This window comes from Bacillus sonorensis NBRC 101234 = KCTC 13918 (genome assembly GCF_001592005.1).
GTDB classification, from domain to species: Bacteria; Bacillota; Bacilli; order Bacillales; family Bacillaceae; genus Bacillus; species Bacillus sonorensis.
This window is the reverse complement of the sequence record NZ_BCVZ01000001.1, coordinates 57,672-173,014: the sequence shown is the minus strand read 5'-3', so window position 1 is coordinate 173,014 and position 115,343 is coordinate 57,672. Positions and strand designations below refer to the sequence as shown.

Here is a 115,343-nt window from a genome sequence, read left to right as displayed (position 1 = left end):
GACCCGATGCTTGCAACCGGCGGCTCAGCGGTCGAAGCGCTGAACAGTCTGAAAAAGCGCGGCGCGAAAAACATTCGATTCATGTGCCTGATCGCCGCACCTGAAGGCGTGGATGAGGTTCAGAAGCATCATCCCGACGTCGATATTTACATCGCCGCACTGGATGAAAAATTAAATGAAAAAGGCTATATCGTTCCAGGTTTGGGTGATGCCGGAGACCGGATGTTCGGAACAAAATAATGAAAGAAAATCCTTAAAAAGGGTTTTCTTTTTTTGCGGTTTATTCCATAATTAAACATGTGTGTGTTGTAAATAAGGCGAAATTGTGAACATTTTGTGAGAAGCTTCCTGATTATGAATAGTTTTTTAACTTTAAACAGATTGACACCTCAGAGGGGCTATTGTATGCTAAAATAGGCTATTATGATAAGGTTTTCATAGCGGTTATCATAATGACCAGTCCTCTGTTAAAATCCTTTGAAAACCCCATATTGGCAGGCGACAGACTGAACACCACCTGGAATTTTCAGGGTGTGTGAAGTCTTGAACAGAACCCTTTGTTCTGTAAAATGGTCAACCGCCTAGTTTACCGTAATCGTAAGATAGATTTTAAAAAATATTTCATCAGGAGCGTATTTGATGACCGATGCGAGTCTTTCATTCCGTAGGCAACAAAAATATATTTTATATATTTTGGCAGTCTGCGTGTTAGGCTATGGGTTTTTGCCCTATCAGGCGATTTTTTTAGGCCTGATTACAGGCACTGTTTTCAGTTATTTAAATCTCTGGCTGCTGACAAAAAGAATGCAGGCCTTTGATAAAGCAGTGGCTAAAGGGAAAACGATCCGTTCTCTCGGGACTGCCTCCAGAATGTGCAATGCCATCTTAGCGGCGGCCCTTGCTTTTAAATATCCTGAGTATATTCATTTGGCAGGCGTCATTGTGGGGTTGATGACGATATATCCTGTCATTATGATAGATTCCTTTATCCAGCTAAAACGTTCATCAATGGAAGAGAGGTGAAAACCCTTTGAATCACGAAACAAGAATTGTTAATTTTTTAGGCCTTAACTTTGATTTAGCAAGCATTCTAATGATCACTGTGACATGTATCATCGTCTTTTTGATCGCTGTGCTGACCACAAGAACTCTTGCGATCCGCCCGACAAAAGCACAGAATTTCATGGAGTGGATTGTCGATTTTGTTCGCAATATTATCGGCAGCACAATGGATCTTAAAATCGGCAGAGACTTTCTCGCACTTGGCGTTACGCTCTTGATGTACATATTTGTTGCAAATATGCTCGGCCTGCCGTTTTCTATCACAGTCGGCCACGAATTATGGTGGAAATCGCCGACAGCCGATCCGGCGGTTACATTAACCCTTGCCGTGATGGTTATGGCACTGACTCATTATTATGGTGTGAAAAGAAAAGGGTTAAAGGATTACGCCTTGGATTTCGTCAGACCGATTCCATATCTGGTGCCGCTGAAAATTATAGAAGAATTCGCGAACACATTAACATTGGGATTGCGTCTCTACGGTAATATTTTTGCCGGCGAAATTCTGCTCGGCCTGCTTGCCGGCATGGCAACCAATTTCTATTCCCAAAACATTTTCTTGGGATTTGTGGGAACCATAGGCGCGGTTGTGCCGATGATCGCATGGCAGGCATTCAGTTTATTCGTAGGTACAATCCAGGCCTTCATTTTCACGATGTTAACAATGGTTTACATGTCTCACAAAGTTAGTCATGAACATTAATAAAAAAAGACATATCCGAAAAGGATAACATTTAAAGGAGGAACTTTTTCATGAGTTTAATAGCAGCTGCAATCGCAATTGGATTAGGTGCACTTGGTGCAGGTATTGGTAACGGATTGATCGTATCCCGTACGGTGGAAGGCATCGCCCGCCAGCCTGAAGCTGGTAAAGAATTAAGAACGCTTATGTTCATCGGGGTTGCATTGGTTGAGGCCCTTCCGATTATCGCGGTCGTTATTGCATTCCTAGCATTCTTCCGCTAAAACCCTATATAACACTAGTAAATGGCGAAGATCACTGCAAGAGGCCTTCGCCATTGCTTTATGGTTGCTTGAACTGTCCGACCCGCAGGAGCCCGCTTTGATGAAGAGGGGATGTTCTGACGGTTTCGAGAGATAATCTGCAAGAAGGGAGTTGCCGAATTCGATGTCTTTTATACCACATGTTATGGGAGCAGGAGTTGGGCTTAACGCCGGAACGATGTTGTTCCAGCTTGTTGCCATGTTGATTTTATTAGCGCTCTTGAAGAAATACGCTTTAGGACCGCTATTAAATATAATGAAAGAACGTGAAGATCACATCACAGGCGAAATCACGTCTGCCGAGAAAAAGCATGAAGAAGCGAGAAAGCTGATTGAAGAGCAGCAGGCGCTTTTGAAGGAAGCACGCGAAGAATCCCACTCGCTCATTGAAAATGCGAAAAAACTGGGAGAGCAGCAAAAAGAAGAAATCATCAAGGCTGCACGCCAGGAAGCAGAGCGCATGAAAGAATCTGCGAGAAGCGAAATTATAAAGGAAAGAGACCAGGCTGTCAGCGCATTGCGTGAACAAGTGGCTTCACTTTCTGTCATGATTGCTTCGAAAGTGATTGAAAAAGAGCTGGACGAACAAGCCCAGGAAAAATTAATCCAAGATTACCTTAAAGAAGTAGGAGAAAGCCGATGAGTCAATCAGCCGTCTCCAAACGCTATGCAGCCGCTCTTTTCGAAATCGCGCTTGAGTCCAAGCTGGTCAACGAAATAGAAGAAGAGCTGACCGTAATCAAACAGCTGTTTGCCGAGCATAAAAAACTGAATGCCGTGCTCAGTCATCCAAAAGTGCCGTCGGAAAAGAAAAAGCAGATCATCAAGGATTCGTTCGGATCTGCCTCAACCGCAGTCTTGCACACGCTGTATCTTTTGATTGACCGCAGCCGCATATCGATTGTGCCAGAGCTTGCTGACGAATATGTCAAAATGGCGAACAGGCACCGTCAGACAGAAGATGCGATTGTATATTCTGTGAAACCGCTCAGTGAAACAGAGATTTTTTCTTTTTCCAAAGTGTTTGCAAAAAAAGCCGGTGCTGCTTCATTACGCGTGAGAAACGAAGTGGATCCGGGTCTGATAGGCGGAGTGAAAATCCGCATTGGAAACCGCATCTATGACGGCAGTGTAAGCGGAAAGCTTGCCCGCATAGAGCGTCAATTAGCAGGTGAAAATCGAAAGAAGGGGTGAAACCTAAGTGAGCATCAAAGCTGAAGAAATTAGCACTCTTATCAAACAGCAAATTGAAAACTATCAGTCTGAAATAGAAGTTCACGACGTAGGTACGGTTATTCAGGTTGGTGACGGTATCGCGCGCGTACACGGCCTTGATAACTGTATGGCTGGTGAGCTTGTCGAATTTTCAAACGGTGTTCTGGGCCTTGCCCAAAACCTTGAAGAATCAAACGTAGGTATCGTTATTTTAGGACCTTACAAAGAAATCCGCGAAGGCGATGAAGTGAAAAGAACGGGCCGGATTATGGAAGTTCCGGTCGGTGAAGAGCTGCTTGGACGCGTTGTCAATCCGCTCGGCCAGCCGGTAGACGGACTCGGTCCGATTTTAACAAGCAAAACCCGTCCGATCGAAAGTCCTGCGCCAGGGGTTATGGATCGTAAATCCGTCCATGAGCCGCTTCAAACAGGAATTAAGCCAATCGATGCCCTCATTCCGATCGGCCGCGGTCAGCGTGAGCTGATTATCGGAGACCGTCAAACGGGAAAAACATCGATTGCAATCGATACGATTTTGAATCAAAAAGATCAGGACATGATTTGTATCTATGTAGCGATCGGTCAGAAAGAATCGACAGTCCGCGGCGTTGTTGAAACGCTTCGTAAATACGGTGCTCTAGATTACACGATCGTTGTGACGGCTTCGGCTTCACAGCCTGCTCCTTTACTGTATCTTGCGCCATACGCAGGGGTTACAATGGGAGAAGAATTCATGTATAACGGCAAGCACGTTTTGGTTGTGTATGATGACCTTTCAAAACAGGCTACCGCATACCGTGAACTGTCCTTGCTTCTTCGCCGTCCTCCGGGCCGTGAAGCATTCCCTGGAGATGTATTCTATCTTCACTCCCGTTTGCTTGAGCGCGCCGCAAAACTGAGCGATGCGAAAGGCGGAGGTTCTTTAACGGCGCTGCCATTCGTTGAAACGCAAGCCGGTGATATTTCCGCGTACATTCCGACAAACGTAATCTCGATTACAGACGGACAAATCTTCCTGCAGTCTGATTTGTTCTTCTCAGGTGTACGCCCGGCAGTCAACCCGGGACTTTCAGTATCCCGTGTAGGGGGATCTGCGCAGATCAAAGCGATGAAGAAAGTTTCCGGTACGCTTCGGCTTGACTTGGCATCATATCGTGAGCTTGAAGCATTCGCACAGTTTGGATCGGATTTGGATCAGGCGACACAGGCGAAGCTGAACCGCGGGGCCCGTACAGTTGAAGTGCTTAAACAGGATCTTCACAAACCGCTCCGGGTTGAAAAACAGGTGGCGATTCTTTATGCCCTGACAAGAGGCTTCCTTGATGATATTCCTGTTGAGGACATCAGACGCTTTGAAGAAGAGCTATTTATGTACCTTGACCAAAATCATAAAGACCTGCTCGATTCCATCGCGCAGACAGGAAACCTTCCTGCAGACGAGGACATGAAGGCTGCAATCGAAGGCTTTAAACGCACGTTCGCGCCAAGCAACTAAACAATAAAAAGTGAGAAAAAGGCTATCTTTTTCTCTCTTTTTCACGTCAATGCGAAGGAATTTGAAAACAAAAAGGTGGTGAAACCTTTTGGCCTCATTACGGGATATTAAATCCAGAATTGCTTCAAATAAAAAAATGAGTCAAATTACGAAAGCCCAGGAAATGGTTTCTGCTTCAAAGCTGAACAGGGCTGAAAACAAAGCGAAATCATTTGTTCCTTATATGGAAAAAATGCAGGAAGTCGTTGCCGATATAGCGATCGGATACACAGGCGGACACCCGATGATGTCAAGCCGCCCAGTGAAGCGGACCGGATACCTTGTCATCACAGCTGACCGCGGCTTGGCGGGGGCGTTTAACGCAAACGTGCTCCGCAAGGCGTATCAAAGGATTCAGGAACGCCATCAATCCAAAGATGAGTATGCGGTCATCGCGGTCGGAAGAATGGGGCGCGATTTCTTTAAAAAGCGCGGAATTCCTGTCATTTCTGAAATGACGGGGATCAGGGACGAAGTGACGTTTTCAGAAATCAAAGATTTGGCGAACAGCACGGTGCAAATGTATATTGACGAAACCTTTGATGAACTGTATCTGTTCTACAACCATTTTGTCAGCGCGATTTCCCAGGAGGTAACGGAGAAAAAGCTGCTGCCTTTGACAGATATTGCGCCTAACAAGAAAAAGACGTCATTTGAGTTTGAACCGGATGAAGAAGAGATTCTGGAAGTGCTCCTTCCCCAGTATGCGGAAAGTTTGATTTTTGGCGCGCTTCTTGACAGCAAAGCGAGCGAACATGCTGCGAGAATGACGGCGATGAGAAATGCGACAGACAATGCAAAAGAGATTATCGCCGACCTTGAACTGTCATACAACCGTGCCCGTCAGGCATCGATCACGCAGGAAATTACGGAAATTGTCGGCGGTGCAGCTGCCTTAGAATAGAAAAAGTTTGTCAGGAGGGATAGAGATGAAAAAAGGACGCGTTAGCCAGGTATTGGGACCGGTCGTTGATGTTCGTTTTGAAGACGGTCACTTACCTGAAATTTATAATGCGATTAAAATTTCACACAAAGCGCAAAACGAAAACGAAGTAGACGTTGAACTGACGCTTGAAGTAGCGCTGCATCTTGGCGATGATACAGTTCGTGCGATTGCGATGGCATCTACGGACGGCGTAACGCGCGGAATGGAAGCCGTCGATCTGGGAGAGCCGATCGCCGTTCCTGTAGGAAGCGCGACGCTTGGACGCGTATTCAACGTACTTGGAGAGAAGATCGATCTGGATGAGCCGCTCGCGGCTGATACTCCGAAAGACCCGATCCACAGAGAGGCTCCAAAGTTTGACCAGCTGTCAACAGAGGTCGAAATTTTAGAGACGGGAATCAAAGTCGTTGACTTGCTTGCTCCATATATTAAAGGCGGAAAGATCGGTCTGTTTGGGGGAGCTGGAGTTGGTAAAACCGTTTTGATTCAGGAGCTTATCAACAACATCGCCCAAGAGCACGGCGGTATTTCCGTTTTTGCGGGCGTTGGAGAGCGTACGCGTGAAGGTAACGACCTTTACTATGAAATGAAAGATTCCGGTGTTATCGGTAAAACGGCAATGGTTTTCGGCCAGATGAACGAGCCGCCTGGCGCGCGGATGCGTGTTGCACTGACAGGACTCACTATGGCTGAGCATTTCCGTGATAAAGAAGGCCAGGACGTATTGTTCTTTATCGATAATATCTTCCGGTTCACACAAGCCGGATCTGAGGTATCAGCCCTCCTTGGCCGCATGCCTTCAGCGGTTGGTTATCAGCCGACGCTTGCGACCGAAATGGGTCAGCTTCAGGAACGGATCACATCAACGAATGTCGGATCTGTTACGTCGATTCAGGCGATCTACGTCCCTGCGGATGACTACACTGACCCGGCGCCGGCTACGACGTTTGCTCACTTGGATGCGACGACGAACCTTGAGCGTAAGCTGTCGGAAATGGGGATTTATCCTGCGGTTGACCCGCTGGCTTCGACTTCCCGGGCGCTTGCTCCTGAAATTGTCGGAGAGGAACATTATAATGTCGCCCGTCAAGTTCAGCAGATTCTGCAGCGCTATAAAGAGCTTCAGGATATCATTGCGATGCTCGGAATGGATGAGCTTTCTGACGAGGATAAGCTTGTCGTTAGCCGTGCGCGCCGCGTACAATTCTTCTTATCGCAGAACTTCCACGTAGCTGAACAGTTTACAGGACAAAAGGGTTCTTACGTGCCTGTTAAAGAAACGGTAAGAGGCTTTAAAGAAATCCTTGAAGGCAAGTATGACCACCTGCCTGAGGATGCTTTCCGTCTTGTCGGCCGCATTGAAGAAGTAGTCGAAAAAGCGAAAGAAATGGGTGTAGAAGTCTAAACTGGTCCTAGGAGGGTAAAAGCATGAAGACCTTAAAAGTCAATATCGTTACTCCCGACGGCCCAGTATACGATGCGGATATAGAAATGGTAAGCGTTCGAGCAGAGAGCGGTGAGCTGGGGATTTTGCCCGGTCATATTCCGACGGTTGCTCCGCTAAAAATTGCTGCAGTCCGTCTGAAAAAAGACGGTCAAACTGAGCTGGTTGCCGTCAGCGGGGGAATAGTGGAAGTGCGCCCTGACCATGTCACCATTCTGGCACAGACGGCTGAAACATCTGAAGAAATTGATAAAGAACGCGCCTTGGCCGCAAAACGGCGAGCAGAGGAGCGTTTGCAAAAACAATCTCCAGATATTGACATCGTTCGGGCAGAACTTGCTTTAAAACGCGCGATTAACCGACTGGAAATTGCGAAATAAAGAAAATGATCCTTCCCATTTTCGATGGGAAGGATTTTTTATATTTGCGATTCCACAAGCAAGTGAAATGTTAAAAAAAGTTCACAAATTGTTCACCTTTTTTATTTGAATCTATCTATAATCAAAATAGTAAGCTATTTTCTCTTCCATTTCTGGAGAGCAATTCTGCTTTTCGCCTTATCTTAACAATCTCAGAAACATTCCGCAGCAACTCTTCAAGAACAGGGTGCCACCCCGTTTATGGAAAAAAGTTCTTAGCGTATTTGTATTAACACCAAACATTGAAACTGCTAAAATTATTTAAAAAGATCAACGTTTATCCTTATTCTGCATCAGAAGAGAAACCAGGTGTGCCGGCAGGGTCAGGCCGGATATAACGTAAGGAGGCGTCATCGAAAATGGAAGAGATCGGACAACAGGCTGCTGTCAGTATTTTGGTTCATCTTTTTTTTATTGCACTGACGTGGTGGGCTCTTCTGGCGGTCAACATTGACCCGCTTATCAGAAAAGGAAAAATCCTTCAGGCGAGACTATTGATGATTTTCATCACGATCGCCATCGGCTCCACGGTCAGCAACTTTTTCCTGGATTATCTTTATTACTCCAAACAGCTTCAAAATTTGTTTTCCTGATTAAGTTCATCCTTTTTCGGGAATTGAAAAATGTGGGATGAAACCGCGGTCAGGCTTTCCGCAAACTTGCGGTACTGACCTTGTTTTTCCACGTATGCTTTTCCTGCGATCCGTCAAAAATGGAAAGTAGGAGAGGATGGTGCGTGATGAAGAAAAAACAAACGGTTAATGCCCTCATTTTTATTGTGATGTTATTTTTGGCAATTCATGTATTTAAAACGCTTGATGCTGCAGGCAACACACCGATGCAACAGCTGGCCGAAGGTTTGACCCGCCATGATGTCGAGCTTGAAGAGTGGACGCTGCATACAAAGAAACAGTTTTCGCTTTCTGAAAGTGAATTTTTTGAAAAAATGAAACATTTAAAGAGCCAATATCGACAGTATGAGTGGGCTTTCTCACGGAAAGATGGTACAGTAAAAGCAACAGGAATCTATGCTGACCAAAAAAATCAAATCAGCAAAAAAATCCATTTGGTAGCTACCCTCACAAAACAGAGACCAGTATCGTATTTATTATATGAGCAAAAAGGCGCGGGACCACGGGAAAACTGGAATCATACATATAAGCAGTTTGAACGGGATGCATTCGACATAATGCGAGAAAAGACCGCAGTTTTTACTTGTCTAAAGGGCCATCTAAATGGTAAGATGGATGTTGTTTTGCAAAAAAAAGCGAACGACCTAGTGAAGGAATTTCACGCTAGGTCCGTTGAGAATGTAATGGAACCAAATTTCGTTTCTGTTTCTGCCTTTACTAACGAGTGGAAAGAATCCATTAAAACAGAAAAACATCAAATGAATTTGCAAGTCTCGCTTAGAAACGCGGGAATGGGCGAAAAACTTACCGTTACGGTTGGAACACCAATCGTCACGACTGAATATTAATATAGAGAAATTGGGACGCGGAGGGGAATACCTTGGAAAAAATCATCGTCCGCGGCGGTCGAAAGTTAAACGGCACAGTCAAAGTTGAAGGAGCAAAAAATGCCGTTTTACCTGTTATCGCTGCATCTTTATTAGCCAGTGAAGAAAAAAGCGTAATATGTGATGTGCCTACGCTCTCCGATGTATATACGATTAACGAAGTGTTACGTCATTTAGGCGCAAATGTCCATTTTGAGAATAATACAGTAACGGTTGATGCATCTCGCACTTTGTCAACTGAGGCTCCGTTTGAATATGTTCGAAAAATGCGTGCATCTGTATTGGTGATGGGCCCGCTTCTTGCTCGCACAGGCCACTCGAGAGTGGCATTGCCTGGAGGATGCGCGATCGGATCAAGACCGATTGACCAGCATTTAAAAGGCTTTGAAGCAATGGGCGCTAAGATTAAAGTCGGAAACGGCTTTATCGAAGCAACTGTAGAAGGCCGCCTTCAAGGGGCGAAAATTTATCTTGATTTCCCTAGTGTCGGAGCGACTGAAAACCTGATCATGGCTGCCGCTTTAGCCGAGGGTACGACGACTCTTGAAAACGTCGCGAAAGAGCCTGAAATCGTTGATTTGGCTAACTACATTAATGCAATGGGCGGAAAAATCCGAGGCGCCGGTACAGGCACCATTAAAATTGAAGGTGTTAAAACGCTCCATGGCGCTAAGCATACCATCATCCCTGACCGGATCGAAGCGGGAACTTTCATGGTGGCCGCAGCGATCACTCAAGGGAATGTTCTTGTGCAGGGGGCTGTTCCTGAGCATTTAACATCTTTAATTGCGAAAATGGAAGAAATGGGCGTTCAAATTATAGAAGAAGCTGACGGTCTTCGCATTATCGGTCCTGCTGAATTAAAGCCGATCGATTTGAAAACAATGCCTCATCCAGGTTTCCCGACTGATATGCAGTCACAGATGATGGCTCTTTTAATGCGCGCAAACGGCACCAGCATGATTACGGAAACCGTGTTCGAAAACCGCTTTATGCATGCCGAAGAATTCCGCCGGATGAACGGGGATATTAAAATTGAAGGACGTTCTGTCATCATTAACGGCCCTGTACAGCTTCAAGGCGCAGAAGTAGCCGCAACTGACCTGCGTGCAGGTGCTGCTCTTGTTCTGGCTGGTCTTGTTGCTGACGGCCATACACGTGTTACAGAATTAAAGCACTTAGACCGCGGGTATGTTAACTTCCATCAAAAACTCGCGGGTCTTGGCGCCGATATTGAGCGCGTAAATGATGAAGAGGTTCATCTTGAAAATAAAGAAGTTGTGACAGATTTAAATGCTTAAACCCACATGAATCAGTATGCCGGCCAGGCATACTGATTTTTTATTTTCAATATTGTTCAAGCATTCTATATCAGTATGTCTCGTATATCTATCATTATGCACCGGCATTACGATTTCAATACGTGCCGAAAGCCAAAAAGTACAGGCATATTAGCTTGTCCCCGCCCATAAAATGAGAGAGACAAAACAGAAATGGGGGCCGCTAATTTGAAACAGCTATTTATTGTACTAGCAGGAATATGCATGCTGATTTTACTCGTACCAACACTGCTTGTTCTTCCTTTTCACGGGGATACCGGGATGCCAAAAACAAACAAACACACTGAACAAAAGGAGGAAAAAGAGCCGGTGACATTAAAAAAGTCTCCCGTTTCGATTCCGGTCTACAGAACGGCTGACCGAAAAGTAGAAGACATTCCCCTTGAAGAGTATGTCATCGGGGTTGTCGCCTCTGAAATGCCGGCTGATTTTGAAATGGAAGCTTTAAAGGCACAAGCCCTTGCAGCACGCACTTACATCGTGAGACAAATGGTATCTGATCAGGCCGTACAGTCGCCCAAAGGGTCGCTTGTCGATGATACGCAAATGTTCCAGGTGTATAAAAGCAATTCAGAGCTTCGCCGAATTTGGAAGGATGATTATGATTGGAAAATAAAGAAGGTGACACAGGCTGTAGCCGGTACTCAGGGAAAAATTTTAACCTATGATCATAAGCCGATTGATGCTTCGTTCTTTTCTACGAGCAACGGCTATACGGAAAATGCAGGAGCTTACTGGACGAGTGATATTCCATATCTTAAAAGCGTAAAAAGCGCATGGGACAAAAAGTCGCCCAAATTTTTAAATCACAAAACATTTACAGTTGCTGAATTTGAGAAAAAGCTCGGTGTAACGCTTGATGACTCAAACAATATCGGGAAGATAACCGGGCGAACACCCGGAAAGCGCGTGGCAGCGGCTGTCATCAACGGAAAGAAGCTTGATGGAAGGGATATTCGCGAAAAACTCGGGCTGAAATCGGCGGATTTTGATTGGAAGCGCAAAGGCAATCAAATCATCATAACGACGAGGGGTTACGGCCACGGCGTGGGAATGAGTCAATATGGGGCCCATTATATGGCGCAAGACGGAAAAAAGGCAGAGGACATCGTCAAATATTATTACAAAGGAACGGCCATTTCCAAAGCCGATCAATTTTTAAATAAATATATGGCGAAAAAATAAACATGATAAGGTATGTCAAATGTGTCATTGCCAGGATCCTCATCCACCCAAAAGTATTATACAAAAATTACAAAAATAATGTGTCAGAGGACTTGCCTTATAGCGTCCAAAGACCGTTAATTGACTGAACACCGGCAGCGAACCGGGTGTTAATGACCAATTAAAGCGCTTGATTTATGCGAAAGTAAATAACGGTGAAAAGGAGGCATGTCCTATTTATTTCTCCCTGGTGTTCTTCTACGATAATGATGTATCGAACGACTCTTAAAAATGAAAGGAGAACAGGGAGAATGAAGAAGACACTCACAGCGGGTATTCTGGCGGCCTTAGTTTTAAGTTTGGGATCGCCTGCATTTGCGGCGGAAAAAAAGCAGGAGGCAACTGTACCGGCAGATGCGCCTAACGTTGCGATTATGCTTGACGCGAGCGGAAGCATGGCCAGAAAAATCGACGGGGTATCAAAATACGAACTTGCCAAAAAAGAAGCTTTCAACTTTGGCTCAGAGCTTGAGAATACAAACGTACTCATGCGTGTTTTCGGTTCAGAGGGTAACAATAAAAATTCCGGAAAGATTCAATCTTGTAATGCCATTAGAGGCGTCTACGGATTCCAAACATATGATGAACAAAGCTTCAGAAATTCATTGAATGGAATCAAACCGACAGGCTGGACACCGATTGCAAACGCTCTTCAAGATGCAAAAAACGCATTTGATCAGCTTGACAACAATGGGAAAAATGTTGTTTATCTGCTTACAGATGGAGAGGAAACGTGCGGCGGAAATCCTGTCAAAGTAGCGACAGAATTGCGCAAATCCGACCGTGAAACAGTCGTCAATGTCATTGGCTTTGATTTCGGCGAAGGATATCATGGTCAGCTGACAAGCATCGCAAAAGCTGGCGGCGGTGAGTACTTCCAAGCTAAAACCCAAAAAGACATTAAACGAATCTTTACTCAAGAAGCAGCCAAGCTTACAAAGTAACAATGAAAGAGGCCGAGGAAAGTCCCCGGCCTTTTTGTTTGCCGGAAGATATGTTTCAGTTTACAAATATTAAGTTCTTGTGTCAGAGCATTCAGTCGCACTGTATCCTTTGGCGGGGTTATTGTCCGTGCCTTCGCCATTATTGGGAAGATTATGACCTTTTAGCATACTTTTTTGATAGGACTTAAGTGAAAATGCCGCTTATGAAGAGCAATGCTCATGAAAAATAGGCGATTTTAAAAAGGAGATACGGCCTATTTATTTCCGGCAGGCCTTCTTTTACGATGTTTGTGGACTTGTTCTATAACGAACAATCCGATCATCATAACAAACACGGAAAGGAATGTGAGAAGGATGAAAAAGGGTTTTGCATTATTGTCCACGTTCACGATGCTTTTGTCTTTGGCGCCGGCAGCTTTTGCGGCTGAAGACGCCGGCAAAGAAGATGTCAATGTTGCGGTTGTGCTGGATGCAAGCGGAAGCATGGCGCAAAAAATCGATGGGGAAAAGAAATTCGACATTGCCAAAGAGTCAGTTAACGATTTTGCTGACCTGCTTTCAAGTAATGCAAATGTCATGCTGAATGTGTTCGGACATAAAGGAAACAATAAATTATCAGGAAAAGCGGAATCATGCGGTACAACGGAAACGGTTTATGATCTGCAGCCGTTCTCTACAGGCGCATTTCAAGCTTCTTTGAGCGGAATCAAGCCTACAGGCTGGTCTCCGATTGCCAAATCACTTTACGATGTGAAAGATCAACTGTCTGATAAGGACGGCAAAAATTACGTCTATATCGTGACTGACGGTGAGGAAACGTGCGGGGGAGACCCTGTTCAGGCAGCGAAAGACCTTCGCCAATCCAACATTAAAACGATCATCAATATCGTTGGTTTAGACGTGAAAACGACTAAAGAAAAAGCCAAACTTCAAAAAGTGGCGAAAGCCGGAGGCGGCCAACTGATTGAGGCTGATACACCATCAGAATTTAAAGAAGTATGGAAAGAAGAAGGCGTAAAACTGTCTAAGTAAATCCATGCGGAAGAGGGGCGGCATTTGAAGCCGTCCCGTTTTCATGCGTCCATTGTTTACTCCGTTGTCATCTCGAGTTCTTCAATCCGTTTTTCAACGTAGCGCTGATCTTTTCTGGAGTGAAACGTCTCCGCCTTTTCGATGATGGCCTCTGTGTTGTATTCGGGAATTTTTGCATGGCTTTCATACACGCCTTGAGGGATCAGCACATTTCCCTCAGGCCAATAGACCGCGGCATTTCCCCGTTTCACATCTGCATATTTGGCGCGCCCCTGAAACGTTCCAAACCGGTTGAACAAAACGATCGCTTCTCCATTTTTAATATAAAGCTCTTCAGCATCTTTCCGGTTGATCATGATATCATAGCGTTCCGCGTTATTAAACGGATCCTTATCGCTGTAAATCATGGAGTTGAACTGTTTTCCGCGCCTTGTCGTTACAAGGAAGCGCCCTTCCGTCCGTCTGTTTTCGGGAAGATCGGCAGGAATCAGGTTTCCGCGGCCGTCTGCCGTCGGAAAAACGCCGCCTTCGCAAAGCCAGGCCCCTCCCCATTGAAAGACATCTCCACGGTTTTTTAGATGCTGAATGCCGTCATAGTTCCGGTTGGCTTCGGCGATTTCTTTGCGGATCTCCGCCGCGCTTGAAAAATGGATTCGTTCTTTGTCTTCCGGCCGGACGCGTTTGGCGAGATCGACATATATATCCCACTCCGGGCGGGCTTCTCCGATCCGCGGCCCTTTAATTTCAGGACTGAAGTAGACCATCCGCTCTGTGCTCGTCGAAGTGCCGCCGCCGGGCTGTTCATACCTCGTCATCGCCGGCAGGGCAATGACTTCTTCTTTTGCATCGAGAAGTGTTGATGTGTTGAACATAATATCCTGGTGAACCCTGAGTTCGATTTCGGACAGCGCCTTCTCGATAAAAGCAGGATTCGGCATCGTTTCGAGAAAGTTGCCGCCGCTTGTGTAAAATGCTTTGACTTTTTTCGGATGGCCATCGGGAAGGAGCATGTTTTCAATGGTCTGGCCGATTGTATCCCCCTGCCATCTCGGAATCTCAAAGCCCCAAATCTTCTCGATCCGCGCCGCATGTTCCTCATCAAAATCACCGCCGGGCAATGCGAAGGGGTCCGCTCCCATTTCTCCTGAGCCCTGAACGCCGCTGTGGCCCCTGATCGGCATGACACCGCAATGTTTTCTTCCGATAAAGCCCTGAAGGAGGGCGAGATTGGCAACCTGTGAAATATTGTCGGTCGCAAAACGGTGCTGTGTAAGCCCCATGCTCCAGACAAAAACGCCGGTTTTCGCGTTTGCCAGCAATAAAGCGAATTCTTTCATGCTCTCTTTTGATAAACCGGAGGACGCCTCAAGCGCCTCCCATGTCTGTTTTGAAATATGCCGCTTCAGCTCAGTGAAGCCGTTTGTGTTTGCTTCAATAAAGGATCGGTCCAGCGCCGAACCGGGCGTCTGCTCCTCCATGTCAAACCAGTGCTTTATCACCCCGTTCATAAATGCGATGTCCCCGCCGATATTGACCTGATACACATCATCAACGATCTTTGTGCCGAATAGGGCGCTATCTGGTATTGAGGGAATCCAGTAGTTTTCCATGGCGGGCTCTCGATAAGGATTGATCATGATGATTTTTGTTCCCGCTTTTTTTGCGGCATACATATATTTGGTGGATACAGGCTGATTATTGGCGGCGACAGACCCCCAGAACACGAGGACGTCCGTGCCGATCCAATCTTGGTAACTGCAGCTGGAAGCGCCGATTCCAAGAGACCTTTTTAAAGCTGTTTTGCTTGGCGAATGGCAGATCCGGGATGCATTGTCGATGTTGTTTGTGCCGAGAAACCGGGCCGCCTTAGCGGCAGTATAATACACTTCATTCGTAATACCGCGGGCGGTCAAATAAAAGGCGAGCTGTCTTTTATCGATCGATTTGATTTTTTTCGCAATCCGATTAAGCGCTTCATCCCACGATATTCTCGTAAATGAGGCTTCTCCTTTTCTTCGTGATAATGGATAAGGGATGCGGCCCAATGTTCGAAGTTCGCTGCTGTCAAGGCGCCTTAGTTTTTGAATGTCGGCAAACAGCCATTGATCTTCAATCGCCGGCATTGTGTTTAATCGCAGAACATTCAGCCGGGTCGTGCATAAATGAGGGCCTGTCAGCGTCTGATCGCGCAAGCCTGAGACGCCGAGGGCACAGCCGTCGCAAACGCCTTGGGTTAAAATTCTGTAGGCGTACGGAAGGCTGTCTTTATTATCCCAGGCGGCCTTCAGCGTATCTCTGATATGCTTTGGTTTTACCTTGCCGAGGCCCATCGGCGCCAGGGAGGCCCAGAGCTTCGGCGCCGGTTTTTTGTCTAATTTAATCGGTCCTCCATGCTTTGTTTTTCCCATTTTCTCCACTCCTTTTCAGCAGAAAAAATATTGCCTTCCGGTTTTCATCCTTTTATTGAATGGGACAAGAGAATGTCCGCTTTTTTTCTCAATTGCTTCATATCGGCCCTCATGAAACCCGATAGGAGCAGGCCGATTCCGAACAGTCCGGCGAAAACCGTCAGACTCTGACCGTAGCCTCCTGTCACATCACGAATCCATGAAGAAAACATCGGTCCGGCGAGTCCGGCCGCTGCCCAGGCGGTTAATATGTAGCCGTGGATCGCACCGAGCTCCCTTGTTCCGAACAAATCGCCGATATAGGCCGGGATTGTGGCAAATCCTCCTCCATAACATGTATAGATCAGCGCCATAAAAATAGAAAACATAATGTGATCTCTCATAAACGGCAAAAGCGGAAAAGCGATGAGCTGTACGGCAAAAAAGATGGTATACGTATTCGGGCGCCCGATATAATCTGATACCGAAGCCCAGCCGATGCGTCCGAAGCCGTTAAATGCGCCTAAAACGCCGACAAGAACGGCTGCGCCGGCGGCTGACATCCCTGCGCTTTCCTGCGCAAGCGGGGAAGCAATCGAGATGATCGCGATTCCGCATGTGACATTGATAAAGAGCATCAGCCACAGGTAGTAAAATCGTTTTGTTTTCACCGCCTCATTTGCCGTCAGCTGGGATAAATCAGAGTTCTGCATTCTTCGGGTTTTTTCAGGAGAAAGTCTTTTTGGCTGCCAGCCTTTTTCGGGCGGAGACAAATAAAGGGAAGAGCACATCATGATCAAAAAATAGCAGATGCCGAGGATAAAGAAGGTATTGGCGATGCCGGCGGCGTTGATGAGCAACTGCATAACCGGACCGCTGATCAAGGCTGCAAAACCAAATCCCATAATGGCAAGCCCCGTGGCCAGGCCGCGGCGGTCGGGAAACCATTTGACGAGCGAGGAAACAGGCGTGATATAGCCGACACCAAGACCGATGCCGCCAAAAACACCGTAAAACAAATAAAGCAATGGAAGCGAGCCGAGCTGGACCGCAGCTCCCGAAAACGTCACACCGACTCCAAAAAAACAAGCGGCAAGCATTCCGGCTTTTCTCGGTCCATGTTTTTCTACGAAATGCCCCAAAAAAGCGGCTGACAATCCAAGACATAAAATCGCGATGCTGAACGTCAGGCTGATTTGGCTCAGGCTCCAGCCGAATTTGTCGGCAAGCGGATTTGTAAAGACGCTCCATGCGTATACCGAACCGATTGACAAATGAATGCCGACGGCACATAAAGCAATAAGCCATCTGTTTTTCGCTTTTTTCATGTTTCATCCTCCTAAGGAAGTGAAAGACCGCTGCAAGAGGGGGACGGAGGGAATTGGTGCGGATAATAATGATAGCGCTTTCAAAAATAGTATCATATTTTCCGGCTATCAACAAGATTGAATTCCCAAATTTAGCCGTCTGCAGGTTGTGAAATATGATGATATACGAGTATAGTAATAGGAGAAAGGGGCGGGGTACCAATGAACAAAAACATCACAACAAGCCGCAATATTTTCCGTTATGATAATGGAGAGCTGACACAGCAAGTGGATCAAATGGCGACAGAATACCCCCTGACTGTGATGGTAAATGGCGAGGAATTTGTCACACTTGTTTGTTCGCCGGACAGCCTGGAAGAACTTGTGATTGGATTTCTTGCTTCTGAAGGGGTTATCCGATTTAAAAAAGAGATTAAAAGGTTTACAATAGATGAAAGTCTTGGTTTCGCATATATTGATCTTGTCAGCCCAAACAAGCTGCGGCTTCAAGATTACACGAAACGCGTCATCGGTTCCTGCTGCGGCAAAGGCCGGCATTTTTATTTCCGGCAGGATGTCAAAACGGCAAAAACGGCGCTTCATACCGTGAAGATTAAGCCGGAGAACTGTTTGGCGCTCATGCAGGATATGCAGAAAAACAGCAAGCTTTTTCAGCATACGGGCGGCGTCCACAATGCCGCTCTATGCAGCGCCGAAAAAGTGCTGGTGACGCGGTCTGATATCGGGAGGCACAACGCGCTGGATAAATTGTACGGATATTGTTTATTACATCAGATTCCGGTTCATGACAAATTGATCGTATTCAGCGGCAGAATTTCTTCTGAAGTCCTGCTGAAGGCTGCGAAAATCGGCGTATCCGCGGTCATTTCCAAATCGGCTCCGACCGAGCTCGCCATTCAAATGGCGGAGGAACTGAATATCATGACGATCGGGTTTGCAAGAAACCGGTCATTCAACGTATACACCCACCACGAGCGAATACAGCTATCTTAAGGAGGCCAACGCGCATGACCGCACAGAACGAACATATATTGGATCAAAAAGGCCGGCCGCTTCGGGATTTGCGAATCTCGGTCACCGACCGCTGCAATTTAAGGTGCACATATTGCATGCCTGCCGAAATTTTTGGACCGGATTATCCATTTTTGCCAAAGGGAGAGCTTCTTTCTTTTGAAGAGCTTGAACGTTTGGCGAGTCTTTTTGTCACGGTGTTCGGTGTTGAAAAAATCCGTCTCACGGGCGGAGAGCCGCTGATGAGAAAAGATATGCCCGAATTGGTCGGCAAACTGGCCCGGATTCCGGGGCTCCGCGACATCGCAATGACGACAAACGGCGTGCTCTTGCCGGTTTACGCGGAAAAATTGAAAAAAGCCGGCTTAAAACGAGTTACCGTCAGTCTGGATTCGCTTGATGACGACCGCTTTAAAGCGATAAACGGAAGAGGGATCTCCGTCCATAAGGTGCTTGGCGGAATCGAAGCGGCCCGGCAGGCCGGACTCGGCATCAAAATCAATATGGTCGTCCAAAAAGGGGTTAATGAAAAAGACATTTTGCCAATGGCCCGTTATTTTAAAGAAAGAGGCCATATTTTGCGGTTTATCGAGTTTATGGATGTCGGCAACACAAATGAATGGAAGCGGAATGCCGTTGTCACTAAGGCTGACATCATCAGCCATCTCAACAAGCACATGCCGATTGAACCGATCGATCCGAATTATAAGGGGGAAGTGGCAAAAAGGTACCGCTACCGTGATGGTTCGGGAGAGGTCGGCTTTATTTCTTCCGTATCCGATGCTTTTTGCGGAACCTGCAACAGAGCGAGGCTGTCTGCAAAAGGAGAGCTCTTCACATGTCTTTTCGCTTCAAGCGGATTTGATCTCAGATCGCTGGTCAGAAGCTGCCAGTCTGATGAAGAACTCGTTCAGGCGATCAGCACGGTGTGGAGAAACCGGTCTGACCAGTATTCGCTTGACAGGGCGCTGTCAAAAGCGGCGCCGAGGAAAAAGGTTGAAATGTCTTATATCGGCGGATAGATCATGTTCCGATATGAAAGAGGCCCAAACAATAGGTTGGGGAAACCATTCTCGGTGGGAAAGACAAAGCAGGCCTCCACATTTTGTCAAAAAAAAGGCGGCTATTACATTCGGATGCTTGTCAGGAATCCGGGCAAACCGGCCTATCACGATCATAGGATTGATATGATAACAGGAGACGTCATTGATATTCGCATTCTCCTGGGCGCCGGTTTACAGCACCATAACGAAACGTATTCTGGCAGTCATGAATAAATTTGCAATCAGCAGTTACATCGGAGTTACGGGAGCTAAAAGGCGACAAAAAGAAATCGGTCAATAAAATGGGGCAAAGCTGTTTGAAGTCCTATTCCCTTTCTGGCAATATGGACACTCGTATGCTTGCCGGTGCCGGGGATTTGAATGCCGATATTGCCACATTGACGATAAGAAATATATCAGGAATATCTCAAGTTGATTTGTCTTCCCGGAAGTAAACAGAGTTTGCTTCCTTTTTTCATTTGGAAGCGGCGGCAGCTGACACATTCATATGTTTTAAAAGGAGCGCAGGAGGAAATGTCTTTTAAAACATTCCAAGTGAAGCAGAAAGGGTGATTGGATGTTCGGGCTCGAGGATATCACAAAATTTTTTTGGTCTTTTTTGCTCGTCTTCCCCGCAGTATCTATCCTCCATGTCTTGGGCCACAGCTTTATGGCGCTCGTTTTCGGGGGCAAAGCTTCCCTTGAGATCGGCATGGGCAAAAGACTGGTGAAAATAGGGCCCGTTCAGATCAGGAGCATTTATTTTATGGATTCGTTTTGCAATTATGGAGAATTAAAATATGACAACCGGGTTTCAAACGCGCTGATTTATGCGGGGGGATCCATCTTTAATTTAGCATCCATTTTTATCGTGAATACGCTGATAGTGAAAGACATATTGTCGGAAAACATTTTTTTATACCAGTTCGTTTATTTTTCGACCTATTATGTGTTTTTTGCGCTTATTCCGGTGCGTTATTCCGATAATCACCTTTCTGACGGGATGGCAATCTACAAGGTGCTGAGGTACGGGGAAAAGTATAAAATCAACAATTGAACATCCGGGATTCATTCATTCTCGCCGTTTGCAGGGGAGCGGGTTATCCGCTCATCCGGACGCAGGCGGCGCCCCGTCTCTGAATTGCTGTACGGCTTCGGTAAATGCATCCAAAGAATCACATCCCGCATCATAACGAAATGCTTCCTGTTCCCCGTTGTTCATCACTATGATATGCTCGCCCCCAAAAAACCGCCCTTTCCCAATGCGGAAAGATGAAATGGCGGGATAAGGCATGTCGAGATAGAATGGTGCTCCGAAAAGAGAAGAATAAAAGAGCAGCCGTTTTCCGGTTGCGGCAAGCAGGCCTCTATACGGTGAATAGTTTACTGATATTTTTGCATTATAGGTGCAGGAAATGGCCGCTTTCACCTCTTCATCCGGTTCGAGCCGGCTTTCAATGGCCGCTTTTCCCTCAGCGATGTCCTTCATCAAACACACTCCTTTCAACATATGGTACGAGCCCGAACGAAAAAAGTTTCGCGAACCTCCGGATCTTTTCGTGAAATAAAGTTCCCGGTCCGGTGAAAAATAAAGTATAGTAAAAGAGTTGACAAAAAGACGTCCTGTAACTAAAATAATTACAACGGTGGTGAAAGCATATGGTAAACAGCCGTCTTGCTGTTGCGATTCATATTCTATCTCTAATCGCGTCAAATCCGCGGGAGCAAGTGTCTTCAGACATAATTGCAGGAAGCGTCAATACGAATCCGGTTGTGATCAGACGCATGATCAGCATGCTGAAAAAAGCGGGCATCCTGACGTCGCGGCCCGGTGTCGCCGGTGCAAGTCTGAAAAGGGATCCTGCAGACATTTCTCTGCTGGATATTTATCGGGCAGTTCAAAGTCAGGAAGAGCTATTTGCAATCCATGAAAAGCCGAATCCGGACTGTCCGGTTGGAAAACGGATTCAATCCACGCTGGATGAAACCTTTCACAGCGTACAGAAGGCAATGGAAAATGAATTGGCCAGCAAATCGCTTAAAGACATATTATCTCATCTCTTTTAAACAAGAGATGATTTTTCACCGCCAACATGTAACTTTATTTGTTACAAAACGAAAATGGAGGTTATGAACATGAAAATCGGAATTATCGGAGCCAGCGGCAAAGCAGGCAGACTGATTGTAAAGGAAGCGGCAGAAAGGGGGCACGAAGTAACGGCGATTGTCAGAAATGCATCCAAAGTCTCCGGCAGCGGTGCGGCCGTTATTGAAAAAGACGTATTCGAGCTTCAGCCTGAGGATGTAAAAGGGCTTGATGTCGTGGTCAACGCGTTTGGCGCGGCGCCGGGACAGGAGCATCTTCATGTTGAAGCGGGAAGAAAGCTGATCGAGTTGTTCCAGCAGGTTCCGGAAACAAGATTAATTGTTGTCGGAGGGGCGGGAAGCCTTTATGTTGATGAGGAAAAAACAGCTCAGCTGTACAACACGCCTGATTTCCCTAAAGAGTACTTGCCGACGGCAAAAAATCAGGGGCAGAACTTGGAGGATCTGAAAAAATCAAGCGGTTTGACATGGACGTTCATCAGCCCGGCGGCGTTTTTCAATCCTGAAGGAAAACGTACGGGAGCCTATAAAAAAGGACAAGAAAACGTGATCGTCAATGCGGCGGGAGAAAGCTATATCAGCTATGCAGATTACGCCATTGCGGTTGTGGACGAAGCTGAGAGTGGCGAGCATATCAATGAACGGTTTACGGTTGTGGGCGAAGCTCAATAAACGTCAAAAGGCCTTTTACGGGGAAGCTTCCCGAAAAAGGCCTTTTTGACACCCTATTCGTAGTAATAATGAGTTTCGCTTAAACCGGCTGCCATCCCAATGAAAAAGAAAATCATAAAGAGAATGATTCCCAATAGGACAAGCACAACATTCGCCACCAAATAATACACTTGCCATTTTATAAATTTCGCGTAGTTTTCCATTAGAAGTTCGTGCGGTTCTTCTGCTAGTTCTTTATTCATCTGTGCAGCCGCGCTGGCTGATTTTAATAAATAAATGCCTGAAAAAATCAAAAGTACTCCAGGCACGGCTCCTATCAAAAATACCGGCAGTCCGCAGAGCGCAGTGAAGGCCCCCGTAATGATAGTAAAAATTGCGGCTATTTTCCCCCATTTTGAAACGGTATTGAGAGAATTCCTCAGCCTTTCAGTCATCATCATATATGTCACGCCTTCCAGAAGGTAATATAAATTCCTATTTATTTATACACTACAATAGAGTATTTTTGAATAAAAATGATATATTTTAAGAATTGGAAGCGTTTTTTAGAGGGAATCGTGCAAGGTTGCGGGTTTCCGGTGTGTTATAGTAGTCGGTAGACATACGTTTATATGAATACACCCCGTTCGCTGGTAGTTTTGGTTTTTGCGCCCTGCCGATTGTACCATGCAAGGGTGTGTTTTTGTATGAATCTGACATTCGTTGGTTTTTTAGAAAGGCGGTTTTTTCTATGAAATCCTCTTACTTTTATCGTCTCTTGCAAATTGATCATATAAAAAAAACCGGGGACCTTCCAAATGAACAGCAGCTTGCCGATTCGTTCGTCTTTATTTTTCATATGAAAGGGGAGGGAAGGGTCGAGATTAAAGCGGAAAGCAGACCGCTGCAAAAAGAAACGCTCTATATTTGCCCTCCTTATGAAACATTCGGGATTACGGCCTCCTGTGATGAAATCAGCGTGTATCTCGTCCGGATGCACGCGTATGTATACGAAGAAGGCCGGCAAACGCTTGAACCTGACACAAACCCCGGCCTCTTCTCCGACCTTCAGATGATGAACGTCCATTCCGTCGGGAATCTGGCCGCACGTCTTCAGGAGCTTTCGTCATTATGGCCGGCTTCCTCCGCGCTTCAGGAAATGAAATGCCAGATTGAACTGCAGCAGCTTCTGTACGAGATCTGCTCGGCAAAGCTGTTTCATCCGGAGGATACCTCATCAGCCATTGCCAGAACGAAAGCATATATTGAGGACCATTCGGATGCTCACATCACGCTTGATCAGCTTGCACACATGGCCGGAATCAGTGCCAAGCATTATAGCGAAACCTTCAAAAAACTGTATGGACAAAGCGTAACAGAGTTCATAACCGAAACACGGATGACAAAAGCGAAGCAGCTGATGGCCAAGGCCAGCTACAAGCTGAGGGAAATCGCCAGCCAAACAGGCTATCAGGATGAATTTTATTTCAGCCGGACATTTAAAAAGCATACCGGTTTGTCGCCGACCGTTTACATGAGGAAAAGGCGCAGAAAGCTTGCCGTCTACGGCCAAAACACGCTTGGGCAGCTTATTCCGCTGCACTTGATTCCATATGCGGCTTCGCTGCATCCGAAATGGACGTCCTATTACTACAAACAGTATGCCGCTGATATCCCGGTTCACCTCAGCGCCTACCGCTTTGATGAGCCATGGGAAGAAAATCTGCGCATCTTGTCCCAATCTGCTCCTGAACTGATTATCAGCATGGACAGCATTTCGCAAAAAGAACGGGAGCGTTTAAATGGGATCGCAGATGTCGTCTATCTGCCTTCACAGGAAGACTGGAGGACGCATTTCATGCTGACCGCCTCCCATGTGGAAGAAGAAGCGGAAGCCCGCAAATGGCTCACGTCCTATAAGCGGCAGACGGAGTCGGCAAAAAAAGCGCTTCAGCCGGTCTGCGGACAGTACAGTTTTTTGTTTTTGCGCCTGCATAAGCACGAATTTTATCTCGCCCATAATCGCTCTGTCCGGGATGTTTTCTTTGGAGACTTAGGTTTTGAGTCTGCCGTTTCTTTGAATGAACCGACAGATCAGGCGGTTTCATTGGAAAGCATCGCGGCTTATCAGCCGGATTGCATCATGATTTTCATTTACAAAGAACCCGAAACGATCGCATTTTATCAAGAGCTTCAGCAAACGGCCGCCTGGCAGGATCTAAAGGCCGTGCGTGAACAGCGGGTTTATCAAATCCAGTCAGATCCTTGGCGTGAATACACCGCCTGCAGCCATGAACGGACCATTCGGCAGACCGTTCAGCTCCTGTCCGGAAAAAATCCATTTTAATTGCCGGATATTGTCCATGGTGTTATCAAAGAGGCTTACCTATAATTTTAATTGATAATTATTATCAATTAAATCAGGGGGTTACAATAGATGAAAAAAGTCTCTATATGTCTATTTATTCTGCTTCTGGCTTTAACAGCAGCAGGATGCGGAAACCAAAAAGAAGCGGCTGGCAACACTGCCAAAAGCGGAAGCAGCTCAGCAGAGAAGAGTATTGAATATCTCGGCCATACATACAAGGTAAAAGCCCCGGCTGAAAAGATCGTCATTACCGGAAGCGTTGAATCAATGGAAGACGCAAAGCTTCTTGATGTTCATCCTGTCGGTGCGATTTCCTTTTCCGGAAAATTCCCGGAATTATTCAAGAGCATCACCGATAAAGCAACAGCTGTTGGCGAAAAAACACAGCCGAATTTGGAAAAAATCCTTCAGCTTAAGCCTGACGTCATTTTAGCATCAACAAAGTTTCCTGAAAAAACGGTGAAAAAGCTTGATAACATCGCGCCTACGATTCCTGTGTCCCACGTCTCTTCCCACTGGAAAGACAACTTGAATCTGCTGGCTGAACTGACGGGAAAAGAAGATCAAGCAAAGAAAATCATTTCAGACTATGAAACAGATCTGAAAGAAGCAAAAGCCAAATTTGAAAAAACCGCAAAAGATACAAAAGCGCTGGTCATCAGAATCAGACAGGGAAATGTGTTCATTTATCCTAAAGACGTATTTTTCAATTCAACGTTATACGGTGAGCTGGGTTACACCGCACCAAATGAAGTGAAAGCGGCTAAAACCCAGGAGCTGATTTCATTGGAGAAATTGAGTGAAATGAATCCGGACTACATGTTTGTCCAATTCTCCGACGATGAGAATGCAGATAAGCCGAATGCGTTGAAAGATCTAGAGAAAAATCCGATTTGGAAAAGCATCTCGGCGGTTCAAAAAGATCATGTATTCGTCAATGCTGTCGATCCGCTTGCACAGGGAGGAACAGCATGGAGCAAAATACAATTCTTGAAAGCGGCGACGGAAAAATTGACACAAGACTAAACAGAAAAGGTATTTCTTTATGCACTCAAAGCGAATGACACGTATCATTATAATCACTGCTCCGTTTGCCGTTGTATTGTCCGTTTTTCTCTCCGTCTGCATCGGAGCAAAGCAGCTTGATTGGGAGACTGTGTATACGGCGCTTCTGCATTTTGACCCGGAAAACACAGACCACCAGATTATCTGGCATTCCCGGCTACCGCGCGCGGCTGGCGCCCTCTTGATCGGAGCGGCGCTCGCCGCTTCGGGGGCGCTTATGCAAGGAATTACCCGCAACTATTTGGCTTCACCGTCGATTATGGGAGTTTCTGATGGTTCGGCATTTATCATTACGCTTTTGATGGTATTGATTCCGCATTCATCGGCTCTTGAGATGATGGGGTATTCGTTTCTCGGATCCGCTGTCGGTGTAGGGCTTGTTTTCGGCCTTGCATCGGTGATTCCAAACGGCTTTATGCCCGTTCAGCTCGCGATCATCGGCACGGTTACAAGCATGCTGCTCAGCAGCCTGTCAGCGGCGATGTCGGTCTATTTTCAAATTTCCCAGGATCTCAGCTTTTGGTACAGCGCGAGACTGCACCAATTGAACCCGGATCTTCTGACATACGCGGTCCCTTTTTTCATGCTCGGGATAATCCTTGCTATTTCTCTCAGCAAAAAAGTGACCGCTTTATCATTGGGGGAAGATATTTCTGAAAGTCTCGGACAGAAGAAGAAAGCCGTCAAGTTCCTGGCGATGGCGGCGGTGGTCTTGCTTACGGGCAGTTCCGTCGCCTTGGCGGGTAAAATCGCCTTCGTCGGGCTGGTCGTTCCGCACATCACCCGTTTTCTCGTCGGGGCGGACTACAGCCGGCTGATTCCCTGTTCCTGCATCATCGGCGGCGTTTTTCTGACATTGGCTGATCTTGCAAGCCGGCTGATCAATTATCCGTTTGAGACACCGATTGAAGTCGTCACCTCCATCATCGGCGTTCCTTTCTTTCTCTACTTGATTAAAAGAAAAGGAGGGGAACAGCATGCCTAAAAAACTAGCAGTCATCTACACCGTGTTGATTGTCCTGATTCTTGCGGTGTGTTATGCCAGCATCACGATGGGGGCGTTCTCGATTGATGATCCTTCGGAACTGTTTTCCACCCTTTTTCAAATCAATCCGAATGAGCAGTACAGCATTCTCCTGTTTGATTTAAGGCTCCCAAGGATCGTAACCGCCGGGCTGGTCGGTCTTGGGCTTGGAATTGCCGGCGCCGTGATTCAGGCGGTGACAAGAAACGGACTGGCTGATCCGGGAATATTGGGAATTAACGCGGGAGCCGGAGCCGCAATCGTCGGCTATATGCTGATATTTCAAGGGCAGACGGAAACAGCGAATCTCCTGGCAGCGATGGGGATGCCCTTTTTCGGCCTGATCGGAGGGCTTTTGGCAGCCGCGTTCATTTTTATGTTTGCCTGGCACGGGGGAAACCTTGATTCCGGCAGGATCATTCTTGTGGGGATCGCTATTAATTCGGGCTTCAGTGCCGTGTCTTTGTATTTGTCATTGAAAATGAATCCGAACGATTATGAAATGGCGATGGTCTGGAAAAACGGGAGCATCGGCTCGGCCAACTGGGCGTATATTCAAGCCGCCCTGCCGTGGTTTTTGCTGCTGATTCCGTTTCTTCTCGCCAAGAGCCGTCTTCTTGATACCATTCGTTTTCACGAAGATACCGTGAAGAGCCTCGGGGTCTCTTCCAATCTTGAAAAAGCGGTGCTGCTCATCGCCTGTGTCGGAATTATCAGCGCCTGTGTATCGATATCCGGGAGCATGAGTTTTGTGGGCTTGATCGCTCCGCATATTTCTCGAAGACTCGCAGGAGTGCTGCATCGCTATTCATTGCCGCTCAGCGGTTTAATCGGGATGTTTCTTGTGCTGTGCGCCGATTTTGCCGGGAAATTGCTGTTTCAGCCGTCAGAGGTTCCCGCGGGAATCCTCCTTGCCATTTTCGGTGTGCCTTATTTCTTGTACTTGCTTTTCAAACAAAAAAAGGCGGTTCAGTAGCCGGCCTGTTTTAACAATCAAAGAAGAGGGGGAAGGCGGATGGTTGATAAACAACATTGTGGGGCAGCCAACGCCGCTGACTGTCCCCCGGTCGCCATACCGGGGACTGAACAGCGACTCATGCAGTCGCCTTTTGGGGAACGAAAATACCGGATTTTCATTGCCAATCCGCTTGGAGAGCCGCCTCCATCGGGATTTCCGGTGATCTATCTGCTTGATGCCAACTCGGTGTTCGGCACGATGGTCGAGGCCATGCGGATGCAGTCGCGCCGTCCGGAGAAGACGGGAGTAGTTCCTGCCGTCATCGTCGGCATCGGCTATGAGACGGACGCTCCGTTTGACCCGGGGCGGTACTACGATTTTACATTGCCGGTGCCACCGGCTGAACTGCCTGAACGGCCCGATGGGAGGGACTGGCCCGAATCCGGCGGTGCGGAGGCTTTTCTGACATTCATTGAAGAAAGGCTAAAGCCCGAGATCGAACGTGATTTTAAGATAGACAAGAATAGGCAGGCGATTTTCGGACACTCCCTTGGCGGGCTTTTTGTCCTCCAGGTCCTGTTTACAAAGCCTGCTTTATTTCGGACATACATCGCCGGCAGCCCGTCGATTCATTGGAATCAGTCATTTTTTGATCAAGAGCGTGACTTTGTATCACGTTTGCAGGAGGCTGGTGTTAAGGTTGATGTATTGCTTGGAGCTGGAGAACTGGAGAAAAGCCATAAAAGCCGCATGAACGATCGTGCGGAACAACTGGCTGAGCGCTTATCGGCTCTGGAAAGCTGCGGAGTGCGCACGGAGTTCAATGAATTTAAGGGAGAGGGCCATATATCGGTTTTGCCGGTCTTAATCAGCAGGGCGCTGCGTTTTGCGCTAAGTCCTGATAGATGAGAAGCGGGGGATTTTCCGCCCCTGCTTTTATAAAAAAATAATCAAATTGATCAATATACCTGAAAAAGCTGCGGACAATGACAGAAAACGATTTGACCGCTAGCATTTATTGGTATATTATATTTTTGAGTGATAATGATAATCATTATCAATTAGGTTATTTTGAACTAATCGAGATTCGGTCTAAAGTCCCGAGGAAAGGAAATGATCACAGATGAAAGGCAAGGTTGCTTTAGTGACAGGGGCTTCGCAAGGAATTGGCGAAGCGGTGGCAAGGGCGCTTGCGGAAAGCGGTGCGTCAGTTGCCGCAATCGATCAAAATGAGGAAGGGCTTCATTCGCTCGTCGAAGATGTGAAAAAACAAGGCCTGCAAGCCGGGGCTTTTGCCGCAGATGTCGGTGACAGCGCATCTGTTGACAAGACCGTTGACCGGATTGAACGCGAAGTCGGTCCGATAGATATGCTGGTCAATGTAGCCGGAGTTCTTAGAACCGGTTTGATCACATCATTCAGTGATGCAGATTGGGAGAAGACGTTCAGCGTCAATGCTACAGGAGTTTTTAACGTATCTCGTTCAGTTGCCGGACGTATGATCACACGCAAGGAAGGCGCCATCGTGACCGTAGGCTCCAATGCCGCCGCGGTTCCCCGGATGCAGATGGCTGCTTATGCCGCTTCAAAGGCGGCGGCATTGATGTTTACGAAATGCCTTGGTCTCGAGCTGGCCCAGTATAATATTCGCTGCAATATTGTATCGCCCGGATCGACGGATACGCCTATGCAGCGGTCAATGTGGTCAGACCAGAACGGGGCTCAAGCTGCCATTGCCGGATCATTGGAAACATTCAAAACTGGAATTCCGCTCGGCCGTTTGGCATTGCCGGCGGATATCGCAGAAGCAGTTCTATTTTTGCTGTCCGAGCGTGCCCGCCATATTACGATGCATGACCTTCGCGTTGATGGCGGCGCTACCTTGGGAGTCTGATTGATATAAAGGAGGTTTTGGAAATGATTGATCATCAAATGGTTTCAGAAGCGTTGGCAGAGCAGCTTCTGCATGAGTATCGGACAGGTGCTTCGTTCTTCTTTTCTTCACCGGAGCGGACCATCCTTGCCAAAGGCGTTTTTGCCGCCGTCCCTGAAGAAGACGGCAGCGGGCTGGAACATCTGTCGCAGCGTGCGGCAGCCGTCCTCAGAGATGCCGAGCAGTCTGGACGGAAGAGGCCCATCATTGTCGGAGCAGTGCCTTTTGACAATGCAAAGCCTGCACAGCTTACCGTGCCGGATGAAGTTTGGTGTGCCGGCCCGCTGGTATTTAAACAGAGCGTCCAAAAACATTCACAGCAGGGAATGGCCTATGACATTCAACCGGTTCCTGAACCGGAGGCGTATATACGGGGAGTCGAACGGGGATTAGCAGGTATAGCAGCAGGTGACTATAGCAAAATTGTCCTTTCGCGCTCACTGCGTTTGACATCACCTGAGAAAATCGATATCGGCCGTCTGCTTCAAAACCTTGCACAGCACAATACGAACGGCTACACCTTTGCGGTCGATTTGCCAGAGCGGGCTAAAGAAGAGTCGCATTCAGCCAGGACATTGATTGGAGCAAGTCCGGAGCTGCTTGTTTCAAGAACCGGATTTCGCGTTTCTGCAAATCCGCTGGCAGGGTCCAGGCCGCGGAGCGATGATCCTGTTGAAGATCAGCGGCGGGCGGATGAATTGCTTGCTTCTGCAAAAGACCGTCATGAACATGCAGTCGTCGTTCAAGCCGTAGCCGCAGCTCTCAAGCCCTTCTGCCGGAAATTGAATGTGCCGGCTGAACCTTCGCTGATCAGTACGGAGACGATGTGGCACCTCTCTACAGAAATCAATGGGGAGCTGACAGATTTGTCGATATCGTCCTTAGAGCTCGCAGCGGCGCTGCATCCGACGCCGGCTGTCTGCGGAACCCCGACAGATAAGGCGAGGGCTGCTATTAAAGAGATTGAGCCGTTTGATCGCGGTTTCTTTACAGGAATGGTGGGCTGGTGTGATTCCGTGGGGGATGGGGAGTGGGTCGTCACGATCCGCTGCGCTGAGGCGGAAGATCACGCTCTCCGACTGTTCGCCGGTGCCGGTATCGTGGCCGGTTCAAGGCCGGAAGATGAATTGGCCGAGACGTCGGCCAAGTTTCGGACCATGCTTCTTGCTATGGGACTGAACAATGAATAATACAATGAAATGCTGGAGGGATACATCATGCTGACAGGATGCCCAACATGGCCGGAAGAGTTTGCTGAGAAATATCGAAAGGAGGGGTGCTGGCGAGGCGAGACATTCGGAGAAATGCTGAGAGAACGGGCTGTCAGGCACGGCAGCAGAACCGCAGTTACATGCGGAGACGCTCATGTAAGCTATAAGGAACTGGATATGAGAACCGATCGTCTTGCGGCAGGCTTCTTAAAGCTGGGCATAAAAAAGGAAGACCGCGTCATCGTGCAGCTGCCGAATATCACCGAGTTTTTTGAAGTTTGTTTTGCATTGTTCCGCATCGGTGCGCTGCCTGTATTTGCGCTCCCTTCTCATCGGCAAAGCGAGATCGCTTATTTTTGCGAATTTACCGAAGCGGCTGCATACATCATTCCAGATACTCATTCAGGCTTTGATTACCGCCGGCTGGCAAGACAAGTCCGCAGCAAGCTTCCCGCATTGGGGCATGTTATTGTCGCCGGAGATCCGGAAGAATTTCAGGCGCTCAGCGACTTGTATATAGATGCCGATCCCGGCCGTCATCCAAATGTGAAACCGGATGATATCGCTTTTCTGCAATTATCCGGAGGAAGCACGGGACTGTCTAAGCTGATACCGAGAACCCATGATGACTATATTTACAGTCTGAGAGTCAGCGCAGACATTTGCCGGCTTGATCATGACAGCGTGTATCTCGCTGCTCTTCCGATGGCCCATAATTATCCGCTTAGCTCCCCGGGAGTGCTCGGCACGCTGTATGCGGGTGGAAGAGTCGTTCTCGCACAAGGGCCAAGCCCTGACGAAACATTTCCTCTTATCGAAAAGGAGAAGGTCACAATCGCCGCAGTCGTGCCGCCGCTCGCTTTAATTTGGCTTGAAGCCGCGTCATCGCGCTGCGACGATCTCTCCAGCCTGCAGGTGTTTCAAGTCGGCGGGGCCAAATTCAGCGCCGAAGCCGCCAGACGCGTCAAGACACTACTCAACTGCACATTGCAGCAGGTGTATGGTATGGCGGAAGGGCTGGTCAATTATACAAGGCTTGATGATCCCGAAGACATCATCATCAATACTCAAGGCAGACCGATGTCGCCGTTAGATGAGATTCGCATCGTCGATAAAAGCGGCCGCGAAGTCGAACCGGGACAGACCGGTGAGCTGCTGACCCGCGGGCCTTATACGATTCGCGGCTATTACAAAGCTGAAGAACATAATGCTAAAGCATTTACTCCAGACGGCTTTTACCGAACGGGGGATCTGGTGAAAGTGAACTCATCAGGTTACCTGATCGTTGAGGGCCGGGCAAAGGATCAGATCAACAGAGGCGGGGAGAAAGTCGCCGCAGAAGAGGTGGAAAACCACCTTCTTGCTCATCCCGCTGTACATGATGCAGCCGTTGTGTCAATGCCGGATGAGTTTCTTGGGGAAAGGTCATGCGCATATATCATCCCGCGTGACAATCCGCCTGCCGCCGCGGAACTTCAACAGTTTTTGCGGGATCGGGGGCTTGCAGCATATAAAATTCCCGACCGGGTGGAGTTTACAGATTCATTTCCACAGACAGGCGTTGGGAAAGTAAGCAAAAAAGCGCTGCGAAAAGCGATTGCCGAAAAAATGTCGGCATCCCTCAAAGCGAAACAATAAAACATGAAAAAGAATGAAAGGACGTGATGTTGATGGCCATTCCTGCCATCCTGCCGTACCAGATGCCGCAAGCATCTGATCTCCCTAAAAACAAGGTGTCCTGGAAGCCGCATCCGAGACGCGCCGCCCTGCTGATTCACGACATGCAGCAATATTTTATCAATGCATACACGTTAGGCGAGTCTCCAATGACCGAGGTATTGGCAAATATCAAAATGCTGAAGGAGCAGTGCGCAGAGCTTGGCATACCGGTCATCTACACGGCTCAGCCCGGCGGACAGACGCCTGAAGAACGAGGGCTTCTCCAGGACTTTTGGGGTTCAGGTATCGGTCCTGATCCAGATCAGGAGAAAATCGTGGAAGAGCTCAAACCGAATGAAGGCGACACCGTTCTGACGAAATGGAGATACAATGCCTTTAGAAAAACCAATCTCTTAGGCCTGCTTCAGGAGCAAGGGCGGGATCAGCTGATCATCACTGGGGTTTACGCACATATCGGCTGCCTCATGACAGCATGTGATGCGTTTATGCAAGATATTGAGACGTTTTTCGTAGCAGATGCGGTAGCGGATTTCTCTTTAAAACATCATAAAATGGCGATCTCTTATGCAGCCGACCGTTGCGCAGTTACTGTCACAGCCCAAAATCTCCTCAACGAATTGGAAAGCGGGCGGGATTCAGCAAATGATGAAGATGTGAAAGCAGACGGCCGGCCGTTATCAAAACAGGCCATGCGCGAACAAATCGCCACGCTTCTTTTTGAGTCGCCAGACAATATCAGCGACAGTGAAAATTTGATTTATCGAGGGCTTGATTCAGTCAGAATGATGAGCCTTATCGAGCGCTGGCGCCGGATCGGAGCTGAGGTGACGTTTGTAGAGCTTGCAGAAGAACCGACAATTGACAACTGGTGGAGATTGTTGTCTTCATCTAAAGAAACAACCTTGCCAAATTCAGACTATCAATGAAGGAGGTTGCCATAATGCCTGAATGTCAAGATCATCGCAGGCCATTAACCGGAGCACAGGCCGGCATTTGGTATGCACAGCAGCTTGATCCGCAAAATCCGATCTATAATACCGCTGAATATGTTGAAATCAGCGGTCCGATTGATCATCATCTTTTTGAGAAAGCGCTCTGCCGCGTCATTGAAGAAGCGGATGCATTGCATGCCCGTTTCGGAGAAGATGAGGATGGGCCGTGGCAGGTCATCGATCGTTCAACAGATTTTCCATTTCATTTCATCGATGTCAGTTCCGAGACAGACCCGAGGAAAGCGGCTGAAGCATGGATGAGAGCCGATCTTGCCCGGCCGATCAACTTGAGCAGCGGTCCGCTTTTTACAGAAGCACTTTTTAAAGCGGCGCCAGAGCTTTATTTCTGGTATCACCGGGCACACCATATCGCAACTGACGGTTTCAGTTTTACACTGATTGCCGAGAGGCTTTCAAAATTGTATACCGCGCTCGTACGAGGCATGTCGGTTGATGATCAAAGATCCTTTGGTTCTCTTGATTCGATTCTCAAGGAAGATGAGGAGTATCGTTCATCAGATCAATATCAAAAGGACCGCCAATTTTGGCTTGACCGCTTCGGTGATGAACCTGAGGTGGTCAGTCTTGCCGACAGGGCGCCGAGAACTTCCTCCAGCTTTCTTCGCCGTTCTGCACATCTTCCCGCGGAACATGCCGATCGTCTCCCGTCTGCGGCAAGCTTGACTGGGGCAAGCTGGCATGAAGCAGTGATCGCGGCAGCGGCCATTTATGTTCACCGTCTTACAGGCGCAAGCGATGTCGTCCTCGGATTGCCGATGATGTGCCGTTTAGGCTCAGCTTCGCTGAATATTCCCGGCATGGTTATGAATCTTCTGCCGCTTCGCCTGTCCATGCGGCCTGAGATGGGTGCGGCCAAGCTTATGAAGCAGATCTCAGAGGAAATCATGAAAATTCGCAGGCACCAGCATTATCGCCATGAAGAGCTGCGCCGCGATCTGAAGCTGCTTGGCGAAAACCAGCGGCTATTCGGTCCGCAGATTAATCTGATGCCGTTTTCCGACAGTTTGAACTTTGCCGGTCATCTCGGCGTTGTTCACAATCTTACGACAGGACCTGTAGACGACCTATCAATCAACATTTACGGGAGGCCCGGGGGAAACGGCTTAAAGGTAAATATAGATGCCAATCCTGCCGTATACAAGGACAGTGAACTCGAAAAACATCTGCAACGTTTTCTGATTCTTCTAAAAAAAATATCCGGTATTCAACAAGATGTGCCGATTGGAAAAATAGAGTTTCTGCTTCCTGAAGAACGCCATCAGTTGCTTATCAAATGGAATGAAACTGATCATTCACTTCCCGAGACCACTCTTCCTGAATTATTTCAGATGCAGGCGGAAGAAAATCCAAACTCGCCGGCTTTAGTGTTTAAGGGAGATGTTCTCAGCTATGCCGAACTGAATGAACGGGCGAACCGGCTGGCCCATTTGCTGATTGAAAGAGGAGCCGGACCGGAGCGGTTTGTTGCTTTGGCTCTGCCGCGGTCCGCAGAAATGGTAATCAGTATGCTTGCCGTCCTCAAGGCCGGAGCGGCTTATTTGCCTATCGATCCAGAATATCCGGCTGACCGGATCGATTATATGCTCGGCGATGCACAGCCGATGCTCGTCATCACGAGCAAGGAGGCCGCGGCTCGTATTTCCGATCATGCAAATGTAGCAAGAATGGTCATTGATGAACAAGACACCATCACTGAAATCTGTCACTACTCTTCTGATAACCCGGTTGATGCGGATCACAATGGAAAACGGTCGCCTCTTCAGCCTGCCTATATGATTTATACGTCCGGGTCTACCGGCAGACCTAAGGGAGTCGTTGTATCAGCTGAAAGCTTATGCAATTTTCTTTTATCAATGCAGGAGACTTTTTCTCTTCAGCGCCATGACAGGCTTTTGGCGGTTACCACGGTTGCTTTTGATATATCGGCGCTGGAGATTTACTTGCCGCTTCTCAGCGGTGCCTCCTTCATCATCGCTGAGAAGGAGATTGTTCAAGATCCTCCGGCGCTGGCGAACATGATTGATGAGCAAAACATTACGATAATGCAGGCAACACCGACTCTGTGGCATGCATTGGCGACAAGCGTTCCGGAAAAGCTTCGCGGACTCAGAGTGCTTGTCGGAGGCGAGGCCCTTCCAAGCAGCCTTGCCCGGCGATTGCAAAAACTGGACTGTCAGCTGACAAACCTTTATGGGCCGACTGAAACAACGATCTGGTCAACCTCTGCCGCGCTGGAAAACGATCAGCAAGAAGCGCCTTCAATCGGCCGTCCGATTTGGAACACACAAGTATATGTGTTGGATGCAGGCCTGCAGCCTGTTCCTCCGGGAGTGGCCGGAGAGCTTTATATCGCCGGTGCGGGGGTGGCGCGCGGCTATTTAGGCCGGCCCGGTCTGACGGCTGAGCGTTTTATCGCCAATCCTTACGGACCGCCGGGTACCCGGATGTATCGGACGGGCGATCTCGTACGGTGGCGTTCGGATGGCTCTCTTGAATATATCGGACGGGCGGATCACCAAATTAAGATCCGCGGTTTCCGCATCGAGATGGGGGAAATTGACACGGTGCTTTCCGGCCATCCTGATATTCATCAGACTGCCGCTGTCGTTCGCGAAGACCATCCGGGGGATCCCCGCTTGGCCGCCTATATCGTTCCGGCTCCGGAAGCAAGTCCTGATCCGGCTGAGCTCCGCCGCTATGTCAGTGAAACGCTACCTGATTATATGGTGCCGTCTGCATTTGTCATTCTGCAAGAGCTTCCGCTTACGCCAAATGGAAAACTTGATCGCAAAGCGCTGCCGGCTCCCGTGATAAGCGGACAAGCAGCCGGACGCGAGCCGAGGACACCGCAGGAGGAAATTTTGTGTGATCTGTTTGCTGAGGTTCTGGGGATATCGCGCGTCAGCATTGATGACAGCTTCTTCGATCTTGGCGGACATTCGCTTCTGGCCGGACGGCTCGTCAGCCGTATTCGCGAAGTATTGGGAGCGGAACTCGGAATCGGCCGTTTATTTGACGAACCGACTGCCGCCGGACTTGCCAAACAGCTTGACAAGGCGGAAAGCGTCCGTCCAGAGCTGCAGAAGCTTGAGCGGCGGGAAGAAATTCCTCTTTCCTTTGCCCAGCGGCGTTTATGGTTTTTATACTGTTTGGAAGGCCCGAGTCCTACCTACAATATTCCGGTTGTTGTCAATTTGAGCGGCCGTCTGAATCGCGATGCGCTTGAAAAGGCTCTTGGCGATGTTGCTGAACGGCATGAACCGTTGAGAACGATTTTCCCCGAAAGGCAGGGGACATCATGCCAGCTTATATTGGATCCGGACAAGGCCCGTCCTAAGCTGCTCGTCTCCCATGTCAGCGAAAATCAGATTGAGAGAGTGCTTGCTGAAGCTGTAAGGTACAGCTTTAACCTGGCTGAAGAGCCTCAGTTTCGCGCTCAGCTTTTCGTGCTTGGGCAGGACAAATATGTCCTACTGCTGCTTCTTCACCATATGATCGGTGATGGATGGTCTCTGACGCCGTTGACCCGTGATTTGGAAGCCGCCTACAATGCCCGCTGTCAGGATGCTGCTCCGGAGTGGCAGCCGCTGCCCGTACAGTATGCCGACTATGCCTTCTGGCAGAAAAGTCTGCTTGGCAGTGAGAGTGATCCGGATAGCCTGATTGCAAGGCAGCTGACATTCTGGACAAAGACGCTTGAAAGTCTGCCCGATCAGCTTGAGCTTCCAACCGATTTCCCGCGGCCTGCTGAATCAAGCTATCAAGGTGACACGATTCAGCTCGAGCTTGAGCAGGAGCTGCACAGCCGTCTGCTCAGCTTGGCGAGAAGCAGCGGAGTCAGTCTGTTTATGATTTTGCAGTCGGGTCTAGCCGCATTGCTTACAAGAATGGGAGCCGGAACCGACATTCCAATCGGCAGCCCAATCGCGGGAAGAAGCGCCGATTCATTAGGCGGGCTTATCGGAATGTTCATCAATACGCTTGTGCTGCGGACTGACACATCAGGTGATCCCAGCTTTCGCGAGCTTCTCGGCAGGGTCAGAAACGTAAATCTCAATGCCTATGAACATCAGGATCTTCCTTTTGAGCGTCTTGTTGAAGTTCTCAACCCTGCCCGGTCCCGTGCCAGACATCCGCTCTTTCAAATTATGCTGGCATTCCAAAATACGCCTGAACCGGCGCTTGAGCTTCCAGGTCTCGAATCCAATCTTGAAATCCGGAACGTCGGCGCCGCCAAGTTTGATTTGACGATTGAACTTCGCGAACAGCGGAATCCGGACGGAACACCGGCAGGCATTGCGGGATTCCTCGAATACAATACAGACTTATTTAAGCGTGATACGGCTGAAGCGCTGGCGGCGCGGCTATTGAAGCTGCTTGAGTCCGCTGCAGCCGATCCTGATCAGCCGATCGGGCGGCTGGAAATCCTTTTGCCTGAAGAACGCCAAATGATGCTGTCTGAATGGAATAAAGCCTCATTGAAAGTGCCTGAGGCAAGTTTGCCGGTATTGTTTGAAAAACAGGCCGCCGAAATTCCTGAAACCATCGCCGTCATATTTGAGGATGACACTCTGACATACAGCGAACTCAACAAGCGTGCGAACCGGCTGGCCCGGCTGCTCATTGCCAAAGGGCTCGGTCCTGAACAATTCGCAGCCTTGGCGCTGCCAAGATCATTGGATATGGTTGTCGGCCTGCTGGCTGTACTTAAAGCGGGCGCGGCATATGTTCCGCTTGATCCGGATTATCCGGCTGACAGAATCGCTTTTATGCTGAAAGATGCCCGGCCTGCCTGCGTAATCACAAATTCAGAGGTTGACTCGCGCATTTCTGACGCAGGAGCTGTTCCGCGGATTGTGCTCGATGATTCCCGGATAAAAGCAGAGCTCAAACAGTATGCTGATGCGAATCCGAGCGATGCAGACCGGCTAGAGCCGCTCTCGCCCCTTCATCCGGCGTATGTCATTTATACATCCGGATCGACCGGTACACCAAAAGGAGTGGTGATTCCGCATCAGAATGTTGTCCGTCTGTTTGGAGCGACAGAGCAATGGTTCCATTTTAGTGCAGATGATGTCTGGACGATGTTTCATTCTTACGCCTTTGACTTTTCAGTTTGGGAAATTTGGGGCCCGCTGCTGCATGGTGGCCGGCTTGTTGTGGTTCCGCATGCCATCAGCCGTTCGCCTGCCGACTTTCTGCGCTTGCTCGTAAATGAAGGCGTGACGGTTCTCAACCAGACCCCATCGGCATTTTATCAACTGATGCAGGCGGATCGCGACAATCCTGAAATTGGAAAACTTCTCTCCTTGCGCTTTGTCATTTTCGGCGGGGAGGCGCTTGAACTGAGCAGGCTGGAAGACTGGTATCAGCGTCATCCCGACTATTTCCCGAGATTGATCAATATGTACGGCATAACGGAGACGACGGTGCACGTCAGCTACATTTCCCTTGATCAGAAGATCGCGGCTTTAAAAGCCAACAGTTTGATTGGCTGCGGGATACCCGACCTTGGCGTTTATGTGCTTGATTCATGTCTTGAGCCGGTTCCGCCGGGAGTGGCCGGAGAGCTTTATGTATCCGGAAGCGGCCTTGCCCGGGGATATTTGGGAAGACCTGATTTGACGGCCGAGAGGTTTGTTGCTGATCCGTATGGTCCGCCCGGAACGCGGATGTATCGTACGGGTGATCTGGCCCGCTGGCGCCCGGATGGAACTCTTGATTATATGGGGCGGGCTGACCAGCAAATTAAAATCCGCGGCTTCCGAATAGAGTTGGGCGAGATTGAATCTGTGCTTGTACAGCATGATGAAGTGGATCAGGCCGCTGTTGTTGTGCGGGAAGACCAGCCTGGGGATAAGCGTCTGATCGCCTATATTGTTCCTGCATCAGAGGAAGGGCCGGAGCCGGCTGAGCTGCGACGGCACGGCTCAAGGACTCTGCCTGATTACATGGTTCCGGCGGCTTTTGTGAAAATTGACGTTTTGCCATTGACACCGAATGGCAAGCTTGACCGCAAAGCGCTGCCTGAACCCGATTTTACAGCGGCTGTTAAGGGAAGGGGTCCGCGCACGCCGCAAGAAGAGATATTGTGCGACCTGTTTTCAGAAATTTTGAACGTGCCGCGGGTCGGGATTGATGATGGATTCTTCGAGCTTGGCGGACATTCACTGCTTGCTGTCCAGCTGATGAGCCGCATCCGTGAAGCGCTCGGAGCTGAGATCGGCATCGGCGACTTGCTGGAAGCGCCGACTGTCAGCGGCCTTGCTGAACGCCTTGAGGTCGGCGGCAGCCGGAGCGCGCTGGATGTGCTGCTTCCGCTGAGGGCGGGCGGTGCTGAACTGCCTCTGTTTTGTGTACATCCTGCAGGAGGACTGAGCTGGTGCTACGCCGGTTTGATGACGTCTCTCGGCAAAGAGTATCCGATTTACGGCCTTCAGGCACGGGGCATCGCGAAGCGGGAAACATTACCGGAGACATTGGATGAGATGGCTGCTGATTATATCCGCCATATCCGAAGCATTCAGCCGGCCGGACCTTACCGTCTTCTCGGCTGGTCTCTCGGAGGCAATGTTGTTCATGCAATCGCAACCCAGCTGCAGGAACAAGGCGAAGACATTTCCCTTCTCGTCATGCTTGATGCTTACCCGAATCATTTCCTTCCGATTCAGGATGCTCCTGATGAGCAGGAAGCGCTTATTGCCCTCTTGGCTTTAGGCGGATATGATCCGGATAGTCTTGACGGGGAGCCGCTTGAGCTGTCAAACGCGATTGAAATCTTGCGGCGCGACGGCAGTGCGCTGGCCAGCCTCGATGAATCAGCGATAATGAACCTAAAGGAGACCTATGTTAATTCAGTGCGTATTTTAAGCGCTTATAAACCTAAAACTTATCACGGAAATCTCCTGTTCTTCAGATCAACCGTCATTCCGGAATGGTTTGATCCGATTGAGCCGGAATCATGGCTTCCTTATTTGAATGGGGAAATCGAGCAGCACGATATTGACTGCCGGCACAAGGATCTGTGCCAGCCGGAGCCGCTTGCCGAAATTGGCCGCATCCTCGCAGAAAAATTAGCTGTTTTAAAGTAGGGCTTTTAAAGAAAGAAGGGGGAGAGAATGATGACGAATCCTTTTGAAAATGAAGACGGCACATATGTTGTCCTGATGAATAGCGAAGGCCAGTATTCGCTCTGGCCGGCTTTTATTGATGTGCCGTCCGGCTGGGCCGCTGTCTTTGGTGAAGCAAATCGAAGCGATTGTGTTGAATATATCAGCTCAAATTGGAGCGATCTTCGTCCGAACAGCCTGAAGCCAGCACTCGGGGTTCACGGCGGTGAAGACTGAATATGAGGCCGTTCAAGCAAAGGACGGTTGTCAGTGTCGTATATGTCACAGCGATGTTTATGGCGGCGATGGACGCGAGCGTCGTCAACATGGCGCTGCCGACAATCATAAAGGAGTTTCAGACGTCCCCGTCGGCCGCCGGCATCGTCAATATCGGATACTTGGTCAGTCTCGCCGTATGCCTGCCGATTGCCGGATGGCTTGGCGACCGCTGGGGTACAAAGCGGATCTTTCTGATAGCGCTCGGGATGTTTACAGCTGCATCTGCATTGTGCGGACTAGCCGGAGATCTCAATGGATTAAATCTGTTCCGCGTCATCCAGGGTGCCGGCGGGGGACTGATTACGCCGGTGGGAATGGCGATTTTGTTCAGGACGTTTCCTCCGCATGAACGGCCAAAAATTTCACGTGTTCTTGTTCTTCCGGTTGCCGTGGCTCCCGCGCTCGGGCCGATCATCAGCGGATTTCTTACCGATCAGTTGTCATGGCGCTGGATTTTCTACATTAATATTCCGATTGGATTGATCATTCTGCTGTTCGGTCTGTTCTTCCTTGATGAGGATATTCAATCAGGAGCAGGGGCATTTGATCTGCCCGGCTTTCTTCTCTCAGCACCGGGAGTGGCGCTGGCGGTTTTTGCGCTCAATCAGGGACCGGTGAACGGATTCGGTTCGCCAGGTGTACTTGCAGCCGGAATCGGCGGACTTGTTCTTTTGACCATCCTCGTTTTTGTCGAGCTTCATGTCAAAGATCCGCTGCTTAATCTGCGTTTGCTGGCCGATCGGGTTTTCGGAACGATGAGCTTCATATCGCTGTTCTCTGCAGCCGGATTGCTGGGCATGCTGTACGTATTTCCGCTGATGTACCAGGAAGTGCTGAATCACTCAGCTCTCGATACAGCCCTGATTACGTTTCCGGAAGCATTGGGGCTGATGCTTGCTTCTCAGCTGATGCCCCGCCTTTTTGCAAAACTTGGTCTGCGCCGGCTGATCTCCGCCGCATTGTTGTGTGGGGCTGTGATGTTTGCTCTGCTTAGCTTGACAGGACCCGGGGCAAACCCATGGTTTCTGAGAGGGCTGCTATTTTTGGCGGGTTTTTTCTTGGGACAGGCGGTCGGCGCGGTTCAGATCGCTTCTTTTGCCAACATCTCTTCAGCTTCAATGGGGCGGGCAACGACCTTGTTTCATGTACAGAATCGGCTCGGTTCTGCTTTAGGCGTCGCTGTCATGTCCTGCCTTCTCGCGGTCATGAGTCAACATACGGAAGACCTGCAGCCGGATCTTAGCGCTTACCGGATGGCTTTGCTCGGTGCGGCGGGATTCCTTGCGGCTGCTTTATGTTTCGCGCTTCGTATCCGTGATGCTGATGCTGCTCCCGGCATGGGTACGCATTCCCGATCAGAAACACGGAAGGCACGAGCGGAGGGGAGCGGGCGATAGAAAAATCCCCCTGGGAGGTACCAGGGGGATTCAATTTGCCGATAAACAGGCCGCGAATTCGCTCCGCTATAAAATCGGGGACAGGAGAATCGAAATCGATTCCTTGAACCGGACGCTTCTGCTTCGGTTTTGATATTCTTCATAGGTCAATTCTTTCGATACCTTCAGATCTTTTTCAAATGACAGGACAAGGCTTTTTGCAATTTCCTCATCATATAAAAAGGCATTGACTTCAAAATTCAGCTTGAAGCTGCGCATATCGATATTCGCCGTTCCGACTGAAGCGATTTCCTCATCTACAACGATTGTTTTCGCATGAATAAAGCCGTTATCATAAATGAACACAGAGGCGCCGGCTTTGAGAAGCTCGCCGATATAAGAAAGAGTCGCCCAATAGACGAAAGGATGGTCAGGCTTGTTCGGAATCATAATTCTGACGTCAACGCCGGACAGGCAGGCGATTCTGAGAGCGTCAAGGAGGCTTGCGTCAGGGATGAAATACGGCGTTTGAATCAGAATGGACCGCTTGGCAGTCGAAATCATTTTAATATAGCCGTTTTTGATCTGCTCCCATTCCGAATCGGGACCGCTTGTGACAATCTGCATGCCGATGTTTCCGTGAGATCCGCACTCAGGGAAATGGTTGGACTTGTATGTAATGTCATGGTGATGAGAGGCCTGATTCCAGTCAAGGATAAAACGCGTTTGAATGGAGTGGACGGCGGTTCCCTTGATTCTAAGGTGCGTATCCCGCCAATAGCCGAACGCGGGATTCAAACCGAGGTACTCGTCTCCGACATTAAATCCTCCTACATATCCGATGATCCCGTCGATGATGACAAGCTTGCGGTGATTTCGATAGTTCATGCGCAGGTTGATAAACTTAAATCGGGAAGGAAAAAAGACTTCAACATATCCTCCCGCCTTTTTCAGTTCTTTAAAAAAGGTTTTCCGCAAACTTCGTGAACCCAATTCATCATAAAGTACACGGACTTCCACGCCTTCTTTCGCTTTTTTGATAAGCGCGTCCCGCAGCTTCTTACCGATTTCATCGCCTTTATAAATGTAATATTGCAAATGAATATGATCCTTGGCGTTTTCGATGTCACGGAGAAGCCGGTCGAACTTCTGGCGTCCGTCCGTCAACAGCTCAACGGCATTATCTTCTGTAAACACGGCATGGTTATTAATAATGTGCATATAAATTAAATCTTTGCTGTCTGCCGTCGCTTTATTTCGGAATTGGAATTCGCGGTCTTTCAATTTGGCGAGCTGCTGCTCCAATATTTTCTCAATCCCGATCTTTTTCTGATCCTCCCAGTGAAAGAGGTGTTTTCGTTTTAAACTATGTCCGAACAACAGATAAAGAATAAAACCTAAAAGCGGGATAAAAAAGAGAACCAGGAGCCAAGCCCAGGAGGCGCTTGCATCGCGGCGTTCCCTAAAGATCACAACGATAGCCAAAAGGGTGTTTAAAACCAATGCAAAACCGAGAAATATCGATGTGATACTAATGTTTTTAATAATATCCATGTTGAACCTCGCAAGACGGATTTGTTTTGATACATTCCATTTATATCAGTTACTTATCATTCAAGCAACTATGTCATGTTATACGAGAAAAAAGCAGGAAGGTTCCTTTAAAAGAAAGATTTAAGGCAAAAAACTGTAAAACATATTAGAACTAAGTTACGATATAAATATAAAAAACGCGATTTCATGTTGGAAACAGGATCTCTTTTATTGAAAGCAGGAGGGATTTTTTATGGATCTTGACACATTTAACCAAATGCCCGCCTTTATGAGAAGGGAGATGGAAAACCTGAAACAGGTAGCTGCCCCGATCTTAAAGAAAAGAATGATCTTTCTATTTATAGCGGTTCCGGTGCTGCTTGTCTCATTGGTTTACCTATCATCTTTCTGGGGACATATGTCTTTCGGTATGGACACGTTCATCAAAATGGGCATCGCCGCTTTAGGCGCCGCCTTTGGAATGGCCCTGTTCAGGGAGTCATCCTACCAAAAGCGCAATGTTCAGCAAAAGGTGTTTCAGTATATTCTCGATCGGATGCAAAAAAGCGAAGTCCTGTCTGAAGAGCGGAAAAACCGCTATGTCAGGGCGGTGAAAGAACAGCCGTTTACCGTCATGAGCAATTTCATGGAGTTTTTGCATGAAGAAGAAAACAGAAGGCAGCGCCTGGCTGAATAACAATGAAAAGAGCTGACGGACAGCTCTTTTTTTCGTCAGAATGTTTCGCCTTCTTTTAATTCTTTCCCCAGTATTTTCAGATCATAGCGATGTCCGTCCATCTCGGCAATCCCCGGAAAATGCCCCCATTCAGAAAAACCGAATTTTTGAAAAAGCCTGATGCTCGGTTCATTATGTGCGAAAATAAACGCCATCAATGAACGGATTCCTAGGCCGGACGCCGCGTTGAGCGCTTTTTTTAAAACGGCCGAGCCCGCACCTTTTCCGCGATGCGCTTTATGAAGATAGATGCTGACCTCCGCGGTTTTGGCATATGCGGGTCTGCCGTAAAATGATTCGAAACTGATCCAGCCGATGCATTCCTGCGCTTCATTCTCCACGATGTAAAGCGGCCTTGATTCAGTATGATGCAAAAACCAGTCCAGCTTGTCTTCTGCTGTTACAGGTTCTGTATCAGCCGTGACCATCCGTGAAGAAATGGTGGAATTATAGATATCGACGACTGTCTGCAGATCGTCTTGTTTGGCGATGCGCAATTTCATGATCTTATTCTGTCCTTTCCTGTTCGATTTTATCGGTGCAAAAAAAAGCTGCTGCCGTTGTTTTTTCGGCAATCATGCATGCTTTATTCCGCTTTTTTACATATTTGTGGGCTAGTCTGCAAAAACTAATGAGAAAAAAAGTTTTTTGCAAATGTATATATTTTCTGAAAAGTGTTCAGAATGTTGCTGAGGTGATGAAAGAATGAAAGAGGAAGAAAAGAATCGTACTTCCAAAATCACAAAGCTGCAAAAGTTTTTCCGCAGACGCTGGGTATTTCCCGCCATCTATCTGATCAGTGCGGTCGTTGTTTTAACTGCTGTTCTTTGGTATCAATCAGCATCTAATCACGATGTGAAAGACAAGCTTGCACAAGATGGCAAGAAATCAGCCTATGATAACCGTGATGACGCGGTAGAAGTAGGCAAACCAGTCGAAAATGTTGCAATGCCGGTTGTTGATTCAGAGAATGTTTCCGTCGTGAAAAAATTCTTTGAAACAAACGCATCTAAAGAAGAGAAAGAAGCAGCACTTGTAAACTATGATAACACGTATAGCATGAGCAAAGGTATCGACTTGGCAGAGAAAGACGGAAAAACATTCGATGTTTCCGCATCTCTCAGCGGTACGGTGATCAAGGCTGCAAAAGACCCTGTGTTAGGCTATGTTGTTGAAATCGAGCATGAAGACGGTTTATCAACCGTGTATCAATCTCTGTCTGAAGTGAGCGTCAAACAAGGCGACAAAATCGAGCAAAACCAAGTCATCGGCAAAGCAGGCAAAAACCTTTACAATGAAGAAAGCGGAAATCACGTGCATTTTGAAATCCGCAAAGACGGAGTGGCTTTGAATCCGTTGAACTTCATGGACAAGCCGGTGTCAACCATTGAAAAAGCAATGGAAAAACAGGCTTCTGAACAAGCAAAAGAACCTGCTCCGCCTTCTGATGAGGAAAAACCGAAAACAGAAGACAAACAAGACGGCACTGGTACTGACGGTAAAACAAAAACGGAAGATTCTTCTGATGATTCCGGCGCTCAGGACAAGGGCCAGACCAAAGATTCAAAACAGCCGTAACACATACTGTTTACGCCTATCATTTAAGATAGGCGTTTTTTTGTTACAATTTTTTTAAATACCCGTATCCATTCAGGGGGGAAATCCGTTTATTAAAGTAAGAGGCCTCTTTTAAGGAGTGTGAATTCATTCATGAATGAATTAAAGCAGAAAGCGTTGATGAAATACTGCATGATGATCACCGGTGATAAATGGGACGCAGAGGATTTGGCTCAGGATACAATCCTGAAATTAATGGAAATCAAACAAGCAGACGCCTCGCCCGCTTATCAAAAAACGGTTGCGAAGCATAAATGGATTGACCAGCTTCGAAAAAGAAAACGCGAATGTTTTCTTTCGGAATGGCATCAGGAGAGGGAGCAGTCAGAAAGCATGAAAGCGGCGGATGAATTTGAGCATGTGGTCAAAAAACTGGCGGGTGCGCTGACACCGAAGCAGCTGACGATCTTTTTGCTCAAGGATGTGTTTGCTTATCAGCTGCACGAAATCGCTGAGATGCTCGACAAACCGGAATCATCCGTCAAATCGCTGTTATTCAGGTCGCGCCAGCGCATCAAAACCCTTTCCCGGGATTTTCTCCAACAGGAGGCGGCCGGGGAGAGTGACCCGGAACATGGCAGGCTGCTGATTGATGCGATTTTATTTCATAATCCGGATTACCTGCTTGAATATGCGAGACAGACGTGGCTTTCCAATGCTTCGCAGCCGTCCTGCATAAGCATGATGAGGTGTGCTGCCTAAGGAGGCAAAAGGCATGAACACCATTCCGTATGTCATAGAAAAAACAGCGGCGGGAGAAAGGTCTTACGACATTTTTTCAAGGCTCTTGAAAGACCGCATCATTATGATCGGCTCGGAATTTACGGACGATCTGGCCAATCGGGTTACCGCCCAATTGCTGTTTTTGTCAGCGGAGGATGACGAAAAGGATATTTCGATTTATATCAACAGCCCCGGCGGTTCTACGTCAGCCGGATATGCGATTTTAGATACGATGGAATATGTGAAACCGGATATCCGCACGATCTGCGTCGGGATGGCGGCGTCAATGGGGGCGATCCTTCTTGCGGGCGGAACAAAAGGAAAACGGTATGCTCTCAAAAACAGCGAAATCATGATCCATCAGCCGCTCGGCGGCGTCAAAGGCCAGGCGACAGACATGGAGATTTCCGCGAGGCGGATCATCAAGCTAAAGGAAAAAATACAGCACTTTTTCCATGAACGGACGGGGCAGCCGCTTGAAAAACTAAAAATAGACATGGAACGCGACTATTTTATGGATGCCGGGGAAGCGAAGACATACGGCATCGTTGATGACATTTTGTGAAAAATACTCTATAGACTAAAAGCCTTATGTATTCAAAAGGTTTTGAGGCTGACCTCAATGGTAGCTGTATATTATTGAAATCATTTGAAATCCCCCTAATTTGTTTAAACCGTGGGCATTCATTATTAAACAAAAAGGGGGATTTCGTGATTGTTGTAGCGGCCATGGCTTTTGTAAAGGATTAAAGATTGGTATTCGATTAGCCAACAGTTCATGGCTCCATGCGTTTTTTTGATGGTATGCTAATCGTATTCACATCAATCAAAATCTAAGAGATTTACAGCTTTATTAGCATTCTGGGGAGAAGATAACTGCTGAACGATTTCTATCCGCTAAGAAAACTAAAAAAATGAAAGAGGAAGAAAGATAAAAAGTCCCGGTATTTTGTAATAAAATGTTTTTTTTGAAAATTTCAGATGAAATCAAAAGCTGAGCCTTTATGATTTTAATCTGTTCATACCATTAATTTTAATGTTGAACAGTAATATAATGTTGCAGCTTTCCATGCCAATCTTTATATCCCCAGCTCTGTGCTGCAATCCCATCATACTTGCCTGCCGGAATATTTTTTGTTGAAAAGACTGCCCTGAAATTGCGTGTACTCATCTTATGATCTGCTTCTATCATTTTCACTGGGGCTGTTCGGCCTTTTTATACAGCAATACTGTATAACCAATGTCATTATCCTCACGCAAGGTGCCTGTTACGACAATAGAAATAGCGTGCTTTGAATATGTATTAGCATCTGTTTTAAATTTAATTGCTCCTTTTGAATGCATAGCAAATGCTTCTGAACTGCCAGTGAAGCATACAACTAGCAAAAGAGCAGCTGTAAATAGTGAGATTGCAATTTTTTTCTGCATTATTAATTTATTTTCTGGGGTTATATTGTAAAAATAATGATTTCTGGAGAATTTTAATTATAGACATGTTGCAAAGTAATTAAAATTTAAGTTCGAAGGGCTATGGAAGAACATTTTGCTCTGGAATCGTGCTGTTCAATATCATCTTAGTAAGCGAATACCCGGTCAACATAATCGCAAGGCGCGAGGAAACACTTGGAAATGATTTTTATAGAGTATAAAGGAAGAAGCTGCTCAACCTTTTTTCGAAATATGTTCCAATAAAATTATCCTCAATCCCTAATCATTCAAGTTGTTATGTTTGCCACTCTAAACAAAAAACAGCTCCCCGCATTTCTGCGCCGGGAGCTTCAATTATTTATAAAGCGTCAGGGCCTTCTTCGCCCGTACGGATGTTGATGGTGTTTTGAATTTCGTAAATAAAGATTTTGCCGTCTCCGGGTTCTCCGGTTTTGAGCACTTTTTGGGCCGTCTCAGCCACCTTTTCAACAGGGACCTTGCTGACGACGATTTCAACTTTTAAGCGCTCATATACATTGCTTTCCCGCTTTACCCCGCGGTAAAGCTCTGTATGTCCTTTTTGCAGGCCGCATCCGTGTACATTGTAAAATGTAATGGATGTGACACCGATTTTCGCCAGCTCGGTTTTCAGCTTTTCAAAGTTTGTAGGACGCGTTACAATTTCAACCTTATACATTTGACCGCTCATTCCCTCACTCCCTGACCATTAATCTTGATACGCTTTTTCGCCGTGCATCGTAAGGTCGAGCCCGAGAGACTCTTCCTCTTCGGTTGCACGGAGCTTAAAGAAGATGCTGACTACCTTTATAATAGCGTAAGTGACCACTGCGACAAACAAATATGTTGCACAAATGGCAATCAGCTGTTTCCCAAGCAGGCTGATGTCTCCATAGAAAAGGCCGTCGGCTCCGTTGGAATTAACAGATGTTGTGGCAAACAGGCCTGTCGCAATGCCTCCCCATGTACCACCGATGCCGTGAAGACCGAAGGCATCAAGCGCGTCATCATAGCCGAATGTCTTCTTGAGGGAGAACACGCCCCAAAAGCAGACGGCGCCTCCGATAAATCCGATCAAAATCGAAGCGAACGGAGTGACGAAGCCTGCGGCGGGTGTAATGGCTACAAGCCCGGCGATGGCTCCGGAGACCGCTCCGAGCATTGTCGGCTTTTTATTGATCAGCCATTCGACCAACAGCCAGCCGACCACTCCGGCAGCAGCGGCCGTATTGGTGTTGATAAAAGCGGTCATCGCCACTTCATCAAGCGTCAGGGCGCTTCCGACGTTAAACCCGAACCATCCGAACCAGATCAGCGCTGCACCCAGCAATGTCAAAAGCAGATTGTGGGGAGCCGTGTTGCTGATGTTTTTCCGTTTGCCGAGAACAACTGCAACAACAAGACCGGCCACACCTGATGAAATATGGACGACGTTTCCTCCCGCGAAATCAAGAGCCCCGAGCTCGGCAAGCCAGCCGCCGCCCCATACCCAGTGGGCGACGGGAGAGTAGACAAGCACGACCCACAAGACTGAAAACAGAATGAATGCCGGAAAACGCATGCGTTCAGCAAAGCTTCCTGAAATAATCGCAGTCGTCAGTACTGCGAACGTCAATTGGAACATCATATAAAGTGTATGCGGAATCGTCTCTGTATAATCGGAATTCGGCTCAAATCCCACTCCGTGCAGCCCGGCCCAGTCCAAGCCTCCGATCAGGGGATTCCCCGGTGCAAAAGCAAGAGAATACCCGAACAGAATCCATATGACTGATACGATTGCGATTGATGACACGCTGTGCATCACTGTGCTCAGTACGTTTTTGCTTCTGACCAATCCCCCGTAAAATAAAGCGATGCCCGGCGTCATCAGCCACACGAGCAGAGCGCAAAAGAACATAAATACTGTATCCCCCATCTGCATGTCACATTCCTCCGTCGTAAAAATGATGTTTTTCTTTCAGTATAGTGATAAAAGTACGATATCACGATGAACATGTAAGGTTTCCTAACATGGTTTTTTGGGAGAAAAGCAGCAGGAGGGGGGTAGGGGCGGCCGAAATCAGCGCCGCAAGCCGGATTAATCGGCTTTTGTTACTTCGATCAACATGATCCGGTGGCTGTCCATTTCTTTCACCTTAAAATTGTAGCCGTCACATTGTATTTCGGTTCCCGGCCTGCTGTCGACATTTTGGGTCAGAAACCAGCCGCCGATCGTATCGATTTCCTCCTCTGACAAATGAATTCCAAGCAGATCGTTGACATCGCTGACAAGCACTTTGGCGTTCAGAAGATAATGGTCTTCATCCAGTTTCCGTATATCGGGAATTTCCTCATCATCAAATTCATCGCGAATATCGCCGACGATTTCCTCGACAATGTCTTCAACTGTCACCAGGCCGGAGGTTCCCCCGTACTCATCGACGAGGATCGCCATATGGGTCCGTTCTTTCTGCATTTTGACGAACAGCTGGTATACGGGAATGGTTTCGATCACACGAATGACGGGGTGGATAAATGATGCAAACTGTTTTGTTTCAAAGGAAGCATCGCCCGCAAGCTCAGCGAGCAGCAATTCTTTCACATTGATCATCCCGATGATGTGGTCCTTGTCTTCCTGCATCACCGGAAAACGGGTATGCTTCGTTTTTTTAATGAGCTGTTTCGCTTTTTCGATGCCGTCATCAAGGGATAAGGCGGTCATTTCATTGCGAGGAACCATGATTTCCTTCGCCATTCGTTCATCGAATTTGAAAATGTTGTTCACATATTTTAATTCGTTTTGATTGATCTCTCCGCTTTGATAGCTCTCAGACAAAAGGGTTCTCAGCTCTTCTTCCGTATAGGCCAATTCCTGTCCCGATGCCGGCTTCAGTCCGAATAGACCCGTGATGATGCGGGCTGAATGATTGAGCAGCCATATAAAAGGAAACATGATTCTGTAAAACCAGATCATCGGCTGTGCAAAAAGCAGTGTAATATTCTCCGATTTCTGGATGGCGAAGGTTTTAGGCGCCAATTCGCCGATGACTACGTTCAAATAGGTGACGATCAAAAACGCGGCCAAAAATGTCATGATATGTGTCACCGGTTCATCCAGCCCGAATTTTGCAAAAAAGGGGTGAAGCAGACTTTGCATCGTCGGTTCACCGAGCCAGCCAAGACCAAGCGCTGTCACCGTTATCCCAAGCTGACAGGCCGATAAATATTCATCAAGATGCGAGGTGACTTCCTTTGCAGCCAGCGCGCCCCTTTTTTTCTCTATGATCAATTGGTCGATTTTTGTTCTTCTTACTTTTACGATGGCGAATTCAACCGCTACGAAAAAACCCGTCAGCGCAATTAAAATCGCCACTGCGGTCAGTTTTAGGAAATCCAATGCCCGGCCTTCCGAAAAAAGAAGGCGCACACCTCCTTTTCTTAATCGGTATCATATTGGCTTCATACCACCTGCATATGCCGCGCAAACATCAGGTTTATTTATCAGAACCGCGGGCAAAGAACAATAAGGCGGTATGAACAGGATGAACAGGAGGCTTTGAGAATAATGAAGATTTTTTATGGAAAGGGCTGGAATTGGCATCAGCTTGGCCCTCAGGAAAAAACAAAAGCGCTTGAGCTGATTCAAACCCATCATTGGCCGGAATGCCAAAAATGGTTTCTGGGCGTTCCTTCAGAGAACATAAATTGTCTTGAGATCAATGTCGCATCCAATGAATGCGAGGCGCTGTACGGCTCCCTTATTTATCAGCAGGATGCAGAAGAAGAACATAATCGTTCCGTTTTCCACTTTTATTTAACGAAAGACTGTCTTTTTACATTGAACTTCGATCTTTCTGTTTTTGAAGGTGTTCATCCAAAACAGGTGGAGCATCAGCTCAACAGGTGCAAAGATGCGCCTGAAGCGTTTTTGGTGCTGGTGGGAGAGCTGGTCAATGCCTATTTCGTCGAACTTGAGCAATTTGAAAACAACCTTCGAACATTAAAATGGAAATTTCATCATGATAATAATAAAAGCATCATTGAGGCCATTCACAAACTCCGGCATGAGCTGCTGATCATGAAAAGCCTTGTCATGACGATGAAAAAACTGGCGATGGCTGTTAAAGAAGCATTTGTATCGAAACATTTTGATGGGATCGAGCAGTGCCGGACGCTTTATAAAATCGATAGAGTCATAACGCTTATCAAAGATTATGCCAATGATATCAATTATCTGCTCCATTCCGAGGAAGTGGTGACATCGCACAGGGGAAATGAAATTTTTAAAGCCTTGACCATTTTCACGACGTTATTTACGCCTGTGACCGCTTTCGGCGCGCTTTGGGGAATGAACTTTAAGTATATGCCTGAGCTGTCTTTCAAATACGGCTATTTGTATTCGCTAGTCCTGATCGGCTTTTCGACGGTGATGGTGTATCTGTATTTGAAAAAGAAAGGCTGGACGGGTGATTTATTGAAAGATAAAAAGAAATATATGAAAAGAAAGAGCTCTTTTAAATAGGTTTAGAGGCCGGTTTTTTCGGAAAAGCACATACTAAACCAATGATAAAGGAGGAATCCCGCATGAAACTGAGAGACTTGATGACCAAAAATGCCGAGTGCTGCGAGCCTTCAGCAGCGATTACAGAAATTGCAGGCAAAATGCGCGATCAAAATGTCGGCTCCATCCCTGTTTGTGAGAATGAAACATTGGTAGGAATCGTATCGGACCGCGATATTGTCGTCAGATGTGTGGCGGAAAATGCCATTGATGTCGCCGCCCGGGATATCATGAGCACCGAATTGGTGACGGGCGATCCCGGTATGTCGGCTGAAGAAGCCGGCGATCTGATGGCCAATTATCAAATTCGCAGGCTGCCGGTTGTGGAAAATGAACGTTTAGTCGGAATTGTTGCTTTGGGGGATCTTTCCGTAACGAATGCTGCAGATCAAAAAGCCGGAGAGGCGTTAAGCGAAATTTCAAAACCGGCCTAGGCTGAAAGGAAGAGCGTTTTTGCTCTTCCTTTTTTGGAATTGCCGGCCGATTTAATTTTTGTTAGTGATTAATCAATAACCAATTATCAATTTTAAGGAGAGCATCATCCTCTGCTTGTTCTATTTTTTCATGAGGAAGTGTAATGTTTCCTTTAACCCTTGTTGATAAGATGTGGCGGGAATCTTTCCTATTCGTTTTTCATATTTTTCTCCGCTTAGAACAAATGCTTCTTCTGTAAGATACATGATTTCCACTACTTCCTTCATAATCGGATCAAACAACCCGCTTATACGAATGGCGGTTTTATTTAATGGAATCACTAATTTTGAATGTCCGGTAATGTCGCGTACAATTTTTATGATGTCTTTTCCTGAAATTAAGCCGGCGCCGGGAATGTTCCAATTTTCTCCGTAAGAATCGTCTTTGTTTGCAATTTCCACAATCATCTTAGCGGCGTCTGGTAAGTAAACATATTCGCGAGGCGTTTTTAGATTTCCAATAAAAACAGACACTTTATTTGCTGCCATTCCGGTTAATGTAGGGTGTAAATAAGAGTTTTGCGAAGTTTTTCCGTAATAATCCGGCAGCCTGACAATTAAAGGTTTTGCATATGTCCATCTCTTATTAAAGATTAAATTTTCAAAATCTACCCTGATCCTTCCCTTTTTTGTATGAGGTTGTTTCGGATGATTTTCATCTCCCTTAGCTACTTGGCGACCGTAAACATATATTCCGTCTACAATCACTATTTTCTTACCTAAAATATTTGCCGCCTTCATTACACTCTCTCCAAGAAGAAGGAGTTTCTCTGCCATTTCATGATATTGAACATTGGCACATTGGAATATGACATCTGCATCTTTTGCTGCTTCTACGATGGTCTTGTAATCAAAGACGTCACCTAGCTTATAAGTTAATAGCGCTGTAGAGTGATGTTCTTTCATTAATTGTTTCAATTTCTTTTCGGAACGTCCGAAGGCGATTACCTGTTTATTTCTGGATAGTAATTCTGACACAATTGCCTGCCCCGTGCCCCCCGTTGCTCCTAAAACGATTGCTTTTTCCATTTTATTTTCCTCCTTATTGTTGTAGTTATTGATTGATCAATAACTAACGCGGGAATAAAAACCGAAATAAATCGGTTATCTACTTTGTTTCATTATGGATCATCTCCGGTAAATCTAAAAAATAAGAAATGTTGCAAAGTATTCCCCTAGCTAAGAAGGTTGTTACTTCCTCCTCTGCATTCGGGACATTCGCTGATTGGAATCTTTCCAAAGTATAGCTTCTAATACGGGATAAACCCGCTTTTGTACAATTTCTTATTGATTCTTCTGTCACTGAAAGTCCTATTACCTGCAAGGCGATTTCATGAGGATGTGATACAGACAGCTCTTCATATGCCTCGATCATTTTTGCAACGATTTGCTCGGGACGGGCTTCTACATTTTTAAATGTTTGGAGTATCCTGTCAAAAGCTCTGTCTAGAGCTGCAACAAACAATTCTTCTTTCGTTTTGAAAAATTTAAATATATAGGGCTGAGAAATGCCGGCTTTTTCTGCAATTAATGCTGTAGTGGTATTATAATATCCTTTTTCTGAAAACACCTCTATTCCAGCTTCAAGAATCTCTTCCCTTCGATTCTCCTTTCTCTGCTTCATGATGTGCCACCTCCTTATATTTGTTATTGATTGATCAATTACTAAGATGATAGCATACTTCCATTTCACATTCAAGCAGGGAATCTGAAATGGAAATGTGTTGGGATGTTGCAGTCTTTTGTTGAGCGTATATTTCACAATAGACAGAGCCATATCTTTTCATCATTTCCTTTGGCGCTAGTTCCGGTCATTCGATCACCGGGCCTGTTGCAGCGGCCAAAATAAGACGTGCTGTTTTTTGGCGTAATGAAGAAGAGGGGCGGTATCCGGCAGAGAGAGACCGCTTGCTGCGGCTGCCTGGTTTTGGTGGAAATCTGCTTCCGCCTGTTGCAGCGGCCATTGGGAATGATGGATGTCTTCATAGTACACCCGGCCGTTGTGTACGGTATACAACCGATATCTTTCCGTCAGCCAATGGTCGAGTGTTCCTTTCTGTGCGGTGAAGGGGTCTGACAGCGGTCTATAGCGTGCACGGAAATCCGCGTCTGAACCATATCTTCTGCTGGTGAACTGCACGTGGTTTTCTTCTCTGGAAAAGTCCATGTCGGCATGAAAATACGGCAAATGGAAAAAAGTCCTGGCGCTTAAAACGGCTAAACGTGAAGCGGCGTCAAGACTGAAAAAATAAATTCCCGGTATGCCCCGGTATGTGACATATGTTCGGACATTCAGTTCCGGAAATCTGCTGATAAAAGGCAGAGGCGGCAAAAAACGCGGCCGAAGATTCGTCAGCAGAAAAGGAAGGATGCTGATCCAGGCTTTCCCGCTACATGTCTCCAGTTCCAGAGCCGCCGGAATGATGCCGCGAAGGGATTGAGGTTCAACCGCCCAATGGGCGAACAATACATCGTTCCACGTTTGGGTCATCATCCAGGGGCCTTTTGGAAGCGGAAACGGCCGGTGAGACGTGTTCATTATCATGGGAGATGTCCTCCTTAAGACTGGCTCTTTTTGGTTTATTATATTTAAAATGTTCAAATGTAAACAATCGAAGCAGCACATTGCAGCATATTCAGCTGTTTTGCCTTCTCCTCTCGCGGGTAGATAAAAACAGTTACAAAAAAGCGGAGGAGTGATTGGCTTGTTCAAACATTCGAAAGTGCTTCAATATCCGGCAAAGCCTGAAAGACCTGATCCGCTGTTCGCCAAGAAAATGCAGGAGATTCTCGGCGGGCAGTACGGGGAGATTTCTGTGGCGGTGCAATACCTGTTCCAGGGCTGGAACACGAGAGGGAACGAAACATACAAAGATCTGCTTATGGATACGGCAGCTGAAGAAATCGGCCATGTGGAAATGATCGCGACGATGATTGCGCGACTGTTGGAAGATGCTCCTGTCTATGAACAGGAAAAAGCGGCTGAAGACCCTGTGATCGGTTCCATCATGGGAGGGATGAACCCGCACCATGCGATCGTTTCCGGACTTGGCGCAATGCCGGAAAACAGCACCGGTGTTCCGTGGAATGCGGGATATATCGTAGCCAGCGGGAATCTCCTCGCCGACATGCGCGCAAACGTCAATGCGGAATCACAAGGCAGGCTGCAGGTGGCCAGACTTTATGAAATGACGGATGATAAAGGCGTAAAGGACATGCTCGGCTTCCTTTTGGCGAGGGATACGATGCATCAAAACCAGTGGATCGCGGCCATCAAGGATTTGGAAGAGAAAGAGGGCGTCATCGTCCCGAGCACCGTTCCGAAAGAGTACGAAAAGGAAGAGTTTTCCCATACGTTATACAACTTTTCAGAAGGGGAGGAAAGCGCCCGGCTGGATTGGCTGAAAGAAGTTGCGCCTGACGGGGCGGCGTTCAACTATGAGAACGGCCCGGTCGCATATGGAGAAAAACCGGTCTTAAAGCCGGCTCCAAAACAAAGCCACAATACGCTTCCTGATGTTCAGAGAACATGACTATGCAGATCAATCTGTAAGCCAGATGAAAAAGAGCTGAAGGGCTCTTTTTTCTTTTTCATACATACAAATTTCTTCATAAATATTATAAAATAAGTGACAGGTTTGCAGATTTTTTTATTGTCAGGTAAGCTTACTATAAAAAAACAAGTAAGGAGTCAGATCATGAGTAAAGTACTTATTTTTGGCCACAAAAACCCGGATACGGATACGATTTGTTCAGCGATTGCATATGCAGAATTGAAAAATAAGCTCGGCATGGAAGCAGAGCCCGTCCGCTTAGGCGAAATAAACGGCGAAACCCAGTATGCGCTTGACCAATTTAAAGCAGAGGTTCCCCGCCTTGTTGAGACAGTTGCCAATGAAACGGACAGCGTCATCTTGGTTGACCATAATGAGCGCCAGCAGAGCGTCGATGATTTGGATCAAGTGCGCGTGCTTGAAGTCATTGACCACCATCGGATCGCCAATTTCGAAACAAGCGATCCATTGTACTATCGCGCAGAGCCTGTGGGATGCACGGCGACGATTTTAAACAAGCTTTATAAAGAAAACGGGGTCGACATTAAAAAAGAAACCGCCGGATTGATGCTGTCAGCGATCATCTCGGATTCCCTTCTATTTAAGTCGCCGACTTGCACGGAAGAAGATGTAAAGGCTGCGAAAGAACTGGCTGAAATCGCAGGGGTTGACGCCGAAAGCTACGGTTTGGACATGCTGAAAGCAGGCGCCGATCTAAGTGCAAAAACGATTCCTCAGCTTCTTTCGCTTGATGCCAAAGAATTTACAATGGGCAGCCGTAAAGTCGAGATTGCCCAGGTGAATACAGTCGACACGAACGATGTCCTTTCCCGCAAAGAGGAAGTGGATGCCGAACTTTCAAAAGTCGTTGCTGAAAAAGGCTTGGATTTATTTGTATTTGTCGTCACAGACATTTTAACGAACGATTCGGTCGTCGTAGCATCAGGACAGGCTGCAAAAGCGGTCGAACAAGCGTTTAACGTCACATTGGCAGACAACACAGCGACATTAAAAGGCGTAGTTTCCCGTAAAAAACAAATTGTGCCGCCATTAACAGAAGCATTAAAAGGGTAATGAAAAAACCCGAACACCGGATGCCAGCCATCCTCTGTTCGGGTTTTTGCTTTTTATCTGAATATCTTTCTTTTCAACTGCTGCAAGATCGAATCGTAGAGGGAAATGATCCAGTTGAAAATAGGAGTCAAGTATTTGGAAAATCTAAGTACAATGAGTGACACCAAAACAGAAACAAGGATGCTTCCCAGCACATCAACAGGGTAATGGTGTCCGACCCAGATGCGGGAGAATCCCGTCAACAATCCAAAGGCGATCATCAAGCTTCCGAGCCTGCGGTGGCAGAGCCAGAATGCGATGGAAATAGCCAGAGCCCCCGTTGTATGGTCGCTTGGGAATGAGGCATCAGCGGCATGGTGAATCAATACATCGACATGGTGGGCGACGAAAGGACGCGGCTCGTAGTAAATCAAGGTAATCAGATAATTGGCCGCCAAGCCCAAAATGCCTGTGAAGCCTGCCTGAAGAACGCTTTTTTTGTAGGAAGAGCCGCCGAACAGCCAGATCGCGAGCAGCATCAGCGCATACAGGTAAATCGCTTTTTCCGTTACGAAAATCATGAAGCTGTCAAGAATATTGCTGTGGTGTGATAGACTGTGGATTGCGTTAAATAATTCGTAGTTCACAAAATCACCTTTCAGTATTTTAATAGAATCTTATTTTATCAGACAGTTAGGGGACGTTATGACGTTCAAAAAGGTTTCAATTGAAGTCAAACAAAAAAGCCGGGCACATGTTTTGCCCGGGAAGATGATGAAGCGGTTAATCCGCTATTGATATATTTTGTTCTTCTTTTAAGAGGGCAGATTTTTGGCTCCACGTATACAGGAAAAGGTTGATGAGAACAAAAATTCCCGTGAACAAATAAATATTGGAAAAGCCGGTTTGTGAGACGACCAGCCCGAATACAAAGGATCCGACTGCGATCCCTGAATCGAAAAGGGTAAAATAAGTGGCTGTCGCATAGCCGCTGCGGTGCTTGGGCGAAGCCTGGATCGCAAGCGTCTGCAGGCAGGGGGTAATGGAACCATAGCCCATGCCGATGACAGCTCCTGAAAGTAAAAGCATCCCGCTGCTGTTCGTAAAGGCAAGCAAGCAAAGCCCGATGCTGAAAATGATAATAGACGGATAAATGACGACCCCGGGGCCGACCTTGTCGTATAGTTTTCCGGTGAACGGCCGTGTCACCATCATGGCCACCGCGAAAACGATAAAGAAATAGCTGCTTGTTTCAATCAGGCCGAGAGACTTTGCATACACCGAAATAAACGAAATGACGCTGGAATAGCAAAAAGAAAAAAACAATCCGACCGTGGCGATCCGCAGTGCGCCTTTTTCAAACATGTTGGAAAAAGACAATTTGAATACGGCGGAAGTCCTGTCATTCCCCTTCGGAATTCGAACCAGCGCGGTACAGAGGATTCCGATGGTCACGACTCCTGAAAACAAAGCGAACAGTGCGGTAAAACTGATGTTATCAAGCAGATTCAAAGCGATAAACGGCCCGATGACAACAGCCAGGTTCATAGACATGGCAAAATAGCCGAGTCCTTCGCCACGGCGCGCCGCGGGAATCAAATCTGCTGCGATTGCGCTCGTTACCGTCGTGATGATGCTGAACCAAATCCCCTGGAAAAAGCGAAGTCCCAATAATACGTAAATATCTTGAATGACGATGTAAAGGAAAGACGACAACGTAAATAAGATCACGCTCAAAAGCGCCATTCTTTTTTTCCCGAACCGTTCGATAACCGCGCCGGAAAACGGCCTTGCGAAGATAGCAGAAAGCATGAACCCGCTGATCAAAAGCCCTCCCTGGGATTCGGAGCCTCCCAGCTCCTGCATCGTATAGACGGGTAAAACTGTTAAAAAGGCATAGAAATATACAAAAATAAACAAATTAATCAAAACAACCATGATAAAATCTCTCGTCCAAATAGGCTCGGATTGTTTCATAGGCTACATCTCCTTCTCGTTGTCTGTAAGCAGCTGTTGTAATAATCGGTGGAACATTTTTTTATCTTTCTCATCGAAACTTGATAGCACTTCCTCTTCGAATTCTTTCATTTTCAACTGAATGTCATCATATTTCAGCACGGCTGCATCCGTCATTTTGACGACTTTTTCCCTCTTGTCTTCGCCTTGTATTCTTTGCACCCACCCGTTTTTCTCAAGGCGGTTGATCGTCCGCGTCACAGTTGGAGCCTCAACATGCAAATACGTCCAAATGTCTTTTTGAGTCATCGGGCCGTACGTGTGAAGGCAGTACAGGATTGACCATTGGGCGCCAAAAAGTCCGAAGGCTTCAAGCTGTTCATTCGTTTTTTTGGAAAGCTTCCGCGCGCTTTGGTTCATGAGGTGAATGAGTGTCCGATTGATGTGTTCCATAAAAAAGCCCCTTCTTAAATATTTACCTAGGTAAATAATAAACTTTATTCATTTTACTGGATGTCCTACACCCTGTAAAGCAGAAAATTTTGAAGCCCGAAATAAAAATGCCTGATAAACCCCTTGTCCTCCCTGAGTTTTTAGCATAATCCCATTTCAATGCTAATACACTGATACAAACCTAACAAAGAGAGTGTTTGAGGTGAGGGATCGTGGGAGTATTTCAAAATTCTACTTGGAAAAGCATAAAACGAAGAAGCTGTATAAATAGTGATTTCTTTCAGTATACGGATCTCATTTCACACTTCTCACATCCATTTTAGGGAGGTCGAGTGGTGTGCACGATTACATCAAAGAGCGAACAATCAAGATAGGGAAGTACATCGTGGAGACGAAAAAAACGGTTCGTGTGATCGCGAAGGAGTTTGGTGTTTCCAAAAGTACCGTACACAAGGATTTGACAGAACGGCTGCCTGAAATTAACCCTGATTTAGCCAATGAAGTAAAAGAAATTCTTGATTATCATAAATCGATCAGACATTTGCGAGGCGGGGAAGCGACAAAACTAAAATATAAGAAAGAGGAAATTCTTGAAAGGGAGCCTGTTCAATAGGGAAGAATGGATCAGTAATAAACGCCGATTTTCGTCATTTCCCGATATCCTCCATCTGTTTGTCGATAAAAAGCCACAAAAAAATTGTGAAGAACTTTCACAAGTACGCTTTTTTTTCTAATTTTTATGATAAAATATATAATTAGGGCAGAATGTGGACATTGCTGTGAAACAGATTTCGAGGAGGATATAGATAGATGTTTGCAAGGGATATTGGAATTGACCTTGGTACAGCGAACGTGCTGATCCATGTGAAAGGAAAAGGGATTGTCTTAAACGAGCCTTCAGTTGTCGCTCTCGATAAAAACACTGGGAAAGTGCTTGCTGTCGGGGAAGAAGCAAGGAGAATGGTAGGACGTACACCTGGGAATATTGTTGCGATACGTCCATTAAAAGACGGCGTTATTGCAGACTTTGAAGTAACAGAAGCCATGCTGAAGCATTTCATTAACAAATTGAATGTGAAAGGTTTATTTTCAAAACCGCGCATGCTCATTTGCTGCCCTACAAATATTACATCTGTAGAGCAGAAAGCCATTAAAGAAGCTGCTGAAAAAAGCGGCGGAAAGCATGTATATCTTGAGGAAGAGCCTAAGGTAGCCGCAATCGGCGCAGGAATGGACATTTTTCAGCCTAGCGGAAACATGGTAGTGGATATCGGCGGTGGAACGACGGATATCGCAGTCATCTCTATGGGCGATATTGTCACCGCCTCTTCTATTAAAATGGCTGGGGACAAGTTTGATCTGGAAATTCTGAATTACATCAAACGTGAGTACAAGCTGTTAATAGGTGAACGGACAGCAGAAGACATCAAGATCAAAGTCGCAACTGTTTTCCCAGACGCACGTCATGAGGAAATCTCCATTCGCGGACGTGACATGGTCACAGGGTTGCCGAGAACGATTACGGTAACGAGCAAAGAGGTGGAAGAAGCGCTTCGCGAATCGGTGTCCGTTATCGTACAGGCTGCCAAACAAGTGCTTGAAAGAACGCCGCCTGAGCTTTCAGCCGACATCATCGACAGAGGCGTGATCATTACTGGAGGCGGCGCGTTGCTGAACGGCCTCGACCAGCTTCTTGCAGAAGAGCTGAAGGTGCCTGTGCTTGTTGCCGAAAATCCAATGGATTGTGTCGCTGTCGGAACCGGCGTCATGCTGGATAACATGGACAAGCTTCCGAAACGCAAATTAAGCTGATTATAAAACCTCATTCTTTTCAGGATGAGGTTTTTTTATTGGAAAAGCTTAAAAGCAGCCGCCAAACAGCCGATACAAAGAGTGGTATCCTTGAATGTTATTATAGAACAAATGTTCCTGGTTTGCAAATGAAGATCATTACAAGCCTAAAACCGAAAGAGAACCCGCTTTATAGAAGGTATTTACCATATATGAGGTGAAACGATGTTAAAAGGACTTTATACAGCAGCGTCAGCAATGATCACCCAGCAGCGTCGCACGGAAATGCTGACGAATAATATTGCAAATGCAAATACACCGGGATATAAAGAAGATCAAGGTTCAATCCGCTCGTTTCCCGAAATGCTCCTGAGCCGGATTGAGTCCGATTCTTTTCAGACAGGCAGCGGTTCCCGCTCATTTTCGAAGCAAACCCCGATCGGCTCTTTAAATACGGGAGTTTACATGCAGGAGCTCAAGCCCCTTTTTTCGCAAGGCGATCTGCAGAGCACGAATGAGCCGACAGATATTGCGATCAGTGAAAAAGAGGTCCCCGTTAATGAACAGACCAAGGATAAGGCGGCGCTGTTCTATGCTGTCAGACTGGGGAGCGGAGATATCCGCTACTCAAGAAGCAGCCGTTTTTCATTAAATGAAAACAATGAACTGACAATCAACGGAAATGTCGTTCTTTCGACAGCCGGCCGGCCGATTGCCGTGGAAAGCGGGAACTTTAAAGTGGAAGAGGATGGAACCGTGACAGAAAACGGCAGGAACCTCGGAGCAATCGACGTTCGCATCGCGCTTGATACAAGGAATTTGGCAAGGGAAGGAAACGACCTGTACCGGACTGAAAATGGACAGGAGCTGCCGAGCGCAGCCGCGAATCCCGCCGTCAATTATTCGCTCAAACAGGGGATGTCAGAGCGCTCAAATGTTGATGTGACGAGAGACTACACGGAAATGACGACTGCCTACCGCTCGTTCGAAGCCAATCAAAAAGTTCTTCAGGCTTATGATAAAAGCATGGACAAAGCGGCGAACGAAATTGGAAAAATTGTATAAATAAGCTTCGGCACTTTCCGGCGAAGATCGCAATCAACGTAAATGGAGGATGTTGGAAGACATGCTAAGATCCATGATAACAGCTTCAAACACGATGAATGAACTGCAAAAACAGATGAATAATATCAGCCATAACCTTGCCAATCTTGACACGGCGGGATATAAAGCGAAAAATACAAGCTTTTCAGAGCTCGTAAGGCAGCAGATTGAACAAGTAAACGAGAAGAACAATGAAGTGGCCCAAAGCAGAAAGACGCCGCCCGGCCTCCGGCTCGGCGTCGGCGCCGTCATGACCGAAAAGCTGACACACAGCCAGGGAAGCGTAAAGGAGACCGGCCGGAAGCTGGATATCGCCTTGACCTCCCCTTACCAATACTTCCAGGTCGATGTCGATGGCGAAGTTCAATATACGAGAGACGGAACATTTGAATTGACTCCTGCGGCAGGAAACGCCAATCAGCTGCAGCTGGCCACGAAGGATGGCCACCCCGTCCTTGATGAGAACGGAAATGCAATCCGTTTTGACAGGCGCTATCAAAATTTCCAAGTCGATAAAAACGGAACCATTACCGTTTCATCAGGCCAAGGCGGAGCGTCTTTGAGGTTTAATTTAGGCATCGTCCGGGCTGTAAAGCCGCAGGCTCTGATAGAGGAAGGCAGCAACCTCTTTTCTGTTGACGATAACTTAAAAGCAACGGCTCTCATCAATTTAACAGGAGCCGGAAGGCAGGATATCTCCATGAAGCAGGGCTTCCTTGAAGCGTCAAACGTTGACGTGTCAAAGGAAATGACAGACCTTATCGCTTCACAGCGGTCTTACCAGATGAATTCGCGGGCGGTTACGATGGGGGATCAAATGATGGGGCTGATCAATTCGGTGCGCTAGCACAATAAAAAAGGAGCTGGACCCAATCAGCATTGGGGAATCAGCTCCTTTTTTACTGCGGACATTCAGGCCTAAAAAGGATGGACTGAATCGTTCCGGTGTATGGACAGCCGGGGAATTCGCTTAACTATTGTTGAAAAAGATGACGTTTCATAATATACTTCCAGATGTACAGAATTAGGCACCGAATGATTGTTCTTTACATATTTTCCAAAAAAGGAGATGCCAAGTCAATGCTTGATGCCCAACAAATCAAAGAAATTATTCCCCACCGTTACCCCTTTTTGCTCATTGACCGAGTGACGGAGGTAGAAGAAGGCAAGCGGGCTGCGGGTTATAAAAATGTTACAGTAAATGAAGAATTTTTTAACGGCCATTTTCCAAACTACCCGGTCATGCCGGGTGTGTTAATTGTGGAAGCACTGGCGCAAATCGGAGCGGTGGCCCTGTTGATGAAAGAAGAAAACCGCGGAAGACTCGCGTTTTTTGCAGGAATTGACAGCTGTCGCTTCAAAAGGCAGGTCAAGCCGGGAGACCAATTGCATCTTGAGCTTGAAGTCATCCGTTTCCGCGGCTCAATCGGCAAAGGAAAAGGAGTCGCCAAAGTAGACGGTGAAATCGTTTGTGAAGCCGAGCTGATGTTTTCGCTCGGAGAAAAACAGGAATAATCGGAACAGATGGGTTTTGCATGAACCCATTTGTTTTTTTATGATGTATGAATCACGGAAAGGGGACCCTTGTATGTGGAAAGATTTTAAAAACTTTGCGATTCAGGGAAATGTAATCGATCTCGCCATCGGGGTGATCATTGGCGGCGCTTTTGGAAAAATCGTGACCTCGCTCGTCAATGACATTATTCTGCCCGTCTTTGGCCTTTTGCTGGGGGGACTGGATTTTTCAGCACTCTCTTTCACATTCGGCGATGCCGTCATCAAGTACGGGATGTTCATTCAGACGATCGTAAACTTCTTCATCATTTCATTTTCGATTTTTATTTTTATCCGGTATCTGTCCAAGCTGAAGAAAAAGAAAGACATTCTGGAGGAGGAAGAAGAAGCCGGTCCCGATCCTCAGGAAGAACTCCTCAGAGAAATCCGCGACTTGCTAAAGGAGCGTACGAAACATTCTTAACAGTAAACAAAAAGGCTGCCGCTTTTATAGGACAGCCTTTTTTATATATTTTGCTTAAATGCTTCAAGAAGCCGATCTCCGGTATACCCTTCTTTTATCAATCCCTCTAAAATCTTGTCGGAATCCCTTCCGAACTTGGACCTCACCATTTTGCCGTCCAGTAAAACCGAGACATGCTCTCCGAGAACCGTGATGTTTTTGACCTTTGCCAGCAGCTGTGCGGGCCGGTTGCTTTTTTTGGTAATCGTAACGTATGTTTTGACTTCTTTGCCTTCCTGCAAAAGGTATTCAAAAAAATATCGATACTCCTTAGAGACAAGCCCTTCGACCATCCAGTGGTTTTCTCCGTCTTCCTTGTTGATGATCAGGCCGTCGATCAGAGGGAACTCCTCAAGCCGTTTTGCCGTGTCATCCTGACGGACGATTTTCAAATCAATAAGCCTAAAGGTTTTCATTGCTATCACCCCACAAGCTTTCATAGTTGTATAACCATTATAGCATATTCAGTCTGAGAGCTCGTAAACGTGTATGTTTTATATACCAGCACTTTTTTGAAAAATACATATTTCCAAATCAAAAAGAAAAGATGTTTATTATTAATGGTAATAAAAGCAATAAAATATAATGGAAACTGAATTTCTCAGGAACAATTTCCTTTTATCCATATTTTGCTTGCAGGGATTTCTCTTGTAAACTGGGGATACCGCTGATGAAGGGAGGGACGGAATGTTTAATCAGATCATGCTGGTCGGGCGTTTAACGAAGGACCCGGAGCTGCGGTATACATCTGACGGTGTCCCTGTTGCAAATATTACTTTGGCTGTCAGCAGGCATTTCAAAAATGCCGCAGGCAAAATTGAAACGGACTTTGTCAATTGCACATTGTGGCGAAAAACGGCTGAAAATACGGCTGACTATTGCAGCAAAGGCTCTATTGTCGGCTTGAACGGCAGAATTCAAACACGCCATTATGTGAATTCAGAAGGGAAACGCATCTTTCTAACAGAAGTCGTCGCCCGCTCCGCTCATTTTTTGGGCGGAAAAACCCGCGAAACCGCAGAGATCTAGACCATGAACGATTTTCCTCTCAAACTCCTTTCCTATAGAAAATCAATGAATTCTCCCTATTTCTCCTCTCTTGTACCCGGTTTTTAGAACCGGTTTTTTTATTTCGTCAAAAAAAAGACAAATTTAAATTGACTCAAGAATGTCCTGTATGTATAATGTAAGCGAATACAAAACAAATGACCATTACTTGCACAAATGTGCAAATTGTAAAGGGTGATCGTATGGAGATGAAAGATGACAAGCGTCTTTTAATCAAAATTTGCAAAATGTACTATGAAGAAGATTTGACACAAAGCCAGATCGCCAAGGCGACGGGAATTTACAGGACAACCGTTGGCCGCATGCTGAAAAAGGCGCGGGAAGAAGGCATCGTCAAAATTACGATCGATGACAATGTCGGAGCCCATTACGATTTAGAGCGCGAGCTTGAACAGCTTCTCGGCCTTAAAGAAGTGTTTATCTGCGAGACAAAACCGGGGCAGACAGCCGAGGAAAAGAAGAAAAGCGTAGGCAAAGCAGGAGCCGATATGTTAAAGCGCGTCATTAAAGACGGTGATACGGTCGGATTTGCGTGGGGGACGACGATGGCGGGCATGATCGGAGAATTCCACGGAGTCAGGAAACGCAGCGCTTCTTTCGTTCCGCTTGTCGGAGGCCCGGGCACAATGGACACAAAATACCACGTGAACAGCATCGTCTACAGCATTGCCAGTGATTTTGGCGGCACGCCGTATTTTATCGATGCCGCAGCGGTCGTAGAGAAAAAAGAAACAAAGGACGAAATTGTAAAGTCCCATTACTTCAAAAAAATAGAAGGACTCTGGAACGGTCTTACGGTCGCAGCCGTCGGAATCGGAGCGCCGGTTAGTTCATCCAATATGATCTGGACCGGTTTTTACGGAGATGAGGATATGGAGCGTTTAAAAGAAAAACATGCAGTCGGCGATATCTGTTCCCGTTTTTTTGACCGTTCCGGAAAATTAATAGACACCGAGATTAATGACAGAACCATTGCCATAGACATCAATCGGCTGAAAGATTTGGAATATTCAATCGGCCTGGCCGAATCGCGTGAAAAGGTTCCATCCATTATCGGAGCAGCCAAAGGCCGCTACATTAATGTTTTGGTGACGACTGCCGAAACAGCCAGAGAAATCGCCGCGGAGGTGAAGAACAAAACATGATCATTTATTTTATCATTGCTCTTGGCATAGCCTGGCTTCTCCAAAGCGTATTGGGCTTTTGGCAAATCAGGCATTTCAATCGAACATTCGCGGAATACAGGCGGATGGGAAGAGTGGCGGTCGGAAGGCGGACCGGGCTGTTCAGAGCCGGGACGGTCGTTTTGTTTGTCATTGATAAACGGAATAAAATCATTCAGGCCTCCAAAATGCAAGGGGTTACGGTTTTTTCAAGAATCAGGCCTTTAAAGGGCTTTGAAGGAAAGTATCTGCCGAAAATCGGGCAGTCCGACCTTGCCTCTCACGACCGCCTGACGAGGCTGGCAATTCAGGATGCGTTAAGAACATTCAGCATCATCACTAAAGGAGGTGATGTTCCGCCAAAGAAATCGCTGTTTCAAAAGCTGTTTAATCTTCAGATGAAAAAAAGAGGTGAAATATGAAAAACGTAACATGGTTTGCAGAAAAATTTATGGATTTATTCAGACATGGCGGCGAAGTTTTTGTCAGCATGCTTACAGACATCGTTCCTTTATTGATAATGCTGCTTGTCGCCATGAATGCAATGATACGGCTGATTGGAGAAAAGCGGGTTGAAACGCTTGCGAAAAAATCGGGAAAAAACCCTTTGACGCGGTATTTGGTGCTACCCGCCGCCGGAACTTTTATGCTTGCAAACCCAATGACGCTGTCGCTCGGAAAGTTCCTTCCGGAAAAATACAAACCGAGCTATTATGCCGCAGCTTCTTATTCCTGCCATACCTATAACGGGCTCTTCCCCCATGTGAATCCCGGCGAGCTGTTTGTTTTTCTCGGGATTGCCGCAGGCATTACGACATTGGGGCATGAAACGACAGAGCTGGCTCTCCGCTACTTTTTGGTCGGGATTGTGACCAACTTTTTAAGAGGCTGGGTGACGGATTTCACAACGGCTTATGTAGCGAAACAGCAGGGTGTTTCATTAAAGGATTCGATCGAACTTAAATAAGAAAGGCGGTTGACAGATGAGTTCCTATCGTTCGGTTATAGTGTCAAAAGGGCCGGGAGGATTTGGCGGACCGCTGGTGATCACCCCTGATGAACAAAAAAATAAAATCGTATATGTCACAGGGGGAAACAAGCCGGAGTTTGCCGACTATTTGGCGGAGCTTGCGGGATGTACGCTCGTCGACGGTTTTAAGACGACGGTTCCCGAAAAGGAAATGGCCGCTGTCATTATTGATTGCGGGGGGACGCTCAGATGCGGTCTATATCCGCAAAAACGGATACCGACCATCAATGTGATGGCAACTGGAAAAAGCGGGCCGCTCGCTGCCCATATTACAGAAGATATTTATGTTTCAGGGGTAAAAAAAGAGAATATCAAACTGCATAAGGCTAAAGAAGAGCCGGAACAGTCCAATATTCTAAAAGATAATCAAATAGAACATAAACAAAACCATTATAGCACAGACAAAAAAATTAGTGAACAGCAGGCGCCAATAGGCGTCATGGCGAAAGTCGGAATGGCGATGGGGTCGGTTGTCAGCATTTTTTATCAGGCCGGCCGGGAAGCGATTGAAACCGTTATCAAAACGATACTTCCATTCATGGCATTTGTCGCTTTATTGATCGGCATCATCAAAGAGTCGGGAATCGGGGATATTTTTGCGAAATTTCTGTCTCCTTTTGCAGGTTCCCTTCCAGGATTGCTGTTAATCGCGTTTGTTTGTTCGTTTCCGCTGCTTTCTCCGTTCCTCGGCCCCGGCGCGGTTATCGCCCAGGTGGTCGGGTCATTGATCGGCGTAGAGATCGGAAAAGGCAACATTCCGCCGAATCTCGCGCTGCCCGCATTATTTGCGATCAACTCACAGGCGGCTGCAGACTTTGTTCCTGTCGGCCTCGGGCTTGCTGAAGCAGAGGTGGAAACCGTCGAAGTCGGAGTCCCATCCGTGCTGTATTCGCGATTTTTAACGGGAGCGCCTACGGTTTTCATTGCTTGGCTGGCGAGCTTTGGATTGTATGACAGCTGAGATTGTTTGAGGAGGGAGAAACCATGTCTATGATTTATAAAACGAAAATCAATAAAATCGGAGCATTAGCATCCGCTTTCTCAGATGAAAAAATGCTGATTTTATTCGGCGAAGGAGCGCCAGAAGAATTAAAAGATTATTGCTTATCGATTGATATACAGCCCGTTGAAGAAGATGTCATGAAAGGCGATGAGCTTCTGCTTGGCGGGGAATCTTATAAAGTGACCGCCGTTGGGGAAGCCGTGGCGCAGAACCTGGCCAACCTTGGACATATTACGCTCAAATTTGACGGGGCGAGTACTGCGGAACTGCCCGGCACGTTATATCTTGAACAGAAAGAATTGCCTAAGGTTTTGGCTGGAGATTGGATTCAAATTAAAAGAAGCTGATAAGGAGCGAGTGCGATATGGAAATGAATGAAGGGAAAACGGCGTTAATCTGCGGAGGAGGACAAAGCCTCGGTGAAGCGCTGTCCTACCGGATGGCAGAAGCGGGATACGACGTTGCCGTCGCGGACATCAATGGAGAAAACGCCAAAAAAACCGCGGATCAGGCAGCCGAGAAATACGGTAAAAAATCGCTGGCGATTGAAGCGGATTTTACAAAAGAAAATGATGTCAAACGAATGATTGAGAACGTGTCTGCTGCATTTGGCAAAATCGATGTCATGGTATACAGCGCGGGAATCGCGAAAAGCAATAAAATCATCGACTTTCAGCTGAAAGATTGGGAGAAGACCATCGATGTCAACCTGACCGGATATTTTCTTTGCGCAAAAGAAACGGCAAAAGTCATGATCGAGCAGGGCTCAGGATCTATTATTCAAATCAACTCAAAATCCGGAAAAGTCGGCAGCAAACATAATACGGCATATTCGGCCTCAAAATTCGGCGGTGTCGGCTTAACCCAAAGTCTTGCGCTCGATCTTGCCGAACATAATATTCGCGTGAACAGCATTATGCCGGGGAACTTATTGAAATCCCCGATGTTCCAAAGCTTAATACCGCAATATGCGAAAAAGCTGGGTATTCCCGAAAGCGAAGTGGAGCGCGTGTATACGGAAAAAGTTCCGCTGAAGCGCGGCTGTACGTACGATGATATCGCCAACGCCGTATTATTTTATGCATCAGATCAAGCTTCTTATATGACAGGCCAATCCATAAATGTGACCGGAGGACAGGTCATGCATTAAACGCGGGGAGTGACGGAAATGAAAATGCTTGTGGATTCAGCAAATATATCAGAGATTGAAAGCTTGTTAGATTCGCTGCCCATTGACGGCGTTACGACCAATCCCGCACTGATAGCCGGGGAAAAGCGGCCATTTAAGCAGCAGATCAAAGAGATTCGCCGCCTTCTTCCCGATCATCTGCCCCTTCATGCCCAAATCATTGGCAAAGACTGTGCGGGCATGATGGAGCAGGCAAAGGATCTGCACGATTGGCTCGATGGAAACGTCTGGATCAAAATCCCCGTCACAAAAGAAGGATTGCGTGCGATTCAACAGCTTTCTAAAGAAAATTTCCGCATAACCGGAACGGCTGTCTATACGGCTGCACAGGCCGTCCTTGCAGCAAAGGCGGGTGCAGGGTATGTTGCGCCATATGTCAACCGGATTGACAATGAATTCGGCGATGGAGCAGGGACAGTCAAAACGATTGTCGGCTTGTTCAGCATGTACGGATTTCATTGCAAAGTGCTTGCGGCAAGCTTTAAACATAAGGGGCAAATTCTCTCCGTGATGGAAGCGGGGAGCCATGAAGCGACGATCAGTCCGGCGCTTTTCGGGAAACTGGCCGATCATCCCGCTATAGACCGGGATATTGAGGCGTTTCGCAAAGCCTGGCGGTCTGAATATGGAACGTTTTCTCTTTAGCAAAGGGACTGGATGCTGGAGATGTACATATGCTCTAGCATTCAGTCCTTTTTTGCTTAACTTTACTTATTTCGTCTTGATATCATTATGAATTTAACTTATAATTACTTAACAACAACGAATTTCACTTAAGAGAAGAAGGAATGATGAAGTGTATCAGGAGGAACGGTTAATTTCCATCATCGACTATTTAAAGGAGCATAAACGAATTTCCGTTGAGCAGATTTGCTCTTTATTCCAAGTCTCAAGAGATACGGCAAGACGTGATCTCGTCAAGCTGAAAGAGCGTGGCGCGATCATCCGGACGAGGGGCGGCGCCATCTTGCCGACCATTCATGATGAGATTAAAGACTACTCCGGAAGACTGGAAATCGTTTCTGAAGAAAAGAACATGATCGGCAAAGCGGCTGCTTCATTAATCAGGGAAGGCGACCATATCATTTTCGACGCGTCCACGACAGTTCAAGCCTGTGCAGAGCATTTACCGGATATCAGTTGTACGATCATAACCAACTCGATTAACCAGGCGGAGGTTCTTTCTTCAAGGAGGGGGGCGGATATCCATCTTCTCGGCGGAAAGCTTCAGAAGGAGCACAGATTTTTATATGGCGCTTCCGTAATTGAAAAGCTGTCAGGCTACCATGTCGATAAAGCTTTCATCGGGGTTGTCGGAGTTTCTGATAAGGGGCTGACAATTGCCCATGAAGAGGATGGAATGGTCAAGAGGAAAATGATATCCCAAGCGAAACAAGTGATCGCGCTTGCGGATCACTCCAAAATTGGAAGGACGGATTTTTTCCGGTATGCCGGGCTAAGCGACATTGATCTTCTCATTACCGACAGGCTGCCGGTAACAGAATTCCAGAGGCTGCTCGATCAGCACGGTGTGGAGCTGCTTGTGGCAGAACAAGAAGGGACATAAGGGGGAAATCAGCTGATGAGAATGATTGCCGTGGATTTGGATGGGACTTTATTAAACAGTGCAAGCAAAGTGGCAAGGGAGAGCATCGAAGCGATAAAGGAAGCGCAGAAAAACGGAATTGAAGTGGTCATTGCCACAGGGAGGGCGTCTTTTGACGTGCAAACGATTTTTCAGGAGACAGGCATCAAAACATGGATCATCAGCGCCAATGGAGCGGTGATTCACGACCCTGAAGGGCGCCTTTGCCATGCCGTTCCGATTGAGCGGAAAAAGGCGGAAGGAATTCTTCGCTGGCTTGAAGAAGAGAATTACTACTATGAAGTGTTCAGCGATGATGCGATCTTTACTCCGCAAAATGGAAGAGAGCTGCTCGATATCGAATTGGACCGTCTGAGAAGAGCAAATCCCGATGCCGATTTATCAAAGCTTGAACTGGCCGCCGAGCAGCAGCTCAGCCAAAACGGCTACGCGTACATCAACTCTTATCGGGAGCTGTTTGAACGCGATCAAAACCTCAATGTATACAACGTTTTAGGCTTTTCCTTTCATAAAGAAAAGCTTGAAAAAGGCTGGAAACGCTTTGAAAAGGAAAAGGGCCTAACGCTCGTCACTTCGGCCGAACACAATTTTGAGCTTGAGCATATTCAGGCGTCCAAAGGGCTCGCATTAGAAAAACTGGCGCATAAGCTCGGCATTCCGCTGGATGAGACGGCTGCCGTCGGAGACAGCCTCAACGATTATTCCATGCTGAAAGCAGCCGGGAGGAGCTTTGCGATGGGGAACGCCCGCGAGGATATTAAAGAGATGGCCGACGAAGTGGCGCTGACAAATGATGAAAACGGTGTGGCTCATATCCTGCGGCACCTCATCGATCAGAAAAAAGGTTTAAAATCGATTTAATTCGCATACCCTTTAATATCGGCGTGATGCCGGTGCAGAGCTGGCAGCGTAACGATAGGGGCAGCGATTTAATACTTGCCCTTCTTTGATTCAGCATCTCCGACATCTCATCATAAGATGTTGGGGATGCTTCCTTTGACATTGAAGGGCCAAACAGAAGATGAACATCACCTGTGTTCATCTTCTTTAGCGTTTATCAGAATAAGAAATATCTTTGGCCGAGCGGGACGGAACTGACCGGCTGGCACGACAGTTCTTCTCCGTCGGCGTATACTTGGTATGATGCAGGATCGATTTCAATTTTTGGAAGCGCTCTGTTCCATTTCATATCCATTTTACTGAGCCGCCGAATGCCGCGGACAGGGGAAATCATTTTCTCTAGCCCCAATGTATTATGGACACCGCGGTCAATGCTTGCCTGAGACATAAATGTAATGGAAGTCGAGCGGTTCGCTTTACCGTAAGAAGCATACATCCGCCGCATCAATACAGGCTCCGGCGTAGGGATGGAGGCATTCGGATCACCCATTTGCGCCCTTGCGATCATTCCGCCTTTTAATACGAGCTCCGGTTTGACGCCGAAAAACATCGGGTCCCAGAGGACAAGGTCGGCTAATTTACCTTTCTCGACTGACCCGACTTCATGGCTGATGCCATGAGTGATAGCGGGATTGACGGTATATTTTGCGATATAGCGCTTTGCGCGCACATTGTCATTTCCATTTTCTCCAACTAAAGCGCCGCGCTGTTTTTTCATTTTATCCGCCGTCTGCCAAGTACGGATGATCACTTCGCCAATTCGGCCCATTGCCTGTGAGTCAGAGGATGTCATGCTGATTGCGCCGATATCGTGCAGAATGTCTTCCGCAGCAATCGTGGCCGCCCGGATTCTCGAGTGGCTGAAGGCGACATCTTCAGGAACATTGGCATCCAAATGGTGGCAAACCATCATCATATCCAAATGTTCATCGATTGTATTGACGGTATACGGAATTGTCGGAGTTGTAGATGAAGGCAGGATATTCGCATAAGAAGCAAGCTTCATAATGTCGGGCGCATGCCCTCCGCCGGCCCCTTCGATGTGGTAGGTATGAATGACGCGGTCGCCTATCGCTTCAAGCGTGTTTTCAAGGAATCCGGCTTCATTGATCGTATCAGTATGAATCGTTGCTTGAATATCCGCTTCCTCCGCGACATCCATGCAAGTTTTGATGGCTCTCGGCGTCGTTCCCCAGTCTTCGTGAAGCTTAAGTCCGATCGCTCCAGCTTCCACCTGCTCAATCAACGGCGCTGGATCTGAAGCGTTTCCTTTAGCCGTAAAACCGACATTGACCGGAAATTCTTCACCGGCTTCGAGCATTCTTGCTATATACCAGGCTCCTGATGTACATGTTGTCGCTTTGCTGCCGGTCGCAGGGCCTGTCCCGCCGCCGATTAATGTCGTCACTCCAGAAGACAGGGCGACCTCCATTTGCTGCGGGCAAATAAAATGAACATGGGTGTCAACTCCGCCGGCTGTCAAAATTTTTCCTTCACCGGAGATGACTTCTGTTCCGGCTCCTACGATCATATGCGGATCAACTTGATCCATGATGTCCGGATTTCCGCTTTTTCCGATTCCAACGATTCGGCCGTCTTTAATGCCGACATCGGCTTTCACGATCCCCGTATAATCAAGCACGACAACGTTTGTGATCACAAGATCAAGCGCGCCGTCTTTACCGGTGATTCGGCCATTTTGTCCCATACCATCGCGAATCGTTTTTCCTCCGCCAAAAATCATTTCTTCCCCGTAAACAGTGAAATCTTTTTCGACTTCAATCCAAAGATCGGTATCCCCGAGCCTGATTTTATCACCTGTTGTCGGTCCGAACAGCTCAGCATATTGTGTTCTCGTCAGTTTCACCGCTTAACCCCCTCTATCCATCCGGCGCTTTTTAGACGGTTCAACGCCTGTTCTTTTCCTCTTTCATCAAGAAATGTTTCAGTCATGCCGTTTAATCCCCTGACTGTCCGCCGTCCGACGAGTTCTACAAGCTGAACGGTTTTTTCTTCCCCCGGCTCAAACCGGACTGAAGTTCCGGACGGAATATTCAGCCGCATCCCCAAGCTAGCTTCCCTGTCAAAAGCCAAAGCCCGGTTGGCTTCTGCAAAATGAAAATGGGAGCCTATTTGAATAGAGCGTGTCCCTGTATTTTTCACTTTTATCTCTTTTGTTGCCCGTCCCTCGTTTATTGAAATCATGCCATCAGCAATTTGATAAGCCCCAGGTTTCATGTTGTCGCCTCCCGTGCAATCGGCTGATGAATGGTGACAAGTTTGACGCCGTCAGGAAAAGTCGCTTCAACCTGGATGCTTTCCAGCATTTCAGGAACTCCTTCCATCAGGTCGTCTGCCGTCAGGACATGCCGGCCTGCTTCCATCAGTTCAGCCACACTTTTTCCTTCGCGTGCGCCTTCCATAATAAAACAGGTCAAGTAAGCTGCTGCCTCTGGATAATTCAGCAGCACACCCCGTTCCTTTCTTTGTTTTGCAAGCTCCCCCGCGGCAAAAATTAAAAGCTTTTCTTGTTCAACCGGTGTCAATTTCATCCTTTCTCCTCCTTTTTTGCTTGATATAAAAAGAAATGAACAAGGTTTCCCGGTATCACCTCCTTAAATCGAAATGCCAAAGTTTTAAGTTAAGGAAGTTAATAATTTCATGATAATTATATAATTAATGGTAAAATTCTTCAAAAAATATTTAAAATATTAAAAAAAATGTCAATATTGAAAAGGGAAACGTGTAAAGGCTCAGCTGAAAAATGATAAAACATGCGGTATTGAAACGAGGTGGAGACCCACGACTTTAGAAAAAATAAAAAACAGCCGCCTGAACGGCGGCTGCTTTGGCATCATCCCGAAATAGCGGCTGTGCTTAATGTAAACAGCTCTTCAAGTTCTTCTTCAGAAAGCTCGGTAATCCAGTTCTCGCTTTGAATGATCTGGTCATTGAGCGATTGCTTTGATTCGAGCATTTGATCGATTTTTTCTTCAATTGTTCCGGTGGTAATGAGCTTGTGGACATGCACAAACCGTTTTTGGCCGATCCGGTAGGCGCGGTCTGTCGCCTGGTTTTCGACAGCCGGATTCCACCATCTGTCATAATGGATGACATGATTGGCGGCTGTCAGGTTTAAACCCGTTCCACCCGCTTTTAAGGATAGGATCAGAATCGGAAATTCTTTGTTTTGAAATTGCTCCACGATTTTGTCCCTTTCCAGTTTCGGTAAGCTTCCATTCAAAAACTTGACAGGTTCGTCAAATGACGTTTCAAGCAGCCGCTTCATCATTTCACCCATTCCAATATACTGGGTGAAAATCAGACAGCTTTCCTGCCGGCTGCGAATCGTTTGCATCAGCTCAAGCAGTTTTTCCAGCTTAACGGATCTGCCGTTCAGAAGCTCTGTTTCAAACTCTTTTAAGTAGAGGGCCGGATGGTCGCAGATTTGCTTTAATTTGCCGAGCATGCTGAGTATCAATGCTTTTCTCTGCATTCCGGCGAGAGTTGTCATGTGTTCAAATGTATCCTTTACAAGCTGCTCATATAAGGATGCCTGTTCTGCCGAAAGCGGGATGAATTCTTTTTCCTCCTGTTTTTCGGGAAGATTGAGGGCGACTTCCTGATCCTGTTTCGTTCGTCTCAGCAAAAACGGCTTAATCAGCTGTTGAAGCTGTTCAATCCGCTTTTCATCACGGTCTTTTTCAATCGGCAGGACAAAGCGCTTATGAAAGCTGCCCAGGCTTCCGAGATAGCCTTTATTCATAAAATCATAAATCGACCACAGCTCTGTGAGCCGGTTTTCCATCGGCGTTCCGCTGAGCGCGATATGGTGAAGGCCTTTCAGCTTTCTGATAGAGCGGGACTGCTTTGTATGCGCGTTTTTAATATTTTGCGCTTCATCAAGGCAGATGCAGTTCCACATTACACTTGTCAGATCGTCAAAATCGGAATGCGCGAGGCCGTAGGAGGTTAACACAATGTCCGCATCTTTGTACTCTTTCTGAAATGCTTCTCCTCTCGGCCGTTTTGGACCGTAATGGAGCGCCGCCGATACACCGGGGGCGAATGCCTGAAGCTCGCGCTGCCAGTTCCCGAGCACCGAAGTCGGTGCAATGATCAGGGATGGCGTTTTTTGTCCTTTTTCTTTTAAATAGGCGAAATACGCGATCATCTGGATGGTTTTCCCGAGCCCCATATCATCTGCGAGGCAGGTGCCAAATCCGCATTTTCGGAGGAAGAGGAGCCAGTTCAGTCCGTCTTCCTGATAGGCTCTGAGCGTGCCCTTAAAGTATTTGCTAACTGGGTATGATGGGAGCTCATGTCTGTCGTTCAGCTTTCGGATCATGTTTTTCAGCTGGTATGACAATTCAAACTGCACTTCGCTGAAAGCGGAGGTATCGAGCAGGTCGTCTTCTTTATGCTCTCCGCTTCGGTCTGTCAGCTCCCGCGCGAGGATGTCTGACATGTGAAGCCCTTCAGTTTCGGCGCGTTCCATCAGCTTTTTCATTTGTTTAATAAAATTCGGATCGATTTTGATCCATTGTCCGCGGATATTAACGAGCCGCCTTTTATTTGCGACAAGCTGATGAAACTCTTCTTCTGTCAGTTCGATTCCATTTGTCGCAAACCGCCAGTTGAAATCCATCAGAGCGTTCATTCCGACGAAAGATTCGCCCCTTGGTGCTGAAGAAACTTTCGCTTTCAGCAGCATGTTGCTGTCTTTAACAATCTGCCACCAGGATGGCAGCAGGATTTCGATCCCCATGCTGACGAGTGTTTCGCTTGCTTCAGACAGGAAGATCCAGGCTTCTTCTTCTGACAGCAGGGTCGTGCCCGACTCGATCGTCAGCCATGGAACGATTTGGCGGAACCGGTCCTGTTCGCGGGCGAGTTTATCGGCGTACGCGCGCCACGATGCTTTTAATCCTTTCAAACCGTCGAAAAACTGGATTTCCCCGCTTTTTTTATCGCGTAAAAACAATTCAATTTTCCAATCATCACCGTCAAAGTCGGGCTCGTTTAACCTGAGGCCGACGGTAAACGGCACTGGATTCTCGAGCCAGCCGATCGTTTCAAGAAAATCATCTTCATCGAGAAAATGTCCTTTAAATGAAGTAATGGCCGGAGAATGTTCAACGATCGCCTCCCATTTTGCCCTCAGTGCATCGTTGTAATCGATATAGTCATCGACTGCACTGGAAAACCACTTCGCCGTAAAGCCTTCCAAAAGGCCTTCTTTGTCCTTCCAGCACAGCTTTCCTTGCTTCCATGCATCATAATCGGGCAGGAAATCTTGATCCGCAATAAACTCATAAATCGTTGAAGCTGTTTTCATCAACGGTTCTGTTTCCTCAGTCAGCAAAATGTCGCTGAAAGAATTAAACGAGTTTTTGCCAAGAAATTCGACAGCCATCCAGGGAGACAAAAGCACGGCCGGTTTTTCCAATCCTGCATCCTCAAGAAAAGTGCCGTAAAAGGATGATTCGTGCCATTGGAAAAGATGCCTTTCCATTTGGCTCCGCGTCAGCGGCTGATCATCCGTGTCATAGCAGGATAAAATGAATGTATAGTCTTCCGATTGTTCGACGTGTATCACGATTTCTTTAAGACTCGCCATCGATCAACTTTCCTTTCTTTAGCTCCTCCTGGAACGCACGCAGCCTTTTGTGGCGGGCCGTAAGCTGTTCCATGTACCGCTTCCAGACATCTTGTTTTTTCAGCTTTCTATAGAAAGTGCGCAGCTTTTTTAAGTAGCTGACGGCTTCATTGTATGCGCTGCGGTTCCGCTGTTCAATCAGCTCCGAAATTTCTCTGTGATAAGAAGGGAGCAGCGCTTCGGGCGCCTCTGCGGCGATGTCCTTCAAGGCATTCTGCCCGATCTCGGCGATTGTAAAGCCGACAAGGCTGTGGATCTCCATCCATTCTATAAATCGCTTCCGGCTATAAAGAAAATGGCTGTATTCCGTAAAGGTGTACGGCAGGCATTTTTTGCAATACCTTTCATATAAATGCTCATCATTTGCGTTTTTACTGTAATCGCCGAGAAACAGGAAGAATTCGCTCAATACATCCCGGATGTCCCGGTACGGTTTATCAAGCTTGCAGAAGCCTTCCACAAGAGGTTCAAGGTGCTCATACCATTTTTTAAGGCGTTTCCAATCCTTTTTCGCCGTCATGATCCCGAGCCATTGAAACATATAAGGCAGAATGTCGGGAGAAAAAGTGTCGGCTTGTTCAAACATCACGTCGTCGTTTTTTAACAGGAATTCGAGGTGGAGCCGGCCGAATTGAATTTCCGGGGAGCCGTTCAATTGCTGTAAAACATCAAGCTCCTCCTTGAGCCATTTCGGACGGGCGAGAAGAGCGCTCCAAATCTCTCCGAATACCCGGAGTCTTTCATATTGAAATATGTCTTCTTTGAGCAGCAGCTCACGAACGACGCCGGGCGTTTTTTCTAAAAATGGATCAAGCGCAAATGACAGCGCATAGGTTTTCAGCTCATCTATTGAACCGTAAATCGTATCCATCAGCTGTTCGACATAGGGATTCAGTGAATAAAAGTCTTTTTCCGGATCGATGCGCCCTTTTTCAATCAGTGTGTGCATGGCAAGCCATGTCGCAAGAGCGGCATGGATCTGGTAGATTTTTTTCAGCTCAGGTTCGGTTGGCGTCCGTTTTTTTAGGGCTGAATAATACCCATAATAAAGATATTGCATCGTTTGCTGGCCTTTAGGCGTCTGCTGTTCCCAAAGGCTGAATTCCGACTTGAAAAAGCGGACCCAGCCTTCAAGCGTCTGCACACCTTCATCGGGTTTGCGCCGAAGCTGATTGACCAGCAACTGCCGATCAAGGGATTGCCGCTGTTCTTTCCAATATTCCGTAAATGTTCCCAATCGTTCATATTGTGCATATAAATATAAGTAAACGGCAAGGACGTGGCGGCAGATTTTTTTCGACGGGCACGAACAGCTGCTTTTTGTGACAGCGGACAGATCAATGGTGACTTTCACTGGTACAACGTCCTGGACATAAGCGGAGGCTGTCTGCCCGTCAAGCGCTTTTACCCGATAGACTGAATCCTGTCTGTATAATATAAGAGCTTTTTTCATCAGCTGAATATTTTCATCATTGCACGGCAGCACATGCTTAAACTGCTCAGCCGCCTCCATTACAACCGTTTTTGAGATCATTTCCTGAAGCATGTCTATCGCTCCTAACCGAATCACTTTTAAAAAGTTTCCAATCTCTCTATTATAGCTCAATTGATTCGTGCAAAAAAGATTTTCTCGGGAATAGGACATAAAAACGGACAGCTGTCGAATAATGTATTAGACTATGGCAAATCGTTAATGAACATCATATAATCTGAAATATAACGCAAAAAAATTATGAATTCTTTGGAAGCTGAAAGGAAAAGGATATGGATGATAAGGAATTGAATCAGGAAGAATTTTTGAAAATTCTTATGCATGCTTACGACATTGGCGAAAAGTCGCATGATATTACGACAAAAGAATTGCTTGAAGATCTGATAATTCATATTAAAAATGGTTATACAACGTAAAAAAGCTGCGAACTCGTTTTGCGGCTTTTTTTCGTTCAGCAAAAAAAGCCCTGTTCCTGCAAAAATCGATAGTTACTACCATATAAAGACCCCGTTTTCCCGGAATCTCCCGCTATTTGTCATGATTCATTTCTTCCCGTTGTGTAATAAATATGTATAATTAAGGTAACGATGGAAATTTGCTGAAAATTTAAATAAATACTTCGCCTAAGGGGGGCTCTTATGCGAGACAAGCTCGGCTTTAAAGATATGTTCTTCGTTTTGAAAAAAAGATGCGCTCTCATCATTCTAATTACGATGACGGCAGCTGCATCAACCGCCGCCGTTAATTATTTTTTGCTCACACCGGTTTACCAGGCATCTGTCCAAATCCTCATCAATGGCCGCCAAACCTCAAACTTTACCGACATTCAGACTAATCTTGAACTCATCAACACTTATAATGTGATCATGAAAAGCCCAGTTATTTTAAATAAAGTGAAGGATGATCTCAACCTTCAGGAAACGACGGAAGAACTAAAGAAAAAAATTACCGTTGCCAGCGAAAATGAGTCGCAGATTGTCAGTATTTCCGCGACGGACAAGGATTATTCAAAAGCCGCCGCAATCGCAAATACAGTCGCCTCCGTTTTTCAGAGAGACATCCAAGATATTATGAACGATAAAGCTGAAATCAGCATTGTGGCAAAAGCCGTGCCATATGATTCTCCTGCGCCGGTCAGTCCCAACAAAATGTTTAACATGGCTGTCTTCACGATGTTTGGACTGCTGCTCGGAGCGGGTCTCGCTTTTCTTCTTGAGCTTTTAAACAGCACGGTCAAAAACGAGGAAGACATTGAAAATGGGCTGGAGCTTCCCATCCTGGGGAATGTTTTATACACGAAACCAAAAAAAGGACAAGCCGTCAGGCTGGTGAACGGGGTCATCGGGAAGGATCAGTCGTTTTAAGCGAACAATATGGGAGGTCCGGTTATGATCGATATTCACTGTCACATTCTTGCCGCGCTTGATGACGGAGCAAGGTGTATGAATGACAGCATCGAAATGGCTAAAAAAGCCGTTTCCCAAGGAGTCCACACGATTATCGCCACCCCGCATCACAGAGCCGGCATATGCGAGCATGAAGAAGAGGAGATACTTGCCGGCGTATCGGCGTTGAAGGCCAGACTCAAGCAGGAAAACATTCCGCTGAACATTCTGCCAGGTCAGGAAATCCGCTTATACGGCGAATTAAAAGATGACCTTGTGCGGGGAAGGCTCCTCAGCCTCTCCAATACGAAATATGTCCTGATCGAGCTTCCTTACCACCATGTTCCCCGCTATGCGGAAAAGCTGCTGTTCGATATTCAGTTGAACGGGTTTATTCCGGTGATTGCACATCCCGAGCGAAATATGGAAATCATGGAAAATCCCAATCTTTTATACCGGCTTGTCAAAAATGGGGCATATGTCCAGGTCACATGTTCAAGTCTTGCCGGGAGGTTTGGGAGAAATATCAAAAAGCTGGCCCGCCGCTTCATCGAAGCCGATCTCGTCCACTTTATCGCCTCAGATGCGCACAATCTGACCACCCGTTCCTTCCTTTTTGATGAATTGGAAAACGAATACGGCCCTGATCTTTTGAGTATGTTTATAGAAAATGCCGGGCTTCTCTTAAAAAACCGGGATATACCTAAAAAACCCCCGCTTCCGCTCAAAAGGAAAAAGCTGTTGGGCCTGCTGTAAAAAAGCCAGGATGCTCCGCAAGCCGGCATTTATTCAGTCAGAGGAGGAGCAGCATGAAGATTTCCATTGTTGGCACCGGGTATGTCGGTCTTGTGACGGGCGTCTGTCTGTCGGAAATCGGCCATCATGTCACATGCATTGATATTGATCAAAAAAAGATCGCTATGTTGAAAAAAGGGGTGTCGCCGATTTATGAGCCCGGACTCGAAGACATGGTCCGGAGCAACCTTGACCGTCGCAGGCTGGCGTTTGACACCAGTTTTGAAACAGGCATTTCAGGGGCTGATATCATATTTATCGCTGTTGGTACACCGCAAAAGGAAAACGGCTGGTCAGACCTCCGGTATATTGAACATGCGGCGGAAATGATCGGACGCCATGTGAAGCGCGATTGTCTTGTCGTGACGAAAAGCACTGTTCCGGTCGGCACAAGTGAACGGATTTTGAAGCTCATCGAACATCATCTAACGCATCCCATTCACATATCGGCTGCGTCCAATCCCGAATTTTTACGGGAGGGTTCAGCCATTTATGATACGTTTCACGGCGACAGGATCGTAATCGGAGCCGAAGATGAACAAACGGCTGACACGCTTGAACAGGTCTTTGCGCCATTTGGCATTCCTATTATGAAAACCGATATCAGAAGCGCAGAGATGATCAAATACGCATCAAATGCATTTCTGGCCACGAAAATCAGTTTTATAAATGAAATCTCAAATATTTGCGAGAAAGTCGGTGCGGATATTGAGTCTGTCGCATACGGAATGGGGCAGGATAAAAGAATCGGCCATCAGTTTTTAAGAGCCGGCATCGGCTACGGCGGCTCATGCTTTCCAAAAGATACGAACGCACTCGTCCAAATTGCCGGCCATGTAGAGCATGATTTCGAATTGCTGAAATCAGTGATTAAAGTAAATAATGAGCAGCAGACCCTGTTGGTCGAAAAAGCGGAAAGCCGGCTCGGCGGTTTACAAAACAAGGTGATTTCTCTGCTCGGCCTGTCTTTTAAGCCGGATACCGATGATATGAGGGAAGCCCCGTCAATCGTCATTGCCGAAACATTGGCCGGCAAGGGTGCGAAGATTAAAGCGTTCGACCCTGTTGCGACCGAACATGCAAAACAGGTATTAAATAAAAATGTGCAATATGCGCAGACGATTGAAGATGCTGTAAAGGATGCTGACGCGGTGATGATTTTAACAGATTGGGAAGACATTAAAGCTTTCCCTTTGGCAGCCTACAGAAAGCTGATGAATGACCCGGTCGTGTTTGACGGGAGGAACTGCCATGAATTGCAGGAAGCTGTTGAAGCAGGTATTGAATACCATTCCATCGGAAGGCGGCAGATTGTTCCCGTCCCGATGTAGCGCCGCTTTAGAGCAGGGGGATGACAATGCCGCCGTATGCGAACGCTGCGGCGATGATAACCGCCGGGTGGATGCGGAATTTTGTCAATCCCACCAATGCTACCAACGCGATGGCCGATGTTTGTATAAATCCAATGGAATGAACTGCATCACCGCCGATTTCCCATGTCAAGAGCAGCATCATAACGGCGATTACGGGCTGGACGGCCAGTGTCATTCCTTTTATGGCCTGCGACTTGCGGAAACGTCTGATCAACTTGAGCAATAAAATGAGCACGACGGCAGAAGGCAGTGTGGTCGCAATGAGAGCGACGACCGCACCGGGCCACCCAAACACACTATATCCGACATATGAGGCGATTTTTGTGGCGATCGGTCCAGGCAAAGCGTTCGCAAGCGCCAGCATGTTGGAAAATTCATCTTTTGAAAGCCAGTGAAAATGGTGAACAACTTCTTCAAAATTAAGGGGAATCGACGCCGGACCGCCGCCGTAGCCCAGCAGATTTGCGATGAAAAAAGCCCAAAACAAATAAAGCAGGATCATGAAGACACCCCTTTATCCTTTTCCTGTGCAACCTTTCTTTTCAACTTAAAGTGGAATGCTCCATAAGCTAAAAAAATCATGACAACGATTCCTGGATGAATGGAAAACACCTGAAGCCCCAAAAATGCAAGAATGAAACAAAGAATGCCGGTTACAACACCGAATCCTTTCAGCGTTTTTTGACCGAATTCATATGCCATGATACCGAGCATCACGGCAATGACCGGGGTGACAGCGCCGATCATGCCGTTGACGACGCTCGAATGGCTAAGCACATTGACGGCGGCAAACAACGCGGCCATCGCTGTACAGGTCGGCAGGATATGTGCCGCTGTCGCGACGATGGCCCCCGGGGTGCCTTTGACTCTATGCCCCAAATACGCCGACATCTTTGTGGCGATCGGGCCTGGAAGCGCATTGGCGATAGCCAGGATCTCACCGAATTCATCATCATCGATCCATTTGAATGTTGTGACGGCCTCGTGGCGGATCAGCGGTATAACGGAAGGTCCGCCGCCAAATCCCAATATTCCGGTCCTCACCATCGCTATGATCAATTCCCGAAAAGGATGCTTCATACCGGTTCCCCCTTTTACAGCTTCATGCCCATGCGGCTTTTATAGCGTTTGATCAGCATCTGACAATCCACGCTGACGACGCCTTTCAACGGATACAGGCGTTTGGTCAGAAATTGCTCCATTTCATGGTCATTTGCAAAGATTCCATGCATATGCAGCTTGCTTGGGCCTGTCATATGATAAAGGCTTGTCACAGCAGGTTCATTTTCAAGTGCGGCGGCGACAGCCTCTAAATATTGGGGCTCGACTTCAACATTGAAGAAGACCGATACATGAATTCCCACTTTTGCGGGATTGATAACGGCAGTAAACTTTTCGATGATGCCTTCTTCAATCAGATTGTTGATTCTTGTTTGAACGGCAACCCTGGACAGACCTACGCGTTTTCCAAGATCCGTATAAGAAATTCTCCCCTCCTCATGTAATATGGAAAGAATTTTTTTATCGGTTTCATCAAGTACTAAATTCGGCATATGGTAATCAAGGCTCATAGACGCACCTTCCTTTTATGTTTGGTATATGTTTTCATCGTGCCGTGGCAATTCTAAACTGCAATGTGTTTTCTGTTTTCAAAAACGTTTTGTCAATTGTATCATATATTAAATTTCGATAAGAAGGATTATAGTGTTTTTATTCATCTTTACGAAAAAGTGTAAAGTGTCTTCTTCCGTGGAGGTAGATCATGAGGTTCCCGCCCGCTGTACGTCAAAAGAAAACACGTAGCGAAGAGGTGTATGAGACAAATCTTTTGACGCGCTTTGAAACATGGACTATAATTATCTCGAAATCGAGATAATTTTTTAAAATTGGAGGCGGAAAAATTGGCAAAAGATTTTTATACAGCCATTAAAGAAAGACGTTCTATTTATGGAATCTCTAAAGATGTAAAGGTCTCGGATGAAAGGATTCAAGAAATCGTCGAGTTTGCCGTCAATCACACCCCATCATCATTCAACTCGCAAAGCTCAAGAGCCGTTGTTCTGCTTGGCGACCAGCATGATAAGTTTTGGAATATCACAACTGAAACATTGAGAAAGATCGTTCCTGCTGATCAATTTGCAAGCACTCAGGAAAAAATGAACGCTTTCGGAAACGGCTATGGTACGGTTCTGTTTTTTGAAGATCAGCATGTCATCGAAGGACTTCAAGAACAATTTGCATTATATAAAGACAATTTCCCGATCTGGTCTGAGCAGTCTTCAGGCATGCTTCAGCTTGTTGTGTGGACCGCTTTGGAGAGCGAAGGGCTGGGTGCGACATTGCAGCACTATAACCCGCTTGTTGATGAGGATGTCAAAAAAGAATGGAACATCCCTGAACATTGGAAGCTCATCGCCCAAATGCCGTTCGGCCATCCGGTATCAGAGCCGGGAGAAAAAGATTTCGCACCGATTTCTGAACGCGTGAAAATCCATAAATAAACAAAGAAAATCCCCAATGAACGAGCATTGGGGATTTTTATTCATATTCTATCAGTCTATGATGTCGAAACCTGGTTCGAAACTTCTATAAAATGCTGCAGCGCCGGATTGCGGTTGTCCTTTCTGTGGGCGGTCACCCACTCAGCCTTAAGCCGAAGATCTTCGACTTCCCTGTAGACCACGTCAAGGTTGAATAAACGTTTGGCCGCGGCCGGCACCACGGCGACTCCCATTCCAGCCGATACCAGGCCAATCACCATTTGATATTCGGTAGCTTCCTGGGCGATGTTGGGAATGAAGCCGGCTTTTTCGCACAAAAAATTGAAATCAGTGTATAGAGAGGGCCATGCTTCTTTGTCGATCGCGATGAGCGACTCGTCTTCAAGATCCTGCAGATGAACCCTGGATGTTTTTGTGAGCGGGTGATGTTTAGGAAGCGCGAGTACGCAATGGCTTTTCTTCACTGTGTATGTCTTCAATTCATCGTTTCCTAACGGGGGATGCAATACGCCGATGTCGATGTGTCCGTTGAATAAGGCTTCGACTTGATTTGGAGTAGAAAGCTCCCGCAAATCAATGCTGACTGAAGGGAACTGTTTTCGGTATTCCCTGATGATAGGAGGCATGATTTCATATGTTGCCGAGCCGACAAATCCGATCACGAGTCTGCCGAGCTCTCCTCTGGCGGTTCTCTGGGCCATGTCGACCGCCTGATCAATCTGTGACAGGCCTTCTTTTATTTGTTTTAAAAAAACGCTGCCTGCGGTTGTCAGTTTGACGGCCCTTTTTGACCTCTTCAGCAAGGTTACGCCAATTTCACTCTCTAGCTGCTTAATTTGCTGGCTGAGCGGAGGCTGAGTCATGTTCAGCCGAAGAGCTGCTTTTCCGAAATGCAGCTCTTCGGCTACAACCATAAAATAACGAAGGTGGCGCAGCTCCATAAATTCACTCATTCCTTTCTGAATGCGATTTCAGTCGTTTTACATATTAATTGTAAGACAAAGAAGTATTGGAAAACAATTTCCACAAGATGTATATTTAATAATACAATAATTTTATTAAAAATTCATTGTAAACGAATGAAAGTGAAGGAGTGAGGGCTTTGAATAATGTAGCCGCTAAAAATGAAACTCTTACTGTAAGAGGAGCAGAGCTTGTGGTGGATAGTCTCATTCAGCAAGGTGTCACTCATGTTTTCGGTATTCCGGGAGCAAAAATCGATGCGGTGTTTGACGTATTGAAAGACAAGGGGCCTGAATTGATCGTTTGCCGTCACGAGCAGAATGCAGCATTTATGGCGGCGGCAGTCGGACGATTGACTGGAAAGCCCGGTGTGTGCCTGGTGACTTCAGGTCCGGGAGCTTCTAATTTAGCTACCGGTCTTGTGACAGCCAATACAGAAGGAGATCCGGTTGTTGCTCTTGCTGGTGCTGTAAAGAGAGCGGATCGTCTCAAAAAAACCCACCAATCAATGGATAATGCGGCATTGTTTCAGCCGATTACAAAATACAGCGCAGAAGTAGAAGATTCTAATAATATTCCTGAAGCCGTAACCAATGCGTTCAGAGCGGCATCTGCTGGACAGGCAGGCGCTGCCTTTCTCAGCTTTCCGCAGGATGTAACGGCAGGACCGGCAACCGCCAAACCGGTGGGAACCATGCCGACGCCGAAAATGGGGCCGGCTCCGGATGAACAAATCAGTGCGGCAATCGCTAAAATTCACAATGCGAACCTTCCAGTCGTGCTTGTCGGTATGAAAGGCGGAAGACCGGAAGCGGCAGAAGCGGTCCGCCGTTTGCTGAGAAAGGTGAAGCTTCCGTTTGTCGAAACATATCAGGCTGCGGGAACGCTCTCTCATGACTTAGAAGACCAATACTTTGGCCGAATCGGATTATTCCGCAACCAGCCGGGGGATATTTTATTGGAAAAAGCGGATGTCGTCTTGACGATCGGCTATGATCCGATTGAATATGATCCGGTATTTTGGAATGGAAAAGGTGAGCGGAGCATTATCCATCTTGATGAAATTCAAGCGGATATCGATCATGATTATCAGCCTGACATCGAATTGATCGGAGATATTGCCGCGACTTTGGATCATATTGAACATGATTCGCTCCCTGTAACAATCGACAAATCGCTCGTGCCTGTGCTTCACCAGCTAAGCAAAGCGCTGGAGGAACAAAGCCGGCCGCCTAAAGAGAAAAAATCAGATCTTGTACATCCGCTGGATATCATTCAGGAGCTGCGCAGTTTGGTGAGCGATGATATAACAGTCACTTGTGACATCGGCTCCCATGCCATTTGGATGTCCAGATATTTCCGCTGCTACCGTCCGCTTGGACTGCTGATTTCAAACGGTATGCAGACGCTTGGCGTCGCTTTGCCTTGGGCGATTGCCGCATCCCTTGTAAACCCTGGCAAAAAAGTCGTATCTGTTTCAGGTGACGGCGGCTTCTTGTTCTCTGCAATGGAATTGGAAACAGCGGTCAGATTAAAAGCTCCGATTGTCCACCTAGTATGGAATGACAGCACATACGATATGGTCGCCTTCCAGCAGGAAATGAAATACAACCGGACGTCCGGAGTCGACTTTGGCAATATAGATATTGTAAAATACGCTGAAAGCTTCGGAGCGAAAGGCTTGAGGGTCAATTCGCCTGATGAGCTGGCAGATGTGCTCAAGCAGGGTCTTGATGCAGAGGGGCCTGTTCTCATTGATATTCCGGTCGATTACAGCGACAACGTTCATTTGGCAGACCAGCGTTTTCCTAAAGCGTTTGAGGAGCAATTAAAAAAAGTAACCTCTAATCAATCTTGATCACAGCGCGTCCAGTCATCATAAATCTAATCAAGGGAGTGAAAAGAGGAAAATGAAAAGTATAAGCAAGCAACAAGTGGTTCAATCTGTCGATAAAAATCTCGACCAGGTCTATCAGGTCTCAACGATGGTTTCGTTGTTGGACGGTATTTATGACGGGGATTTTTACATGTCGGAGATAAAGGAGCACGGCGACTTCGGGATCGGTACGTTTAATCAGCTTGACGGGGAGCTGATCGGATTTGACGGTGAGTTTTACCGCCTCCGTTCCGATGGAAAAGCCTATCCTGTTCAGGGAAGCGACTGCTCTCCCTTCTGCTCTTTGACGTTCTTCCGTCCGGACATCTATCATGAAATCAAACAGCGGATGACGCTTGAAGAATTTGAGGAAGAAATGAAGCGGGTTATGCCGAGTGAAAACCTGTTTTATGCGATCCGTATGGACGGAGTCTTTAAAAAAGTAAAAACAAGAACGGTCGAATTGCAGGAAAAACCGTACGTGCCGATGGTTGAAGCGGTGAAATCCCAGCCGATCTTTGATTTCAACGACATCAAAGGAACGATCGTCGGTTTTTGGACGCCGCAATATGCCCACGGCATCGCCGTATCCGGTTTCCATCTTCACTTTATTGATGAAGAACGCAATGCCGGCGGACATGTTTTTGATTATGAAATTGAAGAATGCAAGGTTCAGATTTCGCAAAAACTCAACATGAACCTCAGATTGCCAAATACGAAGGATTTCTTTAAAGCGGATTTAAGCAGCCACGATCTTGTGGCGGGCATTGAAGCGACAGAAGGAAATCCGGAATGAGAAAAAGCCCTCTTTTAGCAGAGGGCTTTTTTTGTACGGTCAGCGTTTTCTCCCTACAATCAAGATGCCTTTCAGTTTGAAAGAAACAGGCTCGCCTTTATCGTTCTGCACGATTTCAAATTCATCCCGGCAAGCCGGGGACGATCCGGTCAAATGGGCGATAATGTCCGGCCTTTTTTCTTCCGGGACGGCTCCGCGGCGAATCCAGTTTTCAAAATCGATAGGGATGTTCCACTTTTGCTTTTCGATATAGTCCAGTCCGTTTTCTTCAAACCATTCGTTCCATTCCGCAAGCGAGTATTCCCGTACATGTGACGGGTCTCTCATTTGATTGAGCTGATTGATAAACTGATCAAGGGCCTTGTCTTCAGGAGCGTAGTGATCGACAAGGATAAAGCTTCCGCCTGATTTTAGAACGCGGGCGATTTCCGCAACGGCCCGGCGGATGTCAGGGAAATGGTGGGCCGCAAAACGGCATGTAACGATATCAAAAGAAGCATCGGGAAAATCGAGCTTTTCCGCATCTCCCTGAAGAAATGACACACGGAAGGCGTTTTTTTCTTTTGCGAAAAGAGCGGCGGTCTGCACCATTTCTTCGGTAATATCAACCCCTGTGCAATGCTTGACAAAGGGTGAAAAAGCAATCGCCGTATGTCCCGCTCCAGAGCCGACATCAAGCAGAACTTCATCTCCTTGCAGAGAGACGCTGTTGACCATGAATTCAAGATCCTTTCCCGCCGAAAACAAAGGTTCATCACGATAGCGGTCAGGATTTTTCGCAAATTGCTTCTGAGCGCTTGTTTTCATACATATCTTCCTCCTCTTATGGTTATGGATTTATCGTAACGAAATCGACATCTATAAGTCTAAGATATAAAATATATGAAAACGATAGTCTGAAACTATGGAGGTGCGGGGACATGGACATGAGGCTTTTTGAATATACAGCAGAAATAGAGAAAAAAGGCAGTTTTACGAAAGCGGCTGACAGCCTTCATATCGCCCAGCCATCGCTGAGCCAGCAAATAAAAAAACTGGAGAATGAGCTCGGCTTTCCGCTGTTTTATCGGAAAAAGGGAGCCGTGTCTCCGACTCCCCAAGGGAAACGGTTCATTCAAAGAGCCAGGGACATATTGCATGCAAGAGATGACCTGCTGCGTGAAATGCACGATCAGCATCAGGAAATGGGGACAGAATTATCAATCGGCATACCCGCAGTAACGGGAGGTCATCTACTGCCGCCGCTGCTGACATCGTTTTTGGAGAAGCATCCGAACGTGCATGTCCAGCTGATAGAGGAATCGCCGGCGGTGTTAGAGCAAATGACGGAAAACGGGGAAATCGATTTGTCCATTTTGCCGCTGCCTATCGACAATGAACAGCTGGCCACTGTTCCAATATTGACAGAGCCGCTTTTTCTGGCTATTCCGTTTGAAAAGCAAAGCTGGATGACGGAACAAATGCAAACGTTCATTTATTCCGTTCGAAAAGAACCGGGAAGAACGGCTGTTCCATTAAAGGCGGCCGAAAATGTGCCTTTTATTTTATTAAAAGAAGGATACGGATTCCGCAGAACAGTGCTTGATCTATGTGCAAAAGCGGAATTTAAGCCACAGGTCACATTCAAAACGAGCAGCATTGAAACCGCACAGTCCCTTGTTGAATACGGAATGGGCGTCACGATTGTGCCGCAGATGGTGATGAGGGAAACATCTGCAAGGCTTGTCTATGTTCCTTTGGAAGCCGGGCCAACCCGGACGATTGTGTTTACTTATTCGGAAAACTGTTATGTCAGCCGCGCTGCCAAAGCTTTTATGGAGGCAGCGAAAAAATAGCATAAAAAAGACCTCTTTCGATTAAGAGGTCTGATGCTCCGCCCTTTGCCTTCAAGAAATTTTCGGCCGAGCGGGGCGGGGGGATTTTACTTCTTATTGTCTTTCCTTTCGAGCTTCAACGGAGCCGGTATGGATGGATCGACTTTTTTGCCGCTCAAAATATTTTGTGCAGCCTCAACGGCCAGCTTTCCGATTAATTCAGGCTGCTGGGCGATCGTTGCCGCCATCTCTCCTGCTTTCACCGCTTTGACCGCATCTTCATTTCCGTCAAAGCCGACGACAAGGATGTCTTTCCCGGAGCTTCTGATCGCTTCAATCGCACCGAGCGCCATTTCGTCATTATGGGCAAATACGGCTTGGATATCAGGGTTCCCCTGCAGCAGGTTTTCCATGACATTTAACCCCTTTGTGCGATCGAAGTCGGCCGTTTGCTTTGCGATGACATCGAGCTGCTGATCGGCAGTTTTGTGAAAGCCTGAACCGCGTTCCCGTGTCGCCGAAGCCCCTGGTACGCCTTCCAGCTCTGCGACTTTTGCGCCTTTTCCGAGCTGTTCAACGATGTAATCTGCTGCCATTTGACCGCCCTTTACATTATCTGAAGCAACAAGGGTTTCAACTTTCCCTTTTTCGGCTGATCTGTCAAGGGTTACGACCGGAATACCGAGCGAGTTGGCGGATTGGACCGCCGTAGAGATCGCCGCTGAGTCCGCCGGATTGATCAATAGAGCATCAACGCCTTGCTGCAGAAGATCTTCCACGTCATTTGTCTGTTTGGCAGAATCATCTTGTGCATCAACGACGATCACTTCAATTCCCCGTTTTTTTGCTTCTTTGATGACACCGTTTTTTAATGATACGAAAAACGGGTTTTTCAAGGTTGAGACGGATAGACCGATTTTGATCTCTTTTCCTTTGTCTTTCTTCGGCTTCGCCCACTCAGGCGGCTCCAATGAACAGGCTGACAGGAAGAGCAGCGCCAGCGCTGTGATAACCGTTAGCATTTTTTTCATGAATCATTGCCCTCCTTTATGCGGATTTTTTGCGGTCCAGCAGAACTGCAATCAAGATGACGATTCCTTTAACGACCATTTGGAAAAAGGATGATACACCGAGCAGGTTCAAACCGTTGTTCAATGTACCGATAATCAGGACGCCGATCAGCGTTCCGGCAATTCTTCCTTTTCCTCCGGCAAGGCTGGTTCCGCCTAAAACAACCGCGGCGATGGCGTCAAGCTCATAGGAAGTCCCCGCGGTCGGCTGGGCTGAATTGAGGCGGGACGTCAAAATAGCTCCCGCCAAAGCAGATAAAAGGCCGGCAAGAGAATAGATCATGATTTTGATCCTTGTCACCTTGACGCCTGAAATGACCGCCGCTTTTTCATTGCCGCCGATCGCATAAGTGCGGCGGCCGAACGGCGTTTTATGAAGCAGCGCCCAAAGCACGATAAAGGCAGCCGCCATAATGACGGCGGGGACGGGGATGCCTAAAAAATAGCCGCGGCCAAACAGCTGAAAACCAAAATGATTGCCGAGCCCTGTAATCGGATTTCCGTCTGTATAAACCATTGTCAGCCCGCGGAAAATCGTCATGGTCGCCAGCGTTGCGATAAACGGGGCCATTTTTCCCTTTGTAATGAGGAGCCCGTTTACCATGCCGAGCAGTGCCCCGATCAGGCAGCCGATGATGACCGCGAGTATAGGATCGATCCCGCCGACGATCATTCCCGCCACTAAAGCGCTTGAAAGAGCGAGAATCGCTCCGACTGAAAGGTCGATGCCCCCGGTCAGAATGACAAACGTCATACCGAACGCAATCAGCGCATTAATGGCGACCTGTCTTAACAGGTTTAAAATATTTAATGGTTCTAAAAAGCCCGGATTTAACAGCGATACGATGACAACGAGTATGATGAGGCCGAGAAAAGGGCCGAGCTTTTGCAAAATCGAGTCGAGATTGAGGCTTTTTCCAACATCGTTGGCCGGTTGAGTTTTCATATTACAGCCCTCCTGTAGCAAGTGTCATAATTCGTTCTTGTGTGGCATCATGCCCCGATAATTCCCCGCTCAGCTTTCCTTCATGGATCACAAGCACGCGGTCGCTCATTCCGAGAATCTCGGGAAGCTCTGAGGAGACCATCAGGATTGCGACGCCGCGGTCTGTCAGCTCATTCATCAGCTGGTAAATTTCCCTTTTTGCACCCACATCAACGCCACGCGTCGGCTCATCCAAAATCAGCACTTTTGGTCCGATGCCGATCCATTTGGCGATGACCGCTTTTTGCTGGTTTCCTCCTGAAAGGCTGCGGACGTGCGTTTCAGTCGATGCCGTTTTGATCATCAGCCGCTTGAGCAAAAGGTCAACGAATTCCAGCTCGCTTTTGTGATCGATCCAGCCTCTAGGAGAAAAGCTGGTGAGATTCGGAAGGGCGATATTCTCCCGAATCGAGGCGTCGAGGACGAGCCCTTCGTCCTTCCGGTTTTCAGTAATAAACCCAATGCCTTTTTGCAAAGCATCGCCAGGTTTTTTAATGACCGCTTTTTTGCCGTTGATGAAAATATCTCCCGAGTCGAGCGGATCAAGGCCGAAAATGGCTCTCATGATTTCCGTGCGCCCTGCGCCCATCAGTCCCGATACGCCGACGATTTCCCCGGCCCGTACTTGAAAGCCGACATGTTCAAATACGCCTTTTTTAGACGCGTTTTTGACCTCAAGAACAATTGGGCCGGGCTTTGGATGCCGTTCAGGATAGCGTTCTGTCAGCTCCCGGCCGACCATCTTTTTGACGACTTCATGAAAATCGGTATCAGGGATGTTTGTCGTGTCGATCGTTTTTCCATCGCGCATTACCGTAATCCTGTCGCAGATTTCAAAAATTTCTTCCATGCGGTGGGAAATATAGACGATGGAAACGCCGTTTTTCTTTAATGCGGCAATGACCCCGAACAATTTGTTAATCTCTCTATCCGTTAGAGCCGCTGTCGGCTCATCCATAATTATCACTTTTGCATCGGTCATGAGCGCTTTGGCGATTTCAATCATTTGCTGCTGGCCCACGGAGCAGAGCCCGGCTTCTTTTTCAAGAGAGATGGAGACTGAGAGTTTTTCAAACTGCTCTTTTGCGAGCGCTTTCATTTTTTTAGTATTTAAAAAACCAAGTTTTGAAGACATCTCCCGGCCGATAAAGAGATTTTCCAACACGGTCATCTCAGGCCAAATATTCAGCTCCTGATGGATGAAGGCAATTCCGTTTTGTTCAGCTTCTTTCGGTCCGGAAAAATACATTTCCCGTCCGTCGATTTTTATGATTCCGCTGTCAAGTTTATAAAGGCCGGTTAATAGATTCATTAAGGTCGATTTACCAGCGCCGTTTTCTCCCATCAGGGCATGAACTTCGCCTTCTTTAAGCTCGAAAGAAACACCGGATAACACCCGATTTTGACCAAATGCCTTATAGATGTCTTTCATTTCAATATGCATAGGCTGCACCTTCTTTCCAGATGAACATTTAAAAAATCACCCCGGCATGCAATATACAGTTTGCAAAAGGCGTCGCTTCACCGGTGCGAATCACCGTTTTTGCCCGCTTTGCTGCTTCTTTAAATGCTTCGTGCGGGATATATTCAATGGGCTGTTTGGAAAATAGCTTCCTTAAAAACTCGGCTTGCTCCGGGTTGCCTGTATGAATTTCTGTGGCGGCGGTTACCTTTTCAACGACCATCTCTTCGGCGATCAACTTTGTGATGTCTTTAAAGCCGGGCGTTCCCAATGTCAAAGCCAAATCGATTTTCGGAACCCCTGGCGGCACGGGCAGCCCGGCGTCTGCGATGACGATCGTGTCGGTATGCCCGAGGTCGGCCAGCACTTTAGCGATATGGCTGTTTAATATGCCGTGTTTTTTCATGAGAGCGCACGCTCCACTTCCGCCCGTTTCGGCATGCCGCCTTGTGCGCCGAATTTCAGCACTGAAAGTGAGGCTGCCCGGTTGGCAAAGCGCAGGGCCGATTCAATATCCCCGCCTTCTGAAAGAGCAACAGCCAATCCGGCATTAAAGGTGTCCCCGGCTCCTGTCGTGTCTACTGCTTTTACCGGAAAAGAAGGGATGAGCCTTTCTTCTGTCCCGTTATGGAAGCGGACGCCGTTTTTGCCTTCTGTGATAAACAGCTTTTCCGGGAACCGTTGTAACGCTTCTTCACGGGAAAGGCCTTGAAACAAAACGGAGGCTTCGTGTTCATTCGGCGTAATGTAAGCCGCGTTTTCGATTGTTGCTTTGCTAAGCGGCCGGGCTGGAGCCGGATTCAGCAGCAGGGGGGTGCCGAGCGTTTTGCACAGCCTGCTTACGTAATCGACTGTGTCTTCGGGAATTTCCTGTTGAATCATCACGATATCCGCCCGCTCAATGGCTGGCAGCGCCCGTTCGACATATTCAGGCGTTACATGGTCGTTTGCACCTTTGACGACGATGATACTGTTGTCTCCGTCGGCCAGCACGATGTGAGCTGTCCCGCTTTCTGTATCTGTAACCGGTTCCACATAGTCTGTCAAAACATCGTTCGCTTTCAAATTGGCGAGAATGGCTTTTCCGTAATGATCATCACCTACACAGCCGATCATGTGCACTTCCGCGCCAAGCCTTGCCGCCGCGACGGCTTGGTTTGCCCCCTTTCCGCCCGGCACGGTTTTAAAGGAATCTCCAAGCACCGTTTCTCCGGCTTTCGGCCGTTTTTGCGATGTGACGACCAAATCCATTGAAGAGCTGCCGATCACGCATATGTTACTCATTGTCATCAACCTTTCTTGTCGTTTGTCTTTCAATAAAGGTCACCGGCATTTGCACCGCCGATTGTTCAATATTTTCGTTTTTCATTAATGCCAGCAGCAATTTTGCCGCTTCTTTTCCCATTTCATAAGCGGGCTGCCTGATTGTCGACAGGGAAGGGAACAGCAATTCGCTTTGCGGAATATCGTCAAAACCGATAATTTGCAAATCGTCCGGAACGTTGATCTTCCGTTTTAACGCTTCATGCAAAACGGCTGTTGCCACAATATCATTGCTTGCGATAACGCCGTCAGTCTCTGGGTACAAAGAAAATAACTCCTCAGCCCGCTTTTGCGCTTCCCGAAAAGAAAACGTCTCGGTCGACATGACATGAAAGTCAACATCAGCTCCGCTTAAAATCTCAAGAGCCCCGTTAAACCGGTCTCTTGCCGTCTGCAAGTGGCCAGGTCCTTTCATAAGCGTGATTCTCTTTGAGTTTCTTTGGATGATTTCTAAAGCGGCAATCCGGCCGCCTTCTCTGCCGTCCGCAAAAACAGATGGCGCATGTTCTCCGGTTCTGTCAAGGAAGACAATCGGCATTGATAAATGTTTGTAATTCGCAGAACCTGGATCATTTGTGGCCGAAATCACTCCGACGACGTGATTTTGTTTAAATGTTTGCAGATAGTCAAGTTCTTTATCAAGATTTTCATCACTGTTGCCGAATATAAGACGAAAGCCGTTCTGATGGATTTCATCTTCGACGCCTCTGGCCAGCTGCGGGAAAAATGGGTTTGTAATATCAGGCAGCAGCAGTCCGATCAGCCGCGACTCTCTCTTATAGAGAGATCTGGCTACTTCATTCGGGTGGTAATTCAGCTGTTCCATCGCTTTTAGCACGCGGGTCTTCGTATCCTCATGTACATATCCCGTTTCGTTTAAAACGCGGGAAACCGTGGCGACGGATACTTTGGCAGCGAGCGCGACGTCCTTGATCGTGACCAACGAAGAATTCCCCCCTCCTGTGTGTAACCGTTTACATAAAGAGTATCATGGCCCTGCATAATTGACAATAAAAAAATTTCTACATGTGCAGCTTTACCGGTAACAGATAAAAAAACGCAAGGGAACCTGCATGTCCGGGAAAATACATACGAAGGGTTATATAGAAGAAACAGATCACTAATAATCTCATGTAATTGGATATTATGAAGAAATGCTTATGCAATAATCAACATTTATTTGAACTTATAAACAAAATGAATAGTAAGAAAAATTAAAAATGTTAAAGTTTGATGAATTATAGATAATAAAATTTAATGCCCATTTAAATCTTAGGATTATAACCTAAAAACCGATAAAACGAGATGAATCGATCGCCTCAAAAATTGCTTGGATTTGTTAATGAATCCCGCTCATTGGAGAAAGGGATTTTGCGTTTTTGAGATATAGTCTCAATGTCATGGGACGACTTTATTTTTATTCTCCATAATGGATGACTTTTTAACCCGTCCGAACAATTTGAAAAACACCAATCATAAGCGCGAGCACCAGATATTTTCCCGTCTGTTGGGGAAATACCGGGGATATAAAGATTGATGACCGATGTATCTTTACACCTTTCATCAAATATAGGCAGAAAAGTACAAAATGAAATGTGCGTATTTTTGAAAACGGTTTCTTTAAAATGTGTTGAAAAATAAGTGAGAGATAAGAACTGTCGATTTCCAAAATTATCAACACGATGATAGGTATTAGTATCTTAGATGAGATGATCTTTGTCACAGAAAATAAAGTCGCTTTCTGTTACATAATGCCGATTGTGATTTCATATTGAACCTATATACTGATGAATGAATTTACATATCAGATTCCAAGAAGGAGATGTAGACAAACAATGTGGGTAATGCTATTAGCCTGTGTGGTCGTTGTTGGGATCGGCATTTATGAAAAGAGGCGCCATCAGCAAAACATCGATGCGCTTCCGGTCCGAGTGAACATCAACGGGATACGCGGAAAGTCCACGGTGACAAGACTGACAACAGGGATATTAATTGAAGCAGGGTACAAAACAGTAGGAAAGACCACCGGGACTGATGCAAGGATGATTTATTGGGACACACCGGAGGAAAAGCCGATTAAAAGAAAGCCTCAAGGGCCGAACATCGGAGAGCAAAAGGAAGTCATGAAAGAGACGGTGGAAAGAGGAGCCAATGCGATCGTCAGTGAGTGTATGGCCGTTAATCCTGATTACCAAATCATCTTTCAGGAAGAATTACTTCAGGCTAATATCGGCGTGATCGTAAATGTGCTTGAAGATCACATGGATGTCATGGGGCCGACTTTGGATGAAATCGCTGAAGCTTTCACGGCAACGATTCCTTATAACGGCCACCTGGTCATTACGGATAGCGAGTATACAGATTTCTTTAAACAAGTTGCCAAAGAACGGAACACCAAAGTCATTATTGCGGATAACTCCAAAATATCTGATGAATACCTCCGCCAGTTTGAGTATATGGTGTTTCCGGACAATGCGTCGCTCGCCCTCGGCGTTGCGCAGGCCTTGGGAATTGATGAAGAAACCGCTTTTAAAGGCATGCTGAATGCGCCGCCAGATCCAGGAGCAATGAGGGTTCTGCCGCTGATGAACGCCAAAAATCCGGGCCATTTTGTTAACGGTTTTGCGGCAAATGACGCAGCTTCTACGTTAAACATATGGAAACGCGTGAAAGAAATGGGCTATCCGACAGATCAGCCGATCATTATTATGAACTGCCGCGCCGACAGGGTGGACAGGACACAGCAGTTTGCAAACGATGTCCTTCCTTATATTGAAGCAAGTGAACTTGTGCTGATTGGAGAAACGACAGAGCCAATCGTCAAAGCATATGAAGCAGGCAAAATTCCTGCGGACAAGCTGTTTGATTTTGAGCACAAAACGACGGAAGAAATTATGTTCATGCTGAAAAACAAATTAGAGGGCCGTGTGGTATACGGAATCGGAAATATCCACGGAGCAGCGGAGCCTCTCATCGAAAAAATACAAGATTACAAGATTAAACAGCTCGTTAGCTAGGAGGAAGAAAACACAATGTTTGGATCAGATTTATATATCGCCCTCATTTTAGGTGTCTTACTCAGTTTGATTTTCGCGGAAAAAACGGGGATTGTACCGGCGGGACTTGTCGTACCGGGCTATTTGGGACTTGTATTTAACCAGCCGATTTTCATGCTGTTGGTCCTTTTTGTCAGCCTGTTGACTTATGTGATTGTAAAATACGGACTGTCAAAAATCATGATTCTTTACGGACGCAGAAAATTCGCAGCTATGCTGATCACGGGGATTCTCCTGAAAATCGGGTTCGATTTCATCTATCCGGTGATGCCGTTTGAGATTGCGGAATTCAGGGGAATCGGTATCATCGTACCGGGTCTGATCGCCAATACCATCCAACGTCAAGGATTAACCATTACGCTCGGAAGTACGCTTTTATTAAGCGGAGCAACATTCGTGATTATGTATGCTTACTATCTAATCTAAAGTTAGGTGTGTCTAAAACGATGAAAAAACAACTGAACTTTCAGGAAAAGCTGCTGAAACTGACAAAGCAGGAGAAAAAGAAAACGCATAAACATGTTCTCATCGCATTGCCTGTTATATTTTGTTTAATGTTTGTCTTTACTTGGTTCGGAAGCGCCAAGACTCCTTCACAAATCACAAAGCAAAAGGATGCCAAACTGACAGCCACCTTTGTCGGCGATATCATGATGGGCAGAAATGTAGAAAAAGTGACGAAACTGCATGGTCCGGAAAGTGTTTTCAAAAATGTGAAGCCATATTTTGATGTGTCAGATTTTATAACAGGGAACTTCGAAAACCCTGCAACAAAAGAAAAAGACTATCAGCCTGCAGAAAAGAATATTCATCTGCAAACCAATCTAGAGTCTGTCGAAACCTTGAAAAATATGAACTTCAGTGTGATGAACTTCGCCAACAACCATGCGATGGACTACGGCCAGGACGGTTTGAATGATACGCTTAACAAGTTTACAGAAGAGAATCTGGACATTGTGGGCGCAGGCAAAAATCTGGATGAAGCCAAGCAGCACGTATCTTATCAAAATGTTAACGGCGTAAAAATCGCCACGCTTGGATTTACAGATACCTACACGAAAAATTTCACAGCCAAAAAGAACAGGGGCGGGGTATTGCCGCTAAGCCCGAAAGTCTTTATTCCGATGATTGCGGAAGCCTCCAAAAAAGCGGATCTTGTCGTCGTACACGTTCACTGGGGACAGGAGTATGACAATGAACCGAACGACAGACAAAGAGATTTGGCAAAAGCGATCGCCGATGCGGGTGCAGACGTTATCCTCGGCGCACATCCCCATGTTCTTGAACCGATTGAAGTATATAATGGCACAGCGATTTTCTACAGCCTTGGAAACTTCGTATTTGACCAAGGATGGTCAAGAACCCGCGACAGCGCGCTTGTTCAGTATCATTTAATGAACGATGGTAAAGGCCGCTTTGAGGTGACGCCTCTTAATATTCGCGAAGCCACGCCATCGCCTTTGGGCAAGAGCGATTTCATTAAGCGGGAAGCGATTTTCCGCCAATTAACCAAAGGAACAGGCCTTGACTGGAAAGAGGAAAACGGAAAGCTAACATTTGAAGTTGATCATACGGACAAACTGAAAAATAATGAAAACGGAGTGACAAACAAATGAAAATTGTGAAAGCGATATGGCCGTTTGTTGGATTGATTCTGATCATGTCATTCATGTCCGCTTTTAAATACTCTGATGAACTGTCAAGCGATGAAAAAGCAAAAATTTCAGCAGAAATCGAAAAAGTGCATCAGCAAGATAATGCGACAGGCGGAAAGTAATAAAATAGAATCTGTAGAATCATGATTAGACTGCCCGGGACCTATCCCGGCAGTCTTTATTTTTTTGAGCAAGAAACGACTAATTCCTTAGCTAATCAGGGAAAAAAGTTTTATAAAAATTCAGGAGGATTTTGCTGTTGGTCAAAGAGGATGTTTATTGTATTCTTTTAAAGGGGTAAAAAACAAACATATATACATCCAAATCAAAGAAGAAAATGCGGCAGCAGCTTCATATCCAAATCCGGCTTTTTTGCGAGCACTCATGTTGTACAAATCGGGATGGAAACGAACACCTCATGTATATCACCTTCTGCAGCGAATGTCCCTCTGAATATGATTTTTCCTGAATGTTAATAAAAGCTGATGATTCGAGTGTCTGCATTTCTTCTCACTGCTTCGCATTGCATGCCGAAAAAGTCAGAACTTAAATATCCCAGTAAAACGCCGATGATAGAGAAAAAGAGGAGGAACAGGTCATTTGAAGAAAAAAACAGCACACAAACAGTTGCTCATGTTTATTGGAATGGCGGTGTTTTTGATGTTTTCATTTTTGCCTGGCGAAAAGGCCGCTAAGCCACAGACGAAAGGCGAATCAATTGCCGAAACGGCCAAGAAGCTGGAAGGCAAAAAATACACGTATGGCGGAGCCTCGCCAAAAGAGGGGTTTGATCCGTCAGGCTTTGTTCAGTACGTTTTTCAGGAGGCGCTTGACATCCCGCTTCCCAGAACGGTAAAGGAGCAGGCAAAGATCGGAACAAAGGTGAACCGCCAGGACCTTGAACAGGGCGATATTGTCTTTTTTAAAAACGGAGCGCTTGAATCAGACGGCCCGACACATGTTGCCATTTATTTAGGAGAGGATCAAATCATCCACAGCACGAAATCGAACGGGGTCGCCATTACAAAGCTTGAAGGCAGCGCTTATTGGAGTTCGTCCTATGATCAGGCGAGACGAATAACAGAAGAACCGGAAATTTCAAAAGATCCTGTTGTTCAAAAAGCGCTGAATTATGTTGGGGTTCCTTATGTGTTTGGAAGTGCTTCACCTGATGTCGGCTTTGATTGCTCAGGTCTGACCCAATATGTCTTTAGAGAGGCGCTCGGTGTATATTTGCCGAGGTCGGCGGAACAGCAATGGGCAGTCGGCAAAAAAGTTAAGTTGGAGGATATCCAGCCCGGAGATGTCATCTTCTTCAGCAACACCTATAAGCCGGGCATCTCGCATAACGGCATTTACGCCGGCGGAGGCAGGTTCATTCATGCGAGCCGCTCAGATAAAGTGACGATTTCCTACTTGTCGGCATCATACTGGCAAAAGAAATTCACGGGTATCCGCCGCTTTGACAATCTCTCGCTGCCGGACAATCCGATTGTTTCCGAAGCCATTCAATATATTGGCGAAGTCGGCTACAAAAAGGGCGGCACAACCCCTCAGGAAGGCTTTGACACATCAGGCTTTATCCAGTATGTGTACAAAACGGCGGCCGGCATCGAGCTGCCGCGCTACGCCGATAAGCAGTACAAAGCAGGCACAAAGATCACGAAGCAGGAGCTTGAACCGGGAGATCTCGTTTTCTTCCAAGGAACGACCGTCCTCCATCCCGCCATTTATATCGGCAACGGCCAGGTCGTTCTCGTCACCCTTTCCTCTGGTGTGACGACCGCCGACATGGAGACAAGCGCGTATTGGAAAGATAAATATGTCGGAAGCGTCAGAATTCAATAGCTTAAAAAAGGAAACCGCCCTGAGGTGATCAGGCGGTTTCTTTTTTATTGATACTCGTTTTCAAGCAGCTTGTTGATAAAATAAGCCACACCATTTTCATCATTGCTTTTCGTGATAAACGTGCTCATATGTTTTAGCTCATCGATCGCATTTCCCATCGCGATTCGATGGTCCGCTTCTTCAAACATTGATAAATCGTTCGGACTGTCGCCGATTGCGTAGATATCCTTTTTCTCAATTCCGTAATGTCTCGCAAATTCTCTCAAGGCCCTGCCTTTACCTGAGTCGGCAGGCAGAATTTCAATAATGTGCTTTCCGGACGAAGTGAGTCCGAGTTTTGTATATGCCGACAGATCGGTTTTTGCTTTTTTCAGCTTCTCCATATCAAATGAAAAGCAAAGCAGCTTATAAATATTTTCGTTTCCGTTAAACACTTCGCGAATATCGGGAACAGGCTTAATGCCGAATTGTTTAAACTGTGTCAGCGCCCCCTGCCAAAGCGTCTCCCTGTCTTCGTCCGGATTGGCGCTCGTGACGATATCAAGCTCGGCCTGGAGTTTTTGTTTTCCGTCATATGGAGATAAAAGGGCATCATCCGTATATACTTCAAAGTAAATATCATGCTCTGTCAAATATTGAGCTGCTTTTTGCCCGGCTTCCCGATCCATCAAGGTTCTGCTCAGCAGTTTATAGTTGAAATCGTGAACCGTTCCCCCGTTTGCGGCGATAATCGGAATGTCTAAATCATTGAGAAGCGCTTTTACGTCAAAGGTTGCCCTTCCCGTGCAAATCGCCACGATGCAGTCCGAGACAAGCGCCTTTTTGATGGCGGCCCGATTTTCTGCAGAAATTTTGCTTTCGGTATTTAAAAGGGTTCCATCCAAATCGATTGCAATTAATCTCATTATGTAAATATGACCTCCTATTAGAGCGGTTTTAAGTGTTCAGAGGCAAAAAACAGCTTTCCCAGAGTATTCCCTAAATGATATAAAACTGTTATGTAAAAGGCTAAACCTAAATTTAAATTTTTTCAATAGTAAATCGTGTTTAAATTAAACAGAAAAAAGGATGATCTAAGATCATCCTTATTCATATTACATGCCCAATTGCTGCTTTAATATTTGCTTTGTTTCAGCGAGATTTTCTTCATCAAGCTTGAAATAGTAGACATTGCTGGGCTGGTAATCGGTCCCTTTCAGCTGAAGGGTGTCGACCGAAGTGATTGAAGAAACGAATGGAAGCAGTCCGATCGCTTCGTTTAATGACAGATTCATCGAAACATTTTTTCCGAGGGTGTCAAGAATATCGTCATACGCCGGTATGGAGGTAACCGATTTGGATTTGTCGATGACCGCTTTCAGCACTTCCATCTGCCGCTGTCCGCGCATTAAGTCGGTATCGGCTTTTCTCGTCCTGACGTAAGCCAGTGCTTCTTCACCGTTCAGCGTCTGAGAACCGGTCTTTAGATTCACTTTTCCTTTTGTATCTTTTGTGATTTGCTTGACGACATAATCGTTCTTAATGGTAACCGGAACGCCGCCGAGTTCGTCGACGATTTCTCTGAAAGCCGTAAAGTTGGCATCAATTACATAATCGACCGGTATATCAAGCAGATTTTCGACGGCTTCAACGCTTAGATCCCGGCCGCCAAGGGAATGGGCATGGGTGATTTTATCAAATCCCCGCCCTGGGATGTTGACATAAGAATCCCGGGGAATGCTCAGAAGCTTTACGGATTTGTCCTTCCTGTTGAATGTGGCAAGGACCATTGCGTCGCTTCGTTCCTTGTTCATATCCTGTCCCGGACGTGCGTCAATCCCCATCATCAGGATCGAAAAGTTATCCTTGCTCGGATTGAATTCTTGAATCCGCTTGACGGACTGGCTTCCCCTTGCAAGGCTGATTTGCGCCTCTTTTGATGCGCTGGCGACTTTAAAGTAGGCATAGCCGCCTGCGGCCGCTGTAGCCGTTATAAGCAAAACAATCAAGAATAATGAGTATTTTACCCATTTTCTCAGCTTTCGTTTTTTCGTTCGTTGCGATCGTGACATCGTGTAAGCTCCTCTTCTATTTATTGAAACATATCATTTCTGTTGAATAAGTGCAAATTTATATAGATTTCAAGATTTTGAATTTACAAAACAGACAGCATTCAGCTATGTGGGGAGATGTAGGCTGGACTGCTATTTATTTTTCGCCACCTATAATAGGACGATAAAAACAAAAAAATGTTTCATTTATTCGGATTCCTTTTAATGGGAGTAACTTTGATGTTTGAAGAATGAGAGATGAGGTAAAAGATTCATAACAGATAACCGCATCCCTGTTTAATAGAGGAGGACGTATTAATGCAGAAAAAAAGATCGAATCTCTGGCTTTATTTTTTTGGAGCCTTAGGGGGGATGCTCTATGGTTATGACACCGGCGTCATCTCCGGAGCGATCCTGTTTATGAAAGAAGAGCTCGGTTTGAATGCTTTTACAGAAGGGCTTGTTGTCAGTGCGATTTTAATCGGGGCGATCTTCGGGTCCGGCTTTTCAGGAAAGCTGACAGACCGGTTCGGCAGGAGGAAGACGATCATGTCGGCGGCCGTGCTGTATTGCATCGGCGGACTTGGTACGGCGATGGCGCCGACTGCGGAATATATGGTGGCCTTTAGAATCGTGCTCGGTCTTGCGGTGGGCTGTTCAACAACGATCGTTCCCCTTTATCTCTCAGAGCTTGCGCCGAAGGAGTCGCGGGGCGCCCTTTCCTCATTAAATCAGCTGATGATTACGATCGGGATTCTTGTTTCTTATCTGATCAATTACGCTTTTAGCGATGCTGGTGCATGGCGCTGGATGCTCGGCTTGGCGATTGTGCCGTCAACCGCTCTTCTGATCGGTATCTTTTTTATGCCTGAGAGCCCGCGCTGGCTGTTGGCGAATGGAAGAGATGGAAAAGCGAGAGCGGTTTTGGCCAAGATGAGAGGCCGAAACAGAGTCGATCAGGAAGTACATGAGATCAAAGAAACGGAAAAGCGGGATAATGGAGGTTTGAAAGAGCTTTTTGAACCGTGGGTGCGCCCGGCATTGATTGCCGGACTTGGTCTAGCCTTTCTCCAGCAATTTATCGGAACAAATACCATCATTTATTATGCGCCGAAAACGTTTACGAATGTGGGATTTGAAAATTCAGCCGCCATCTTGGGCACAGTCGGCATCGGAACGGTAAACGTGCTCATGACGCTGGTGGCCATCCGGATGATCGACAGGCTCGGCCGAAAGCCGCTTCTGCTGTTCGGAAATGCGGGGATGGTCATCAGCCTGATCGTGCTTGCCCTGACCAATCTCTTTTTTGGCAATACCGCTGGTGCAGCATGGACGACGGTTATTTGCTTAGGCGTGTTTATCGTCGTATTTGCGGTCAGCTGGGGCCCGATCGTCTGGGTGATGCTTCCTGAGCTGTTTCCGCTTCACATCAGGGGGATTGGGACAGGAGTATCGACATTAATGCTTCACGCCGGAAATCTTATCGTGACAATCACCTTTCCCGCTTTGCTTGAGGCGATGGGAATCAGTTATTTGTTCCTTTGCTATGCGGGCATCGGGATCGCTGCATTCCTGTTTGTCTTTTTCAAAGTAAAGGAAACCAAGGGAAAGAGCCTTGAAGAAATTGAACACGAGTTAAAGAATGGCGGCGAACGGAAAGCCGGCGGCCGGGCGGCTGACCAGTAGAAAAAAACAGAGGATGGGTGTCAGCTTATCCTCTGTTTTGCCGGACAAATTTCTCCTTTATAATCGTTCATCTTTATGCTCTTTAGCGGCATCTTCATCACCTGCCTGGTCATGGCGGGGCAAATGGCCTGATTTAATCCCGCGGAAAATCAGAAAGAAAACAATGAAAACAAAAAGCCCTCCGACCAGTATTTGCAGCAGCATTACAACACCCCCCAGCAGGAACATCCGTTTATTTTATGTATGAACGAATCCTTTCGATGATTCAGCTTTTTTGAAGGAGGGGCCGATAAGCAAACGTTTGTTTAAAATCTGAATAAGATCACCGGTTTATCCAACACTAAAATGACATGAAAATAATGGGAGTGTGGACAAGTGAAAGCAGTAACGTTTCAAGGGCCTCAGCATATTGAGGTCAATCAAGTGGAGGACGCCAAGATCGAGAAAAAGGACGATATTGTCGTCAGGATCACCTCAACGGCGATTTGCGGCTCTGATCTTCATCTTTATCAAGGGAACTTCCCCCTTCCAAAAGGGTTTCAGCTTGGCCATGAGCCGATGGGAATCGTAGAAGAAACCGGTCCTGACGTGACAAAGGTGAAAAAAGGCGACAGGGTCGTCATCCCCTTCACTGTCGCCTGCGGACATTGCTACTATTGCGAAAACAAGCTGGAGAGCCAATGCGACAATTCGAATCCGCATTATGATTCAGGCGGATATTTCGGCTACTCGGAGAAGTTCGGCAACCATCCCGGCGGACAAGCTGAATATTTGAAAGTGCCGTTTGGCAACTTTACGCCGTTTGTCATTCCGGAATCATGCGAGCTTGAAGACGAATCTCTCTTATTTTTATCAGATGTGTTGCCCACCGCTTATTGGAGCGTGCTTCATGCGGGCGTCAAAAAGGGGGATACCGTGATCGTGCTCGGCTGCGGACCGGTCGGATTAATGGCGCAGAAATTCGCCTGGATGGAGGGGGCGAAACGGGTCATCGCTGTTGACTATTTGGACTATCGTTTAAAACAAGCGAAAGCACTGAACAAAGTGGAGGTGTTTGATTTTACGGAATATCCCGACATGGGAGAGCACTTAAAGGAAATAACGAAAGGCGGCGCAGATGTCGTCATCGACTGTGTCGGAATGGATGGGAAGAAATCGCCGCTTGAGTTTCTTGAGCAAAAATTAAAGCTTCAGGGCGGGACGCTCGGTCCGATTCAGATTTCAACGAAGGCGGTCAGAAAATGCGGTACTGTCCAAATCACCGGAGTCTATGGAAGCAATTATAATATGTTTCCGCTCGGAGCTTTTTTTGCCCGGAATGTGACGCTGAAAATGGGGCAGGCGCCCGTCATCCATTTGATGCCGGAGATTTTTCGGAAAATCGAACGGGGAGCGTTTGACCCGAAAGAAATCATTACGCACCGGCTTCCGCTTGAAGAAGCCGGCCGCGCCTATCAATTGTTCAACGATCATGAGGATGGCTGCATCAAGGTGATCTTAAAACCATCGTTTTGATCTGACGTGCCTGAAGGCTGCCAAAGTTCCGGCAGCCTTCATATATTCTCTTTATCTCGCGAGCCATCCGCCGTCGACAGCCAAAACATGTCCGTTCACATAATCTGAAGCAGGAGATGAAAGGAATACCGCCGCGCCGGCGATGTCGGCGGGCTCTCCCCAGCGCTCCGCCGGAATCCGTTTTAAAATCTCGGTATTCCGGTTCTTGTCCTCGCGGATTTGTTTTGTGTTGTTTGTCGTAATGTATCCCGGTGCGATGGCATTCACCTGGACATTGTATGCGGCCCATTCGTTGGCAAATGACTTGGTCAATCCGGCCACGGCATGCTTGCTCGCCGTATAAGCTGGAACGAGGATTCCGCCCTGAAACGACAGAAGGGAAGCGATATTGATAATTTTCCCATGCCTTCTCTCAATCATGTGTCTGCCGACCGCCTGTGTCAGGATGAAGAGGCTGTTCAAATTGACATTCATGACGGTCTCCCAGTTTTCGCGGGAAAACTCGGCCGCTTTTTCTCTGCGGATCGTACCGGCGTTGTTTACCAAAATATCGATTTGATGACGGTCAAGCACTTCTTTTGTGAAAGCCTCGACTTCATCGGGATTTCCCATGTCGAGTTGATAGGAAGTGAACGTTTTGCCTGTTCCTTCAATCAGCCGTTTTGTTTCATCAAGCCCGCTCGTGTGGGCGGTGCCGACAATATCGGCGCCCGCTTTTGCGAGGGCTTCGGCGATACCTTGGCCGATCCCTGTGCCGGGGCCTGTAACAAGAGCGGTTTTTCCTTCAAGAGAAAAATATGATTCCAGATATCCCATTTGATTCACGTCCTTACCGTATGACATTCATCGGGACGGCATCCATGTCTTTGAATGTATAATTTTCGCCGGCCATCGCCCATATAAAACAGTAATTGGATGTCCCGGAACCTGAATGAATCGACCAGGCAGGCGAAATCACAGCCTGTTCATTCCCGACAACGAGATGGCGCGTTTCAGTCGGTTCACCCATGAAATGGAACACTTTCTCTTCCTCGTGAAGGTCAAGATAGAGATAGACCTCCATCCGGCGGTCATGCACATGGGCCGGCATTGTATTCCACGTGTTGTTGGACTCAAGGAAAGTAATTCCCATCATGAGCTGGCAGCTTTTAATGCCGTCTTCATGGATCACTTTATAAAGGTTGCGGACATTAGAAGACGCTTCATCCCCCAAGTGGTCGTATGGAAGCTCGGAAAGCGCGGCTTTTTGCACAGGATAATGTTTATGGGCTGTCGCGGAAATAAAATAAAACTTGGCAGCGCCTTCATTCAAGCTTGAAAAATAAACGTCTTTGCTCCCCAGACCGATATACAGAAAATCCTTATGCCCTAAAACGTGCTCTTCACCGTCAACCTTTACGGTTCCCGCCTGTCCGACATTCACGATCCCGACCTCGCGCCGTTCAAGGAAATAATCGGTTTTTAAAAAGTCGCCCGCATCAAGCTTAATCGGCTCTTTCACCGGCACGGCTCCGCCGATTACCACCCTGTCCTCATGTGAATAAAACATGTTCAGCTGATTTTCAACAAACAATGAGTCTATTAAAAAATGTTCGCGAAGCTCTGCGGTCGTGAATCGTTTCGCTTGTTCAGGATGAACGGAATAGCGATTTTCCATACTTTCTCCTCCTTGGATTGGACGTTTTCGCTTTGACTTGAATGAAGCATGAAAATGCAAAGTTTTTGGTAACGGTTTCAAACATGAATTGTAAAGCAGATAATGGAAATCGTCAACAGCCTTTTCGATTTTTTCTGAAGATTGTCAATGTAAATCTTCAAATTTAAAAAAACCATTCCAAACTTTTGCGGATGTGGTATGCTGAATGTATAAAGTTTTTGAGATCGGTTTCAAATTTAAGGCGTATAGGAGTACTTGAATGAAGGATAAAAAAGTAACCATCAACGAAGTAGCAGCACATGCGGGCGTATCAAAATCAACGGTTTCCCGGTATATCAACGGGAAAATCGATGCCATATCGCCCAAAAAAGTCAAAAGCATCAAAAAAGCGATCGAGGCGCTAAATTATCGGCCCAGCCAGATGGCGCAGGGACTGAAAGTGAAAAAGAGCAAACTCATCGGTTTTTTAGTAGCCGATATTACAAACCCGTTTTCTGTAGCAACCTTGAGGGGAGTCGAAGAGGTTTGTGATCAGTACGGGTACAGCATCATGGTCTGCAACACGGATAACAGCCCTGAGAAGGAAAGGGAAATGCTGCACAAGCTGAACGCCCATTACATTGAGGGGCTGATTATCAATACAACCGGACAAAACAACGATGTGCTGATGGATCTGATCAGCCAGGACGTCTCCATTGTGCTCGTCGACCGGAAAGTGCCCGGATTGAAGCTTGATGCGGTCACGACAAATAACCGCGAAGTCACAAGCCAAATCGTCCATTACATGTATGACAAAGGCTACCGCCATGTCGGTCTGTTCACAGAGCCGATGGCTGGGATCAGCCCGAGGGAAGAAAGGGCTTCGGCTTACACCGAAATCGCTCTTGAACGCAATGCGGGCCGCATTCCCCAGATATATGAAGTCGATGTGAAAGATAAAGCGGCTCTCATGCAGGCTGTCAAAAGCTTTTTGGCATCCGGTGATGATCAAGGCAAAAAAGCCATACTTGGGAACAACGGGCTCCTGATGCTGAAAATCATCAGCTGCCTTTATGAGATGGGCGCAGCGATTCCGGAGGATGTCGGAATTGCGGGATTTGACGACACCGAATGGTATAAATTAATCGGTCCGGGGATTACAACCATTGCCCAGCCGTCGCACGAAATGGGCAGAGTTGCAATGGAAAGGATTATCAAACGCCTTGAAGGAGATGACAGCGCTCCGCAAACTATCCAGCTTGAGGCGGAATTGATCCTTAGGTCTTCACTATAGCTGAATCTCATCATCAAAAAGAGCACTCATGCCGCCCGTAATCTGGGGGAGAGTGTTTTTCTGGCAATATTTTTGAAACCGGTACCATTTTTCGAAGGAGGAGTGGAAGAATGACACTCGACATCATCACGTTCGGTGAATCCATGACGATGTTCTATGCAAACGAAGCGGGGGAGCTTCATGAAGCTTCTTCGTTTTCCAAGGCGCTTGCCGGAGCCGAGACAAATGTCGCCGTCGGGCTGGCCCGTTTAGGTTTTCGGGTGGGCTGGATGAGCAAGGTCGGCGATGATTCGCTCGGAACCTTTATCTTAAATGAACTGAAAAAAGAACGGGTGGATATTTCTGAAGTCAAACGCACGGCAGGAAGACAAACGGGAATATTGCTCAAATCAAAGGTGGAAAGCGGAGATCCTGATGTAACATATTATCGAAAAGGATCCGCCGCCAGCACAATGGGCGTACACGACTACCCGGGGGATTATTTCAAGCAGGCGAAGCATATGCACATGACAGGCATACCGCCCGCATTATCAAAAAACATGAAAGAATTTGTGCATCATGCCGTCGACCACATGAAAAAACAGGGGAAAACCATTTCGTTTGATCCGAATCTACGTTTCCAGCTTTGGCCTGACGAGCAGACAATGATACACACGATCAACGAGATCGCAGCCCGGGCTGATTGGTTTCTTCCGGGAATCAACGAGGGGAAGCTCTTGACCGGCCTGGACGCACCTGAAGACATTGCGGAATTTTATTTAAACAGGGGAGTCGGGCTAATCGTCGTCAAACTGGGAAAAGAAGGAGCCTACTTCCGGACGGCGGAAAAAACCGGCTATATACCGGGATATGCGGTTGATAGAGTGGTCGACACCGTTGGAGCGGGTGATGGCTTTGCTGTCGGCATCATCAGCGGGCTTTTGGACCGGCTGCCGCTGGAGGAAGCGGTGCAGAGAGCGAATGCCATCGGAGCACTGGCGGTCATGGCTCCGGGGGATATGGACGGCCTTCCGTCAAGAGAAAAATTAACAGAGTTTTTAAGAGTGATGGAAAATCAAAAAATAGGAGGTTCACTATGATGGAAATGTCCATGATCGAAAAAACACAGGAACAGCTTGCAAACGCCGGCCTGATCGCAGTCGTCCGCGCCAAAGGCATGGAGGCGGCGGATGATGCCATTCATCGTCTCATCGATAAAGGAATCACCGCGATTGAAATCACTTACACCACTCCTGGAGCGTCTGAGTTGATTGCAAAATTCGCGAAGATGGACGGTCTTCTTGTCGGCGCGGGTACGGTCACCGAGGGTCTGCAGGCGCGGGAAGCCGCCGATGCGGGGGCGAAATTTATCGTCAGCCCCGGGTTTTCAGGGGAGCTGGCTGATGAAGCCGCATCATTGGATGCATTTTTTATTCCGGGTGTCATAACGCCGAGCGAAATTATGGAAGCGGTGTCAAAGGGGTTTCGCATTCTTAAATTATTTCCAGGCGGAACATCAGGCATTTCCTATATGAAAAATTTGGCGGGTCCATTCCCGGACATCCGCTTTATTCCGACCGGGGGAATTCATCCCGGCGATGTGGAAAAATGGCTTGACGCCGGAGCGCTGGCCGTAGGAGTGGGAAGCCAGCTTGATAAAGTGTCGGCAGAAGACCTTCAGCGGATTTTCCAAAGACGGATGTAAACAAAAATAAAGCATGCCGCAGCATCGTCACGATTTTAGGCTTTTCAGATCAATAGCTTTGTTTTGTCATTAACTGAGATGGGAGAAAAAATGATGAAAATTAAAGCAACGATTGAACGTGTGCCTGGGGGCATGATGATTATTCCGCTGTTTTTGGGAGCGGCGCTGAATACGTTTGCTCCCGGAACGGCCGACTTTTTTGGTGGATTTACAGGAGCCTTGATTACAGGAACGCTGCCGATTTTAGGGGTATTTATTTTTTGTGTTGGGGCCACCATCGATTTTCGCTCTTCAGGCTATATCGCCAGAAAAGGCTTGACACTGCTGATTGGAAAAGTAGGCTTTGCTGCTTTATTGGGCTTGATCGCTTCACAGTTTATTCCTGACGAAGGAATTCAATCGGGATTTTTTGCGGGCTTGTCCGTTCTTGCCATTGTAGCGGTCTTGAATGAAACGAACGGCGGACTCTATTTGGCATTGATGAACCATATGGGACGGAAGGAAGACGCAGGGGCTTTCGCTTTTATCAGTACGGAGTCCGGGCCGTTTATGACTATGGTGACGTTTGGTGTGACAGGATTGGCGGCATTTCCGTGGGAGACGCTCGCTGCAACCGTCATTCCGTTTTTGCTCGGCTGCATACTCGGAAATCTTGACCATGAACTGCGTGACTTATTCAGTAAAGTCGTCCCGGCGATCATTCCGTTTTTCGCATTTTCATTAGGGAATACGCTCGATTTTAGAATGCTCGTCAAATCCGGCCTTTTAGGGATTTTTGTCGGTGTGTCGGTCGTCATTCTGTCGGGAGCCTCTTTATACTTGCTCGATCGTCTGATTGCGAGGGGGGACGGTGTGGCCGGAGTGGCGGCATCATCTACGGCCGGCGCGGCGGTAGCCGTTCCATATGCACTGGCGGATGCAAACCCGGTGTTTGCCCCGGTGGCTGAGTCGGCTACGGCCATCATCGCAACTAGCGTCATCGTCACCTCGCTTCTGACGCCGCTTGCAACCATTTGGATAGAAAAACGGGTCAAACATAGGAAACCTCCAAAACAGATCACCATAGACTATAAATAAATGAAGGCTATAGGCGCCGCGGAATATTCCATTCTGCGGCGCTTTTTATGATGCCTTTTCCGAGAAAGTCACGAAATTGCTAAAATTATAGAATAAAAACTGTGCTAATATCAATATGTAGTGTTTTTTAAAAAATGAAAACACAATATATGCCATTGATAGGAGAGTTAAGGATGAAACCTGGCGTTAAAGAGCAGGGATTACTGCAATTAACAGAGACATTTCACGACATTGTAGGATATGGAAACCACGATATAATGCAGGAAAACGCAAATGTAGACGGACGTTCGCCGATGGGGCAAATGAGCCGGTTTGCATCTGAGAGCGCGAGACATTATGCGCTTCATTATTTAATGTCGCCGGAAATTAAAAAAGCGGTCGATGACAATTTTCTATACCCGCACGATCTGGATTTTATGGCCAGCGGTACAACAACCTGCTGTCAGATTCCTTTGGGGCAGCTGCTGCAGGATGGATTTCACACAGGACACGGGTCCCTCAGAGAACCGAAAGACATCATGAGCGCGCTGTCTTTAGCGTCGATTATTTTCCAGTCCAATCAAAACATGCAGCACGGGGGCCAGTCATTTCCGATGTTTGACTACGACCTTGCCCCTTACGTCCGCAAAACATTTGAAAAACACGTGAAGAGGATCAAAGAATATCCGACAACATTAACTGAAGAAGAAATAGCTGAAAAAGCTTGGCAAGAGACCGACAATACCACTTATCAAGCCTGTGAAGCATTCATACATAATGCCAACAGCATGCATTCCAGAGGAGGCGGACAAGTTCCCTTCGTCTCCATTAATTACGGAACTGACACATCAAGGGAAGGCCGGATGCTGATCAAAAACATTCTCAAGGCGACAAAAGCCGGTTTAGGCAAGGGAGAAACACCCATCTTTCCGATTCAAATTTTTAAGATGAAAGAAGGGGTCAATGTCCACAAGACGGATCAAAACTACGACTTATATCAGCTGGCATTAGAAACAAGCGCCGAAAGGCTGTTTCCCAACTTTAGCTTTATCGATTCACCCGTGAACAAGCCATTTTATGATGGAACGCCTGAAAGCGAAATTGCCTATATGGGATGCAGAACCCGCGTGATGTCCAACATAAATGGGAAAGAAAACAGCATCGGCAGGGGAAATTTATCTTTTACCTCAATCAACATTGTGAAAATC

At 47.0% G+C, this 115,343-nt stretch carries 115 protein-coding genes and 1 pseudogene (2 of these 116 cut by a window edge); 78 read left to right on the top strand and 38 right to left on the bottom strand.

Annotation, left to right across the window (positions count from 1 at the left end; genetic code table 11):
* From upp to BTR1S_RS00735, 16 genes are all read left to right on the top strand, one after another.
* Nucleotides 1-240, top strand: partial view of a uracil phosphoribosyltransferase gene (gene upp, locus BTR1S_RS00810; protein ID WP_006639415.1) — the 3' end only. Its footprint begins 390 nt before the window's first position; 240 of the gene's 630 nt are visible here — the last part of the coding sequence; its start codon lies beyond the left edge, outside the window; the stop codon is at nt 238-240.
* A gap of 399 nt (nt 241-639) precedes the next feature.
* The gene (locus BTR1S_RS00805) at nt 640-1,023 is read left to right on the top strand and encodes an ATP synthase subunit I (protein ID WP_006639414.1); all 384 of its coding nucleotides are present in this window, start codon (nt 640-642) and stop codon (nt 1,021-1,023) included.
* Between the two features lie 7 nt (nt 1,024-1,030).
* A complete protein-coding gene (gene atpB / locus BTR1S_RS00800) occupies nt 1,031-1,765 on the top strand; it encodes a F0F1 ATP synthase subunit A (RefSeq protein ID WP_006639413.1) in 735 nt (244 codons plus the stop codon).
* Between the two features lie 50 nt (nt 1,766-1,815).
* Nucleotides 1,816-2,028, top strand: coding sequence for a F0F1 ATP synthase subunit C (gene atpE / locus BTR1S_RS00795; protein ID WP_006639412.1), 213 nt, complete (start codon nt 1,816-1,818; stop codon nt 2,026-2,028).
* 184 nt (nt 2,029-2,212) lie between these two features.
* Nucleotides 2,213-2,710 carry a F0F1 ATP synthase subunit B gene (gene atpF, locus BTR1S_RS00790; protein ID WP_173400974.1) on the top strand — a complete coding sequence of 166 codons (498 nt, stop codon included), beginning with the start codon at nt 2,213-2,215 and terminating at the stop codon, nt 2,708-2,710.
* Complete coding sequence (locus BTR1S_RS00785) at nt 2,707-3,261, top strand: F0F1 ATP synthase subunit delta (protein WP_006639410.1); 555 nt, start codon at nt 2,707-2,709, stop codon at nt 3,259-3,261. Before atpF ends, BTR1S_RS00785 begins: the two co-directional genes overlap by 4 nt.
* Nucleotides 3,262-3,268: 7 nt before the next feature.
* Nucleotides 3,269-4,777, top strand: coding sequence for a F0F1 ATP synthase subunit alpha (gene atpA, locus BTR1S_RS00780; RefSeq protein WP_006639409.1), 1,509 nt, complete (start codon nt 3,269-3,271; stop codon nt 4,775-4,777).
* An 88-nt stretch (nt 4,778-4,865) separates the two neighbouring features.
* Entirely contained in the window at nt 4,866-5,720 is an 855-nt protein-coding gene (gene atpG, locus BTR1S_RS00775) for an ATP synthase F1 subunit gamma (RefSeq protein ID WP_006639408.1), read from the top strand.
* 25 nt (nt 5,721-5,745) lie between these two features.
* Nucleotides 5,746-7,167 carry a F0F1 ATP synthase subunit beta gene (gene atpD, locus BTR1S_RS00770; protein ID WP_006639407.1) on the top strand — a complete coding sequence of 474 codons (1,422 nt, stop codon included), beginning with the start codon at nt 5,746-5,748 and terminating at the stop codon, nt 7,165-7,167.
* A gap of 23 nt (nt 7,168-7,190) precedes the next feature.
* Nucleotides 7,191-7,586 (top strand): F0F1 ATP synthase subunit epsilon, encoded by a 396-nt coding sequence (locus BTR1S_RS00765; RefSeq protein WP_006639406.1) that lies wholly within the window; start codon nt 7,191-7,193, stop codon nt 7,584-7,586.
* A 398-nt stretch (nt 7,587-7,984) separates the two neighbouring features.
* The gene (locus tag BTR1S_RS00760) at nt 7,985-8,218 is read left to right on the top strand and encodes a DUF1146 family protein (RefSeq protein WP_006639405.1); all 234 of its coding nucleotides are present in this window, start codon (nt 7,985-7,987) and stop codon (nt 8,216-8,218) included.
* Between the two features lie 146 nt (nt 8,219-8,364).
* Nucleotides 8,365-9,105 carry a YwmB family TATA-box binding protein gene (locus tag BTR1S_RS00755; RefSeq protein WP_006639404.1) on the top strand — a complete coding sequence of 247 codons (741 nt, stop codon included), beginning with the start codon at nt 8,365-8,367 and terminating at the stop codon, nt 9,103-9,105.
* Nucleotides 9,106-9,137: 32 nt separating this feature from the next.
* A complete protein-coding gene (gene murA / locus BTR1S_RS00750; protein ID WP_029419636.1) occupies nt 9,138-10,445 on the top strand; it encodes a UDP-N-acetylglucosamine 1-carboxyvinyltransferase in 1,308 nt (435 codons plus the stop codon).
* 207 nt (nt 10,446-10,652) lie between these two features.
* The gene (spoIID, locus tag BTR1S_RS00745; protein WP_029419635.1) at nt 10,653-11,669 is read left to right on the top strand and encodes a stage II sporulation protein D; all 1,017 of its coding nucleotides are present in this window, start codon (nt 10,653-10,655) and stop codon (nt 11,667-11,669) included.
* Nucleotides 11,670-11,959: 290 nt separating this feature from the next.
* On the top strand, nt 11,960-12,652 hold the full coding sequence (locus BTR1S_RS00740; protein WP_006639401.1) for a VWA domain-containing protein: 693 nt from the start codon (nt 11,960-11,962) through the stop codon (nt 12,650-12,652).
* Between the two features lie 354 nt (nt 12,653-13,006).
* Complete coding sequence (locus tag BTR1S_RS00735; RefSeq protein ID WP_006639400.1) at nt 13,007-13,684, top strand: VWA domain-containing protein; 678 nt, start codon at nt 13,007-13,009, stop codon at nt 13,682-13,684.
* Between the two features lie 56 nt (nt 13,685-13,740).
* Here BTR1S_RS00735 and BTR1S_RS00730 read toward each other — a convergent pair whose 3' ends face one another.
* Together BTR1S_RS00730 and BTR1S_RS00725 are read right to left on the bottom strand one after the other, a co-directional pair.
* The gene (locus BTR1S_RS00730) at nt 13,741-16,092 is read right to left on the bottom strand and encodes an FdhF/YdeP family oxidoreductase (RefSeq protein ID WP_029419634.1); all 2,352 of its coding nucleotides are present in this window, start codon (nt 16,090-16,092) and stop codon (nt 13,741-13,743) included.
* 44 nt (nt 16,093-16,136) lie between these two features.
* On the bottom strand, nt 16,137-17,399 hold the full coding sequence (locus tag BTR1S_RS00725; protein WP_029419633.1) for an L-lactate MFS transporter: 1,263 nt from the start codon (nt 17,397-17,399) through the stop codon (nt 16,137-16,139).
* A gap of 201 nt (nt 17,400-17,600) precedes the next feature.
* Between BTR1S_RS00725 and fdhD the strand changes: the two genes are divergently transcribed.
* The 4 genes from fdhD to BTR1S_RS22995 all read left to right on the top strand — a co-directional run bounded on the left by fdhD (nt 17,601) and on the right by BTR1S_RS22995 (nt 20,510).
* Nucleotides 17,601-18,392, top strand: a complete 792-nt coding sequence (fdhD, locus tag BTR1S_RS00720; protein WP_006639397.1) for a formate dehydrogenase accessory sulfurtransferase FdhD — start codon at nt 17,601-17,603, stop codon at nt 18,390-18,392.
* Nucleotides 18,393-18,406: 14 nt separating this feature from the next.
* Nucleotides 18,407-19,432 carry a GTP 3',8-cyclase MoaA gene (gene moaA / locus BTR1S_RS00715; protein WP_029419632.1) on the top strand — a complete coding sequence of 342 codons (1,026 nt, stop codon included), beginning with the start codon at nt 18,407-18,409 and terminating at the stop codon, nt 19,430-19,432.
* 54 nt (nt 19,433-19,486) lie between these two features.
* Entirely contained in the window at nt 19,487-19,687 is a 201-nt protein-coding gene (locus BTR1S_RS00710) for a hypothetical protein (RefSeq protein ID WP_006639395.1), read from the top strand.
* A 343-nt stretch (nt 19,688-20,030) separates the two neighbouring features.
* On the top strand, nt 20,031-20,510 hold the full coding sequence (locus BTR1S_RS22995) for a hypothetical protein (RefSeq protein WP_006639394.1): 480 nt from the start codon (nt 20,031-20,033) through the stop codon (nt 20,508-20,510).
* A 51-nt stretch (nt 20,511-20,561) separates the two neighbouring features.
* On the opposite strand, the gene BTR1S_RS00700 is transcribed toward BTR1S_RS22995, so the two are convergent.
* Nucleotides 20,562-20,942 carry a GRAM domain-containing protein gene (locus BTR1S_RS00700; RefSeq protein ID WP_006639393.1) on the bottom strand — a complete coding sequence of 127 codons (381 nt, stop codon included), beginning with the start codon at nt 20,940-20,942 and terminating at the stop codon, nt 20,562-20,564.
* Nucleotides 20,943-21,112: 170 nt separating this feature from the next.
* On the opposite strand from BTR1S_RS00700, the gene BTR1S_RS00695 reads away from it, so the two are divergent.
* Both BTR1S_RS00695 and BTR1S_RS00690 read left to right on the top strand, forming a co-directional pair.
* Nucleotides 21,113-21,520: an Rrf2 family transcriptional regulator gene (locus BTR1S_RS00695; protein WP_006639392.1), complete on the top strand. Its 408-nt coding sequence runs from the start codon at nt 21,113-21,115 to the stop codon at nt 21,518-21,520.
* 69 nt (nt 21,521-21,589) lie between these two features.
* On the top strand, nt 21,590-22,231 hold the full coding sequence (locus BTR1S_RS00690) for an NAD(P)-dependent oxidoreductase (RefSeq protein WP_006639391.1): 642 nt from the start codon (nt 21,590-21,592) through the stop codon (nt 22,229-22,231).
* 53 nt (nt 22,232-22,284) lie between these two features.
* On the opposite strand, the gene BTR1S_RS00685 is transcribed toward BTR1S_RS00690, so the two are convergent.
* Complete coding sequence (locus BTR1S_RS00685) at nt 22,285-22,671, bottom strand: DUF5362 family protein (protein ID WP_006639390.1); 387 nt, start codon at nt 22,669-22,671, stop codon at nt 22,285-22,287.
* Between the two features lie 290 nt (nt 22,672-22,961).
* Between BTR1S_RS00685 and btr the strand changes: the two genes are divergently transcribed.
* The 12 genes from btr (at nt 22,962) to BTR1S_RS00625 (ending at nt 42,247) form a co-directional block, all read left to right on the top strand.
* Nucleotides 22,962-24,557 carry a bacillibactin transport transcriptional regulator Btr gene (gene btr, locus BTR1S_RS00680; RefSeq protein WP_029419630.1) on the top strand — a complete coding sequence of 532 codons (1,596 nt, stop codon included), beginning with the start codon at nt 22,962-22,964 and terminating at the stop codon, nt 24,555-24,557.
* Between the two features lie 90 nt (nt 24,558-24,647).
* Nucleotides 24,648-25,604: an iron-hydroxamate ABC transporter substrate-binding protein gene (locus tag BTR1S_RS00675; RefSeq protein ID WP_029419629.1), complete on the top strand. Its 957-nt coding sequence runs from the start codon at nt 24,648-24,650 to the stop codon at nt 25,602-25,604.
* Between the two features lie 19 nt (nt 25,605-25,623).
* A complete protein-coding gene (locus BTR1S_RS00670) occupies nt 25,624-26,628 on the top strand; it encodes a FecCD family ABC transporter permease (protein ID WP_006639387.1) in 1,005 nt (334 codons plus the stop codon).
* Complete coding sequence (locus BTR1S_RS00665; protein ID WP_006639386.1) at nt 26,621-27,643, top strand: FecCD family ABC transporter permease; 1,023 nt, start codon at nt 26,621-26,623, stop codon at nt 27,641-27,643. Before BTR1S_RS00670 ends, BTR1S_RS00665 begins: the two co-directional genes overlap by 8 nt.
* 39 nt (nt 27,644-27,682) lie before the next feature.
* Nucleotides 27,683-28,534 (top strand): alpha/beta hydrolase, encoded by an 852-nt coding sequence (locus BTR1S_RS00660; protein ID WP_029419628.1) that lies wholly within the window; start codon nt 27,683-27,685, stop codon nt 28,532-28,534.
* 214 nt (nt 28,535-28,748) lie between these two features.
* On the top strand, nt 28,749-29,519 hold the full coding sequence (locus tag BTR1S_RS00655; RefSeq protein WP_006639384.1) for a 2,3-dihydro-2,3-dihydroxybenzoate dehydrogenase: 771 nt from the start codon (nt 28,749-28,751) through the stop codon (nt 29,517-29,519).
* 23 nt (nt 29,520-29,542) lie between these two features.
* Nucleotides 29,543-30,748, top strand: a complete 1,206-nt coding sequence (gene dhbC / locus BTR1S_RS00650; protein ID WP_029419627.1) for an isochorismate synthase DhbC — start codon at nt 29,543-29,545, stop codon at nt 30,746-30,748.
* Between the two features lie 27 nt (nt 30,749-30,775).
* Nucleotides 30,776-32,407 carry a (2,3-dihydroxybenzoyl)adenylate synthase gene (locus BTR1S_RS00645; protein WP_029419626.1) on the top strand — a complete coding sequence of 544 codons (1,632 nt, stop codon included), beginning with the start codon at nt 30,776-30,778 and terminating at the stop codon, nt 32,405-32,407.
* 32 nt (nt 32,408-32,439) lie between these two features.
* Nucleotides 32,440-33,375, top strand: coding sequence for an isochorismatase family protein (locus tag BTR1S_RS00640; protein ID WP_029419625.1), 936 nt, complete (start codon nt 32,440-32,442; stop codon nt 33,373-33,375).
* Nucleotides 33,376-33,389: 14 nt separating this feature from the next.
* Nucleotides 33,390-40,553: a non-ribosomal peptide synthetase gene (locus BTR1S_RS00635; RefSeq protein ID WP_029419624.1), complete on the top strand. Its 7,164-nt coding sequence runs from the start codon at nt 33,390-33,392 to the stop codon at nt 40,551-40,553.
* A 30-nt stretch (nt 40,554-40,583) separates the two neighbouring features.
* Nucleotides 40,584-40,808 carry an MbtH family protein gene (locus BTR1S_RS00630; RefSeq protein ID WP_006639379.1) on the top strand — a complete coding sequence of 75 codons (225 nt, stop codon included), beginning with the start codon at nt 40,584-40,586 and terminating at the stop codon, nt 40,806-40,808.
* Complete coding sequence (locus BTR1S_RS00625; RefSeq protein ID WP_029419623.1) at nt 40,805-42,247, top strand: MDR family MFS transporter; 1,443 nt, start codon at nt 40,805-40,807, stop codon at nt 42,245-42,247. The genes BTR1S_RS00630 and BTR1S_RS00625 overlap by 4 nt, the downstream gene beginning before the upstream one ends.
* A 66-nt stretch (nt 42,248-42,313) precedes the next feature.
* Here the strand turns inward: BTR1S_RS00625 and cls are convergent, their stop codons facing one another.
* Nucleotides 42,314-43,762, bottom strand: coding sequence for a cardiolipin synthase (gene cls, locus BTR1S_RS00620; RefSeq protein WP_029419622.1), 1,449 nt, complete (start codon nt 43,760-43,762; stop codon nt 42,314-42,316).
* A gap of 250 nt (nt 43,763-44,012) precedes the next feature.
* On the opposite strand from cls, the gene BTR1S_RS00615 reads away from it, so the two are divergent.
* Entirely contained in the window at nt 44,013-44,456 is a 444-nt protein-coding gene (locus tag BTR1S_RS00615; protein ID WP_006639376.1) for a YwnF family protein, read from the top strand.
* A 35-nt stretch (nt 44,457-44,491) separates the two neighbouring features.
* Here BTR1S_RS00615 and BTR1S_RS00610 read toward each other — a convergent pair whose 3' ends face one another.
* Entirely contained in the window at nt 44,492-44,998 is a 507-nt protein-coding gene (locus BTR1S_RS00610) for a GNAT family N-acetyltransferase (RefSeq protein ID WP_029419621.1), read from the bottom strand.
* 202 nt (nt 44,999-45,200) lie between these two features.
* Here BTR1S_RS00610 and spoIIQ point away from each other — a divergent pair, with 202 nt between their 5' ends.
* From spoIIQ to BTR1S_RS00595, 3 genes are all read left to right on the top strand, one after another.
* Nucleotides 45,201-46,073 (top strand): stage II sporulation protein SpoIIQ, encoded by an 873-nt coding sequence (spoIIQ, locus tag BTR1S_RS00605; RefSeq protein WP_029419620.1) that lies wholly within the window; start codon nt 45,201-45,203, stop codon nt 46,071-46,073.
* Nucleotides 46,074-46,205: 132 nt separating this feature from the next.
* Entirely contained in the window at nt 46,206-46,814 is a 609-nt protein-coding gene (locus BTR1S_RS00600; protein WP_029419619.1) for a sigma-70 family RNA polymerase sigma factor, read from the top strand.
* A 13-nt stretch (nt 46,815-46,827) separates the two neighbouring features.
* Entirely contained in the window at nt 46,828-47,400 is a 573-nt protein-coding gene (locus tag BTR1S_RS00595; protein ID WP_006639372.1) for an ATP-dependent Clp protease proteolytic subunit, read from the top strand.
* A 468-nt stretch (nt 47,401-47,868) separates the two neighbouring features.
* Here the strand turns inward: BTR1S_RS00595 and BTR1S_RS23530 are convergent.
* The 4 genes and pseudogenes from BTR1S_RS23530 to BTR1S_RS00575 form a co-directional block, all read right to left on the bottom strand.
* Nucleotides 47,869-48,263 (bottom strand): annotated as a pseudogene (locus BTR1S_RS23530) (hypothetical protein).
* A gap of 358 nt (nt 48,264-48,621) precedes the next feature.
* Nucleotides 48,622-48,972 carry a P-II family nitrogen regulator gene (locus BTR1S_RS00585; protein ID WP_006639371.1) on the bottom strand — a complete coding sequence of 117 codons (351 nt, stop codon included), beginning with the start codon at nt 48,970-48,972 and terminating at the stop codon, nt 48,622-48,624.
* Between the two features lie 18 nt (nt 48,973-48,990).
* Nucleotides 48,991-50,202: an ammonium transporter gene (locus BTR1S_RS00580; protein ID WP_029419618.1), complete on the bottom strand. Its 1,212-nt coding sequence runs from the start codon at nt 50,200-50,202 to the stop codon at nt 48,991-48,993.
* A gap of 156 nt (nt 50,203-50,358) precedes the next feature.
* Nucleotides 50,359-51,657, bottom strand: coding sequence for a hemolysin family protein (locus BTR1S_RS00575; RefSeq protein WP_029419617.1), 1,299 nt, complete (start codon nt 51,655-51,657; stop codon nt 50,359-50,361).
* A gap of 168 nt (nt 51,658-51,825) precedes the next feature.
* Between BTR1S_RS00575 and BTR1S_RS00570 the strand changes: the two genes are divergently transcribed.
* Both BTR1S_RS00570 and BTR1S_RS00565 read left to right on the top strand, forming a co-directional pair.
* On the top strand, nt 51,826-52,782 hold the full coding sequence (locus BTR1S_RS00570; protein WP_029419616.1) for a magnesium transporter CorA family protein: 957 nt from the start codon (nt 51,826-51,828) through the stop codon (nt 52,780-52,782).
* A 62-nt stretch (nt 52,783-52,844) separates the two neighbouring features.
* On the top strand, nt 52,845-53,255 hold the full coding sequence (locus BTR1S_RS00565) for a CBS domain-containing protein (RefSeq protein ID WP_029419615.1): 411 nt from the start codon (nt 52,845-52,847) through the stop codon (nt 53,253-53,255).
* A gap of 120 nt (nt 53,256-53,375) precedes the next feature.
* Here BTR1S_RS00565 and BTR1S_RS00560 read toward each other — a convergent pair whose 3' ends face one another.
* The 3 genes from BTR1S_RS00560 to BTR1S_RS00550 all read right to left on the bottom strand — a co-directional run bounded on the left by BTR1S_RS00560 (nt 53,376) and on the right by BTR1S_RS00550 (nt 55,839).
* Nucleotides 53,376-54,323 carry an SDR family NAD(P)-dependent oxidoreductase gene (locus tag BTR1S_RS00560; RefSeq protein ID WP_006639366.1) on the bottom strand — a complete coding sequence of 316 codons (948 nt, stop codon included), beginning with the start codon at nt 54,321-54,323 and terminating at the stop codon, nt 53,376-53,378.
* 79 nt (nt 54,324-54,402) lie between these two features.
* Nucleotides 54,403-54,918 carry a TetR/AcrR family transcriptional regulator gene (locus BTR1S_RS00555; protein WP_029419614.1) on the bottom strand — a complete coding sequence of 172 codons (516 nt, stop codon included), beginning with the start codon at nt 54,916-54,918 and terminating at the stop codon, nt 54,403-54,405.
* A gap of 195 nt (nt 54,919-55,113) precedes the next feature.
* Nucleotides 55,114-55,839 carry a YqjF family protein gene (locus tag BTR1S_RS00550; RefSeq protein ID WP_006639364.1) on the bottom strand — a complete coding sequence of 242 codons (726 nt, stop codon included), beginning with the start codon at nt 55,837-55,839 and terminating at the stop codon, nt 55,114-55,116.
* A 160-nt stretch (nt 55,840-55,999) separates the two neighbouring features.
* Between BTR1S_RS00550 and BTR1S_RS00545 the strand changes: the two genes are divergently transcribed.
* Both BTR1S_RS00545 and BTR1S_RS00540 read left to right on the top strand, forming a co-directional pair.
* On the top strand, nt 56,000-56,827 hold the full coding sequence (locus tag BTR1S_RS00545; protein ID WP_029419613.1) for a manganese catalase: 828 nt from the start codon (nt 56,000-56,002) through the stop codon (nt 56,825-56,827).
* A 165-nt stretch (nt 56,828-56,992) separates the two neighbouring features.
* On the top strand, nt 56,993-57,922 hold the full coding sequence (locus BTR1S_RS00540; protein WP_006639362.1) for a manganese-dependent inorganic pyrophosphatase: 930 nt from the start codon (nt 56,993-56,995) through the stop codon (nt 57,920-57,922).
* Between the two features lie 53 nt (nt 57,923-57,975).
* Here the strand turns inward: BTR1S_RS00540 and BTR1S_RS00535 are convergent, their stop codons facing one another.
* The 3 genes from BTR1S_RS00535 to BTR1S_RS00525 form a co-directional block, all read right to left on the bottom strand.
* Complete coding sequence (locus tag BTR1S_RS00535; RefSeq protein WP_006639361.1) at nt 57,976-58,548, bottom strand: undecaprenyl-diphosphatase; 573 nt, start codon at nt 58,546-58,548, stop codon at nt 57,976-57,978.
* A 136-nt stretch (nt 58,549-58,684) separates the two neighbouring features.
* A complete protein-coding gene (locus tag BTR1S_RS00530; RefSeq protein WP_029419612.1) occupies nt 58,685-59,878 on the bottom strand; it encodes an MFS transporter in 1,194 nt (397 codons plus the stop codon).
* Nucleotides 59,879-59,881: 3 nt separating this feature from the next.
* Nucleotides 59,882-60,310 carry a MarR family winged helix-turn-helix transcriptional regulator gene (locus BTR1S_RS00525; RefSeq protein ID WP_006639359.1) on the bottom strand — a complete coding sequence of 143 codons (429 nt, stop codon included), beginning with the start codon at nt 60,308-60,310 and terminating at the stop codon, nt 59,882-59,884.
* Nucleotides 60,311-60,647: 337 nt separating this feature from the next.
* Between BTR1S_RS00525 and spoIIID the strand changes: the two genes are divergently transcribed.
* The 6 genes from spoIIID (at nt 60,648) to mscL (ending at nt 65,183) form a co-directional block, all read left to right on the top strand.
* Entirely contained in the window at nt 60,648-60,923 is a 276-nt protein-coding gene (spoIIID, locus tag BTR1S_RS00520) for a sporulation transcriptional regulator SpoIIID (protein ID WP_006639358.1), read from the top strand.
* Between the two features lie 197 nt (nt 60,924-61,120).
* Nucleotides 61,121-62,122, top strand: a complete 1,002-nt coding sequence (mbl, locus tag BTR1S_RS00515; protein WP_006639357.1) for a cell shape-determining protein Mbl — start codon at nt 61,121-61,123, stop codon at nt 62,120-62,122.
* Between the two features lie 204 nt (nt 62,123-62,326).
* Nucleotides 62,327-63,166 (top strand): flagellar hook-basal body protein, encoded by an 840-nt coding sequence (locus tag BTR1S_RS00510; RefSeq protein ID WP_006639356.1) that lies wholly within the window; start codon nt 62,327-62,329, stop codon nt 63,164-63,166.
* 61 nt (nt 63,167-63,227) lie between these two features.
* Complete coding sequence (locus BTR1S_RS00505; RefSeq protein WP_029419611.1) at nt 63,228-64,052, top strand: flagellar hook-basal body protein; 825 nt, start codon at nt 63,228-63,230, stop codon at nt 64,050-64,052.
* Nucleotides 64,053-64,285: 233 nt separating this feature from the next.
* Nucleotides 64,286-64,720: a 3-hydroxyacyl-ACP dehydratase FabZ gene (gene fabZ, locus BTR1S_RS00500; protein WP_006639354.1), complete on the top strand. Its 435-nt coding sequence runs from the start codon at nt 64,286-64,288 to the stop codon at nt 64,718-64,720.
* Between the two features lie 73 nt (nt 64,721-64,793).
* Nucleotides 64,794-65,183 (top strand): large conductance mechanosensitive channel protein MscL, encoded by a 390-nt coding sequence (mscL, locus tag BTR1S_RS00495; protein WP_006639353.1) that lies wholly within the window; start codon nt 64,794-64,796, stop codon nt 65,181-65,183.
* Nucleotides 65,184-65,224: 41 nt separating this feature from the next.
* On the opposite strand, the gene BTR1S_RS00490 is transcribed toward mscL, so the two are convergent.
* Entirely contained in the window at nt 65,225-65,638 is a 414-nt protein-coding gene (locus tag BTR1S_RS00490) for a YwpF-like family protein (protein WP_006639352.1), read from the bottom strand.
* A gap of 271 nt (nt 65,639-65,909) precedes the next feature.
* On the opposite strand from BTR1S_RS00490, the gene ssb reads away from it, so the two are divergent.
* From ssb to BTR1S_RS00440, 10 genes are all read left to right on the top strand, one after another.
* On the top strand, nt 65,910-66,251 hold the full coding sequence (gene ssb, locus BTR1S_RS00485) for a single-stranded DNA-binding protein (RefSeq protein ID WP_006639351.1): 342 nt from the start codon (nt 65,910-65,912) through the stop codon (nt 66,249-66,251).
* A 221-nt stretch (nt 66,252-66,472) separates the two neighbouring features.
* Nucleotides 66,473-67,435 carry a sugar-binding transcriptional regulator gene (locus BTR1S_RS00480; protein ID WP_029419610.1) on the top strand — a complete coding sequence of 321 codons (963 nt, stop codon included), beginning with the start codon at nt 66,473-66,475 and terminating at the stop codon, nt 67,433-67,435.
* The gene (locus BTR1S_RS00475; RefSeq protein WP_006639349.1) at nt 67,432-67,875 is read left to right on the top strand and encodes a transcriptional regulator GutM; all 444 of its coding nucleotides are present in this window, start codon (nt 67,432-67,434) and stop codon (nt 67,873-67,875) included. Before BTR1S_RS00480 ends, BTR1S_RS00475 begins: the two co-directional genes overlap by 4 nt.
* Nucleotides 67,872-68,420 carry a PTS glucitol/sorbitol transporter subunit IIC gene (gene srlA, locus BTR1S_RS00470; RefSeq protein WP_029419609.1) on the top strand — a complete coding sequence of 183 codons (549 nt, stop codon included), beginning with the start codon at nt 67,872-67,874 and terminating at the stop codon, nt 68,418-68,420. Before BTR1S_RS00475 ends, srlA begins: the two co-directional genes overlap by 4 nt.
* 16 nt (nt 68,421-68,436) lie before the next feature.
* Nucleotides 68,437-69,444, top strand: a complete 1,008-nt coding sequence (srlE, locus tag BTR1S_RS00465; RefSeq protein WP_029419608.1) for a PTS glucitol/sorbitol transporter subunit IIB — start codon at nt 68,437-68,439, stop codon at nt 69,442-69,444.
* 23 nt (nt 69,445-69,467) lie between these two features.
* The gene (locus tag BTR1S_RS00460) at nt 69,468-69,833 is read left to right on the top strand and encodes a PTS glucitol/sorbitol transporter subunit IIA (protein WP_006639346.1); all 366 of its coding nucleotides are present in this window, start codon (nt 69,468-69,470) and stop codon (nt 69,831-69,833) included.
* A 17-nt stretch (nt 69,834-69,850) separates the two neighbouring features.
* A complete protein-coding gene (gene srlD, locus BTR1S_RS00455) occupies nt 69,851-70,636 on the top strand; it encodes a sorbitol-6-phosphate dehydrogenase (RefSeq protein WP_006639345.1) in 786 nt (261 codons plus the stop codon).
* A gap of 18 nt (nt 70,637-70,654) precedes the next feature.
* A complete protein-coding gene (locus BTR1S_RS00450) occupies nt 70,655-71,320 on the top strand; it encodes a transaldolase family protein (protein ID WP_029419607.1) in 666 nt (221 codons plus the stop codon).
* A gap of 151 nt (nt 71,321-71,471) precedes the next feature.
* Nucleotides 71,472-72,242, top strand: coding sequence for a transcriptional regulator GlcR (gene glcR / locus BTR1S_RS00445; RefSeq protein ID WP_029419606.1), 771 nt, complete (start codon nt 71,472-71,474; stop codon nt 72,240-72,242).
* 15 nt (nt 72,243-72,257) lie between these two features.
* A complete protein-coding gene (locus BTR1S_RS00440) occupies nt 72,258-73,142 on the top strand; it encodes a Cof-type HAD-IIB family hydrolase (RefSeq protein ID WP_029419605.1) in 885 nt (294 codons plus the stop codon).
* A gap of 196 nt (nt 73,143-73,338) precedes the next feature.
* On the opposite strand, the gene ureC is transcribed toward BTR1S_RS00440, so the two are convergent.
* The 5 genes from ureC to BTR1S_RS00415 all read right to left on the bottom strand — a co-directional run bounded on the left by ureC (nt 73,339) and on the right by BTR1S_RS00415 (nt 80,386).
* Nucleotides 73,339-75,048: an urease subunit alpha gene (ureC, locus tag BTR1S_RS00435; protein ID WP_006639341.1), complete on the bottom strand. Its 1,710-nt coding sequence runs from the start codon at nt 75,046-75,048 to the stop codon at nt 73,339-73,341.
* Entirely contained in the window at nt 75,045-75,419 is a 375-nt protein-coding gene (gene ureB / locus BTR1S_RS00430) for an urease subunit beta (RefSeq protein WP_006639340.1), read from the bottom strand. The genes ureC and ureB overlap by 4 nt, the downstream gene beginning before the upstream one ends.
* The gene (gene ureA / locus BTR1S_RS00425) at nt 75,416-75,733 is read right to left on the bottom strand and encodes an urease subunit gamma (protein WP_006639339.1); all 318 of its coding nucleotides are present in this window, start codon (nt 75,731-75,733) and stop codon (nt 75,416-75,418) included. The genes ureB and ureA overlap by 4 nt, the downstream gene beginning before the upstream one ends.
* 302 nt (nt 75,734-76,035) lie before the next feature.
* Nucleotides 76,036-78,801 (bottom strand): DEAD/DEAH box helicase, encoded by a 2,766-nt coding sequence (locus BTR1S_RS00420; RefSeq protein WP_029419604.1) that lies wholly within the window; start codon nt 78,799-78,801, stop codon nt 76,036-76,038.
* The gene (locus BTR1S_RS00415; protein ID WP_006639337.1) at nt 78,788-80,386 is read right to left on the bottom strand and encodes an SWIM zinc finger family protein; all 1,599 of its coding nucleotides are present in this window, start codon (nt 80,384-80,386) and stop codon (nt 78,788-78,790) included. Before BTR1S_RS00415 ends, BTR1S_RS00420 begins: the two co-directional genes overlap by 14 nt.
* A 218-nt stretch (nt 80,387-80,604) precedes the next feature.
* Between BTR1S_RS00415 and BTR1S_RS22985 the strand changes: the two genes are divergently transcribed.
* From BTR1S_RS22985 to BTR1S_RS00400, 4 genes are all read left to right on the top strand, one after another.
* Nucleotides 80,605-80,748, top strand: coding sequence for a YwzD family small protein (locus BTR1S_RS22985; protein ID WP_006639336.1), 144 nt, complete (start codon nt 80,605-80,607; stop codon nt 80,746-80,748).
* A gap of 222 nt (nt 80,749-80,970) precedes the next feature.
* Complete coding sequence (locus tag BTR1S_RS00410; protein WP_006639335.1) at nt 80,971-81,696, top strand: YveK family protein; 726 nt, start codon at nt 80,971-80,973, stop codon at nt 81,694-81,696.
* A 24-nt stretch (nt 81,697-81,720) separates the two neighbouring features.
* On the top strand, nt 81,721-82,473 hold the full coding sequence (locus tag BTR1S_RS00405; protein ID WP_029419603.1) for a tyrosine-protein phosphatase: 753 nt from the start codon (nt 81,721-81,723) through the stop codon (nt 82,471-82,473).
* Nucleotides 82,474-82,526: 53 nt separating this feature from the next.
* A complete protein-coding gene (locus tag BTR1S_RS00400) occupies nt 82,527-83,843 on the top strand; it encodes a UDP-glucose dehydrogenase family protein (RefSeq protein WP_029419602.1) in 1,317 nt (438 codons plus the stop codon).
* A 7-nt stretch (nt 83,844-83,850) separates the two neighbouring features.
* On the opposite strand, the gene chrA is transcribed toward BTR1S_RS00400, so the two are convergent.
* From chrA to chrS, 3 genes are read right to left on the bottom strand one after another with little or no spacing between them, the layout of a single operon-like run.
* On the bottom strand, nt 83,851-84,387 hold the full coding sequence (gene chrA, locus BTR1S_RS00395) for a chromate efflux transporter ChrA (protein ID WP_006639332.1): 537 nt from the start codon (nt 84,385-84,387) through the stop codon (nt 83,851-83,853).
* Complete coding sequence (chrB, locus tag BTR1S_RS00390) at nt 84,384-84,965, bottom strand: chromate efflux transporter ChrB (protein ID WP_006639331.1); 582 nt, start codon at nt 84,963-84,965, stop codon at nt 84,384-84,386. Before chrB ends, chrA begins: the two co-directional genes overlap by 4 nt.
* Before the next feature lie 14 nt (nt 84,966-84,979).
* Nucleotides 84,980-85,456, bottom strand: a complete 477-nt coding sequence (chrS, locus tag BTR1S_RS00385; RefSeq protein ID WP_006639330.1) for a chromate efflux transcriptional regulator ChrS — start codon at nt 85,454-85,456, stop codon at nt 84,980-84,982.
* Between the two features lie 330 nt (nt 85,457-85,786).
* Between chrS and BTR1S_RS00380 the strand changes: the two genes are divergently transcribed.
* A complete protein-coding gene (locus tag BTR1S_RS00380; protein WP_006639329.1) occupies nt 85,787-86,386 on the top strand; it encodes a nitroreductase family protein in 600 nt (199 codons plus the stop codon).
* 56 nt (nt 86,387-86,442) lie between these two features.
* On the opposite strand, the gene alsR is transcribed toward BTR1S_RS00380, so the two are convergent.
* Nucleotides 86,443-87,327: an acetoin biosynthesis transcriptional regulator AlsR gene (gene alsR, locus BTR1S_RS00375; protein ID WP_006639328.1), complete on the bottom strand. Its 885-nt coding sequence runs from the start codon at nt 87,325-87,327 to the stop codon at nt 86,443-86,445.
* A 161-nt stretch (nt 87,328-87,488) separates the two neighbouring features.
* Between alsR and alsS the strand changes: the two genes are divergently transcribed.
* Both alsS and budA read left to right on the top strand, forming a co-directional pair.
* Nucleotides 87,489-89,207 (top strand): acetolactate synthase AlsS, encoded by a 1,719-nt coding sequence (gene alsS / locus BTR1S_RS00370; protein ID WP_006639327.1) that lies wholly within the window; start codon nt 87,489-87,491, stop codon nt 89,205-89,207.
* 52 nt (nt 89,208-89,259) lie between these two features.
* Nucleotides 89,260-90,021: an acetolactate decarboxylase gene (gene budA, locus BTR1S_RS00365; protein ID WP_029419601.1), complete on the top strand. Its 762-nt coding sequence runs from the start codon at nt 89,260-89,262 to the stop codon at nt 90,019-90,021.
* A gap of 39 nt (nt 90,022-90,060) precedes the next feature.
* On the opposite strand, the gene BTR1S_RS00360 is transcribed toward budA, so the two are convergent.
* Nucleotides 90,061-90,828, bottom strand: a complete 768-nt coding sequence (locus BTR1S_RS00360; protein WP_006639325.1) for a class I SAM-dependent methyltransferase — start codon at nt 90,826-90,828, stop codon at nt 90,061-90,063.
* A gap of 113 nt (nt 90,829-90,941) precedes the next feature.
* On the opposite strand from BTR1S_RS00360, the gene BTR1S_RS00355 reads away from it, so the two are divergent.
* On the top strand, nt 90,942-91,856 hold the full coding sequence (locus tag BTR1S_RS00355; RefSeq protein ID WP_006639324.1) for a LysR family transcriptional regulator: 915 nt from the start codon (nt 90,942-90,944) through the stop codon (nt 91,854-91,856).
* Between the two features lie 86 nt (nt 91,857-91,942).
* Here BTR1S_RS00355 and rbsB read toward each other — a convergent pair whose 3' ends face one another.
* From rbsB to BTR1S_RS00325, 6 genes are read right to left on the bottom strand one after another with little or no spacing between them, the layout of a single operon-like run.
* Nucleotides 91,943-92,866 carry a ribose ABC transporter substrate-binding protein RbsB gene (gene rbsB, locus BTR1S_RS00350; protein ID WP_006639323.1) on the bottom strand — a complete coding sequence of 308 codons (924 nt, stop codon included), beginning with the start codon at nt 92,864-92,866 and terminating at the stop codon, nt 91,943-91,945.
* A gap of 16 nt (nt 92,867-92,882) precedes the next feature.
* Entirely contained in the window at nt 92,883-93,851 is a 969-nt protein-coding gene (gene rbsC, locus BTR1S_RS00345) for a ribose ABC transporter permease RbsC (protein ID WP_029419600.1), read from the bottom strand.
* Between the two features lies 1 nt (nt 93,852).
* Nucleotides 93,853-95,334 carry a sugar ABC transporter ATP-binding protein gene (locus tag BTR1S_RS00340; RefSeq protein ID WP_029419599.1) on the bottom strand — a complete coding sequence of 494 codons (1,482 nt, stop codon included), beginning with the start codon at nt 95,332-95,334 and terminating at the stop codon, nt 93,853-93,855.
* 28 nt (nt 95,335-95,362) lie between these two features.
* Nucleotides 95,363-95,758 (bottom strand): D-ribose pyranase, encoded by a 396-nt coding sequence (gene rbsD / locus BTR1S_RS00335; RefSeq protein WP_006639321.1) that lies wholly within the window; start codon nt 95,756-95,758, stop codon nt 95,363-95,365.
* Nucleotides 95,755-96,636, bottom strand: a complete 882-nt coding sequence (gene rbsK / locus BTR1S_RS00330) for a ribokinase (protein WP_006639320.1) — start codon at nt 96,634-96,636, stop codon at nt 95,755-95,757. The genes rbsD and rbsK overlap by 4 nt, the downstream gene beginning before the upstream one ends.
* Nucleotides 96,629-97,618 carry a LacI family DNA-binding transcriptional regulator gene (locus tag BTR1S_RS00325; RefSeq protein WP_029419598.1) on the bottom strand — a complete coding sequence of 330 codons (990 nt, stop codon included), beginning with the start codon at nt 97,616-97,618 and terminating at the stop codon, nt 96,629-96,631. Before BTR1S_RS00325 ends, rbsK begins: the two co-directional genes overlap by 8 nt.
* 892 nt (nt 97,619-98,510) lie before the next feature.
* On the opposite strand from BTR1S_RS00325, the gene pgsB reads away from it, so the two are divergent.
* The 5 genes from pgsB to BTR1S_RS00305 all read left to right on the top strand — a co-directional run bounded on the left by pgsB (nt 98,511) and on the right by BTR1S_RS00305 (nt 103,234).
* Nucleotides 98,511-99,692: a poly-gamma-glutamate synthase PgsB gene (pgsB, locus tag BTR1S_RS00320; protein WP_006639318.1), complete on the top strand. Its 1,182-nt coding sequence runs from the start codon at nt 98,511-98,513 to the stop codon at nt 99,690-99,692.
* Between the two features lie 15 nt (nt 99,693-99,707).
* The gene (pgsC, locus tag BTR1S_RS00315) at nt 99,708-100,157 is read left to right on the top strand and encodes a poly-gamma-glutamate biosynthesis protein PgsC (protein ID WP_006639317.1); all 450 of its coding nucleotides are present in this window, start codon (nt 99,708-99,710) and stop codon (nt 100,155-100,157) included.
* Nucleotides 100,158-100,177: 20 nt separating this feature from the next.
* Complete coding sequence (locus BTR1S_RS00310) at nt 100,178-101,347, top strand: CapA family protein (protein WP_006639316.1); 1,170 nt, start codon at nt 100,178-100,180, stop codon at nt 101,345-101,347.
* Nucleotides 101,344-101,508: a hypothetical protein gene (locus tag BTR1S_RS22665; protein ID WP_006639315.1), complete on the top strand. Its 165-nt coding sequence runs from the start codon at nt 101,344-101,346 to the stop codon at nt 101,506-101,508. Before BTR1S_RS00310 ends, BTR1S_RS22665 begins: the two co-directional genes overlap by 4 nt.
* Nucleotides 101,509-101,986: 478 nt before the next feature.
* The gene (locus BTR1S_RS00305) at nt 101,987-103,234 is read left to right on the top strand and encodes a C40 family peptidase (RefSeq protein ID WP_006639314.1); all 1,248 of its coding nucleotides are present in this window, start codon (nt 101,987-101,989) and stop codon (nt 103,232-103,234) included.
* Between the two features lie 44 nt (nt 103,235-103,278).
* Here BTR1S_RS00305 and BTR1S_RS00300 read toward each other — a convergent pair whose 3' ends face one another.
* Both BTR1S_RS00300 and BTR1S_RS00295 read right to left on the bottom strand, forming a co-directional pair.
* Complete coding sequence (locus tag BTR1S_RS00300; protein WP_006639313.1) at nt 103,279-104,139, bottom strand: Cof-type HAD-IIB family hydrolase; 861 nt, start codon at nt 104,137-104,139, stop codon at nt 103,279-103,281.
* A gap of 189 nt (nt 104,140-104,328) precedes the next feature.
* Nucleotides 104,329-105,285, bottom strand: a complete 957-nt coding sequence (locus tag BTR1S_RS00295; protein WP_006639312.1) for an LCP family protein — start codon at nt 105,283-105,285, stop codon at nt 104,329-104,331.
* 297 nt (nt 105,286-105,582) lie between these two features.
* Between BTR1S_RS00295 and BTR1S_RS00290 the strand changes: the two genes are divergently transcribed.
* Complete coding sequence (locus BTR1S_RS00290; protein ID WP_006639311.1) at nt 105,583-106,950, top strand: sugar porter family MFS transporter; 1,368 nt, start codon at nt 105,583-105,585, stop codon at nt 106,948-106,950.
* Nucleotides 106,951-107,007: 57 nt separating this feature from the next.
* On the opposite strand, the gene BTR1S_RS22345 is transcribed toward BTR1S_RS00290, so the two are convergent.
* Complete coding sequence (locus BTR1S_RS22345) at nt 107,008-107,154, bottom strand: hypothetical protein (RefSeq protein WP_155910198.1); 147 nt, start codon at nt 107,152-107,154, stop codon at nt 107,008-107,010.
* A 171-nt stretch (nt 107,155-107,325) separates the two neighbouring features.
* On the opposite strand from BTR1S_RS22345, the gene BTR1S_RS00285 reads away from it, so the two are divergent.
* Nucleotides 107,326-108,465, top strand: coding sequence for a zinc-dependent alcohol dehydrogenase (locus BTR1S_RS00285; protein ID WP_006639310.1), 1,140 nt, complete (start codon nt 107,326-107,328; stop codon nt 108,463-108,465).
* Nucleotides 108,466-108,516: 51 nt separating this feature from the next.
* On the opposite strand, the gene kduD is transcribed toward BTR1S_RS00285, so the two are convergent.
* Nucleotides 108,517-109,281, bottom strand: coding sequence for a 2-dehydro-3-deoxy-D-gluconate 5-dehydrogenase KduD (gene kduD, locus BTR1S_RS00280; protein ID WP_006639309.1), 765 nt, complete (start codon nt 109,279-109,281; stop codon nt 108,517-108,519).
* A 13-nt stretch (nt 109,282-109,294) separates the two neighbouring features.
* Entirely contained in the window at nt 109,295-110,122 is an 828-nt protein-coding gene (gene kduI / locus BTR1S_RS00275) for a 5-dehydro-4-deoxy-D-glucuronate isomerase (RefSeq protein ID WP_006639308.1), read from the bottom strand.
* A gap of 259 nt (nt 110,123-110,381) precedes the next feature.
* Here kduI and BTR1S_RS00270 point away from each other — a divergent pair, with 259 nt between their 5' ends.
* The 5 genes from BTR1S_RS00270 to BTR1S_RS00250 all read left to right on the top strand — a co-directional run.
* Entirely contained in the window at nt 110,382-111,395 is a 1,014-nt protein-coding gene (locus tag BTR1S_RS00270) for a LacI family DNA-binding transcriptional regulator (protein ID WP_006639307.1), read from the top strand.
* A 110-nt stretch (nt 111,396-111,505) separates the two neighbouring features.
* Nucleotides 111,506-112,474 (top strand): sugar kinase, encoded by a 969-nt coding sequence (locus BTR1S_RS00265; RefSeq protein ID WP_006639306.1) that lies wholly within the window; start codon nt 111,506-111,508, stop codon nt 112,472-112,474.
* Entirely contained in the window at nt 112,474-113,079 is a 606-nt protein-coding gene (locus tag BTR1S_RS00260) for a bifunctional 4-hydroxy-2-oxoglutarate aldolase/2-dehydro-3-deoxy-phosphogluconate aldolase (RefSeq protein ID WP_034326708.1), read from the top strand. The genes BTR1S_RS00265 and BTR1S_RS00260 overlap by 1 nt, the downstream gene beginning before the upstream one ends.
* A 93-nt stretch (nt 113,080-113,172) precedes the next feature.
* Entirely contained in the window at nt 113,173-114,156 is a 984-nt protein-coding gene (gene kdgT / locus BTR1S_RS00255) for a 2-keto-3-deoxygluconate transporter (RefSeq protein WP_006639304.1), read from the top strand.
* Nucleotides 114,157-114,329: 173 nt separating this feature from the next.
* Nucleotides 114,330-115,343: the 5' portion of an anaerobic ribonucleoside triphosphate reductase gene (locus BTR1S_RS00250; protein ID WP_006639303.1), read on the top strand. 855 nt of this gene lie beyond the right edge of the window; only the first 1,014 of its 1,869 coding nucleotides appear in the window; the start codon lies at nt 114,330-114,332; its stop codon lies off the right edge, out of view.

Bases quoted from the DNA above. Each gene is read 5' to 3' on its own strand.
- BTR1S_RS00805 (WP_006639414.1), top strand. From the start codon at position 640: ATGACCGATGCGAGTCTTTCATTCCGTAGGCAACAAAAATATATTTTA.
- atpE (WP_006639412.1), top strand. From the start codon at position 1,816: ATGAGTTTAATAGCAGCTGCAATCGCAATTGGATTAGGTGCACTTGGT.
- atpF (WP_173400974.1), top strand. From the start codon at position 2,213: ATGGGAGCAGGAGTTGGGCTTAACGCCGGAACGATGTTGTTCCAGCTT.
- BTR1S_RS00785 (WP_006639410.1), top strand. From the start codon at position 2,707: ATGAGTCAATCAGCCGTCTCCAAACGCTATGCAGCCGCTCTTTTCGAA.
- atpD (WP_006639407.1), top strand. From the start codon at position 5,746: ATGAAAAAAGGACGCGTTAGCCAGGTATTGGGACCGGTCGTTGATGTT.
- BTR1S_RS00765 (WP_006639406.1), top strand. From the start codon at position 7,191: ATGAAGACCTTAAAAGTCAATATCGTTACTCCCGACGGCCCAGTATAC.
- BTR1S_RS00760 (WP_006639405.1), top strand. From the start codon at position 7,985: ATGGAAGAGATCGGACAACAGGCTGCTGTCAGTATTTTGGTTCATCTT.
- BTR1S_RS00755 (WP_006639404.1), top strand. From the start codon at position 8,365: ATGAAGAAAAAACAAACGGTTAATGCCCTCATTTTTATTGTGATGTTA.
- BTR1S_RS00740 (WP_006639401.1), top strand. From the start codon at position 11,960: ATGAAGAAGACACTCACAGCGGGTATTCTGGCGGCCTTAGTTTTAAGT.
- BTR1S_RS00735 (WP_006639400.1), top strand. From the start codon at position 13,007: ATGAAAAAGGGTTTTGCATTATTGTCCACGTTCACGATGCTTTTGTCT.
- BTR1S_RS00730 (WP_029419634.1), bottom strand. From the start codon at position 16,092: ATGGGAAAAACAAAGCATGGAGGACCGATTAAATTAGACAAAAAACCG.
- BTR1S_RS00725 (WP_029419633.1), bottom strand. From the start codon at position 17,399: ATGAAAAAAGCGAAAAACAGATGGCTTATTGCTTTATGTGCCGTCGGC.
- fdhD (WP_006639397.1), top strand. From the start codon at position 17,601: ATGAACAAAAACATCACAACAAGCCGCAATATTTTCCGTTATGATAAT.
- moaA (WP_029419632.1), top strand. From the start codon at position 18,407: ATGACCGCACAGAACGAACATATATTGGATCAAAAAGGCCGGCCGCTT.
- BTR1S_RS22995 (WP_006639394.1), top strand. From the start codon at position 20,031: ATGTTCGGGCTCGAGGATATCACAAAATTTTTTTGGTCTTTTTTGCTC.
- BTR1S_RS00700 (WP_006639393.1), bottom strand. From the start codon at position 20,942: ATGAAGGACATCGCTGAGGGAAAAGCGGCCATTGAAAGCCGGCTCGAA.
- BTR1S_RS00695 (WP_006639392.1), top strand. From the start codon at position 21,113: ATGGTAAACAGCCGTCTTGCTGTTGCGATTCATATTCTATCTCTAATC.
- BTR1S_RS00690 (WP_006639391.1), top strand. From the start codon at position 21,590: ATGAAAATCGGAATTATCGGAGCCAGCGGCAAAGCAGGCAGACTGATT.
- BTR1S_RS00685 (WP_006639390.1), bottom strand. From the start codon at position 22,671: ATGATGATGACTGAAAGGCTGAGGAATTCTCTCAATACCGTTTCAAAA.
- btr (WP_029419630.1), top strand. From the start codon at position 22,962: ATGAAATCCTCTTACTTTTATCGTCTCTTGCAAATTGATCATATAAAA.
- BTR1S_RS00675 (WP_029419629.1), top strand. From the start codon at position 24,648: ATGAAAAAAGTCTCTATATGTCTATTTATTCTGCTTCTGGCTTTAACA.
- BTR1S_RS00670 (WP_006639387.1), top strand. From the start codon at position 25,624: ATGCACTCAAAGCGAATGACACGTATCATTATAATCACTGCTCCGTTT.
- BTR1S_RS00665 (WP_006639386.1), top strand. From the start codon at position 26,621: ATGCCTAAAAAACTAGCAGTCATCTACACCGTGTTGATTGTCCTGATT.
- BTR1S_RS00660 (WP_029419628.1), top strand. From the start codon at position 27,683: ATGGTTGATAAACAACATTGTGGGGCAGCCAACGCCGCTGACTGTCCC.
- BTR1S_RS00655 (WP_006639384.1), top strand. From the start codon at position 28,749: ATGAAAGGCAAGGTTGCTTTAGTGACAGGGGCTTCGCAAGGAATTGGC.
- dhbC (WP_029419627.1), top strand. From the start codon at position 29,543: ATGATTGATCATCAAATGGTTTCAGAAGCGTTGGCAGAGCAGCTTCTG.
- BTR1S_RS00645 (WP_029419626.1), top strand. From the start codon at position 30,776: ATGCTGACAGGATGCCCAACATGGCCGGAAGAGTTTGCTGAGAAATAT.
- BTR1S_RS00640 (WP_029419625.1), top strand. From the start codon at position 32,440: ATGGCCATTCCTGCCATCCTGCCGTACCAGATGCCGCAAGCATCTGAT.
- BTR1S_RS00635 (WP_029419624.1), top strand. From the start codon at position 33,390: ATGCCTGAATGTCAAGATCATCGCAGGCCATTAACCGGAGCACAGGCC.
- BTR1S_RS00630 (WP_006639379.1), top strand. From the start codon at position 40,584: ATGACGAATCCTTTTGAAAATGAAGACGGCACATATGTTGTCCTGATG.
- BTR1S_RS00615 (WP_006639376.1), top strand. From the start codon at position 44,013: ATGGATCTTGACACATTTAACCAAATGCCCGCCTTTATGAGAAGGGAG.
- BTR1S_RS00610 (WP_029419621.1), bottom strand. From the start codon at position 44,998: ATGAAATTGCGCATCGCCAAACAAGACGATCTGCAGACAGTCGTCGAT.
- spoIIQ (WP_029419620.1), top strand. From the start codon at position 45,201: ATGAAAGAGGAAGAAAAGAATCGTACTTCCAAAATCACAAAGCTGCAA.
- BTR1S_RS00600 (WP_029419619.1), top strand. From the start codon at position 46,206: ATGAATGAATTAAAGCAGAAAGCGTTGATGAAATACTGCATGATGATC.
- BTR1S_RS00595 (WP_006639372.1), top strand. From the start codon at position 46,828: ATGAACACCATTCCGTATGTCATAGAAAAAACAGCGGCGGGAGAAAGG.
- BTR1S_RS00585 (WP_006639371.1), bottom strand. From the start codon at position 48,972: ATGAGCGGTCAAATGTATAAGGTTGAAATTGTAACGCGTCCTACAAAC.
- BTR1S_RS00580 (WP_029419618.1), bottom strand. From the start codon at position 50,202: ATGCAGATGGGGGATACAGTATTTATGTTCTTTTGCGCTCTGCTCGTG.
- BTR1S_RS00570 (WP_029419616.1), top strand. From the start codon at position 51,826: ATGAAGATTTTTTATGGAAAGGGCTGGAATTGGCATCAGCTTGGCCCT.
- BTR1S_RS00565 (WP_029419615.1), top strand. From the start codon at position 52,845: ATGAAACTGAGAGACTTGATGACCAAAAATGCCGAGTGCTGCGAGCCT.
- BTR1S_RS00560 (WP_006639366.1), bottom strand. From the start codon at position 54,323: ATGGAAAAAGCAATCGTTTTAGGAGCAACGGGGGGCACGGGGCAGGCA.
- BTR1S_RS00555 (WP_029419614.1), bottom strand. From the start codon at position 54,918: ATGAAGCAGAGAAAGGAGAATCGAAGGGAAGAGATTCTTGAAGCTGGA.
- BTR1S_RS00550 (WP_006639364.1), bottom strand. From the start codon at position 55,839: ATGATAATGAACACGTCTCACCGGCCGTTTCCGCTTCCAAAAGGCCCC.
- BTR1S_RS00540 (WP_006639362.1), top strand. From the start codon at position 56,993: ATGAGTAAAGTACTTATTTTTGGCCACAAAAACCCGGATACGGATACG.
- BTR1S_RS00530 (WP_029419612.1), bottom strand. From the start codon at position 59,878: ATGAAACAATCCGAGCCTATTTGGACGAGAGATTTTATCATGGTTGTT.
- BTR1S_RS00525 (WP_006639359.1), bottom strand. From the start codon at position 60,310: ATGGAACACATCAATCGGACACTCATTCACCTCATGAACCAAAGCGCG.
- mbl (WP_006639357.1), top strand. From the start codon at position 61,121: ATGTTTGCAAGGGATATTGGAATTGACCTTGGTACAGCGAACGTGCTG.
- BTR1S_RS00510 (WP_006639356.1), top strand. From the start codon at position 62,327: ATGTTAAAAGGACTTTATACAGCAGCGTCAGCAATGATCACCCAGCAG.
- BTR1S_RS00505 (WP_029419611.1), top strand. From the start codon at position 63,228: ATGCTAAGATCCATGATAACAGCTTCAAACACGATGAATGAACTGCAA.
- fabZ (WP_006639354.1), top strand. From the start codon at position 64,286: ATGCTTGATGCCCAACAAATCAAAGAAATTATTCCCCACCGTTACCCC.
- mscL (WP_006639353.1), top strand. From the start codon at position 64,794: ATGTGGAAAGATTTTAAAAACTTTGCGATTCAGGGAAATGTAATCGAT.
- BTR1S_RS00490 (WP_006639352.1), bottom strand. From the start codon at position 65,638: ATGAAAACCTTTAGGCTTATTGATTTGAAAATCGTCCGTCAGGATGAC.
- ssb (WP_006639351.1), top strand. From the start codon at position 65,910: ATGTTTAATCAGATCATGCTGGTCGGGCGTTTAACGAAGGACCCGGAG.
- BTR1S_RS00480 (WP_029419610.1), top strand. From the start codon at position 66,473: ATGGAGATGAAAGATGACAAGCGTCTTTTAATCAAAATTTGCAAAATG.
- BTR1S_RS00475 (WP_006639349.1), top strand. From the start codon at position 67,432: ATGATCATTTATTTTATCATTGCTCTTGGCATAGCCTGGCTTCTCCAA.
- srlA (WP_029419609.1), top strand. From the start codon at position 67,872: ATGAAAAACGTAACATGGTTTGCAGAAAAATTTATGGATTTATTCAGA.
- srlE (WP_029419608.1), top strand. From the start codon at position 68,437: ATGAGTTCCTATCGTTCGGTTATAGTGTCAAAAGGGCCGGGAGGATTT.
- BTR1S_RS00460 (WP_006639346.1), top strand. From the start codon at position 69,468: ATGTCTATGATTTATAAAACGAAAATCAATAAAATCGGAGCATTAGCA.
- srlD (WP_006639345.1), top strand. From the start codon at position 69,851: ATGGAAATGAATGAAGGGAAAACGGCGTTAATCTGCGGAGGAGGACAA.
- BTR1S_RS00450 (WP_029419607.1), top strand. From the start codon at position 70,655: ATGAAAATGCTTGTGGATTCAGCAAATATATCAGAGATTGAAAGCTTG.
- BTR1S_RS00440 (WP_029419605.1), top strand. From the start codon at position 72,258: ATGAGAATGATTGCCGTGGATTTGGATGGGACTTTATTAAACAGTGCA.
- ureB (WP_006639340.1), bottom strand. From the start codon at position 75,419: ATGAAACCTGGGGCTTATCAAATTGCTGATGGCATGATTTCAATAAAC.
- ureA (WP_006639339.1), bottom strand. From the start codon at position 75,733: ATGAAATTGACACCGGTTGAACAAGAAAAGCTTTTAATTTTTGCCGCG.
- BTR1S_RS00420 (WP_029419604.1), bottom strand. From the start codon at position 78,801: ATGGCGAGTCTTAAAGAAATCGTGATACACGTCGAACAATCGGAAGAC.
- BTR1S_RS00415 (WP_006639337.1), bottom strand. From the start codon at position 80,386: ATGCTTCAGGAAATGATCTCAAAAACGGTTGTAATGGAGGCGGCTGAG.
- BTR1S_RS22985 (WP_006639336.1), top strand. From the start codon at position 80,605: ATGGATGATAAGGAATTGAATCAGGAAGAATTTTTGAAAATTCTTATG.
- BTR1S_RS00410 (WP_006639335.1), top strand. From the start codon at position 80,971: ATGCGAGACAAGCTCGGCTTTAAAGATATGTTCTTCGTTTTGAAAAAA.
- BTR1S_RS00405 (WP_029419603.1), top strand. From the start codon at position 81,721: ATGATCGATATTCACTGTCACATTCTTGCCGCGCTTGATGACGGAGCA.
- BTR1S_RS00400 (WP_029419602.1), top strand. From the start codon at position 82,527: ATGAAGATTTCCATTGTTGGCACCGGGTATGTCGGTCTTGTGACGGGC.
- chrA (WP_006639332.1), bottom strand. From the start codon at position 84,387: ATGATCCTGCTTTATTTGTTTTGGGCTTTTTTCATCGCAAATCTGCTG.
- chrB (WP_006639331.1), bottom strand. From the start codon at position 84,965: ATGAAGCATCCTTTTCGGGAATTGATCATAGCGATGGTGAGGACCGGA.
- chrS (WP_006639330.1), bottom strand. From the start codon at position 85,456: ATGAGCCTTGATTACCATATGCCGAATTTAGTACTTGATGAAACCGAT.
- alsR (WP_006639328.1), bottom strand. From the start codon at position 87,327: ATGGAGCTGCGCCACCTTCGTTATTTTATGGTTGTAGCCGAAGAGCTG.
- budA (WP_029419601.1), top strand. From the start codon at position 89,260: ATGAAAAGTATAAGCAAGCAACAAGTGGTTCAATCTGTCGATAAAAAT.
- BTR1S_RS00360 (WP_006639325.1), bottom strand. From the start codon at position 90,828: ATGAAAACAAGCGCTCAGAAGCAATTTGCGAAAAATCCTGACCGCTAT.
- BTR1S_RS00355 (WP_006639324.1), top strand. From the start codon at position 90,942: ATGGACATGAGGCTTTTTGAATATACAGCAGAAATAGAGAAAAAAGGC.
- rbsB (WP_006639323.1), bottom strand. From the start codon at position 92,866: ATGAAAAAAATGCTAACGGTTATCACAGCGCTGGCGCTGCTCTTCCTG.
- rbsC (WP_029419600.1), bottom strand. From the start codon at position 93,851: ATGAAAACTCAACCGGCCAACGATGTTGGAAAAAGCCTCAATCTCGAC.
- BTR1S_RS00340 (WP_029419599.1), bottom strand. From the start codon at position 95,334: ATGCATATTGAAATGAAAGACATCTATAAGGCATTTGGTCAAAATCGG.
- rbsD (WP_006639321.1), bottom strand. From the start codon at position 95,758: ATGAAAAAACACGGCATATTAAACAGCCATATCGCTAAAGTGCTGGCC.
- rbsK (WP_006639320.1), bottom strand. From the start codon at position 96,636: ATGAGTAACATATGCGTGATCGGCAGCTCTTCAATGGATTTGGTCGTC.
- pgsB (WP_006639318.1), top strand. From the start codon at position 98,511: ATGTGGGTAATGCTATTAGCCTGTGTGGTCGTTGTTGGGATCGGCATT.
- pgsC (WP_006639317.1), top strand. From the start codon at position 99,708: ATGTTTGGATCAGATTTATATATCGCCCTCATTTTAGGTGTCTTACTC.
- BTR1S_RS00310 (WP_006639316.1), top strand. From the start codon at position 100,178: ATGAAAAAACAACTGAACTTTCAGGAAAAGCTGCTGAAACTGACAAAG.
- BTR1S_RS22665 (WP_006639315.1), top strand. From the start codon at position 101,344: ATGAAAATTGTGAAAGCGATATGGCCGTTTGTTGGATTGATTCTGATC.
- BTR1S_RS00300 (WP_006639313.1), bottom strand. From the start codon at position 104,139: ATGAGATTAATTGCAATCGATTTGGATGGAACCCTTTTAAATACCGAA.
- BTR1S_RS00295 (WP_006639312.1), bottom strand. From the start codon at position 105,285: ATGTCACGATCGCAACGAACGAAAAAACGAAAGCTGAGAAAATGGGTA.
- BTR1S_RS00290 (WP_006639311.1), top strand. From the start codon at position 105,583: ATGCAGAAAAAAAGATCGAATCTCTGGCTTTATTTTTTTGGAGCCTTA.
- BTR1S_RS22345 (WP_155910198.1), bottom strand. From the start codon at position 107,154: ATGCTGCTGCAAATACTGGTCGGAGGGCTTTTTGTTTTCATTGTTTTC.
- kduD (WP_006639309.1), bottom strand. From the start codon at position 109,281: ATGGGATATCTGGAATCATATTTTTCTCTTGAAGGAAAAACCGCTCTT.
- kduI (WP_006639308.1), bottom strand. From the start codon at position 110,122: ATGGAAAATCGCTATTCCGTTCATCCTGAACAAGCGAAACGATTCACG.
- BTR1S_RS00270 (WP_006639307.1), top strand. From the start codon at position 110,382: ATGAAGGATAAAAAAGTAACCATCAACGAAGTAGCAGCACATGCGGGC.
- BTR1S_RS00265 (WP_006639306.1), top strand. From the start codon at position 111,506: ATGACACTCGACATCATCACGTTCGGTGAATCCATGACGATGTTCTAT.
- BTR1S_RS00260 (WP_034326708.1), top strand. From the start codon at position 112,474: ATGGAAATGTCCATGATCGAAAAAACACAGGAACAGCTTGCAAACGCC.
- kdgT (WP_006639304.1), top strand. From the start codon at position 113,173: ATGAAAATTAAAGCAACGATTGAACGTGTGCCTGGGGGCATGATGATT.